Source organism: Pedobacter chinensis (assembly GCF_003339865.1).
Classification (GTDB): domain Bacteria; phylum Bacteroidota; class Bacteroidia; order Sphingobacteriales; family Sphingobacteriaceae; genus Pedobacter; species Pedobacter chinensis.
This window is the reverse complement of the sequence record NZ_QPKV01000002.1, coordinates 1-115,343: the sequence shown is the minus strand read 5'-3', so window position 1 is coordinate 115,343 and position 115,343 is coordinate 1. Positions and strand designations below refer to the sequence as shown.

102 protein-coding genes, 1 tRNA gene, 1 pseudogene and 2 riboswitches (1 of these 106 running past the window's edge) are annotated in these 115,343 nt (G+C 35.8%); of the genes and pseudogenes, 57 read left to right on the top strand and 47 right to left on the bottom strand.

Going from position 1 to position 115,343, the window contains the following annotated elements; all coding sequences use genetic code 11:
- Nucleotides 1-2,215, bottom strand: the 5' portion of a protein-coding gene (locus tag DU508_RS01710) for a transglycosylase domain-containing protein (protein ID WP_115401125.1). Its footprint begins 239 nt before the window's first position; the window shows 2,215 of its 2,454 coding nt (coding positions 1-2,215); it begins with the start codon at nt 2,213-2,215; its stop codon lies beyond the left edge, outside the window.
- A gap of 145 nt (nt 2,216-2,360) precedes the next feature.
- Between DU508_RS01710 and DU508_RS01705 the strand changes: the two genes are divergently transcribed.
- Nucleotides 2,361-3,239 carry a polyphosphate kinase 2 family protein gene (locus DU508_RS01705; protein ID WP_115401124.1) on the top strand — a complete coding sequence of 293 codons (879 nt, stop codon included), beginning with the start codon at nt 2,361-2,363 and terminating at the stop codon, nt 3,237-3,239.
- 171 nt (nt 3,240-3,410) lie between these two features.
- Here DU508_RS01705 and DU508_RS01700 read toward each other — a convergent pair whose 3' ends face one another.
- Nucleotides 3,411-4,655 carry a serine hydrolase gene (locus tag DU508_RS01700; RefSeq protein WP_115401123.1) on the bottom strand — a complete coding sequence of 415 codons (1,245 nt, stop codon included), beginning with the start codon at nt 4,653-4,655 and terminating at the stop codon, nt 3,411-3,413.
- An 84-nt stretch (nt 4,656-4,739) separates the two neighbouring features.
- A riboswitch (cobalamin riboswitch) is annotated at nt 4,740-4,929 on the top strand.
- A gap of 96 nt (nt 4,930-5,025) precedes the next feature.
- Here DU508_RS01700 and DU508_RS01695 point away from each other — a divergent pair.
- The 6 genes from DU508_RS01695 to DU508_RS01670 all read left to right on the top strand — a co-directional run bounded on the left by DU508_RS01695 (nt 5,026) and on the right by DU508_RS01670 (nt 10,505).
- Nucleotides 5,026-6,909: a TonB-dependent receptor plug domain-containing protein gene (locus tag DU508_RS01695; protein WP_115401122.1), complete on the top strand. Its 1,884-nt coding sequence runs from the start codon at nt 5,026-5,028 to the stop codon at nt 6,907-6,909.
- Between the two features lie 127 nt (nt 6,910-7,036).
- Nucleotides 7,037-7,627 (top strand): DUF6580 family putative transport protein, encoded by a 591-nt coding sequence (locus DU508_RS01690; RefSeq protein WP_115401121.1) that lies wholly within the window; start codon nt 7,037-7,039, stop codon nt 7,625-7,627.
- 87 nt (nt 7,628-7,714) lie between these two features.
- Nucleotides 7,715-8,404: an SIR2 family NAD-dependent protein deacylase gene (locus tag DU508_RS01685; RefSeq protein ID WP_115401120.1), complete on the top strand. Its 690-nt coding sequence runs from the start codon at nt 7,715-7,717 to the stop codon at nt 8,402-8,404.
- On the top strand, nt 8,394-9,119 hold the full coding sequence (locus DU508_RS01680; protein ID WP_115401119.1) for a Dph6-related ATP pyrophosphatase: 726 nt from the start codon (nt 8,394-8,396) through the stop codon (nt 9,117-9,119). Before DU508_RS01685 ends, DU508_RS01680 begins: the two co-directional genes overlap by 11 nt.
- Before the next feature lie 129 nt (nt 9,120-9,248).
- On the top strand, nt 9,249-9,746 hold the full coding sequence (locus tag DU508_RS01675) for a YMGG-like glycine zipper-containing protein (RefSeq protein WP_115401118.1): 498 nt from the start codon (nt 9,249-9,251) through the stop codon (nt 9,744-9,746).
- A 423-nt stretch (nt 9,747-10,169) separates the two neighbouring features.
- Entirely contained in the window at nt 10,170-10,505 is a 336-nt protein-coding gene (locus DU508_RS01670) for a Dabb family protein (protein ID WP_115401117.1), read from the top strand.
- 367 nt (nt 10,506-10,872) lie between these two features.
- Here DU508_RS01670 and DU508_RS01665 read toward each other — a convergent pair whose 3' ends face one another.
- The gene (locus DU508_RS01665) at nt 10,873-11,124 is read right to left on the bottom strand and encodes a hypothetical protein (RefSeq protein WP_115401116.1); all 252 of its coding nucleotides are present in this window, start codon (nt 11,122-11,124) and stop codon (nt 10,873-10,875) included.
- A 39-nt stretch (nt 11,125-11,163) separates the two neighbouring features.
- Nucleotides 11,164-11,862 carry a DUF3291 domain-containing protein gene (locus tag DU508_RS01660; protein ID WP_115401115.1) on the bottom strand — a complete coding sequence of 233 codons (699 nt, stop codon included), beginning with the start codon at nt 11,860-11,862 and terminating at the stop codon, nt 11,164-11,166.
- Between the two features lie 124 nt (nt 11,863-11,986).
- Here DU508_RS01660 and DU508_RS01655 point away from each other — a divergent pair, with 124 nt between their 5' ends.
- From DU508_RS01655 to DU508_RS01620, 8 genes and pseudogenes are all read left to right on the top strand, one after another.
- The gene (locus DU508_RS01655) at nt 11,987-12,475 is read left to right on the top strand and encodes a GAF domain-containing protein (RefSeq protein WP_115401114.1); all 489 of its coding nucleotides are present in this window, start codon (nt 11,987-11,989) and stop codon (nt 12,473-12,475) included.
- Nucleotides 12,476-12,477: 2 nt separating this feature from the next.
- Complete coding sequence (locus DU508_RS01650; protein ID WP_115401113.1) at nt 12,478-13,083, top strand: DNA-3-methyladenine glycosylase; 606 nt, start codon at nt 12,478-12,480, stop codon at nt 13,081-13,083.
- 53 nt (nt 13,084-13,136) lie between these two features.
- Entirely contained in the window at nt 13,137-13,625 is a 489-nt protein-coding gene (locus DU508_RS01645; protein WP_115401112.1) for a pyridoxamine 5'-phosphate oxidase family protein, read from the top strand.
- A gap of 66 nt (nt 13,626-13,691) precedes the next feature.
- Nucleotides 13,692-14,987 carry a kynureninase gene (gene kynU / locus DU508_RS01640; protein ID WP_115401111.1) on the top strand — a complete coding sequence of 432 codons (1,296 nt, stop codon included), beginning with the start codon at nt 13,692-13,694 and terminating at the stop codon, nt 14,985-14,987.
- 3 nt (nt 14,988-14,990) lie between these two features.
- On the top strand, nt 14,991-15,851 hold the full coding sequence (locus DU508_RS01635; protein WP_115401110.1) for a bestrophin family protein: 861 nt from the start codon (nt 14,991-14,993) through the stop codon (nt 15,849-15,851).
- A pseudogene (locus DU508_RS24290) lies at nt 15,851-16,752 on the top strand (histone deacetylase family protein). Before DU508_RS01635 ends, DU508_RS24290 begins: the two are co-directional and overlap by 1 nt.
- 23 nt (nt 16,753-16,775) lie before the next feature.
- Entirely contained in the window at nt 16,776-17,459 is a 684-nt protein-coding gene (locus DU508_RS01625) for a pseudouridine synthase (protein ID WP_115401109.1), read from the top strand.
- A 38-nt stretch (nt 17,460-17,497) separates the two neighbouring features.
- Nucleotides 17,498-18,232, top strand: coding sequence for a hypothetical protein (locus tag DU508_RS01620; RefSeq protein WP_115401108.1), 735 nt, complete (start codon nt 17,498-17,500; stop codon nt 18,230-18,232).
- 133 nt (nt 18,233-18,365) lie between these two features.
- Here the strand turns inward: DU508_RS01620 and DU508_RS01615 are convergent, their stop codons facing one another.
- The 3 genes from DU508_RS01615 to DU508_RS01605 all read right to left on the bottom strand — a co-directional run bounded on the left by DU508_RS01615 (nt 18,366) and on the right by DU508_RS01605 (nt 22,107).
- Nucleotides 18,366-19,736, bottom strand: a complete 1,371-nt coding sequence (locus DU508_RS01615) for an MATE family efflux transporter (RefSeq protein ID WP_115401107.1) — start codon at nt 19,734-19,736, stop codon at nt 18,366-18,368.
- 1,251 nt (nt 19,737-20,987) lie between these two features.
- Complete coding sequence (locus tag DU508_RS01610; protein WP_115401106.1) at nt 20,988-21,614, bottom strand: RNA-binding domain-containing protein; 627 nt, start codon at nt 21,612-21,614, stop codon at nt 20,988-20,990.
- Between the two features lie 7 nt (nt 21,615-21,621).
- Entirely contained in the window at nt 21,622-22,107 is a 486-nt protein-coding gene (locus tag DU508_RS01605) for a DUF4442 domain-containing protein (protein WP_115401105.1), read from the bottom strand.
- An 80-nt stretch (nt 22,108-22,187) separates the two neighbouring features.
- Between DU508_RS01605 and DU508_RS01600 the strand changes: the two genes are divergently transcribed.
- The 3 genes from DU508_RS01600 to hemF all read left to right on the top strand — a co-directional run bounded on the left by DU508_RS01600 (nt 22,188) and on the right by hemF (nt 25,154).
- On the top strand, nt 22,188-22,493 hold the full coding sequence (locus DU508_RS01600; RefSeq protein WP_115401104.1) for a phosphoribosylpyrophosphate synthetase: 306 nt from the start codon (nt 22,188-22,190) through the stop codon (nt 22,491-22,493).
- 435 nt (nt 22,494-22,928) lie between these two features.
- Nucleotides 22,929-24,161, top strand: a complete 1,233-nt coding sequence (locus DU508_RS01590) for an MFS transporter (RefSeq protein ID WP_115401103.1) — start codon at nt 22,929-22,931, stop codon at nt 24,159-24,161.
- A 99-nt stretch (nt 24,162-24,260) separates the two neighbouring features.
- Complete coding sequence (hemF, locus tag DU508_RS01585) at nt 24,261-25,154, top strand: oxygen-dependent coproporphyrinogen oxidase (protein WP_115401102.1); 894 nt, start codon at nt 24,261-24,263, stop codon at nt 25,152-25,154.
- Here the strand turns inward: hemF and DU508_RS01580 are convergent.
- The 5 genes from DU508_RS01580 to gyrA form a co-directional block, all read right to left on the bottom strand.
- Nucleotides 25,151-25,849, bottom strand: a complete 699-nt coding sequence (locus DU508_RS01580) for an endonuclease V (RefSeq protein WP_115401101.1) — start codon at nt 25,847-25,849, stop codon at nt 25,151-25,153. The two genes, hemF and DU508_RS01580, sit on opposite strands and share 4 nt — an antisense overlap.
- 229 nt (nt 25,850-26,078) lie before the next feature.
- Nucleotides 26,079-26,528 (bottom strand): hypothetical protein, encoded by a 450-nt coding sequence (locus DU508_RS01575; RefSeq protein WP_115401100.1) that lies wholly within the window; start codon nt 26,526-26,528, stop codon nt 26,079-26,081.
- A 57-nt stretch (nt 26,529-26,585) separates the two neighbouring features.
- On the bottom strand, nt 26,586-27,731 hold the full coding sequence (locus DU508_RS01570; protein ID WP_115401099.1) for a tetratricopeptide repeat protein: 1,146 nt from the start codon (nt 27,729-27,731) through the stop codon (nt 26,586-26,588).
- A gap of 111 nt (nt 27,732-27,842) precedes the next feature.
- Nucleotides 27,843-28,931: a tetratricopeptide repeat protein gene (locus DU508_RS01565; RefSeq protein WP_115401098.1), complete on the bottom strand. Its 1,089-nt coding sequence runs from the start codon at nt 28,929-28,931 to the stop codon at nt 27,843-27,845.
- Between the two features lie 25 nt (nt 28,932-28,956).
- A complete protein-coding gene (gyrA, locus tag DU508_RS01560) occupies nt 28,957-31,545 on the bottom strand; it encodes a DNA gyrase subunit A (protein WP_115401097.1) in 2,589 nt (862 codons plus the stop codon).
- A gap of 900 nt (nt 31,546-32,445) precedes the next feature.
- Between gyrA and DU508_RS01555 the strand changes: the two genes are divergently transcribed.
- Nucleotides 32,446-33,657 carry a TCR/Tet family MFS transporter gene (locus DU508_RS01555; protein ID WP_115401096.1) on the top strand — a complete coding sequence of 404 codons (1,212 nt, stop codon included), beginning with the start codon at nt 32,446-32,448 and terminating at the stop codon, nt 33,655-33,657.
- Here DU508_RS01555 and DU508_RS01550 read toward each other — a convergent pair.
- On the bottom strand, nt 33,654-35,006 hold the full coding sequence (locus DU508_RS01550) for a PhoH family protein (RefSeq protein WP_115401095.1): 1,353 nt from the start codon (nt 35,004-35,006) through the stop codon (nt 33,654-33,656). The two genes, DU508_RS01555 and DU508_RS01550, sit on opposite strands and share 4 nt — an antisense overlap.
- Nucleotides 35,007-35,759: 753 nt before the next feature.
- On the opposite strand from DU508_RS01550, the gene DU508_RS01545 reads away from it, so the two are divergent.
- The 3 genes from DU508_RS01545 to DU508_RS01535 all read left to right on the top strand — a co-directional run bounded on the left by DU508_RS01545 (nt 35,760) and on the right by DU508_RS01535 (nt 39,754).
- Complete coding sequence (locus DU508_RS01545; protein ID WP_115401094.1) at nt 35,760-37,919, top strand: FUSC family protein; 2,160 nt, start codon at nt 35,760-35,762, stop codon at nt 37,917-37,919.
- A gap of 258 nt (nt 37,920-38,177) precedes the next feature.
- Nucleotides 38,178-39,308, top strand: a complete 1,131-nt coding sequence (locus tag DU508_RS01540) for a glycosyltransferase family 87 protein (protein ID WP_158542113.1) — start codon at nt 38,178-38,180, stop codon at nt 39,306-39,308.
- A 35-nt stretch (nt 39,309-39,343) separates the two neighbouring features.
- Nucleotides 39,344-39,754, top strand: a complete 411-nt coding sequence (locus DU508_RS01535; RefSeq protein WP_115401092.1) for an organic hydroperoxide resistance protein — start codon at nt 39,344-39,346, stop codon at nt 39,752-39,754.
- Between the two features lie 63 nt (nt 39,755-39,817).
- On the opposite strand, the gene bioB is transcribed toward DU508_RS01535, so the two are convergent.
- The 4 genes from bioB to DU508_RS01515 all read right to left on the bottom strand — a co-directional run bounded on the left by bioB (nt 39,818) and on the right by DU508_RS01515 (nt 44,187).
- Nucleotides 39,818-40,819: a biotin synthase BioB gene (gene bioB / locus DU508_RS01530; protein ID WP_115401091.1), complete on the bottom strand. Its 1,002-nt coding sequence runs from the start codon at nt 40,817-40,819 to the stop codon at nt 39,818-39,820.
- Between the two features lie 119 nt (nt 40,820-40,938).
- Entirely contained in the window at nt 40,939-42,288 is a 1,350-nt protein-coding gene (gene mgtE, locus DU508_RS01525) for a magnesium transporter (protein WP_115401090.1), read from the bottom strand.
- A gap of 75 nt (nt 42,289-42,363) precedes the next feature.
- Nucleotides 42,364-43,485 carry a magnesium/cobalt transporter CorA gene (gene corA, locus DU508_RS01520; RefSeq protein ID WP_199562628.1) on the bottom strand — a complete coding sequence of 374 codons (1,122 nt, stop codon included), beginning with the start codon at nt 43,483-43,485 and terminating at the stop codon, nt 42,364-42,366.
- Between the two features lie 90 nt (nt 43,486-43,575).
- Nucleotides 43,576-44,187 carry a WbqC family protein gene (locus DU508_RS01515; protein ID WP_115401089.1) on the bottom strand — a complete coding sequence of 204 codons (612 nt, stop codon included), beginning with the start codon at nt 44,185-44,187 and terminating at the stop codon, nt 43,576-43,578.
- A 38-nt stretch (nt 44,188-44,225) separates the two neighbouring features.
- On the opposite strand from DU508_RS01515, the gene DU508_RS01510 reads away from it, so the two are divergent.
- Together DU508_RS01510 and DU508_RS01505 are read left to right on the top strand one after the other, a co-directional pair.
- Nucleotides 44,226-45,098, top strand: coding sequence for a lysophospholipid acyltransferase family protein (locus DU508_RS01510; RefSeq protein ID WP_115401088.1), 873 nt, complete (start codon nt 44,226-44,228; stop codon nt 45,096-45,098).
- A gap of 5 nt (nt 45,099-45,103) precedes the next feature.
- The gene (locus tag DU508_RS01505) at nt 45,104-46,117 is read left to right on the top strand and encodes a glycosyltransferase family 2 protein (RefSeq protein WP_115401087.1); all 1,014 of its coding nucleotides are present in this window, start codon (nt 45,104-45,106) and stop codon (nt 46,115-46,117) included.
- Here DU508_RS01505 and DU508_RS01500 read toward each other — a convergent pair.
- The gene (locus tag DU508_RS01500; RefSeq protein ID WP_115401086.1) at nt 46,114-46,833 is read right to left on the bottom strand and encodes a peroxiredoxin family protein; all 720 of its coding nucleotides are present in this window, start codon (nt 46,831-46,833) and stop codon (nt 46,114-46,116) included. The two genes, DU508_RS01505 and DU508_RS01500, sit on opposite strands and share 4 nt — an antisense overlap.
- 11 nt (nt 46,834-46,844) lie before the next feature.
- On the bottom strand, nt 46,845-47,267 hold the full coding sequence (gene aroQ, locus DU508_RS01495) for a type II 3-dehydroquinate dehydratase (protein WP_115401085.1): 423 nt from the start codon (nt 47,265-47,267) through the stop codon (nt 46,845-46,847).
- Between the two features lie 200 nt (nt 47,268-47,467).
- On the opposite strand from aroQ, the gene xerD reads away from it, so the two are divergent.
- Nucleotides 47,468-48,367 carry a site-specific tyrosine recombinase XerD gene (gene xerD, locus DU508_RS01490; protein ID WP_115401084.1) on the top strand — a complete coding sequence of 300 codons (900 nt, stop codon included), beginning with the start codon at nt 47,468-47,470 and terminating at the stop codon, nt 48,365-48,367.
- Between the two features lie 320 nt (nt 48,368-48,687).
- Here the strand turns inward: xerD and prmC are convergent, their stop codons facing one another.
- The gene (gene prmC, locus DU508_RS01485) at nt 48,688-49,605 is read right to left on the bottom strand and encodes a peptide chain release factor N(5)-glutamine methyltransferase (RefSeq protein ID WP_233509374.1); all 918 of its coding nucleotides are present in this window, start codon (nt 49,603-49,605) and stop codon (nt 48,688-48,690) included.
- A 20-nt stretch (nt 49,606-49,625) separates the two neighbouring features.
- On the opposite strand from prmC, the gene ribD reads away from it, so the two are divergent.
- Genes ribD through DU508_RS01465 form a run of 4 tightly spaced genes read left to right on the top strand, consistent with a single transcriptional unit; the run spans nt 49,626 to nt 53,066 of the window.
- Nucleotides 49,626-50,678 carry a bifunctional diaminohydroxyphosphoribosylaminopyrimidine deaminase/5-amino-6-(5-phosphoribosylamino)uracil reductase RibD gene (gene ribD, locus DU508_RS01480; protein WP_115401083.1) on the top strand — a complete coding sequence of 351 codons (1,053 nt, stop codon included), beginning with the start codon at nt 49,626-49,628 and terminating at the stop codon, nt 50,676-50,678.
- The gene (locus tag DU508_RS01475) at nt 50,679-51,548 is read left to right on the top strand and encodes a DMT family transporter (RefSeq protein ID WP_115401082.1); all 870 of its coding nucleotides are present in this window, start codon (nt 50,679-50,681) and stop codon (nt 51,546-51,548) included.
- Nucleotides 51,535-52,149: an IMPACT family protein gene (locus DU508_RS01470; RefSeq protein WP_115401081.1), complete on the top strand. Its 615-nt coding sequence runs from the start codon at nt 51,535-51,537 to the stop codon at nt 52,147-52,149. The genes DU508_RS01475 and DU508_RS01470 overlap by 14 nt, the downstream gene beginning before the upstream one ends.
- Nucleotides 52,150-52,199: 50 nt before the next feature.
- A complete protein-coding gene (locus DU508_RS01465; protein WP_115401080.1) occupies nt 52,200-53,066 on the top strand; it encodes a nucleoside phosphorylase in 867 nt (288 codons plus the stop codon).
- 407 nt (nt 53,067-53,473) lie between these two features.
- Here DU508_RS01465 and DU508_RS01460 read toward each other — a convergent pair whose 3' ends face one another.
- Together DU508_RS01460 and DU508_RS01455 are read right to left on the bottom strand one after the other, a co-directional pair.
- Nucleotides 53,474-53,869 (bottom strand): DUF1398 domain-containing protein, encoded by a 396-nt coding sequence (locus DU508_RS01460; protein WP_115401079.1) that lies wholly within the window; start codon nt 53,867-53,869, stop codon nt 53,474-53,476.
- A gap of 3 nt (nt 53,870-53,872) precedes the next feature.
- Nucleotides 53,873-54,922: an aldose epimerase family protein gene (locus tag DU508_RS01455; RefSeq protein ID WP_115401078.1), complete on the bottom strand. Its 1,050-nt coding sequence runs from the start codon at nt 54,920-54,922 to the stop codon at nt 53,873-53,875.
- A 76-nt stretch (nt 54,923-54,998) separates the two neighbouring features.
- Here DU508_RS01455 and DU508_RS01450 point away from each other — a divergent pair, with 76 nt between their 5' ends.
- From DU508_RS01450 to DU508_RS01435, 4 genes are all read left to right on the top strand, one after another.
- Nucleotides 54,999-56,150, top strand: coding sequence for a galactokinase (locus DU508_RS01450; protein WP_115401077.1), 1,152 nt, complete (start codon nt 54,999-55,001; stop codon nt 56,148-56,150).
- A 74-nt stretch (nt 56,151-56,224) separates the two neighbouring features.
- Complete coding sequence (locus DU508_RS01445) at nt 56,225-56,755, top strand: RNA methyltransferase (protein ID WP_115401779.1); 531 nt, start codon at nt 56,225-56,227, stop codon at nt 56,753-56,755.
- A gap of 10 nt (nt 56,756-56,765) precedes the next feature.
- A complete protein-coding gene (locus DU508_RS01440) occupies nt 56,766-57,431 on the top strand; it encodes a YdeI/OmpD-associated family protein (RefSeq protein ID WP_115401076.1) in 666 nt (221 codons plus the stop codon).
- Nucleotides 57,432-57,655: 224 nt separating this feature from the next.
- Entirely contained in the window at nt 57,656-58,993 is a 1,338-nt protein-coding gene (locus tag DU508_RS01435) for an OmpA family protein (RefSeq protein ID WP_115401075.1), read from the top strand.
- A gap of 242 nt (nt 58,994-59,235) precedes the next feature.
- On the opposite strand, the gene DU508_RS01430 is transcribed toward DU508_RS01435, so the two are convergent.
- On the bottom strand, nt 59,236-60,531 hold the full coding sequence (locus DU508_RS01430; protein WP_115401074.1) for a DEAD/DEAH box helicase: 1,296 nt from the start codon (nt 60,529-60,531) through the stop codon (nt 59,236-59,238).
- Nucleotides 60,532-60,867: 336 nt separating this feature from the next.
- Between DU508_RS01430 and DU508_RS23745 the strand changes: the two genes are divergently transcribed.
- Nucleotides 60,868-61,029, top strand: a complete 162-nt coding sequence (locus DU508_RS23745) for a hypothetical protein (RefSeq protein WP_158542112.1) — start codon at nt 60,868-60,870, stop codon at nt 61,027-61,029.
- Nucleotides 61,030-61,261: 232 nt separating this feature from the next.
- Here DU508_RS23745 and DU508_RS01425 read toward each other — a convergent pair whose 3' ends face one another.
- Complete coding sequence (locus DU508_RS01425; protein ID WP_115401073.1) at nt 61,262-61,768, bottom strand: C40 family peptidase; 507 nt, start codon at nt 61,766-61,768, stop codon at nt 61,262-61,264.
- A 54-nt stretch (nt 61,769-61,822) separates the two neighbouring features.
- Nucleotides 61,823-64,435, bottom strand: coding sequence for a DNA mismatch repair protein MutS (gene mutS, locus DU508_RS01420; RefSeq protein WP_115401072.1), 2,613 nt, complete (start codon nt 64,433-64,435; stop codon nt 61,823-61,825).
- A gap of 483 nt (nt 64,436-64,918) precedes the next feature.
- Between mutS and DU508_RS01415 the strand changes: the two genes are divergently transcribed.
- Nucleotides 64,919-65,233 (top strand): HPF/RaiA family ribosome-associated protein, encoded by a 315-nt coding sequence (locus DU508_RS01415; RefSeq protein WP_115401071.1) that lies wholly within the window; start codon nt 64,919-64,921, stop codon nt 65,231-65,233.
- 615 nt (nt 65,234-65,848) lie between these two features.
- Here DU508_RS01415 and DU508_RS01410 read toward each other — a convergent pair.
- From DU508_RS01410 to DU508_RS01385, 5 genes are all read right to left on the bottom strand, one after another.
- Nucleotides 65,849-66,625, bottom strand: a complete 777-nt coding sequence (locus DU508_RS01410; RefSeq protein ID WP_115401070.1) for a Fic family protein — start codon at nt 66,623-66,625, stop codon at nt 65,849-65,851.
- Nucleotides 66,626-66,682: 57 nt separating this feature from the next.
- Entirely contained in the window at nt 66,683-67,408 is a 726-nt protein-coding gene (locus DU508_RS01405; protein WP_115401069.1) for a menaquinone biosynthetic enzyme MqnA/MqnD family protein, read from the bottom strand.
- A 122-nt stretch (nt 67,409-67,530) separates the two neighbouring features.
- Nucleotides 67,531-68,157 carry a histidine phosphatase family protein gene (locus DU508_RS01400; RefSeq protein WP_115401068.1) on the bottom strand — a complete coding sequence of 209 codons (627 nt, stop codon included), beginning with the start codon at nt 68,155-68,157 and terminating at the stop codon, nt 67,531-67,533.
- 65 nt (nt 68,158-68,222) lie between these two features.
- Nucleotides 68,223-69,416 (bottom strand): aminofutalosine synthase MqnE, encoded by a 1,194-nt coding sequence (gene mqnE, locus DU508_RS01395; protein ID WP_115401778.1) that lies wholly within the window; start codon nt 69,414-69,416, stop codon nt 68,223-68,225.
- Nucleotides 69,417-70,247: 831 nt separating this feature from the next.
- Nucleotides 70,248-70,742 (bottom strand): lipocalin family protein, encoded by a 495-nt coding sequence (locus DU508_RS01385; protein WP_233509373.1) that lies wholly within the window; start codon nt 70,740-70,742, stop codon nt 70,248-70,250.
- A gap of 122 nt (nt 70,743-70,864) precedes the next feature.
- Here DU508_RS01385 and DU508_RS01380 point away from each other — a divergent pair, with 122 nt between their 5' ends.
- The 4 genes from DU508_RS01380 (at nt 70,865) to DU508_RS01365 (ending at nt 76,500) form a co-directional block, all read left to right on the top strand.
- Nucleotides 70,865-71,980: a trans-sulfuration enzyme family protein gene (locus tag DU508_RS01380; protein ID WP_115401065.1), complete on the top strand. Its 1,116-nt coding sequence runs from the start codon at nt 70,865-70,867 to the stop codon at nt 71,978-71,980.
- A 269-nt stretch (nt 71,981-72,249) separates the two neighbouring features.
- Nucleotides 72,250-72,360: riboswitch (SAM riboswitch) on the top strand.
- A gap of 287 nt (nt 72,361-72,647) precedes the next feature.
- Nucleotides 72,648-73,979, top strand: a complete 1,332-nt coding sequence (locus tag DU508_RS01375) for an O-acetylhomoserine aminocarboxypropyltransferase/cysteine synthase family protein (protein WP_115401064.1) — start codon at nt 72,648-72,650, stop codon at nt 73,977-73,979.
- Nucleotides 73,980-74,018: 39 nt separating this feature from the next.
- Complete coding sequence (locus DU508_RS01370) at nt 74,019-75,119, top strand: homoserine O-acetyltransferase family protein (RefSeq protein ID WP_115401063.1); 1,101 nt, start codon at nt 74,019-74,021, stop codon at nt 75,117-75,119.
- Between the two features lie 142 nt (nt 75,120-75,261).
- Nucleotides 75,262-76,500, top strand: coding sequence for a homoserine dehydrogenase (locus DU508_RS01365; protein ID WP_115401062.1), 1,239 nt, complete (start codon nt 75,262-75,264; stop codon nt 76,498-76,500).
- Between the two features lie 162 nt (nt 76,501-76,662).
- On the opposite strand, the gene DU508_RS01360 is transcribed toward DU508_RS01365, so the two are convergent.
- Together DU508_RS01360 and DU508_RS01355 are read right to left on the bottom strand one after the other, a co-directional pair.
- Nucleotides 76,663-77,103: a hypothetical protein gene (locus DU508_RS01360; protein WP_115401061.1), complete on the bottom strand. Its 441-nt coding sequence runs from the start codon at nt 77,101-77,103 to the stop codon at nt 76,663-76,665.
- Between the two features lie 28 nt (nt 77,104-77,131).
- On the bottom strand, nt 77,132-77,902 hold the full coding sequence (locus DU508_RS01355) for a queuosine precursor transporter (protein ID WP_115401060.1): 771 nt from the start codon (nt 77,900-77,902) through the stop codon (nt 77,132-77,134).
- Nucleotides 77,903-78,067: 165 nt separating this feature from the next.
- Between DU508_RS01355 and DU508_RS01350 the strand changes: the two genes are divergently transcribed.
- Nucleotides 78,068-79,294, top strand: coding sequence for a multidrug effflux MFS transporter (locus DU508_RS01350; RefSeq protein ID WP_115401059.1), 1,227 nt, complete (start codon nt 78,068-78,070; stop codon nt 79,292-79,294).
- 170 nt (nt 79,295-79,464) lie between these two features.
- On the opposite strand, the gene DU508_RS01345 is transcribed toward DU508_RS01350, so the two are convergent.
- On the bottom strand, nt 79,465-80,154 hold the full coding sequence (locus tag DU508_RS01345) for a PepSY-associated TM helix domain-containing protein (protein WP_199562627.1): 690 nt from the start codon (nt 80,152-80,154) through the stop codon (nt 79,465-79,467).
- Nucleotides 80,120-81,652, bottom strand: coding sequence for a DUF2271 domain-containing protein (locus tag DU508_RS01340; protein ID WP_115401058.1), 1,533 nt, complete (start codon nt 81,650-81,652; stop codon nt 80,120-80,122). Before DU508_RS01340 ends, DU508_RS01345 begins: the two co-directional genes overlap by 35 nt.
- A gap of 189 nt (nt 81,653-81,841) precedes the next feature.
- Here DU508_RS01340 and DU508_RS01335 point away from each other — a divergent pair, with 189 nt between their 5' ends.
- From DU508_RS01335 to DU508_RS01315, 5 genes are all read left to right on the top strand, one after another.
- A complete protein-coding gene (locus tag DU508_RS01335; RefSeq protein WP_115401057.1) occupies nt 81,842-82,987 on the top strand; it encodes a methionine aminotransferase in 1,146 nt (381 codons plus the stop codon).
- A 45-nt stretch (nt 82,988-83,032) separates the two neighbouring features.
- Nucleotides 83,033-83,812 (top strand): nitrilase family protein, encoded by a 780-nt coding sequence (locus DU508_RS01330; RefSeq protein ID WP_115401776.1) that lies wholly within the window; start codon nt 83,033-83,035, stop codon nt 83,810-83,812.
- Between the two features lie 61 nt (nt 83,813-83,873).
- Nucleotides 83,874-84,908 carry a N(4)-(beta-N-acetylglucosaminyl)-L-asparaginase gene (locus tag DU508_RS01325; protein WP_115401056.1) on the top strand — a complete coding sequence of 345 codons (1,035 nt, stop codon included), beginning with the start codon at nt 83,874-83,876 and terminating at the stop codon, nt 84,906-84,908.
- 155 nt (nt 84,909-85,063) lie between these two features.
- Nucleotides 85,064-85,855, top strand: coding sequence for a copper homeostasis protein CutC (locus tag DU508_RS01320; protein ID WP_115401055.1), 792 nt, complete (start codon nt 85,064-85,066; stop codon nt 85,853-85,855).
- Between the two features lie 615 nt (nt 85,856-86,470).
- Nucleotides 86,471-86,995: a nuclear transport factor 2-like protein gene (locus tag DU508_RS01315; RefSeq protein WP_115401054.1), complete on the top strand. Its 525-nt coding sequence runs from the start codon at nt 86,471-86,473 to the stop codon at nt 86,993-86,995.
- Nucleotides 86,996-87,078: 83 nt separating this feature from the next.
- Here DU508_RS01315 and DU508_RS01310 read toward each other — a convergent pair whose 3' ends face one another.
- The 3 genes from DU508_RS01310 to DU508_RS01300 form a co-directional block, all read right to left on the bottom strand.
- Nucleotides 87,079-87,477, bottom strand: a complete 399-nt coding sequence (locus tag DU508_RS01310; RefSeq protein ID WP_115401053.1) for a DUF983 domain-containing protein — start codon at nt 87,475-87,477, stop codon at nt 87,079-87,081.
- 101 nt (nt 87,478-87,578) lie between these two features.
- Nucleotides 87,579-88,163 carry a Crp/Fnr family transcriptional regulator gene (locus tag DU508_RS01305; protein ID WP_115401052.1) on the bottom strand — a complete coding sequence of 195 codons (585 nt, stop codon included), beginning with the start codon at nt 88,161-88,163 and terminating at the stop codon, nt 87,579-87,581.
- A gap of 17 nt (nt 88,164-88,180) precedes the next feature.
- Nucleotides 88,181-89,167 (bottom strand): D-alanine--D-alanine ligase, encoded by a 987-nt coding sequence (locus DU508_RS01300; protein WP_115401051.1) that lies wholly within the window; start codon nt 89,165-89,167, stop codon nt 88,181-88,183.
- A gap of 215 nt (nt 89,168-89,382) precedes the next feature.
- On the opposite strand from DU508_RS01300, the gene DU508_RS01295 reads away from it, so the two are divergent.
- From DU508_RS01295 to DU508_RS01275, 5 genes are all read left to right on the top strand, one after another.
- A complete protein-coding gene (locus DU508_RS01295) occupies nt 89,383-90,153 on the top strand; it encodes a PASTA domain-containing protein (RefSeq protein WP_115401050.1) in 771 nt (256 codons plus the stop codon).
- Nucleotides 90,154-90,160: 7 nt separating this feature from the next.
- On the top strand, nt 90,161-91,216 hold the full coding sequence (gene mltG, locus DU508_RS01290; protein ID WP_115401049.1) for an endolytic transglycosylase MltG: 1,056 nt from the start codon (nt 90,161-90,163) through the stop codon (nt 91,214-91,216).
- Entirely contained in the window at nt 91,216-91,629 is a 414-nt protein-coding gene (locus DU508_RS01285; RefSeq protein WP_115401048.1) for an acyl-CoA thioesterase, read from the top strand. Before mltG ends, DU508_RS01285 begins: the two co-directional genes overlap by 1 nt.
- A 4-nt stretch (nt 91,630-91,633) precedes the next feature.
- Entirely contained in the window at nt 91,634-92,623 is a 990-nt protein-coding gene (locus DU508_RS01280; RefSeq protein WP_115401047.1) for a YihY/virulence factor BrkB family protein, read from the top strand.
- Nucleotides 92,624-92,718: 95 nt separating this feature from the next.
- Nucleotides 92,719-92,806 (top strand) — tRNA-Ser (locus DU508_RS01275).
- Between the two features lie 381 nt (nt 92,807-93,187).
- Here DU508_RS01275 and DU508_RS01270 read toward each other — a convergent pair.
- Nucleotides 93,188-93,580: a response regulator transcription factor gene (locus DU508_RS01270; protein ID WP_115401046.1), complete on the bottom strand. Its 393-nt coding sequence runs from the start codon at nt 93,578-93,580 to the stop codon at nt 93,188-93,190.
- Between the two features lie 41 nt (nt 93,581-93,621).
- Entirely contained in the window at nt 93,622-94,386 is a 765-nt protein-coding gene (locus tag DU508_RS01265) for a DeoR/GlpR family DNA-binding transcription regulator (protein WP_115401045.1), read from the bottom strand.
- Between the two features lie 158 nt (nt 94,387-94,544).
- Here DU508_RS01265 and DU508_RS01260 point away from each other — a divergent pair, with 158 nt between their 5' ends.
- The 5 genes from DU508_RS01260 to DU508_RS01240 all read left to right on the top strand — a co-directional run bounded on the left by DU508_RS01260 (nt 94,545) and on the right by DU508_RS01240 (nt 101,245).
- The gene (locus tag DU508_RS01260; RefSeq protein WP_199562626.1) at nt 94,545-96,143 is read left to right on the top strand and encodes a glycerol-3-phosphate dehydrogenase/oxidase; all 1,599 of its coding nucleotides are present in this window, start codon (nt 94,545-94,547) and stop codon (nt 96,141-96,143) included.
- Between the two features lie 18 nt (nt 96,144-96,161).
- Entirely contained in the window at nt 96,162-97,652 is a 1,491-nt protein-coding gene (glpK, locus tag DU508_RS01255; protein ID WP_115401044.1) for a glycerol kinase GlpK, read from the top strand.
- 46 nt (nt 97,653-97,698) lie between these two features.
- Entirely contained in the window at nt 97,699-98,430 is a 732-nt protein-coding gene (locus tag DU508_RS01250) for an MIP/aquaporin family protein (protein ID WP_115401043.1), read from the top strand.
- A gap of 219 nt (nt 98,431-98,649) precedes the next feature.
- Nucleotides 98,650-99,330 (top strand): 3'-5' exonuclease, encoded by a 681-nt coding sequence (locus DU508_RS01245; protein WP_158542111.1) that lies wholly within the window; start codon nt 98,650-98,652, stop codon nt 99,328-99,330.
- Between the two features lie 4 nt (nt 99,331-99,334).
- The gene (locus DU508_RS01240) at nt 99,335-101,245 is read left to right on the top strand and encodes a DUF294 nucleotidyltransferase-like domain-containing protein (RefSeq protein WP_115401041.1); all 1,911 of its coding nucleotides are present in this window, start codon (nt 99,335-99,337) and stop codon (nt 101,243-101,245) included.
- 334 nt (nt 101,246-101,579) lie between these two features.
- Here DU508_RS01240 and rplT read toward each other — a convergent pair whose 3' ends face one another.
- The 8 genes from rplT to DU508_RS01200 form a co-directional block, all read right to left on the bottom strand.
- A complete protein-coding gene (gene rplT, locus DU508_RS01235) occupies nt 101,580-101,924 on the bottom strand; it encodes a 50S ribosomal protein L20 (RefSeq protein WP_029285460.1) in 345 nt (114 codons plus the stop codon).
- 71 nt (nt 101,925-101,995) lie between these two features.
- On the bottom strand, nt 101,996-102,196 hold the full coding sequence (rpmI, locus tag DU508_RS01230; protein ID WP_010600880.1) for a 50S ribosomal protein L35: 201 nt from the start codon (nt 102,194-102,196) through the stop codon (nt 101,996-101,998).
- Nucleotides 102,197-102,225: 29 nt separating this feature from the next.
- Nucleotides 102,226-102,795, bottom strand: a complete 570-nt coding sequence (gene infC / locus DU508_RS01225) for a translation initiation factor IF-3 (RefSeq protein ID WP_115401040.1) — start codon at nt 102,793-102,795, stop codon at nt 102,226-102,228.
- Between the two features lie 17 nt (nt 102,796-102,812).
- A complete protein-coding gene (gene thrS, locus DU508_RS01220; protein ID WP_115401039.1) occupies nt 102,813-104,738 on the bottom strand; it encodes a threonine--tRNA ligase in 1,926 nt (641 codons plus the stop codon).
- 381 nt (nt 104,739-105,119) lie between these two features.
- Complete coding sequence (locus tag DU508_RS01215) at nt 105,120-106,019, bottom strand: hypothetical protein (RefSeq protein ID WP_147273577.1); 900 nt, start codon at nt 106,017-106,019, stop codon at nt 105,120-105,122.
- A 266-nt stretch (nt 106,020-106,285) separates the two neighbouring features.
- A complete protein-coding gene (locus DU508_RS01210) occupies nt 106,286-107,023 on the bottom strand; it encodes a (Fe-S)-binding protein (RefSeq protein WP_115401037.1) in 738 nt (245 codons plus the stop codon).
- Between the two features lie 21 nt (nt 107,024-107,044).
- The gene (locus DU508_RS01205; RefSeq protein WP_115401036.1) at nt 107,045-108,352 is read right to left on the bottom strand and encodes an MFS transporter; all 1,308 of its coding nucleotides are present in this window, start codon (nt 108,350-108,352) and stop codon (nt 107,045-107,047) included.
- 541 nt (nt 108,353-108,893) lie between these two features.
- Nucleotides 108,894-110,786 (bottom strand): RecQ family ATP-dependent DNA helicase, encoded by a 1,893-nt coding sequence (locus tag DU508_RS01200; protein WP_115401035.1) that lies wholly within the window; start codon nt 110,784-110,786, stop codon nt 108,894-108,896.
- Between the two features lie 71 nt (nt 110,787-110,857).
- Here DU508_RS01200 and DU508_RS01195 point away from each other — a divergent pair, with 71 nt between their 5' ends.
- Both DU508_RS01195 and DU508_RS01190 read left to right on the top strand, forming a co-directional pair.
- The gene (locus DU508_RS01195; RefSeq protein ID WP_233509371.1) at nt 110,858-114,085 is read left to right on the top strand and encodes an amidohydrolase family protein; all 3,228 of its coding nucleotides are present in this window, start codon (nt 110,858-110,860) and stop codon (nt 114,083-114,085) included.
- Between the two features lie 30 nt (nt 114,086-114,115).
- Nucleotides 114,116-114,379 carry a hypothetical protein gene (locus DU508_RS01190; RefSeq protein ID WP_115401034.1) on the top strand — a complete coding sequence of 88 codons (264 nt, stop codon included), beginning with the start codon at nt 114,116-114,118 and terminating at the stop codon, nt 114,377-114,379.
- Nucleotides 114,380-115,343: the final 964 nt, after the last annotated feature.

Below are 115,343 nucleotides of genomic sequence, written 5' to 3'. Positions count from 1 at the left end.
TTGTATCGCGAATAATTTGCGGACTCGGACAGTTATAGGGCCTGTCGATATTAACAGTTGCTTTTGGAAATGGGCCGTAGGTATATCCCGAAGAAGGATCTAAATATATTTTCTCCATAAATTTAGCAAAAATCGGCAAGGCGGTTCTCGATCCCTCGCCTTGTTCTCCATTTTTAAAATGAGCAGTTCTTTCATCACAACCTACCCAAACCCCGGTTACAAGGTCTTTGGTAAGCCCCATATACCAGGCATCAACATAATCTGAAGAAGTTCCTGTTTTACCACCAATCTGGTTGTTTTTCTTAAAAAGATTTGGCCATTCCCATAATGCCTGTGATGTTCCTCCAGGTTCTTCCATTCCACCGCGAAACATGTAGGTCATTAACCAGGCAATCTCTTCTGAGAGAACTCTTTTGGTTTTAGGTTTAAATTCGTCAATGATGTTATTATCCTGATCGGTAATTTTTTCTACCAGAATAGGATCTGTTTTTATCCCTTTATTCATAAAGGTAGAGTAGGCTTTAACCATCTCATAAACTGTCACGTCATTAGAGCCGAGGCTAACAGATGGAACTGATTCCAAATGACTATCAATGCCACATTCATGGGCGTATTTTACCACATTGTCCCAACCTACCTTTTCAGTAAGCTGAGCCGTAATGGTGTTTACTGATTTGGCCATTGCCCAGCGCAAACTCATTTCACGATAAGAAACACTATAATCAGCATTTTTGGGTTCCCAATATTTGGTTTCGCCTTTGTTTTGATATTCAATCTTTACAGGTTTATCTATAAATTTATCACAAGGACTCATTCCTTGCTCTAATGCGGTAAGATAAGCGAAAGGCTTAAATGTTGAACCTGCCTGGCGTTTTGCCTGATTTACATGGTCATATTTAAAAAACTTGTGGTCAATCCCACCAACCCATACTTTAATTTTTCCACTGGCGGGTTCCATTGTCATCATGCCAGTGTTCAATATTTTTCCATAATAACGAATAGAATCTAATGTAGAAAATAGGGTATCGCGATCTCCTTTATAAGTAAAAATCTGCATCCTTTTCTTCTTATTAAAATAAGCAGTAATTGAATCTGGATTATTAGGGAATTTTTTTTGAAGTAAACCATATATCGGCAAATTTTTCATTGCCCGGTCTGGGTAATTTACTTTTTTCTTTTCAGAATCGTACCAGGGATCTTCATTGCCCCAAACACTATAAAATCGACGTTGCAATGTTTTCATTTGATCAGCAACAGCCTCTTCCGCGTATTTTTGAAGTTTTGAATCGATGGTTGTATATATTTTCAATCCATCTTCATATAAGTCATAACCGTTATCCGTACACCATTTCTCTAAATATTTAGCAACAGCTGCCCTTAAGTAAGAGTCGCCATCACTTCCATCCTCCATTTTTCCTTCTTTTAATTTAATCGGTTCCTTCGAAAGAATGGTTAGGCTGTCTTTACTCAAATATTTGTATTTATTCATTTGACTTAATACAACATTTCTGCGTTCCAAAGCTTTTTCAGGATTTTTGGTAGGATTATATAGTGTTGTTCCTTTAAGCATTCCAACAAGCATTGCTGCATCAGCCGTTTCAAGGTCTTTAGTCTCTTTATCGAAGTAAATTCGACTCGCAGTTTTTATTCCATAAGTGTTATTTCCAAACGATACCGTATTTAAATACATGGTTATAATATCGTTTTTAGAATAATTAGATTCCAGTTTAACAGCTGTTAACCACTCCTTAAGCTTTACAATTAAGGTTCTTACCAACGGAATTTTAACTAATAAACCCTGAGATTTGTTGTATCGTGTTCTATATAAATTTTTTGCTAATTGTTGGGTAATGGTACTGGCCCCACCATCTTTACCTAAGCCAATAACAGCACGGCCCACTGCCTGTACATCAATTCCCCAATGCTTGTAAAACCTAACGTCTTCCGTAGCTACTAAAGCATTAATTACACCAGGCGCAATCTCGTTAAAACTAACAGGCGTACGGTTCTCTTTAAAGTAACGACCAATTAATTTTCCATCAGATGTATACAATTCTGAGCCTACTCTCAGGGTTGGTGTTTGAATATCTCTGTAGCTGGGAGAATAACCAAACAACCATAAAAAATTGAGTTGAAGTGCAGAAAAGAAAATTATTATAAAAAATAAAACTATTGTAAAATAACGTAAGTACTTGTTTTTTATCTCTTTGAACATATTAAATGAGCTGATGTTTTGGTAAATGCTGTAGGCGTTAAATATAAAAAACTCTATACGTAAATTAACGTATTTAATTTACTAATTTTTTAGTACTATATTTAAAATATTGATGCCGTAATTAATCTAACAACAATGCATAAGTATGAAAAACGAATTTAAGGAGCTAATTGTACAGGGCGATAAAAAATTTTCTATTAAAGGTGCCAAAACTGATTTCACAGGTGGATATAATAAGGAGAAAGCAAAAGACGCATTAGTGCAAGCTAAAATAAAGATCAGCAATTTACAGGAAAAGCTGTATGCCTCTGCAACCCATTCACTATTGATTATTTTTCAGGCAATGGATGCAGCAGGTAAGGATAGTGCCATAGAACATGTAATGAGTGGATTAAATCCTCAGGGCTGCCAGGTATTTAGTTTTAAAGTTCCTACTTCTGAAGAGTATAAGCATGATTTTTTGTGGCGACACTTTAAGGCGCTACCCGAACGTGGCCGAATCGGAATTCATAACCGGTCACATTATGAAAATGTGTTGGTTTGCAAAGTACATCCGGAATACATTTTAAGTGAAAACATACCTGGCTTTGATGAGGTAAAAAAAATTAATAAAGATTTTTGGAAACAACGTTATCAAAGCATCCGGAATTTTGAAGAACATTTAACCGCCAACGGAACCGTTATTCTTAAATTCTTTTTAAACGTGAGTAAGGATGAGCAGAAACAACGTTTTTTAGATCGGGTAGAGGACCCGGCAAAAAACTGGAAATTCTCATTAGGAGATGTTAAAGAAAGAGCTTTATGGGATAAGTACATGAAAGCTTATGAAGATGCCATTAACGAAACCAGCACAAAAAACGCTCCCTGGCATATTATTCCGGCAGATAAAAAATGGTTTGCCAGATTAGCGATTAGTGAAATTATCGCTGATAAATTAGAAAGCCTGAATTTAAAATTCCCGGTTTTGGATAAAGCAGAACGTGATAAATTACTGGAAACCAAAACATTATTATTGAGCGAGTAGAGTTTTTTGAAAGGATTGCTGAAACTTAAAAACCATGCATAAATGGCCGTCATCCTGACCTGTAGCGAAGCGGAAAGCTACGAAGTAATTTATTTAAGGACCTTTTAATGGTATAAGCGCCTGGCGCAAAAGATGCTAAAACAAGCTCAGCAAGATGTGGCGGCATAACACTTATCTGTAATTCATTTCAAACTTACTTAAATCAGGTTTTCTTTTTTTACGATTTAATTCAAACTCATAAATGGTTCTGCCCAGGTTTTTCATAAATGGATAACATACGGTTTCATACTCATATTTGTTGTCATTGAAGATTCCGTCTTCATTGCTCTGTACAACTGCGGTAAGAAAATATTCTATTCCATTTTTAAAATCTACAAAGTATGAGTTATCAATAATATAACCGTAACTATCACCGTATTTATTAAATATTCTAATATTTGAATCAGGAACAACATTTTTCTCTCTGCCATAATAAAGCATCTTGGCATAAGTTGGCCAAAATTCTTTTGCATCATATTTTGGGTAATCACTTTCTGTTGGATACTTGCTCATATAAGTATAAATCAACTTGTAATCATCGGCAGTAAGATTAAATCTTTCGTTTGCAGGGAAGGCTTCCGGAAAAATAAGTTTTTGCATCAAATGATGCTGATCATTAATGGCAAATGCATTTTTGTTTGCTAAGCTGAAAGGTTTGTTCACTAATTTGTCTGCGCTATCCAGATAACCTTTGCCCATAACCAGGTTGGTCAATTCCAGATTGTACTCTTTTGGATCATATTGAGCTTTTTGATCGTAAACCAAGTGATCATCATTATAAAACCGGATGGGATTAGTGTGTTTTGCAGTTTCGCCGGCATCGCCAATGGCCAACCGGTTCAATATCCTGCTATCTTTAAAACCATACTTTTTCAATTTCTCGTTGATTTCCGAACGACCTATAAATTCAAATAATCTGTTAAATGCATCATTGTCACTGGTAAGCAAAATCTTCTTAATGTAATGTGCTACTGATGGTAAGCCATTTTTAGCACTTGTATCCGTTAAAACCCTGGTTTGTCCTTTGTAGGCACTGTCGGTAATCATTGTGCTCTTTGTCGTTAAACCTGTACTTCTTAATCGATTAACTTTCTCCAATGCAAATATTACTGCCGCAAGTTTTACTGTACTGGCCGGATAGAAATAATGATGAGGATCTAAATGGTAACTATAACTCTTAAAACTTGGTTTGTTTTGGGCATTGCGGGTAATTTGGGTGTATAAAATCTGGATCTGGTTCTGCTCTGGATGATTGAGGACAGAACCAAATAATTCTGGCTTTGATTCCATCAGCTTCTTTAGGAACGTTGTATCAGTTTTTTGCGCCATTAAGGAAAAACTATTCATTAAAAAGAGTAGAGATAACAGGGTTCTCATTATTTTGGATTTGATTTTTAAAGTTAAACTTTTGAATTAAAAAAGTAGTTTCTCATCATTCATTTTACAACTTGCTTTATTTTACTAATTTTGCCACGCTTTGGTTTTCGTGTTGCCACGAAATTAAAAGGGAATTTGGTGTAATTCCAAAACTGTCCCGCAGCTGTAAGCTCTATATTGATTTTTAAATCTATGCCACTGTTCAATCTGGTTCGAATGGGAAGGCTAAAAATCGGGAGTAAGTCAGAAGACCTGCCTTAGCGTATAATTTCATAGCTTTCGGGGATTGAAGCTTGGATTGAGATACTTAGCGTGTTCGTATTTTCATTTCCTTTTCTATCTGTTGGCTGTGAGCAAAACTCACAATCAAATGAACAAAACAAAAATTTTAATTGCCGCAGGTCTAGGACTTGTGCAATTATCGATTAATCAATCAGCTAAAGCACAAGATACCTTAAAGCTTAAGGATGTTGTAATTTCTGCTACTAAAAATGACCAAAAACAGTCGCAAACTGGTAAAGTGGTAAGCATTATCAGTCGCGAAACTTTAGAGCGTAGCCACGGAAAATCTTTGCCAGAGCTAATTAGTGAACAAGTAGGCATCATCGTTGCAGGTTCGGGTAGTAATCCGGGGGTAAATAAATCTGTATTTTTCAGAGGTGCCGGAAGTGCTTACGCTGTGGTGCTAATTGATGGCATTGTTCAAAATGATCCATCAGGAAACGGTGGCGCATTTGATTTGCGGTTGTTTTCTATTGACCAGATTGATCATATCGAAATTTTACGTGGTGGTCAATCTACAATCTATGGTTCTGATGCAATTGCCGGTGTGATCAATATCATTACCAAAAAAGGTGGGCCAAAAGGTAATACAATATATGGCGTGGCCAGCGCCGGTAGTTACGAAACCTATAAAGGTACTATCGGGTTAAACGGCAGTGTAGATGGATTTACTTATAATGTTAATTATACTCACCATAAAACTGATGGTATATCTGAGGCTGCAAATCCGGCCGGCAATTCAGATGAATTTGATAAAGATGGCTTCAAAACAGATGGAGTTAATGCCAGTTTTGGGATAAAATTAGATCAACACTTTTCTGTTAATCCCTTTATCCGGTATTTTGAAGGTAACTATAAAATTGATGAAGGTGCATTTACAGATGGCATTGCCGCAAATCATTCCATTGTTAAAAATTTTAGCGGTGGTGTAAATTCAAAATATGAATTCGGTACAGGTAAAATCAATTTAAATTATAGCTACCAAACCAGTTCAAATAACACGCTTGGCAGTTATGCAGGTTTTCCGTATGAAAGTATAGGATCTGGCAGAATCAGTTTGCTTGATTTATTTTATAATCAAAAATTAGGAAACAAACTTGATTTATTAGTTGGCATAGATAACAGGGTTATGAAACTTTCTTCTGGTGCAAATAAGCCAGAAACCAACATCTTTGCGGCATATGGCTCATTATTTCTGCATGATTTAAGCGTGTTTAACTTAGAAGTTGGCGGCCGTTACAACAAGCATGAGCAATATGGCGAAAATTATACCTATACGATTACACCTAGTATTAATGTGATTAAGGAATTAAAATTATTTGGAACAGTGTCTACTGCATTTAAAATCCCTACACTTAGTATGTTATTTGGGCAATATGGAGCTAATTTAAATTTAAAACCAGAGCAATCACAAAACTATGAAGCAGGTTTTAATTTAAGCCTTGCAGATGATCGGTTTTCTTTACGCGGGGCTGCTTTTAAAAGAGACCTAACAGATGCCATTATTTATGATTTTGCTGTTGGTTATATTAATCAGGAAAGTCAAAAGGTAAAAGGTTTTGAAATTGAGCCTGCAATAAAAATTTGGAAGTTGAATATTAACGGTTATTATTCTTTTACTGATGGTAATGAATATAATAGTATCAATAACAAGGTAGAAGATTTTCTTTTTAGAAGACCAAAACATGCCTTCGGTATTACAACCGGAATCCAGGCGACTGACAATTTATACCTCAGTGCAAATTATAGATATTTTGGCGAGCGTACTGATGGTAATTTTGCAAATTATTTAGTAGAAACCTTACCAGGTTACAAGTTGTTTAATGCTTACGCTGAATATTCATTAGCTAAAAAGAACGTTAAAATTTTCTTCGATGCCAAGAATATACTGAACGAAAAATACAATGAAATTATAGGTTACAATAGTTTAGGTTTCAATTTTAATGCAGGTGTGAGTTTTAATATCCGCTAAGAAAAATATAACTTTGCACTAAAGGTAAAAGATGTATGGTAAAAAGGATTACAGTTTTTCAAATTTAAAACTTAAAATCTCAGACTTTCATCTTGCCACTTGATACTCAATTCTTGATACTAAAAACATGTCAAACCTAAAATTTAATCCACGTAATCTTATTTTATTGTTAATGATATTGGCAATTACGGGATTTCGCTTGCTGGTTACTTTCAATTCAGATGAGTTGAAGTTTGCCAACTTCTCATCAATAGGAGCGGTAGCTTTGTTTGGTGGTGCCTATTTTAAAGATAATTTAAAAGCATTTGCCTTTCCATTATTAAGTTTATTTTTAAGCGATTTCATCTTAGCCACAACAATATTTAGCAAATACAGTACTGGTTTCTTATATGAAGGTTGGTATTGGACTTATATTGCTTTTGCCTTAATGGTTCTTACTGGCAGGGTACTATTACAAAAAATTAACGTTGTTACTTTATTGGCATCAACTTTAACAATTGTTTTCATCCATTGGATCGTAACTGATTTTGGTGTGTGGTTTCAAAACCCATCTTATCCCCAGAATTTTGCTGGTTTTTGGTTGTGCCTGGAAAGAGCAATTCCATTCGAGATTAGGTTTTTAGAAGGTACGTTAATATATGGAGCAATTTTATTTGGCGCTTTTGAAATATTGAAAACGAAGTATCCTGTTTTAAAATTACAAGCTCAAAAAGCTTAATATTTAATTAAATAATTCATTAAAATCCCCTTTTGTTTCATTTCAAAAGGGGATTTTTTTTATCTTTCATGCTTAACATTTTCCAGAATGATGAAATTAGTGGTTTTAACCGGGGCAGGAATAAGCGCTGAAAGTGGATTAAAGACTTTCAGAGATTCAGATGGACTATGGGAAGGTTACAATGTTTATGATGTGGCCACACCAGAAGCCTGGGAAAGAAATCCTGAATTGGTACAAGCGTTTTATAACGAACGAAGAAAACAGATTTTAGCAGCTGAACCGAACAGGGCTCACTACACTTTAGCTGAGCTTGAGAAAAATTTTGATGTTGAAATTATCACTCAAAATATTGATGATTTACATGAAAGAGCAGGCTCCTCAAAGGTTACCCATCTTCATGGCATTATAACAAAATCACAATCAAATCGTAAATCAGATTTAACCTACCCAATAAAAGGCTCGGAAATTAAAATGGGTGAGCTCTGTGAACTGGGCACTCAATTACGTCCTCATGTGGTGTGGTTTGGAGAAGCCGTGCCAATGATCGAAGTAGCAGCGAAAATATGTCAGCAAGCGGATCTTTTCGTACTTATCGGCACTTCTTTAGCAGTATATCCGGCTGCAGGTTTAATCGATTTTGTACCGTCAATGGCTCCAAAATATATCATCGATCCTAAAACCCCTGATGTTAGGCGATATAATAATATCGTAAACATTGAGAAGAATGCGGTTTCGGGCGTTGCTGATTTGAAAAAAATTCTTGTGGATGAGAAATAAAAAGACTTGCATTTTTAACTGGAGCGGAGGAAAGGATAGTACTTTAGCGCTCCATTATGCTTTGCAAGATCCTACAATTGAAATTAAATATCTGGTAACTACGGTCACTGAACAATATAACAGAGTTTCCATGCATGGAGTACGGGAAGCTTTATTGATCAGCCAGGCTCAAAGCATCGGGATTCCACTTTATCAAATCAGATTGGGGGAAATGCCTGATATGGAAACTTATGATAACACGATGCGTTTACATCTTTCGAAATTTAAAGAAGAAGGAATAACACATTCTATTTTTGGCGATATCTTCTTGGAAGATCTTCGCATTTATCGCGAAACCAAGCTAAATGAAATTGGACTTACTGCTATTTTCCCACTTTGGGAAAAGGATACTGATCACTTAATTAATGAATTCTTAAGTTTGAACTATAAAACAATCATAGTTTGCGCACAAGAAAGTTTAGAACACCTTTGTGGAAAAATAATCACCAAAGATTTAATTGCAAAACTTCCTGTCGGTGTTGATCCTTGTGGCGAAAACGGTGAGTTCCATACCTTCGCATTTGAAGGACCAATCTTCAAAAATACAATCCCATTTAAATTAGGAAATAAGGTTTTTCGAACATATCATGCTCCAAAAGAAGGGGATGGCGATAAAGAAAATGATCTTCCATCAGCATCATCATTAGGGTTCTGGTATATCGATTTGTTAAATTAGTTTGAATTTTTAAAACACTTTGGCATCATTTTTTCTTTATAAGTTATAATTAACTAAAATAACACATCCTAATGAAACCTGCTAAGCGAGGTTAGGTAGCAAAGCAAGATTCACATAAAACAAAAAGTTATGAAAAAGATATTTGTAGTAATCGCATTAAGTTCTGTTATGTTTGCTTGTAATAATAAGGCCAAAGAAGAAGCCGAATTGAAACAGAAGGAAGCTGAAAAGCAGTTGGCAATTAAAGCCGTTAAAGATAGTTTAAGATTGGATAGCTTCAAAAAAGCTGAAATTGTAAAAAAAGAACAGGCTGAAGAAGCTAAGCATCAGGCTGAAGTGGCCGCAGCAAGAAGAGCAGGTGCTAGTTCTGCCAGGTCGTATGCAAGTTCTGGGGGCAGTAACTCAAGTTCATACGGTGGTACACAACCAACCGCTAAGAAAAAAGGCTGGAGTGATGCTGCTAAAGGAGCGGTGATTGGCGGTGCAGCTGGAGCGGTGGGCGGTGCTTTAATTGACAAGAAAAAAGGCAGAGGTGCCGTGATTGGCGGATTGGTTGGAGCTGGTGGTGGCTATTTAATCGGTAGAGGTGAAGATAAAAAATCTGGCCGCGTTCAACCTAAAAACTAGTTATGTAAATAATTTTAATTCAACTATTCTTTTTAAGAATTAAGTTATAAAGAGAGTGTTCAAAAGACACTCTTTTTTTATGCTTTAATTTTAAATGAAAATATTTAAAGTCAGTTTTGTTCAATATGTTAAAAGGGTTTGTGTTCATGAATCTCAATGATTAAAAATCATCATAGCACTGAAGAACAGATATGTTCGTGGAGTGAAGCAATCTTTCCAATACAGAACACAATTACTACAGCAAAATAGATTGCTTCGTAATTTCTCAACGCAATGACAATTGAGAGAGAAACCACCTGAAGCATTTATCCTATGGTGTGTGACCCACAGACCATTGCAATATTCCCTGCGCTACAGCTTTTCTTTTGAAGACATCTTTGAACATCTGAATAAATCATTCTATATTTAGAAAAACAAAAATCCATGGCAGAGAATAATAATAATCACAAAGGACAAATTCAGCACTTCGTTATGTTTTGGTTAAAGCCTCAACTTACAAAAACTGAGATAATCGATTTTGCAAATTTCTTTGAGAGCTTAAGGCCGATTAAGCTTATTCAATCCCTTCATTATGGGTTGGCTGCAAATACACCTGTACGTTCCGTAACAGATAATTCATTTACTTATTCACTCACAATTACGTTTAACAGTATTGAAGATCATAATGCTTATCAGGAAGATCAGATCCATTTAGATGCTGTAGAAAAATTCTCAAAAAACTGGTACAGAGTAGTGGTTCATGATACGTTAATTTCTTAAAATTCTTAAAGCAAACTTATCTGCTTGTTGAGGTTTTTGATCGATAATTCTCACATACTCTTTAGTTAAAAGCTTAAGAAGCGAGCTCAATTATTGTTTTTGAAAATTTACGGTTTATTAGGTAAAGTTTTGAGTTAGGAGTAATTACCAGGTTACTTACTAATAATTTGGTTAAAAACATACCCGAAATAAAGTTTCGTATTGAAATTTAATTAATTAATTATCAGTTATTTAATCAAATTTACATAAATTAATTAATTAATAAGTAGACTAGCGCTAAGACCAAAAGACATTAGTTTATCAAAATAAAATTTTGTTTATGTTAATTAACTACTATAAATCAATAACTTACATATGATTACATTAACTAAAACTGATGTCTTTTGTAAGCTAATGTAAAATCTGTGCGCATGGACTTGAAGCGTTCAATCACAGTGGCAATAAACTCTTCATCTAAGATTTCAAACACATCATTTACACCACCTCCACTCAGATCTAATTCTGCAAGCTTATAGCTTTGTTCGAAAGTGCCTTGCTCAAATTTCACAATGTATTTCTGGTTCATAAGAAATATACTAATCTTACATTCTGGATGTGGAAGTTCTGCTATAACTCTCATTTTATGGCTTAATTTTTTAATAATTGAATAGTTATTTATTTAATTTAAATTTTGTGTAATTGAAATTCCATTTAACGTGCCCCAGCTTTTTATTATTTCAAACCGGGCAAATAGTTCTTCTGAATACCATTGGCGTGCTCTGGTAAGCTTAATCACATCTGAATGATCAACTGATTTATAAGCATAATTTTTCATGCTTTCCGCATCCTTCCATACGGAAAAGGTGGCTTGATCTAAAAATGGATTTTCTCCAATACCTGCTGAAAGAATATAACCATCGGCTTGCCGCATGGAATTCGCTGCCCGTTTTATGTTGCTTCTAAATTCTTTTACTTTATTTAACCTGATTGCTGCTCTGGTAATCACAGCTATATTTCCATTAGTATTATTATTTTTATCATCTACTATAAATGGCTGTACACCAGACCACAAACCATGTGAAGATAAAGGTTTAAGTAATACGGTAAATTCTTCTTTTCCAAAAAAACGGAACCATTTTAATGCGAAAGACTTATCGTAAAAATCCTTACACTCATTTTGGTTATCCCATGTTGTAAGTAAAGCCCAATGCCTAAAATCGGGCGCCAAATCTACCTGAGCATCCTTACCACTTCCCATCAGCTTCCAGAACCGACATCTTTTATTTAACCATAATGGAATACGCAGAATAGCCATTCCTAAAAAAGCAAATGGAATAGTATACCCTCTGAACTTGGTAATGGTTAAAGCTGCAATCATTTATGTTTATGGCTATTGATAATGATGTCAAAACTAAGGAAATTAAAATATCATCTTCATTCAAATTTTTGTCATTATCATGTCTTGATCCTAAAATCAACAAAATCCTCCTTAACTTTGGTTTATGGCAGAAGATTTAATGATCATCAGAACCACCACGAAAGCAGAACAATATCAATCTTTGATCCCTCAAATTGAAGGTTTGCTAATGGGAGAAACGGATTTTGTAGCGAACATGGCAAATGTGGCTGCAGCATTAAAAGAGCAATTCAATTGGTTTTGGGTTGGTTTTTACTTGGTTAAAAACGATGAATTGGTTTTGGGTCCTTTTCAAGGTCCGGTAGCTTGTACAAGAATTAAAAAAGGAAAAGGTGTCTGCGGCTCATCATGGGCGCAAATGAAAACCTTGATTGTACCTGATGTTGATGAATTTCCAGGACATATCGCTTGTGCATCGGCCTCTAAATCTGAAATAGTATTACCATTGATTAAGGATGGGGAAGCAATTGGAGTATTAGATGTAGATAGTGAATTTCTGAATCACTTTGATGAAACAGATCATATTTATTTAGAGAAAGTTATAACTGTTTTAGTAAATCAATACATCAAATAAAATTGAAGTTATCTCCCGAATATTACCTAAATGACGATGTGGTCAGTTTAGCAAAAGACTTGTTAGGAAAGGTACTTTATACAAACATTAACGGGCAGATTTCTGCTGGAATAATCGTTGAAACAGAAGCATATTTTGGAATAAAGGACAAGGCATCTCACGCTTATGGTGGGCGTAGAACCAATCGCACAGAAACCATGTATGCTCCGGGTGGAGTCGCTTACGTATATTTATGCTATGGCATGCACAATCTTTTTAATGTTGTAAGTTCTGTTATTGATGATCCACATGCTGTTCTAATCAGAGCTATCGAACCCCTTGTTGGTAAAGACATCATGGAAGAGAGAAGAAATATGCCTTCTACGAAGGGTGCGATTACTTCTGGACCTGGCTCAGCAGCAAAAGCACTGGGAATTGACCGTTCTTTCAACTCCAAAAACTTAAATGGTAATGAAATATGGATAGAAGATCATCAGATTTCTTATCCGGAGGAAGCCATTGCGGCCAGTCCGCGTGTGGGGATTGCCTACGCGCAGGAGCATGCCTTATTGCCCTGTCGATTTTTTGTTAAGGGAAATAAATATGTGAGCAAACCAAATAAGGTTTAGCTTTCCAAAACATTTCGTTCCTCACGCTGTTTTTCATTCAAATATCCAATAGCATGAAAAACGAAAAGAATATATCAATTTTAAAAGAAATGGCAGAGGGTGTACGTACCTGTATGTTTACAACCTTCTCTGCAAGTGATGAATTTGGAAGCAGGCCAATGGGCACCGCTAAAATTGAAGATGACGGTAGTATTTGGTTTTTTACAAATGAATATTCACTAAAATCTAAAGAGATTTCAAAAGAAAACAATGTATTGCTGGCTTACAGCGATCCATCAAAAAACACCTATTTAACTGTAAAAGGTAAAGCTGAATTAGTAGATGATCAGGTAAGAAAGGAAGCTTATTTTTCTCCCTTCATTAAGGCCTGGTTTCCCGATGGAGCAGATGATCCCAGGTTAATTCTAATTAAAGTTACACCTGAAGAAGCCGAATATTGGGATGCTTCATCATCAAAAATAGTGGTATTGTTTAGCATGTTGAAAGCTGTTGTTACTGGTGATACACCAGATCTGGGTAAGCATGATACCATGAAATTTTAATTTTAAATACTTTCTTTATTAGGCAGGATTGGAAACAATACCTGCTTTTTTTGTAATATTGAGGTAATGAATTTAGAAAATACTTTGGCCTTCGCTAAAAGACAAGATGAAGCCGACGAACTAAGAGATTTCAGGAATCAATTTTTATTTCCAAAGCATGAAGATCAAAATTTTATATATCTATGTGGTAACTCTTTAGGCTTGCAACCTAAAGTGACAAAAGAGGTTATGAGCCATCAATTGGATAACTGGGCTAATTATGCAGTTGAGGGTTGGTTCGATGGTAATGAACCCTGGATGTTTTATCATAAGGAGCTAAAAAAACTAATAGCGCCAATTGTCGGCGCGCTTCCAGTAGAGGTTTGCCCGATGAATACGCTCACTGTTAACCTCCATCTATTAATGGTAAGTTTCTACCAACCGAAAGGAAAACGCTTTAAAATCATAATGGAAGGCGGAGCTTTCCCATCAGATCAGTATGCAATAGAAAGTCAGGTAAAATTTCATGGTTATGAGCCAGATCAAGCTATTATAGAAGTTTTTCCGCGAAAAGGAGAAGATGTGCTTCGAACAGAAGACATTATCATTAAGATCAAAGAAAATAAAGACGAAATAGCACTGGTTCTTTTTGGGGGCATAAATTACTATACAGGACAATGGTATGATATGGAAGCCATTACAAAGGCAGGACATGAAATCGGCGCCATTGTTGGGTGGGATTTGGCGCACGCAGCCGGGAATGTTCCTGTTAAATTGCATGACTGGGGTGTCGATTTTGCTTGTTGGTGTTCCTATAAATATCAGAATTCTGGTCCTGGTGGAATAAGCGGGATATTTGTTCACGAAAAACATTTTTCCAATCAGGATTTAAATCGTTTTGCAGGCTGGTGGGGTTATCAGGAGAACAAACGTTTTAAAATGGAAAAAGGATTTATTCCTGAAAGCGGGGCTGACGGATGGCAGGTTAGTTGTACGCAGGTTATGCCAATGGCATTATATCATGCATCTTTACAAATATTCAATCAGGTTGGAAGTTTTGAGAAATTAAGAAATAAAAGTATTGCTTTAACTAATTATCTTGAATTTACTATAAATGAGGTTAATAAATCATTAGGAACCAATCAATATACAATCATTACTCCACAAGATCCTGCAAGTCGTGGTGCTCAATTATCAATCATTGCATCGCAAAATGGGAAACAGATTTTTGATGGTTTGATGGAGAATCACATCCTTGGTGATTGGCGTGAGCCGAATGTGATTCGCCTGAGTCCAGTACCCCTTTATAATTCTTTTGAAGATGTTTTTCTAACTGGCCAGGCATTACTTGCTATTACTAAGAAAATTTTAAAATCAAGTTAACTTATGATTAATTACAACCCGAAAGACTGGTTTACATTTATATTTCATATCCACAAAGCGGACACTTTTAGAAAGCTATGGCCGCTTATGATTAGCATATCGATATTCTCTGCTTTTGTTGCATTTCTGGAACTTAATGTTTTTAAACTTTCCAAAAGCGATTATGTTAGTAATATTGGTATGATGCACAGCCTTTTGGGCTTTGTTATTTCTATGCTTTTGGTTTTTCGTACCAACACGTCCTATGATCGATGGTGGGATGGACGCAAGCTTCTAGGATCATTAACCAATGTGAGCAGAAATTTTGCCATGAAAATTAAGGCTTTGAAATTACCTGATGATGATGTTCGCTTTTTCGAATACGGCATTCCTAAATATGCCTTTGCTTTAAAGGAGCACCTTCGCGAGAAACAATATTTCGGAAAAAACAGCTTTTTAATTGAAGTAGAGGATGGAAAGCATATCCCAAATCAAATTGCCAGCAGCATGATTACCAGACTTTATGAGTTGCTAGAGAAAGGATTGATTTCACAGGAACAATTAATCATTTTAACTATTGATGTAAATCAATTCACTGATATTTGTGGAGGCTGTGAGCGTATTAAAAACACCCCAATTCCTTATTCATACAGTGCATTTATCAAAAAATTTATCTTTATTTATGTCCTTACCATTCCCATCGGATGGGTATTTAGTCTGGGGTATTATTTAGTTTTAATCGTACCGTTTATTCTCTATGTATTAGCGAGTTTGGAACTTATAGCTGAAGAAATAGAGAACCCATTCGGCGAGGATGCAAACGACCTGCCTGTAGATCAGATTTGCAATAATATTGAAAAACATGTAGAAGAGATTCTGAGTTGATGATTAGAATTGCATGGCATCCTTTGTACGCCCATCCTTTACCAGAAGGGCATCGATTTCCAATGTTGAAATATGAGTTGATCCCTGAGCAACTACTTCACGAAGGAACAATAGAGCATATCAATTTGTTTAGCCCTGAACCTGTTTTGGAAGAGACAATTCTTTTCACTCATGAACAACAATATTGGGAACAATTGAGAGATTTAACGTTACCAGCAAAAGAACAAAGGCGAATTGGTTTTCCATTAAATGCTCAATTGGTGGAGCGTGAATTAAGAATTGTACAAGGTACTATTGATGGAGCATGTTTTGCTTTAAATAATGGAATTGCATTTAATGTGGCTGGCGGGACACATCATTCAGGAAGTAATTGGGGAGAAGGTTTTGTTTATTAAATGATCAGGCTGTTGCAGCTAATTATCTATTAAATAGTAAATTAAGTAAAAGTATATTAATTATAGATTTAGATGTACACCAGGGAAATGGAACTGCAGAAATTTTTAATAAAGATTCGAGAGTATTTACTTTTTCCATACATGGCGACAAAAATTTTCCATTTCGAAAAGAAATTTCAGACCTCGATGTTCCGTTGAAAGATCACGTTCAAGACGAGGAGTATTTAAACTTACTGGAAATGAACTTGAAAGTGGCATTTGAAAAGTCTAAACCCGATTTCGTGTTTTATCTTTCAGGAGTTGATGTGCTTTCCACCGATCAGCTTGGTAAATTATCGCTGAGCAAAGCCGCTTGTAAAGAACGGGACAGAATAGTTTTGCAAGCCTGTAAAAATAAAAATTTACCTGTTCAAATCAGTATGGGTGGAGGCTATTCTGCAGATATTAAAGATATTGTAGATGCGCATTGCAATACTTACCGATTAGCATTTGATTTAGTTACTTAATACAATATCCTTATCTTCGCCGCATGTTGGAGATTATTTATCAGGATGAACATTTAATTGCCATTAACAAGCCTCATGGTTTGTTGGTACATCAATCATCTATTGCCAGAGATGCTACTGAATTTGCTTTACAAATGCTTCGCGATCAGGTAGGAAAGCATGTTAGCCCAGTACACAGGCTTGATAGAAAGACCAGCGGGATCTTACTTTTTGCTTTTGATAAGTCATCTGAAATTGCTATGCATCAGCAATTTATGAATGGAGAAACTGATAAAGAATACTTAGCCATATTAAGAGGTTTTAGTCCTGATAGCATGGATATTGATTATCCTTTGGCAAAAGAAAATGGAACCATGCAGGATGCATATACATCTTTTAAAACATTGCAAAGAGCAGAAGTTGACATCGCATTTGGAAAACATTCAACTTCCAGATACTCTTTGGTAAGCGCAACTCCAAAAACAGGTAGAATGCACCAGTTAAGAAGGCATTTTAGTCATATCCTTCATCCAATAATAGGAGATAGAACGCACGGATGCAATAAACAAAACAAGTTCTTTTTAGAACAATGGAATATGACCACCATGCTTTTGCACGCTTCAGCGTTAAGCTTTTCACATCCAGTTACTTCAGAAAGAATTCACTTAAAAGCTGATTTGCATAGTGAGTTTAAAAGAGTGATGGATTTCATGAAAATGAAACTCTAGCACAATTTTTGTCAGGAAAAACTGTTTATAAATCATCTATGAATAAATACTTACGTTTAGCTTTCCCCGTTTTAGCACTTTTTGCCAGCAGTTGTTCTTCAGTTTATATGCCTAATGTTCCCAATACGCCCATGCTTAGTCAGCAAGGCGAGTTTAGTGGTGGCGGACATATTTCGCTTAAAGGTAATGCCAGTATCAATGGTGCATATGCAGTGTCTAATCACCTAGGTGTTCTTTTTAGTGGTTCAGCAATGAATAGCGAACGAAAATCGAAAGATTTTGATCATAAGTTAATTGAAATTGGCGGAGGTTATTTTGATACTTTTGGTCCTGATAACAATCGAATCATTGAAATTTATGGTGGTGTTGGAAAGGGTTGGAGCGATATTACTTTCAGAGATTACAAAGATGATGTACTCATTAGTAGTGAGTTGCAGGAGGTTGATTATAGAAAATCATTCTTACAAGTTAATTATAGTTCTAAAAAGAAAAATAACCTGAGGTTGTTTGGAAAAGACTTTCCAATAAATTACGGAACGGCATTAAGAATCAGTCATGTAAAAATGGATCGATTCTTTTTAAATGGTGTTGTTCAACGTAAGGAAGATAACATTTTCTTTGAACCTATTTTCTTCACAAGAATGGCACTTAGCAAGGTAATTCAGCTTCAATACACCACGAGTAGTAATATTGGATTGAAGAATAGAGATTACATGTCTGCAGGAAACTCAATTTTCACTATTGGTGTAGTTGTAAATGTGGGGGGTAAATAACAGCTAAACCGTATACTGTCATTTTCAAAAAGCAAAGAATGATAAGGAATTATTAGACTTTTTTTGGCTAAGGATGAGTTTAGCGTAGAAGGGATTAAAAATACTATTAAGCTCTACAATAAACGTAACCCTATTACACTATAGCACTACTGCGATTTAAATTCTTTGTTTTATTCTGAAACCTCAAAAATAATAGGATAGAGGCGGTTAATAAACCAAGTGTTAAACCATACCAAATTCCGTTAACACCTAAGCCAAAATGGAAGCCCAAAACATAACCAACTGGAATCCCAACTACCCAGTAAGCTAAAAATGTAATGAAAGTTGGAATATTTACATCCCCAATACCTCTTAATACACCAAGCCCAACAACTTGAGTGCCATCAAACAATTGAAAAAAGCCTGCAATAATTAGCAGCTGTGCTGCAATAGGCACAACTTTTAAATCCTCTGTGTAGATAAAAGGCAATACTTTATTTGCAGCCATGAAAATCAAAGCTGTACATGACATAAATAATAGAATCACATGATAGCTGGCAATCGCCGATTTGCGCAGATCATCAAAATTATTTTTACCAAAATTATTGCCCGTTTTAATGGTTGCGGCAGAGGCCACTCCACTGGCAATCATATAAGTCATAGCGGCCAAGCTAATCGCAATTTGATGCGCAGCTTGTTCTACAGCACCGATTGTACCAATCAATACGGCGGCCCCACTAAAAGCGCTGATTTCAAAAGCGTACTGCATAGCAACAGGAGCTCCAATTTTAATAATTTTAATCGCTCTGATCTGATCTATAAACGTTGCCTTAAAATTAACGAGGTACTTCTTAAAATTCTCTGAACGTAAAACATAAATAGCCATTACGGTAGCCATCAAAAGCCTGTCAATAAGAGTACTTAATCCAACACCGCTAACCCCCATTGATTTTATGCCAAACATTCCCTTTACGAAAATGATGCCCAAAGTAATATTTAATGCATTGCCCCAAATAGAAATAAACATAGCCTGTTTTGTAAAACCCAATCCTTCTGCAAACTGCTTAAAGGTTTGGAAGATCAGAAGGGGGATAATAGAAACCGATAGTAAACCTAAATAAGGCTTAGCATAAGAAACAACAGCAGGAGTTTGATTTAAATGATCTATGATCAATAATACACCAAAATGAACAAGCAAGTATAGAAAGATTCCTATCAGAATATTAATGATCAAGCTATTGGATAAAAGCTTTCCACATTCTTCATAGTTCTGGCGACCATTTTCCTGAGCAATTAATGGGGTTAATCCGTAGGAAATTCCTAAACCTATAACCATGATCAGAATAAAAATACTATTCACTAACGATACGGCAGCGAGTTGAGTGGTATCAGTAAAATGACCTACAATGATACTATCGGCCATATGTACTAAAGTATGTCCAACCTGAGAACCTACAATAGGTAATGCCAGATGAAGATTTTCTTTATAATAGGGTTTATATCTGGCGTAAATTTTAGAAAACATAAGTTTGCAAAGGTCGGTTTTTTTAATTTCAAAAGAAACGATTAGCCAAAAGTTAATTATTCATGGCATTTGGTTCAGGAATGACGACCGTTCATTTTTGGTTTTTTAAGTTTGATACCTAGCCACCACGTCATGTTGAACTTGTTTCAGCATCTTTTCCGTTATGTGTTCACACCATTTAGGTTCTGAAATAAATTCAGGATGACGACCGTTCATGTATGGTTTTTTAAGCATAATACCTAACCATCACGTCATGCTGAACTTGTTTCAGCATCCTTTTATGCGATGTGCTCATGCCATTTAGGTCCTGAAACAAGTTCAGAATGACGACCGTTCATATATGTTTTTTTAAGAGCACCTTACCAAGCCACCACGTCATGTTGAACTTGTTTCAGCATCTTTTCCGTTATGTGTTCACACCATTTAGGTCCTGAAACAAGTTCAGAATGACGACCGTTCATGTTTGGTTTTTTAAGCACCTTACCAAGCCACCACGTCATGCTGAACTTGTTTCAGCATCTTTCATGCGATATGCTCATGCCATTTAGGTCCTGAAACAAGTTCAGGAAGACGACCGTTCGTGTATGGTTTTTTAAGCGCCTTACCAACCCACTACGTCATGGTGAACTTGTTTTACAAGTGTAAGTATTAACTTTAAAGGTCTTGTAGCTACTTCGTGATCAGCATCTTTTTATGCGATATGCTCATGCCATTTAGGTCCTGAAACAAGTTCAGGAAGACGACCGTTCGTGTATGGTTTTTTAAGCGCCTTACCAACCCACTACGTCATGGTGAACTTGTTTTACAAGTGTAAGTATTAACTTTAAAGGTCTTGTAGCTACTTCGTGATCAGCATCTTTTTATGCGATGCGTTCATGCCATTTAGGTCCTGAAATAAATTCAGGATGACGACCGTTCATGTGTGGTTTTTAAGCATGATACCTAGCCACCATAGCTACTTCGTGGTCAGCATCTTTTCCGTTATGTGTTCATGTTATTAAGGTCCTGAAACAAGTTCAGGATGACGACCGTTCATGTATGGTTTTTTAAGCATAATACCTAACCATCACGTCATGCTGAACTTGTTTCAGCATCTTTTCCGTTATGTGTTCATGCTACTAAGGTCCTGAAACAAGTTCAGGATGACGAACGTTCATGTATGGTTTTTTAAGCATAATGACTAATTACCACGTCATGCTGGCTTTTAGCAAAGCGGGAAGCTACGAAGTTTCAAGCATTTCGCTCGGCCTACTACACGGCCACAAAATATTCTTCTTTTTCTGATGTATATGCTTTGATTACATTGGTCAAAATTAGATTTACCAGAATTTTTTGAGCTTTACGATAGGAACATCTAAGCAGTTTACTAAGTTCTTTAAGTGTGATTCGTTCGTTGCTATCGAGATATTCCAGAAGTTTTTTTTCATTATCAGAGTAAGAAATGAGTACTCCTTTATCTTTATAATCATTTTTTAAAACCTCCACTATAATTTTACTTGCCAAAACACTTTTGTCATCTATCCGAATATAAGCCCACCATTTTTTTTGATCATCTAAGGCGTAATGGGGCTTTGTGTCGCTTTCAGGAATGTTGACCACCAATACAAGTTTATCGTCAACATAAACCTCCTCAAAATATGGTTCTATGGCCGGTTTGCAAAACTGATGTGCGGAGGTAAGAATCATGTATTTCTCTTCCTCCTCTGATTTTACACCTTTAATTGTGCCATCATCTGCAACACCAACCAGTAATTTCCCACCTTTATTATTAGCGAAAGCCACTAAACTTTTTGCAATTTTTCCTGTATTGGTAATGGTTTTTTTAAAATCGAGCGTAACGCCCTCACCCTGCAAAATCAAACTCTTAATACTCGCCATATTACAATTAATAAGCAACAGTTGGCGTTTCGCCCTGGTGCAGATTTCGGATATATACTTCATTCATTACGGTAGCACAAAGCACTCCGTTTTTATCTATAATTTCCATTGGATATGCTTTAACAAACTTTCCGATGGTTTTTAATGCCTGCTCTGCTTCATTGATCATTTCATCAGTAACACGAATGGTAAAATATAAATTAGAGCGACCAGGTTTTAAATATTGTATTGATGCACTTTTTAACCACACCCGAACTTTGAAACCCCGTCGTTGCATCAATTGATCAAACAGCAACGCGTAAAACGGATCTGTTGCAGCGTAAATCGTACCTCCGAAAATAGAGCCATTATAGTTTTTATTTAAGAAACTTTTGCTCAGTTTAACAGTACAACTTTTAAAATCATCTTCAAATTTCTGAACCCAAATGCGCTGGAAAAACAATGGCGGATAAAGACGCATTACCCATTTTAGGGTGTTTTGAGAAATAATCATATTTACTAATATCAGAAAGTTTTGCCACCTTTTAAAGTTTTATAGACGATGTTTTAGTAATATTTTAGTAAATTAGAGCTATGCATGTATATGATACCGTTACGGCAGCACTAGCCGATTTAGACACTCGGGGTTATCAATTAGATTTTAATTTAACCCCCGATGCTTTAGAGTGTAAAGAGATTGAATTACGCTTAATGCCCGAAGAATTCGAAATAGATGAAGTTTATCGCTTCGAAGGCATGACCGATCCGGCAGATAGTGCCGTGGTTTACGCCATTTCATCAAATGTTGGTAATTTAAAAGGAGTTTTGGTTGATGCTTATGGGGTCTACGCAGAAAATGTTTCTCCGGATTTGTTGGATAAATTAAAAATTCATCATTAAATATTTGAAGTTATTATTGCTCAACGCTATATTTTTATTGGTAATTACCTGCAAATCAATACGATCTGTTTGATATGTTGCGCTGAAAACCAAAAAAAATAAAACCAAATGATTATAAGGTTGTTAAGATTAGAGATAACAATAAAAACTATGAAAAAAATAATTTTAAGTCTTGCTTTTGCCGGCTCATTAATGATAGCTACATCAGCATGCAATTCGTCTAAAAACATGGCTGGTTCTTCAGACAGTACATTGACGGATTCGACCACGACGGCTCCAATGGATACAACATCAACCACAACGCCGCCTGACACAACAAGAACTACGCCTCCAATGTAGGCAGATAAGAGCCACCTCGAGTGGCTTTTATTTTTTAATATCTATTTTATTTATTTGTGCTTATTTGTATTTTCAGCAAATAAACCAAATACTTAAATGGATTCCCAATTAAAAGCCAATAACCGAAATGTTGTTTTCTTAGTCATTGTAGCCGCATTAGGCTATTTTGTAGATATTTATGATCTTGTTTTATTCTCTGTTGTACGTGTACAGAGTTTAACTGAAATTGGCGTGCCTGCAGAAAACATGCAATCTGACGGTTTTTTGATCATCAATTCACAAATGTTTGGTTTGCTTTTAGGTGGTATACTTTGGGGAATTATGGGCGATAAACTTGGCCGGATAAAAGTACTGTTCGGATCAATCCTTTTATATTCCCTGGCCAATATTGCAAATGGATTTGTGACCTCAGTAAACAGTTACGCAATAATCAGGTTTATTGCAGGAATCGGATTGGCAGGAGAACTTGGTGCTGGAATTACACTTGTTGCCGAAACAATGGATAAAGAAAAACGCGGTTACGGAACAATGATCGTAGGTGCCATTGGCTTATTGGGAGCAGCAGTTGCCGCTACAGTTGCCGCTAAATATACCTGGCAAACATCATATTTTGTAGGTGGAGGAATGGGATTGATTTTACTTTTACTTCGTGTCGGCACTTTTGAATCGGGGATGTTCAAACACGCAGCCAATCAAAAGGAAGTTGCTAAAGGAGATATCTTCATGCTCTTTAACAACAAGAAACGTTTCCTGAAATATCTGTATTGTATTTTAATTGGCATACCGTTATGGTTTATGGTTGGTATATTGGTTACACTCGCACCCGAGTTTGGAAAAGCATTAGGTGCCACCGAACCATTAAAAGCAGGTACCGGGATTATGTTCACTTACTTTGGCATCGCTATTGGCGATGTAGTAACAGGACTACTTTCTCAAGTACTCAAATCCAGAAAGAAAACGGTGTTCATCTTTCATTTATTGTCTGTTATTAGTGTGATTGTTTATTTAACCAGTTTCGGCCTGAACAGCGATTCCTTTGTATGGATTTGCCTGTTTATGGGCTTTTCTGTAGGTTACTGGGCAACATTTGTTACCATTGCTTCAGAACAATTTGGAACAAATATTCGTGCTACAGTAACCACAACGGCACCCAATTTTGTTCGCGGTGCTTTAATCCCAATTACATTTTTATTTGAATTTTTGGCTGAAAAGTACGGTTTAATTACCGCCGGATATTTAGTTATGGCTATTCTAACCATCATAGCAATGTTTGGCTTAAGCCAGTTAAAAGAAAGTTTCAGTAAAGATTTAGATTATTTGGAAGATTAGTTTTCTTTCCGCGCATTGTCAATAAAATGTACTATCTAAACATAAATCGTCATAGCTATTTTAATAGACTTAAATTTGTATTGAAATACAAGGTTTACCATGTTTAAGGAAGAAGTAGCAGCGCGTTATCAGCAAATTCAGGACGAAATTTGCAGGGGATTGGAAATTGCTGATGGCAAAGGGAAATTCGAGGAAGAAATTTGGGAAAGAGAAGGTGGGGGAGGTGGCCGTACACGAATTATGCAGCATGGTGCTATTATTGAAAAAGGCGGCGTTAATTTCTCTGCTGTATATGGAAAATTGCCTGAGGCCGTGAAAAAAGCATTTCAGGTTACAGAAGATGATTTTTTTGCAACTGGTGTTTCTATTGTTATTCATCCAAATCATCCTTTGGTTCCAATTATTCATATGAATATTCGTTATTTCGAATTAAATGAAAATACAAGGTGGTTTGGTGGTGGTATCGATTTAACACCGCATTACGTTTTTGAAAATGATGCCCGTTTTTTTCATCACAAATTAAAGCAAGCCTGCGATGATTTCAACAAAGATTTCTATCCAAAATTCAAAACTCATGCCGATGACTATTTCTTCATCAAACATCGCGAAGAAACACGGGGTATTGGAGGGATCTTTTATGATCGGTTGAAACCAGAAAATACAAATTTGAGTTGGGAGGAAATTCTGGATTTTTCAATAAATATTGGCGAAACATTTTTGCCTGTTTATACCGAGTTAATTGATCGAAACCGGGATAAAGAATTTACTGAAATTCAAAAGCAATGGCAATATCAACGACGCAGCCGCTATGTTGAGTTTAACCTGGTTTATGATTCAGGAACTAAATTTGGATTGGAAACAAATGGCAGAATTGAATCAATTTTAATGAGTTTACCTCCACAAGCCAATTGGGCATATAATTTTCAACCTGAGGTTAATTCTGAGGAATACAAAACTTTGCAGTTACTCAAAAAAGGAATTAAATGGATTTAAAATAAGGTTAAGGGCTGGTTAATTAAATGATATCCTGATTTTAATTTTCCGATTCTGAAATTGTTTACCATTTCATGAGCAATTCTGGTTGGCTCGGGTATCCGGTAATTTCCAACACATTTTTTAATTATTTCGAGACTTTGTTCTTGTGTAATTAAATGTCCTGCTGAAACATAAATTGGACTGCAATTCATTTTGGTTCTCATAGCAAAGCCCAATGTTTCTCCATAACTTTTGATTTCAGTTTTAGCGAACTTTACATTTTCAGGAACATGATTTTCTCCGTAAAGCATACTTTTAGCACAACCAATAGTCGGTTGATCAGCTAAAATTCCAAAATGTGATGCGACACCCATTCGACGGGGATGCAATATTCCATTTCCGTCTAATACGAGAACATCAGGTTTTTCTGAAATTAAACTCCAGGTTTTCAAAAGCGCAGGAACTTCTTTGAAACCCAAATATCCTGGCTTGTAAGGGAAATTTGTTTCAAAGGTTTCTAATGCAAATGCTTTTAAAACCATCTCAGGATAATTCAATATTACAATTCCAGCATACATTGTTGTGCTGTTTTTGTTAAAGGATATATCTGCGCCAGCTATTGTAGAAATTCCCTGGAGATGTTGAAATTTTAATTGTTTTGCTAGTTGATTTTGTAAAGCAGTTGCATCTTCAAAAGAGAAATGATCATACATATATTCTTTAACAACTGAAAAAGCTAATTGATTAGAAAATTTAATAACTTTTATCTGACTAATTATATTATTATATTTGTCCTATAATTAACATTATGTTAAGTTAATAGGTGCTTATCCCCTCAAGACAGTGGAACAATATATTACTTTATTTTACGTGGTATTTAACCAATCAACCTTGACTATTCTGATGGTACAGTTTGCCTTCCTAAAAAAATCAAAGTTTTGCTTAGAAACTCCCGTTATTTGAAACATTACGAAAATAAACTTTCTCTCCCGTACCAACGGAATTAAAATACAATGGGTTTTTACGGGTTAGCCTTTTTGCAGTAAAGTTAGGACTAACGCCATTACCCCAACCTAAATCACCATATTGCAATTTAGTAGTCAAAGTATTGCCTTTAAAACGGAACTTATATAAAAAATTTTGAACAGTGTCAATTTTACAAAAGCCGTTTACCCGATCATAATTAACGTTGAACATGCCGCCTCCCATGTTATAGCTAGGTTTTCCACTATTAACATCTAAATAAATTAGATAACCAGATGTTTTTTTCTTGTAGACATAGGCCTTTGCATAAGCACTGTCATTATAGTTTACCAAATATGTGCCCTGATTTTGGGCCATAACATAAACCGAACAAAACAAGGCCAGAAAACTAAATAATAATTTTTTCATTTTAATGCTTGGTTAAATTTATTCGAATAAATATATATTATGCTTGTTTACCTTTTCCTATAATTCCTGTAATCTGCGATTGAGCTCGAGAACTTTATCTGTTGCTTGTTTTCGGGTGTAGATCTCGATTAGTAACTGAACAGTTTTTTTATCGTTTGGATTGATTTCATTAGCGCGTTGCAAAGCAAACTGAGCTCTGTTAATCAAATTATTATAATTTGTTAATTTATCAGCTTCATTTTTTCTGATCACTTCATTGGCACTATTTATATAAGCCAAACCTAGTTGATATAAAGCGTCAAAATAATTTTGATCTGTGCTTAAAGCATTATCATAAGCCAAAATCGCTGTAGAGTTATTTCCATTTACTTGTTGTAGATATCCATACAAAAAATACAACAGTTTATTTCCTCTTTCTACTTTTAAATTGCCTTCTATTAAAGATGCAGCCCTTGTATAGTTTTCTGTATCTAATAAAAGATTAATATAATCATTCGTTAAATTACGCTGAAAAGGATTCTTTAGCAAACCATCTTCTAATGTTTTAATAGCAGCTTCATTATCGTATTTCGCAACATATAATTGAGCCAGTTTTTGAAACATGCCAGCATTGCGAATTCCGTTATCTTTGGCTCTGTTAAAATAATGAATAGCTTCATCGTAATTTTGGATATTTAGCGCGCAAATGGCCGTATTTAATGCTAAAGTACTATCAGTTGGAAAGCTGTCGCTAACTTCTTTCAGGTCTGTATAAGCTTCACGAAAATCATTGTTAAAATATGATGCATTTCCTTTATCCTGCTTTTTAATGAGGATATTATGATGAGAAGCTTTGATCAAACCTGAATTGTCTTCATATTTATCTAAACTTCTGGCCTGTTTTACAGCCGCAACAGCGGCATCATAAAATTTATCAGCATTTCCTTTATCAGTATCAATTAATGATGCAAATGATGTGAGATAAGATTTTATTGACCAGGTTTCTGCCCAATTCTTAGTCTTATTGTCTTTTTCTGCAGATTCAATTGATTTTAATCCCTCAGCAATAATAGCCAGCTGTTTCTTTTCATCATCCTTGTTCGCAATGGCAGCTTGTAGTTTGCCTACTGCATTTCTGGCAATTAATATTTGACTTTTTTGAGCCAGTGCATTAAATGAACATAAAATCAAGAAGGATAATAATAACCTGGAACCGATTTGCATAAATGATAATATTTGTATGATAATTGGTAAAATGTATTGCTAATGCTGTAAAAATAAACAAAAAAAAAGAGTCTTGATAAAATCAAGACTCTTTTTTAGCACTAACAAATATTATTGCTTTGGCAAAGCATCTAAACGTTTCTTAATGTCTTCATAGTTTTTAGTATCGTTTCTGAAGGCATAAATGGTTTTTAATGTTTCTAAAGCACCAGCATTTTTTGGATCAATTTCCAATGCTTTTTTATAATAAGGTAAGGATTTATCTAACAATCCATTCATTTTAGTGGTTACCTCATTAAATTCTTTTACTTTTTTTGAGTCAATTTTATTTCTATCATTTTGCAATTTTAATGCTTGCGAAAAGTAGATATTACCCAATAATACCTGATAATTTGGATTTGTTGGTTCTTTTGTAGCTAATGCATTCAACATTTGCTCTGATTTTGCAGCATCTCCCCTGTCAATATAGATTTGAGTTTCAGTTTTGATCAAATCGGCATTATCAGGATATTTAGCTACTGCCTCTTTAATTAATTCTAATGCAGCAGTAGTATCTTTTTGCTTTCTTAAAGTAATATCAACCAACTCATTGTATAATTCTTGTGATTGAGGAGAATTCAAAGAAATTACTTTTTTAAATTGTTGAACGGTTGCAGGATAATCTTCAATATTTCGGGCAGCAATACCGGCATTTAGATACATAGCAGTATCTGTAGGGTTAATCACTGTTGCCTGAACAAATTTTGCATAGGCAGTTTTATAATCCTGTTTATTGTAAGCTACTACACCAGCGTTTCTAACAGCGTTGGCTATATTGGTTTCTGCCAAGGCAATATTATCCTTTTCTGCTCCTTTGGTATCTAACTTTTTGGCTTCAGTTATTGCATCCTGAGCAATTTTCAAATTAGCGTCGGCATTAGCAACATTAACCGTATCTAAAATGGCCGCCGATGATGCGAATAAAGCACGGTATGACCATGCATCAGGCATTACTTTAGACTTCTCATCAGCAATTGCTTTGTCTGTATGGGCTAAACCATTCTTAACTGACTCTAGCTTCTTGTCTAATGGCGTTGAAGCATTTTGAGAAGTTAATTGAAAAATGCCCCATAACTTTTTTGCCTCATTAACTTCACTTTTCTGAGCAAATGCAGAGCTTACAGCTCCTGCTAAAATTATACCTAGAAATACTCTTTTCATAATTTTTATTCTAATCTTAATTTAGTTAATTTTCTTCTTCCGTTTCATTATCCGAATCAGTTTCTTCTTCTTCAGTTTCATCAGTTTCTGTTGTATCTGGCTCTACTTCTTCCCCATCTTTAACAACCACACTTTCTAAATCAACTGTTTCTTCCTCCTCTTCGTGATCAATCTTTGTAACCGATGCTATCTCATCATCTCCTTTTAATGATATTAAACGAACACCCTGTGTTGCACGCCCCATCACCCTTAAAGCAGAAACCGGAATTCTGATCACAATTCCTGAACGGTTAATGATCATCAGATCTTCGCTATCAGTAACGTCTTTAATGGAAACTAATTGTCCGGTCTTTTCAGTTACGTTAATAGTTTTAACACCTTTACCTCCACGATTGGTTACACGGTAATCTTCAATATCAGTGCGTTTTCCATATCCTTTTTCAGATACTACTAACACCGTAACTTCAGGATTGTTTACAGCAATCATGCCAACAACTTCATCTTGCTCGTTTGCAAGCCTAACACCACGTACGCCGGTAGCTGTTCTACCCATCGGACGAACAGTTTTTTCATTGAAACGAATAGCTCTTCCTGAGCGTAAAGCCATTACAATTTCGCTTTCTCCATTGGTTAAACAAGCTTCCAATAAAACATCACCATCGTTAATGTTGATTGCATTAATACCATTAACACGCGGACGAGAGTATGCCTCAAGAGAAGTTTTTTTAATGGTACCTTTTTTAGTACACATAATAATGAAATTGTTCTCTAAATACTCCTGATCTTTAAGATTTTTTACTTTAATGTAAGCCTTAATCTTTTCTTCTTTTGGAATATTGATGATATTCTGGATCGCTCTTCCTTTACTTGTACGCGAACCTTCCGGAATTTCATAAACCCTCAGCCAGAAACACCTTCCGGCCTCGGTAAAGAATAACATGTAGTTGTGATTTGTGGCAACAAGCATGTGCTCAATAAAATCTTCATTTCTTGAAGTACTGCCTTTTGATCCTTTACCACCTCTACCCTGCGCTCTGAATTCGGTTGCCGGAGTACGTTTTACGTAACCTTCGTGAGAAATGGTAATCACAACTTCTTCATCATCGATGAAATCTTCCATGCTCATATCTTCGGCTGAGTGAACAATTGTTGTTCTGCGTTCATCGCCAAATTTTTGCTTGATTTCTTCTAATTCATCTTTGATAATCTTCATTCGCAAACCTTCATCTGCTAAGATAGATTTCAAATATTCAATTGTTTTCATCAATTCAGCATACTCTTCTTTAATCTTATCGCGTTCTAGTCCTGTTAAGCGACGAAGCGTCATGTCCAGAATTGCACGAGCCTGAAGATCGCTCAGGCCAAATTTCTCCATTAAGCCTACACGAGCTTCTTCAGGAGTTTCTGATGCACGGATTAATTTAATAACTTCATCTAAATGATCTAAAGCAATTAAATATCCTTCTAAAATATGCGCCCTTTTTTCAGCTTCTGCCAGTTCATATTTAGTACGGCGAACCACTACATCATGTCTGTGATCCACAAAATGCACGATCAAATCTTTAAGATTTAACATTTGCGGACGACCTTTTACCAATGCAATGTTATTTACACTGAAAGAAGTTTGTAAGGCAGTATACTTATATAAGTTGTTTAAAACGATAGATGCATTTGCATCGCGCTTAATTTCATAAACAATACGGATACCATCTTTATTCGACTCATCCTTAATGTTTGAAATACCTTCCAGTTTTTTCTCGCCAACCAATTCAGCAGTGCGCTCAATCATTTGTGCTTTATTTACCTGGTAGGGAATTTCGGTTACAATAATGACTTCGCGGTCTTTAATATTCTCAATTTCAGCTTTAGCACGCATAACAATACGTCCGCGGCCAGTTTCAAAAGCTTCTTTAACACCTGTATAACCGTAAATAATACCGCCCGTAGGAAAATCAGGAGCTTTTACAAACTTCATCAGTTCTTCAATGGTAATATCTCTGTTGTCGATATAGTTAACCACGCCATCAATAACCTCTGTTAAGTTATGAGGAGCCATATTGGTTGCCATACCTACCGCAATACCCGATGATCCGTTAACTAAAAGATTAGGGATTTTTGCCGGTAAAACCGTGGGTTCCTGCAAAGTATCATCAAAGTTTAACTGAAAATCTACCGTATCTTTATTGATATCGGCAAGCATTTCTTCTGCAATTTTAGAGAAACGTGCCTCTGTATAACGCATTGCCGCTGGAGAATCACCATCAATGTGTCCAAAGTTTCCCTGACCATCTACCATTGGGTACCGTAAACTCCAATCCTGAGCCATACGCACCATAGTAAAATATACTGATGCATCGCCATGTGGGTGATACTTACCCAAAACCTCCCCTACAATACGGGCCGATTTTTTGTGCGGTTTATTACTGGTTACACCTAAATCGAGCATGCCATATAAAACACGGCGGTGAACCGGTTTCAATCCATCGCGTACATCAGGCAAAGCCCTTGATACGATTACCGACATTGAATAGTCAATGTAGGCCGATTTCATCTGCTCTTCTATATTAATTTGAATGATTTTGTCGTTTTGCTGATTTTCTAAATCTTCTGCCATAAATTATTATTCTCGTTATCAAAAACGATATTTAAAAAAGGTATTATTATAACCTTGCGAATTTAGCAAAAATATGCCGAATTAAGGCATTGTGGAAAAGTTTTGAGCTTTGGGTATAGGTTTTAAAACCTTGCTTTGCTTTTAATTCATTGAAGCCTAGTTTAAATCATTTTCATAAAAAATACAATTTGCAACTATTCTTTGTCTATCCTAATTTTTTATTCTAACGTTGGCAGTTTTGAGGGTTTACCTCATGCCTGATTTAAGTGGGTTTTATTCCGGAGTTGACAACTTTCTTTTTCAATGGCTATTAAGTTGTCAACTCTTAAAATTTCAGGATTTATTTATCTATAAACTCAGAGACAAACTAAGTTTTATTCCAGAGTTGACAACTTTCTTTTTCAGTGGCTATTAAGTTGTCAACTCTTAAAATTGATTCAGGATTTATTTATCTATAAAAATTCTAAGATAAACTAAATTTTATTCCAGAGTTGACAACTTTCTTTTTCAATGGCTATTAAGTTGTCAACTCTTAAAATTAATTCAGGGCTTATTATCTATAAACTCTGAGACAAACTAAGTTTTATTCCAGAGTTGACAACTTACCTTTTCAATGGCTATAAGTTGTCAACTCTTAAAATTTGATTCAGGACTTATTTATCTATAAAAATTCTAAGATAAACTAAATTTTATTCCAGAGTTGACAACTTTCTTTTTCAATGGCTATTAAGTTGTCAACTCTTAAAATTGATTCAGAAACTTATTTATCTATAAACTCTGAGACAAACTAAGTTTTATTCCAGAGTTGACAACTTTCTTTTTCAGTGGCTATTAAGTTGTCAACTCTTAAAATTAAATTGCGGTAAAATTCTATTTTTGCTTCATAACCCCAATATTATAATGGCAAAAAAGAAAAAATCGGCCATGATCTTCATCATGGTAACGCTACTGATTGATTTTACAGGTTTCGGAATTATTATTCCTGTTTTACCTAAATTGATTCAGGAATTTACTGGTGGTAGTGTTAGCATAGCGGCAGATTATGGTGGCTATTTAATGGTTGCCTTTGCATTGGCACAGTTTATCTTCTCGCCTATTATGGGTGGTTTAAGTGATCAATACGGCAGAAGGCCTATTCTTCTTTTCTCATTATTTGGTTTGGGTATAGATTATATCTTTCTTTCGTTTGCTCCCTCTATTTTCTGGCTCTTTATTGGTAGGATTATAGCAGGAATAACCGGAGCAAGTTTTACAACAGCAATGGCTTATATTGCTGATATTTCTGAACCTGAAAAGAAGGCACAAAATTTTGGAATGGTTGGTGCAGCGTTTGGTGTTGGTTTTATTCTGGGTCCTGTTATTGGAGGCTTGTTCAGTACTTTTGGCTTACGCGTTCCATTTATGATATCGGCTGGTTTAGCACTGGTAAACTGGCTTTATGGCTACTTCATCCTCCCTGAATCCTTATCAAAAGAAAAAAGAAGAGATTTTTCCTGGAAAAGAGCCAATCCTGTAGGTTCATTTCTAAATGCATCAAAATATCCAGCCATTTTAGGTTTACTGGCTACACTTCTGTTATTATATATCGCCAGTCATTCCGTTCAATCCAACTGGTCTTATTACGTGATCGAAAAATTTCAATGGGATTCAACAATGATTGGCTACTCTCTTGGCGTAGTTGGTTTAATGGTTGCAGTGGTACAAGGAGGGTTAATCAGAATCATCATTCCTAAAATCGGAAATCGAAAAGCCATTTATTTTGGATTAACATTATATGTGATCGGTTTTGTTTGTTTTGCTTTTGCCTCCAGTGGATTAATGATGATGCTTTTTATCATTCCGTATTGTTTGGCTGGAATTGGCGGACCAGCCATGCAAAGTATTATTTCAAATCAGGTACCTGAGAATGCCCAAGGCGAAATTCAAGGAATCACCACAAGCTTGCAGAGTTTGGCGGCTATTATTGGCCCTTGGTTGGCCAGCCATATTTTCGTTTACTTTATTCAGGATGGAACACCATTATATTTTCCCGGTGCACCATTTATAGTTAGTGCATTGCTTACCTTGATCGGATTATTCATTGCAATAAGGGCGCTAAAAAAATATCATTAAAGCAGCTCATTGGCTAAATTAGCCAATTCACTTCGTTCTCCTTTTTGCAGCGTAATGTGTGCGTAAAGCGGATGATTTTTAGCATTTTCAATCAGGTAAGATAAACCATTACTTTCTGAATCCAGATAAGGGGTATCGATCTGGTAAATATCGCCTGTAAAAACGATTTTGGTATGTTCGCCAGCTCTGGATATTATGGTTTTCACTTCGTGAGGTGTTAGATTTTGAGCTTCATCAATGATGAAGAAAATTTTGGTTAAAGTTCTACCCCTTATAAAAGCTAAAGGTGCAATGGCGATTTTTTCGGTTGTAATCAATTCATCAATCTTTTCCGACATTTTATCATCGCCAATGAACTGCTCTTTAATAAAGCGCAAATTATCCCATATCGGAGCCATAAATGGGTCAATTTTAGATTTTGCATCTCCAGGTAAAAAGCCAATATCCTTATTACTTAAAGAAACAATGGGCCTGGTTACATAAATTTGCCTGAAATTTTTGCGTTGTTCTAAAGCGCTCGCAATGGCTAATAATGTTTTGCCCGTTCCGGCATTACCCTGAATACTTACCAATTTGATTTCGGGATCTAATAATGCATGAATGGCAAAAGCCTGCTCTATATTTTTTGGTCTGATTTTAAAAACAGTATCGATAGAAACAGAAGAAATGGTTTTAAGATTGTGATTATAAAACACATTTGCAGTTTTACGTTTATTCTTTAATACATAAAAATGATTTCCATCTTTAAAGGGAAAATCAATGCTTGTTGTATTGATTATGTTTCCTTTTTTAACTTCATCAATAATAACTTCTGAGAAGTTTGTTAGTTCTGTTTTGCCCGCATAAAGCTCGTCAACGTTTTTGATTTTTCCTGTTTCATAATCTTCAGCAAATAAATCAAGTGCTTTGGCTTTTAGTCGCAGGCAAATATCTTTCGAAACCAAAACAACCTTCTTATCCGGATTTTCTTCTTTTAAACTTAAAGCTGCATTTAAAATTTTATGGTCAGTTTTACCTTTTCCAAAAACTTCTTCTGCATCAACCTTTAAAGGTTTTTCGTTGAAGACAACCCTGAACATTCCTGCTTTTTCTGCTTTCAGTGCAACCCAATCACTAATTAGTTTCTGCTTTGATGTTTGATCTATTAATCTGATAAAACTTCTTGCCTCAAAATTACGGGTATCGTTGCCACTTTTAAAATTGTCCAGCTCTTCTAAAACCTGAATCGGAATGGCAACATCATGCTCATGAAAATTATTAATAGCATCGTGATCATATAAAATTACCGATGTATCTAAAACGAAAATCTTTTTTGATGGATTTGAAGCTAATTTACCTTTTGTGGCCATTTGGTAAATTTAATGTTTTAGGGATAATAAGCGGAAAAATTTGCTATTCTTTTTATGTGATACGATTAAAATTCAGGCAAAATAAAAACGGGGTTCTTCTTCTTTCGATTCAGTTCCCCGTTTTAACCTTAAAACAACCGTAGTTGTGTTTAAAGCATCTAATTCCTGTTACTTTGATTTTTCCGTTTTCGTTAGGTTTTGCAACTTTTACGACTCGTGAAAATTTATTTCCAACTATTCCGTCCGTAAACTTCCTAGTTTTCAATAAGCTCTGTTTGGGCCTGTGCGATTTTCTTACTATCCATCTTTCGATGGCTAATGTATATTCTTACTCGGTTTAACCCTTTCTGAAGCTAATCGTTTTCCCTGTTAACACATCCGAAACGATTTCCCTTTCGGTGCCTCACTTCTTTTGGATTGTTTTATCAGAATTCAAAGTACTTCGTAATTGATATGATCTAATTTAGTGTCAAATCAGTATTTTGTCAAGAGAAAAATACTTGTTTTTATAAACAAAGTTATTAACGTAAAATAGCTATTTATCAACAAGTTAAATTCGCTTTTTTGCTGATTTTAGTGTAATGAGTAACGTTTACTAAAGGTTATTAACATTTAGGTAGTTTAAACTTATAAACAAAATGTAACATTTTAGTATTCAGTTTGATAGTGTAATTCTGCTTAAAATTTAAATATTTTAGAAAAACTTAATTTTCATCACAACAAAAAACATCTGTATTATGTTATTTTTGTAACATGCAGATCAGGCAACCGATTAGAAATATTCAAGATTTTTTATTGAGTACGTACTTTGCCGACGGCTTGCGCATTACCATTGGCGTTCTCCTCCCCTCACTTATTTTAGCACAATTTGGAATGCTTACCTATGGCATGACGCTATCTCTCGGTGCTTTATGTGTTAGTGTGGTAGATAGTCCGGGGCCAATGGTTCATAGGCGCAATGCCATGTTTATTACCACGGCACTGATTTTTGTATTTTCCATTATAACGGGTTTAACCAATAAAAATCATTATTTCATTGGTTTCTTATTGGCGATATCAAGCTTTATATTTTCCATGTTTTACATCTATGGAGTTAGGGCTGCCGCAGTAGGAACAGCTGTTTTACTCATTATGGTACTCAGCATAGATGATGTTCGTCCATGGAAAGAAGTGATCGTTCATGCTCTAATGATTCTTGCAGGAAGCCTTTGGTACACTGGCTTAAGCTATTTTGTTTATCGCCTTCGCCCCTTCCGTTTGGTTCAGCAATCGTTAAGTGATTCTATTTTAGAAGTTGCAGAATTTTTGAGAGAAAAAGCAAAGTTCTACCATCAGAATAACAATTATGAAAAAACCTATGCTGATTTAATACAGTTACAGGTTTCTGTTCATGAAAAACAAGATGCCGTTAGAGAATTGCTTTTTAGAACGAGAGAAATTGTAAGGGATTCTACCCCTGAAGGTCGCTTTTTGCTTCTGGTATTTGTAGATATGGTGGATTTGTTTGAGCAAGTCATGTCTACCTACTATAATTATCAGCAATTACATGATCAATTTGATAAAGCCGGCATATTATCTGATTATGAAATGGCCATAAAACGTATTTCTTATGCACTTGATGATGTTGCCTTTGCTTTGAAAAGTGGCGGAAAACCCGTTTTATCAAAACGTTTACTGATTGAAATTGAACGATTAAAAATCAAGATCAATAATTTAGAGAAAAACAATACCAATCAGGAATATAATACAATTGGAATTATTGCCCTGAAAAACATTGAGGTTAACATCGAAAATATTTTATCGAGGGTTAAAACAATATTCAGCTATTTTAAAGTGAGAAGCAGCAAGGATATACGACAGGCTGAGGTTGATACAGAAAAATTTATTACCAGGCAAAAATTTGATTTCGACTTATTTAAAGAGAACCTGACTTATAGTTCATCAACTTTCAGGCACTCGTTAAGGGTAACAGTTGTAATGTCGCTGGGCTTTGTGGTTTCTCAAATTCTGGATTTTTCTCATAGCTATTGGATTCTACTTACCATTTTAGTTATCTCAAAACCTGGTTTTAGCTTAACAAAAGAGCGCAATTATCAGCGTTTAATTGGAACAACCATTGGTGCTTTTATAGGAATGGCGGTGCTGAGTTACATTCATGACAAAAATATATTGTTTATAATATTGCTGATTTGCATGATTGGCAGTTATAGTTTCCAAAGGAAAAATTATGTTGTCAGTGTACTTTTCATGACGCCCTATATCTTAATTCTGTTCGATTTTTTAGGTATGGGATCTATCGCACTGGCCCGAGAGAGAATCTATGATACTTTTATTGGATCTGGAATTGCATTGTTAGCCAGTTATTCACTTTTCCCTACCTGGGAACATGAAAAACTTAAGGAGGCCATGGTAAATATTATTAAAGCAAATAAAGCTTATTATGAACAGGTTGTTCGGTTATATTTTGAAAAAGTTTATAACCGTACAGAATATAAATTAGCCAGAAAGGAAGTTTACGTAAGTACAGCTAATTTAGCATCCTTATTTCAAAGGATGTTTTCAGAACCTAAAAGCAAGCAATTATTTATTAAAGAAGTTCATCAATTCACAGCATTAAGCCATTTGCTTTCTTCTTACGTGGCAACACTATCGTTATATAATAAGGAACATCAGTTTATTTTTGAAAATTTTGATGTGTTGAAACCAATGGCAAAAAATACTGATTATTTGCTCGATACCGCGATCAACAATTTGATTGAAGGAAAAAACACGATTGACAATGTGCCACTGATCAGGTTAAATGATACAGGGCTGAATATTAAAAAGGGAGAAGATCTCATTCCTGAACAATTTGATTTGATTCAGAAAGTTGCCTACGATATTTATAAACTGACCGTAAAAATCAAAATCTAATAAGTGGTATCGACATTTAGGTTGAACACTATTTGAGCATTACATGCTAACTTTTATCTTCCAAATCCTTTCTTTTAAATATAGTTGAATCAATAATCTGGATGCTGTTACTATAAGGGTAATCATTTATTTCATATTCTTATTAAAAGAGCTATTTTTGACACTAATCAAATTAATGTTTTATTCCTAATGCATTCAGCTTTTTTTATACGAAACCTAGAAAAATTCTATCATTCCTTAAATAAAAACCATTCTATATTGATTGTTTGGTTAATCATTACCATTATTTTTTCCATACAAGGACTGGCTACGTTTCGGTATAACAATTATCTGATTTTTGAAAACACCTGGAGAAATCTTATTCATCAACAAAACTTATACCTGCTTTATCCCGGTTATCACGAAGATTCCAATCACTACGGACCAATCTTTAGTGTATTGGTAGCACCGTTTGCCTGGCTACCCAATGGAATCGGGTTATTTCTGTGGAATATTTTCAATGGTATAGTTTTATTTCAGGCAATTCAAACTTTAAATATTTCTGATCAGGCTAAAAGAACGATTGGTTATATTGCTTTACCATGCTTAGTTGTATCAATGCTTAGTGAACAGTTTAACCCAACGGCTGGTGCACTGATCATTCTAAGTTTCACTCAATTGAACAGAAATCGAGGGTTTTGGTCTGCAGCTTTTATTGTGTTAGGTACATTTATAAAGTTATATGGCATTATGGGACTGGCATTTTTCTTTTTTGTAAAAGATAAACCTCGTTTTATTTTATACCTTATTATCTGGTCGATTATCTTGTTTGTGTTTCCCATGTTGTTTTCATCCCCTGATTTTATTATTCAATCTTATCAGGATTGGTATCACTCTCTGGTGCATAAGAATCAAACCAACATTGCAGATAGCACTTCTGATTTATCAATTTTGGGCTTTATAAGAAGTATCCTGAACTTGCCCAATATGTCAAATGCTCCTGCCATTATCAGCGGATGTATCTTGTTTTTGCTTCCTTTTTTAAACATTAAAAATTATAGAAAACAGGAGTTTCAGCTCTATATTTTAGCTTCAGCATTATTATTTCCGGTTTTGTTCAGCTCTGGTGCAGAAGATTGTACTTATATCATCAGTATTGCCGGAGTTGGCATTTGGTATATATCCGATAAAACAGGCCGGACAAAAAAGATTATCCTCGCGATATTATTGATTTTTGCCTGTAATTTACCTTTGGCCATTTTCCCGAAAATAGGCAAGCAATACCCAATGTTCATGTCGATGTTAAGTGTGCCGTTTTTTATTGTCTGGTTACTTATTATTTATAAGGCAACCTTTTACCAAAGCTTACCATCAGAAGAATCCAAACAGCTAAATCCAAACAATGCTTAGAACTGTTTGTTAATCTTATCTAAATAAAAAACATTATGGAAAAGCTATATACAGCTGAAGTTACAGCAACCGGAGGAAGAGATGGACACATTAAATCAAGCGATGGGATTCTGGATTTTGAATTACGAAAACCAAAAGAACTTGGCGGACAGGGAGGAGCTACCAATCCGGAAGAATTATTTGCAGCGGCTTGGGGTCCATGTTATTTAGGTGCTTTAGGTTCAGTTGCCGAACGTGAGGGTGTAGATGTTAGTGAAGCAAATGTGAAAGTGCTGGTTTCGTTTAATAAAGATGGAAACTCATTTGTGTTATCGGCTGATTTAGACGTTCATATTCCAGGAATATCACATGAAGAAGCACAAATATTGGCAGATAAGGCTCATAGAGCCTGTCCATATTCAAAAGCTACAAAAGGAAATATTGAAGTAAGAGTAACAGCGGTTTAAAATTAAATTGCTTATAATAAAAAAAGCGGCTTCGGCCGCTTTTTTTATTATCCTTTTTAGAAGCTAAACTGCTTCCTGTTCAATTCTGGTATTTGCTGGCCGGCCGTTTTTGAATGCATCGCGTGTTTTCAAACCGAGGAGTTCAAACATGGCCATATCATCTACAAAAGCAGGATTTGGCGTAGTCAACAATTTATCGCCCGCAAAAATAGAGCTAGCTCCGGCCATAAAACAGAAAGCTTGTTCAAGTGTGCTCATTTCATTTCTTCCTGCCGATAAACGTACAACCGAATTAGGCATTACGATACGTGCTGTGGCAATCATTCTTACCATATCCCAAATTGGAACGCGAGGTTGATCTGCCAACGGAGTACCTTTTACGGGTACCAGGGCATTAACCGGAACCGATTCAGGATGTTTTTCCATGTTGGATAGAGTTTGAAGCATGGATACCCGATCTTCAACTGTTTCACCTAAACCAATAATGCCACCACTGCAAACCGTTAATTTTGCTTTTCTTACATTTTTGATCGTGTTTAAACGATCATCGTAAGTTCTGGTTGATATAATGCGTTTGTAGTCATCTTCAGAAGTGTCGATATTATGATTATAAGCATATAAACCTGCGTCGGCTAAGCGTTGAGCCTGATTTTCTGTAAGCATACCCAATGTACAGCAAACCTCCATATCCATATCATTAACCGCTTTTACCATTTCTATCACACGATCAAAATCGCGGTTATCGCGAACTTCTCTCCAGGCTGCTCCCATACATAAACGTGAGGCCCCACCCTCTTTTGCTTTAACAGCCGCGCTTACTACCTGGCTTACCTGCATTAAAGGTTGCACTTCTAAGTCGGTATGATAACGTGCAGCTTGCGGGCAGTATGAACAATCTTCGGCGCAGCCACCGGTTTTGATTGAGATTAATGAACTTACCTGAACTTCATTATAATCTTTATTTTCTCTGTGGATAGTTGCTGCCTCATAAACCAAATCTAAAAATGGCCTGTTGTAAATTTCGTATATTTCTTCTTTGGTCCAATCGTGTCTTGTTGTTTGCATCGGGATCAGAATTTTTGAATTTAAGGATTAAAAATCATCTCAATTAATTTACAGGATTTTAAGTTTTAGGTTACAATATTTCATTTTTATATCGAAATCCCAAAATCAAGCAATCCTGATTATAATAATAGTTTACTGGCCAATCCTAAAATCAGCAGGAAGCCAAAAACATCGGTAAAAGTAGTAATAATAATAGAGGATGCAATGGCCGGATCGATTCCAACACGCTTTAAAATTAGCGGAATTCCCGCACCAGTTACTCCGGCAATCAATAGATTTCCCGTCATTGCCAGGAAGATAACTAAACCAAGCATTGGATTTCCATCAAAAAAGAAAGCGAAAATAAATACAATTAAACCATTTACAGCACCGTTAATTAAGCCTACTGTAAACTCTTTTAAAACTGTTCTGTAAGCTTGATTGTCTGTTAAATCATAAAGTGAGATACGCCTAACCGTTACAGCAAGTGCCTGGGTAGCAGCATTTCCTCCCATACCTGCAATAATGGTCATGTATGCAGCCAACGATGGAATTAATTTAATTGTTGGGTCGAAATACCGAACTACTGATGATGCTAAAAATGCAGTTCCGAGATTAATGATTAACCAGGGCAAACGCGATTTTACTGCCTCGATCCAGTTGCCACTCAATTCTTCATCTTCAGATACACCAGAAATCTTCAAAATATCTTCAGTACTTTCTGCTTCCATTACATCAATCACATCATCAAATGTTATACGCCCCAATAACTTTTGGGTATCATCAATTACCGGAATACTGGTTAAGTTGTATTGGGAAATTAAATTAGCCACTTCTTCCTGATCGGTATTCGGGTGGACATACACGGCATCCATGTTTACCAGCTCAGTGATTTGAGCGTTATGTTTTGCCTTGATGATATCTTTAAGAGAGACAATGCCTTTGAAAATCTTTTCGTCATCTACTACGTAAATGGTATAGAATTCTTCCATCTCTTCGCTCTGACGGATAATTTCATCAATGGCATCTTTTTTTGTAAGATTGATGTTTACGCAGATCAATGCTGTATTCATCAAACCTCCAGCGGTTTTCTCGTCGTAAGTTAAAAGATTTCTGATCTCTGATGCATCTTCCTCGTTCAGATCTTCAAGGATCTCTTTCTGTTCATGATCTTCAAGTTGGGAAATAATGTCTGTGGCATCATCATAATCAAGTTCCTCAACAATTTCAGTACGCTTATCGGGATGAAGTTGAAAAAGTAAATTCTCAGGATGAGATTCTTCATCCATTTCAGAGATAATTTCAGATGCTGTTTCGGCAGGAAGTAAGTTGATGATATGTTGCTGCTCAGATTTATCTAAACGTTCAAATAGAATGGCGATTTCTGAGGCATGATATTCCTCCAACACCTCTTTTAAGGTTTCATCTCCGGCTAAAATCGCATTTTTAACCTTGAGTACATCGCTCTTATCTATCTCGAATGATTGCATATCTTAACCTGACCAAAAACTAAAGCATTATGCTCAATTTAGTTAAATGACCCCAATGAATATTTGGTGTGTCAATTATTTAAACCAACCCTTGCGCCAAAAATAAATAACCTGTGCTACAGCAATAACACCCATCACAATCCATGTCCACACGTAACCATGCGGACTATAAAGCTCGGGCATATTAGCAGGCATTACCTTTCCTGTCACTGGATCTTCCCGACTGAAGTTCATTCCATAAATACCCGCAATGAAGGTTAAAGGAATAAATATTGATGATATTATCGTCAGTACCTTCATAATCTCATTCATCCTGTTGCTGATAATGGAGAGATTCATATCAATATTAGCAGAAGCAATTTCCTTTAACGATTCGATAAAATCGATGATTTGAATGCAATGATCATAGGCATCTTTCATATAGGTTTTCGCTAATTCAGATATTAACGGACTATCAGTACGAATGATGTCACTCAGTTTATCGCGTTCTGGCCAGGCTACTTTTCTAATCGTAATTAATGATCTTTTTATGGCCTGTGTATCATACATGATCCTTTTATCGGGATGATCGTAAAGCCTGTCTTCAATCGCATCCAATTCCTCTCCCCAAAAATTCAATAGGGTAAAATAATTGTCAACAATCACATCCATGATCGCATACATCAAATAGCTGCTTCCGCCAATGCGAATGTTACCTTTTCCTACTTCCAAACGTTTTCTTACTGGTTCAAAACAATCTGCATAGGTTTCCTGAAAAGTAATGAGTGTACGTTCTGATAAGATAAATGATACCTGATCATTATTTAAAACATCTTCATCATTTAAATAAAGATGTCTGCTTACGGCAAAAATATACTTATCATTATCGTATTCATCGAGCTTTGGGCGTTGATAAGTACTGGTAATATCTTCTAAAACCAATCGACTGATATCCAGTTTATTATAAAGCGTTTCAAATATATTTGGATCAGCTAAGCCCTTGATGTCAAACCAATAACAAAAATCCTTACTTTGAATTAGTTTATCAATGTTATTGATATTCTTTAATTCCTCTTTTTTATATGATTTTTCATTGTAGGTGTGCAGAATAATGACTGGTTTCAAAGCCTCCTCATCGATGGTATATAAGCCAGGACTTGTACCAGGTTCAGGAACTTTATAGTGCTTATGACGATTACGAGGCTTGTTTTTTTTCATTCGTATAAATTTGTTTTAAAAGGTAATGAAGCTGTCATGTTTCATTCATTCCACTGTGTCATTTTGAAAATCATGACGGTTTCATATTACTTATAAATATAATCTGGCTTGCGGACCCTGATTAAACAATAAATCCACAATACTCAAGTTAGGCAAAAACTGATGCCTGTCTTCAAAAACCTGATAATATGGTTTATTGTTTACAATATCATCAGTTTTTTTCGGATTCATCATACCTCGAAAGTCCAGTTCAGGTACGATTTCATCCTCATAAGATGTTGTTGTATTTAGAGTGACGCTTAACTTAAGTTTTTTGTTAAGCCACTCCATAAGCTCCAGATTGTAATCAAATAAAAATTCAAATTTTTCTTTATAAAAACGAGATAATTCATCTTCATAATACTCAAAATAAGCTGAACTGCGATAGCAGGTTTCTAAACTTAACCAGTGTAAACGTTGCCAGTTAAAATCATAGCTAATCCGTACATCTTTCATTTTAGTATGTGTTTTTGAACCTTTAACCAAGGGCACTGTTAAATCTAATTTTCCATTTGGAGAATAAATGCTGGCTCTGTTACGGTAAGTTTGCTTAGCTAAATGTTCATGTTTTTCAATTAAAAAATCCTGACCAACACGTTGTAGTAAACTAAAATAACCAACTGGAGGAAGATAAAATAATGGAAGTATAGCTGTATTCTGCATTTGAAAATTTATGTTTGTAGCTGAAACGAATAAAAATAATGATTAAAAGAGGGATTGCGCACCTTAGCGTATTTTTTTTATACTTATTGTCGCTATTGCCCCTGCCCCTTTTGTTTTTTTTTGCAAGATTACTATATTATCTTCTGTATTACATAATCGGTTACCGAAAAAAAGTTGTTCGGCAGAATTTAATTCATTCATTTCCAGAAAAATCAATTGATCAGATTATCAGTATTGAACGGAAATTCTTCCAATATTTAGCTGAATTGATTTTTGAAATCATTAAAATGACAACCATTTCTAAAAAGGAAACTTTAAAAAGAGTGAAGTTTACCGGATTGGAACAAATTGAAAAGCATTTTGAAGCAGGCGAAAGTGTACTGGCTTGTACAGGGCATTATGGGAATTGGGAATTGGGTACTTTAGCTTTAGGTTTAAGCATTTCCGCTAAAACAATGGTTATCTATAAACCCATTAGCAATAAAATTTTCGAATCGTGGTTTGATGCTTTCAGAACCAAATATGGCAATATTTTTATTGCCATGCGGCAGACTTTAAGAGGGATGGCAACCTATAAAAATGAACCTACGTTATTGTGTTTTGCCAGTGATCAGGCACCTACACGTGAAGAAACAAAGTATTTTGTTGATTTTCTGCATCAGCCAACCGCCGCACTTTTGGGAGTAGAAAAAATTGCAAAATCCACAAATCGCCCAATTTATTATTTCAAGGTAAGGGTGGTTAAAAAAGGTTATTATCATGTTGATGTTTTGCCAATGTGTTTTAATCCATCAACCATGAATGAATTTGAAATTACTAATTTACACTTTAAATTTTTAGAAGATATTATTAAGGAACAGCCGCAATACTGGCTTTGGAGCCACAAACGCTGGAAATTTAAACCCGAATAACAAGAATGAATCCCTCAGTAGCTGTTGTAATTTTAAACTGGAATGGTAGTGCATTTCTGAAACAATTTTTACCAGGAATATTACTTTCTGAATATGATAACCTGCAAATAATTGTTGGCGATAATGCTTCGACTGATGATTCTGTGGAGTTTTTGCAAGCAAATTTCCCTACCGTTAAAATAATTAAAAACGAATTAAATTACGGTTTTGCAGGTGGTTACAACAAAGTTTTAGAACAGGTTGAAGCTGATTATTTTGTGCTGTTAAATTCTGATGTTGAGGTAACACCGAATTGGATCAAACCAATAATTGATTTAATGGAAAGCGATGCACTGATTGCTGCGGCTCAGCCTAAAATTAAATGGCAACTTAATAAAAATCAATTTGAGTACGCTGGTGCAGCGGGTGGTTATCTTGATATTTATGCCTATCCTTTTTGCCGTGGTAGGTTATTTAATGTTTATGAAGATGACAAGGGCCAATACGATGAGCAAAAAGAAATTTTCTGGGCCAGCGGTGCGGCATTCTTCATTAAAAGTAAGTATTGGAAAGAAACAGGTGGTTTAGATGCCGATCTTTTTGCACACATGGAAGAAATCGATTTGTGTTGGCGATTAAAAAATCTGGGCTACAAGATTATGTACTGCCCTAAAGCAGAAGTTTATCATGTTGGTGGAGGAACTTTGCAAACAGAAAATCCCTTTAAAACGTATCTTAACTTCAGAAACAACCTCATCATTATGCAGAAAAATCTTCCTGCAAAAGATGCATTATTTCGAATTTTCATCAGAATGTGGATCGATTTTATAGCCTGGTGGCACTTTCTGTTATCTGGAAAACCAAAATTTACCATGGCTGTGAGTAAAGGACACTGGCACTTTATCAAGTCGATTTTCAAAACCAACAAAAAAAGAACAGCCATTCAAAAACCATATACAAAACACGAAGGTGTTTACCATAAAAGTATTGTCTGGGCATTTTTTATCAAAAAAATAAAATATTTTACACAGTTGAATTAACGGGCAAGCGATTCTTCTATGGCTTTTTTAATCCAATAACCAGTACTGGATGAAGTACCTTCACTGCTAAGCTTCACTTGATTATTTTTATCAATAACAACTGTAGTTGGATAGCTTTTTACATTGTATTTTTTTGATACATCACGGGCATCAGCCACGATGTTGAATTTATAGGGAATTTCTTTCAAAAAATCATTGATTTTGTACTTATCGTTATTACAAACAGCTAAAAGAATTACATCTTTATTGTCTTTATAATCATCGTAAAGATCATTCAATTGCGGAATAAGGGTTTTACAGGAATTGCCATCCGTAAACCAAAAATTAAGTACCAGGGTTTTTCCATCAAGATTTCTCAAGTCAAATTTCTGACCATTCATATCAGTAACTTTTATGCCAGTGAAAACCTGATAAATAACGAATGCTTCGCTTGGTTTTGGCTTTTGAGCCCCTTCAAAATACGCCACTTTCTGTTTTTCATCCAGTTTGGTAATAACATATTCAGGCTTGCCGCTCTCTGTTTTGGTTTTTCTGTCTTTTAAGCCATATTTTCCAGTGGCCATCATTTTTTTCCAAACACTGTAAGGGTAAACCATTCCATCCTCTCCCCGCACTACAGATTGTTCATTCAGAACATTTCGTTTTTGAGGTGTTTCCTGGGCTGTGGCCGAAAGGGAAATAGAAATGAATAAAATGGAGAGCACTTTTTTAATCATGATTTTTACTTTTATGAATTGATTAACAAACTTTCTATGGCTAAACGGTAACCTTTCATACCGAATCCTGTTAATACACCCTGACAGTTTTTACCAGTTAAGGAAACATGGCGGTATTCTTCACGGGCATAAATGTTCGATACATGAACTTCAACTACAGGCGTTTTAATGGCTGCAATTGCATCAGCAATGGCTACAGAAGTATGAGTATAACCACCCGCATTAAGCACAATACCATCATAGCTGAAACCAACCTCATGTAATTTATTGATGATTTCCCCTTCAACGTTACTCTGGAAATAATCGATTTCAATAATTGCATAAAGCGATCTCAGTTCTTTGATATAATCTTCAATGCTTGTACTTCCATAAATCGATGGTTCACGAACACCTAACAAATTTAAATTAGGGCCGTTAATTATTTGTATTTTCATCTGTTTAAATTTATTAATATTCGTCTATTGTTTTCAAGGCTATCAATAGACTCATAAACCTGGCTTATCTTTATTTTTCACGAAGCCATCATTATTTTAATCATTCCTCCTGTGTGGTTGGAAAAATCATGATGATTTCATGATACTTATAACTTTAAATATTGTAACGTTGCAATGTTATAAAAAATCTTAAATAAAACATGCTTTGGCAATCATATATTAAAGGATTTAAAGCTTATTTAAAGCTCGAACGTTCGCTTTCTGATCATTCTGTAGATGCCTATCTCAATGATATCAAAAAACTGATTCAATATTATCAGGCTTTGAATCAGGAACCAGACTTAACCGAAATTAAAGCCGCAGACATAAAATCTTTCATTTCATGGTCCAATGAACTAGGCATGCATGCCAGCACACAAACGAGGGTAATTTCTGGTTTAAAGGCTTTTTTCACTTATTTACTAATTGAGGATATTATTCAAAATGATCCGATGGAATTAGTTGAAGCGCCCAAACTGACCAGAAAGCTGCCAGATATGCTTAATATTTATGAAATCAATGAATTGATCGCCGCTATTGATGCTTCAAAACCTGAAGGTATGCGCAATAAGGCGATTATTGAGGTTTTGTACGGATGCGGATTAAGGGTAAGCGAATTAACAGAATTAAAAATCTCTAATTTATTTCCACAAATTGAATTTATTAAAGTAATTGGTAAAGGAAATAAAGAACGTTTAGTACCAATTGGAGGTGTGGCGCTAAAACTTTTGGATATTTATTTAAATGAAGTAAGGGTTCATGTAAAAATCAAAAAGGGCAATGAAGATTTTATCTTCCTAAACCGTTTTGGCGCCAAGCTTTCAAGGATTTCTATTTTTAATCTTATTAAAAGTCTGGCTATAGCAACAGGTTTGAAGAAAACAATCAGCCCGCACACGTTGAGGCATTCTTTTGCCACACATTTAATTGAAGGCGGGGCCGATTTAAGGGCTGTGCAAGAAATGTTAGGACATTCAAGCATTACCACTACAGAAATTTATACACATATTGATCGGGATTATTTACGGGAAGTAATTACGCAGTTTCATCCGAGGTCTTAAGCCTAATCATTCTGAAACGCAGTTAAGACCTTGAGTACAATTGAAAATAACGTTATTAACGAATAATCTCCAGGCGATGGAACACAAAACTTTAATAATAGAGTACTCTTTTACAAAAATGTCAGCGGTAAACTCAGGTAGAATGCCTGTAGGTCAGGGATTTACTTCGTAGCTGCTTCGCGGTCTTCGTTGCACTCAGAATGACAATCCGTTAGCCACTGTAATTCCCGAACACAGTGAGGACCTGCGAAGCAAGCATAAATACAATTGAAGATAACTTTATTAATGACGTGAGAAAAATGAAGACTACCTTTGTAACTTTAGCTTGGCAGGTTCGCTTTAATCATCCGATCCTTACCTTGCATATCCTGCCTTAACTCAATATTTAGAAATCCTTTTTCTTTTAACATTTGAACCATTTCGTAGCCAAGGTATTCATTAATTTCAAGATAAAGCAGGCCATCAGATTTCAGATTAGTTTTAGCAAAATCGGCAATTGCCTTATAAAAAATAAGCGGATTTTCATTACTTACAAAAAGCGCTAAATGTGGCTCATACATCAATACGTTATCGTGCATCTGTTGCTTTTCTAAATCTCTGATATATGGCGGATTACTTACAATGATATCAAATTTTTCTTTAGCTGAAAAGTTTAGTATATCAGCTTCAATAAAGTTAATACTAATACCAGTATTTGCCGCATTTTCCCTGGCTACAGCAATTGCAGCTCCAGATACATCCAATGTGTAAACTTCAGAAGATGGCAAATATTTCTTCAAAGAAATAGGGATACAACCAGAGCCTGTGCCAATATCCAATATATCAAGTCTTTCCGATGGAGATTTCGAATTGCAGGTTGAAATAATCCAATCTACCAGTTCTTCCGTTTCCGGGCGTGGAATGAGCACGTTTTCATTAACTTTAAAAACAGAACCATAAAAATGTGCTTCTCCTAAAATATGCTGTATCGGTTTTCCAATCAACAAATCATTAAGTATACTGAGCATCTTTTGGAGATGAATAAAATCAGTTGAACTATCGCCCATTACCTTTAACTTCATTGGCGAAAATTGCAACACACGCTCGGCTGCCAGACTGAATAATGCTTTGGCTTCATTCTCATCATAAAGCTGTGCCAACTCTAGTGCGTAATGTTCTTCTAATTCTCCGATTTTCATTGTTGTAAAATTACTTATTTGTAACCATATCAGGTCTGTTTTATGATCTCCATCATTCATTTTTTACTATTTTTGCGCTAATGAGCGATGAATTTTATATAAAACGCTGTTTGGAGTTGGCGTCGCTGGCTATAGGTAACGTAAGCCCCAACCCAATGGTTGGATGCGTTATTGTTCTTAATGGAAAAATTATTGGCGAGGGCTATCATCAGGAATATGGCAAAGCTCATGCGGAGCCGAATGCAGTAAAAGCGGTATTTGATCAATATGGTGATGAAGCACCAAATCTTTTAAAACAAGCCACAGCTTTTGTTAATCTGGAGCCTTGTGCTCATTTTGGTAAAACCCCTCCCTGTGCAGATTTATTTGTAAAACATCAGCTAAGGAAAGTTGTGATTGGCAACCGTGATCCGTTTTCTGGTGTAGATGGTAAAGGAATTGAAAAACTAAAAAATGCAGGGATTGAGGTAATCAGCGGTGTTCTTGATGATGAATGCAAGTATTTCAATCGCAGGTTTTTTACCAGAATACAACAGCAACGCCCTTATATCATTCTTAAGTGGGCTGAAACAGCTAATGGCTATTTTGCGACTAAAGACGGGCATCAAAAATGGATTAGCGGAGCATTAGCAAAAAGACTGGCACACCAATGGCGAACAGAAGAGGATGCCATTCTAATAGGCAAACAAACTGCAATAATGGATAATCCGCAGTTGACTGCAAGAGATTGGCCGGGAAAAAATCCGGTTAGATTGGTAATAGACAAGAATCTTCAAATCCCCGCAAGCAACCATATCTATAACAATGAAGCCAAAACCATCATTTTTAATGAGATTAAAACCGATGTGACAGATAACATTCATTATATCCAAATGGAAGATATGCACTTCTATTTGGCTCAGAAAATAGCATTTCAGCTCTATTTAATGGATGTACAGTCTGTAATAATTGAAGGCGGCGCTAACATTTTAAGGCAATTTTTAGATACCAATCTTTGGGATGAAGCCCGTATTTTCAGTTCTTCCGGGAGTTGGGATGAAGGTATTCCATCGCCTGTAATCAATGGGAAGCTACAGGAGCAAATCCAGATCGGTCATGACAAACTATCCATTTATATAAATCCATGTCGTTAAATGATATACATTTTACTAAGCATTTGTTGTAGTGTTACAGTTGCGGTTTTATTAAAATTGGGCAAACGTTATCAAATCAGTATTATTCAAGCCGTTACCATAAACTATTTAGCCGCATTAACACTCTGCTTTTTATTTTTCAAACCAGAGGTAAAAGCCCTGAATGCCGGTGCACCCTGGCCTATTTACATCGCCTTGGCTGTCTTGTTGCCATCAATATTTTTGTTTCTGGCAGCATCAATAAAAAATCTGGGTATCGTTAAAACAGATATTGCACAGCGCTTATCGTTATTTATTCCAATTTTAGCTGCATATTTTATTTTTAACGAAAACTTCAATTCCCTAAAAATTATCGGTTTACTAATTGGTTTTCCAGCTATATTCTTAACTTTTCTCCGCAAATCAAATCAATTAAAAAATGAAAAAGGAAATTGGATTTATCCGGTAATGGTTTTTATAGGTTTTGGCGTGATAGATGTACTTTTCAAACAAATAGCTTTATATAAAACATTGCCTTATACCACTTCCCTCTTTACTGTTTTTTGTTTGGCATTTCTGGTTTCATTGGTTATTGTGGCTTTTATGGTTATTACGGGCAAAACTAAAATTCAACTGGTAAACCTTGCTTGTGGATTGATTTTGGGAATATTTAATTTCGGGAATATTTTATTTTACATGAAAGCGCACAAAGCACTGGCAGAAAACCCATCAACTGTTTTCGCGGCTATGAATTTAGGCGTAATCATAGTTGGAAGTTTGATCGGCATTATTGCATTTAAAGAAAAACTAACCAGGTTAAATTACGCCGGGATTATTTTAGCACTTGCTGCTGTTATTTTTATTACCCTGTCGCAAAATGTTGTTCGATGATTCTTATCAAACCATAGAAAATACCTCAGAAGGTATATTTCGGGATAAAGGAAGTAAATTTATCGCTTATGCCTACCCCATTCGTAAAGAGGAAGAGGTAAAGCCAATTATTGCTAACTTAAGGGCAGAACATGCTAAAGCCAGACATTTTTGCTATGCTTATCGTTTAACGCCAGACCGTTCTGTTTTCAGGATTAATGATGATGGTGAACCTTCAGGAACAGCAGGAAGGCCTATCCTTAATTGTCTTTTATCTGCCGATATTACCAATGTATTAATTGTGGTTGTTCGCTATTTTGGCGGAACTTTACTAGGTGTTCCAGGCTTAATCAATGCTTATAAAAATGCCAGTTTAGAAGCAATTGCTACATCATCCATTATTACAAAAACTGTAAATGATTTGTATGAAGTTCATTTTGAATATCTGCAAATGAATGATGTGATGAAATTGATAAAAGAGGAAAGTTTACTGATCTTGAATCAACAATTTGATATCAAATGTGTATTAAAATTTGAAATTAGAAAAGCGCAATTGAACCAGGTTTTAAGTAAGTTTGATAAAATTGAAGGCATTAAGCTTAAATACTTGCAAACAACATAGGCAACGCATTTTTGTAAGACCATCTAACCAAATAAGATAATATTAAAAACATGAAGATATCAGAAAGCGACCTCATCATCAATCCCGATGGAAGTATATATCATTTAAACATTTTGCCAGAAGATGTTGCCGATACCATAATCACAGTTGGTGATCCTGATCGTGTGAGCGGGGTAAGCAAATATTTTGATCGTATTGAGCTTAAAAAAGGCAAAAGAGAGTTTATCACGCATACGGGTTATGTAGGTAAAAAACGTGTAACGGTGCTTTCTACAGGCATTGGTACTGATAATATAGATATCGTTTTCAATGAATTGGACGCCCTGGTTAACATAGATTTTGAAACCCGCGAAATAAAAAAAGATCTTACTTCATTAAATATTATTCGCATAGGTACTTCAGGAGCTGTTCAACCAGATATACCGATGGGAACTATTTTAGCATCGGGTTATGGTTTGGGCATGGATGCTTTGATGAATTATTATATTCATGAACTATCTGGAGATGAAAGAAGTTTAATGGATGATATAAAAGCTCACTTCGGGCATCTTAAACACATTAATCCATACTTAACTGCGGCAGACGAAATGTTATTAAATACCATAGGAAAAAATTTGCCGACAGGGATTACCATAACAGCGCCAGGTTTTTATGCACCACAAGGCAGAATTGTTCGTGCAAAGAATGCTGTTCCCGATTTTATTGGTCTTATAAATAGCTTTAACAGCGGGCAACATCGTATTACCAATTTAGAAATGGAAACTGCCGGTATTTATGCATTGGCAAAAGTATTGGACCATAAAGCGCTTTCTATCAATGCAATACTGGCGAGCAGAGTGAATTTTGAATTTAGCAATGAACCTAATAAAATTGTAGAACAGGCTATAAAGCTGGTTTTGGAACGGATTAGTGCTTAAAAGTCTTGTCTAAATTTTTATCAAGTCTTGATTTTTAGATGATTGGGTATTTTAAAGCGTTTTTCAATGGAACGAAAGCTTTAAGATTATCTTCGATGAGCACTTGCGGTTCCCACCCAATGTCAGTTAAGACAACAGCTGTCATTCTGAGGCATGAAGAATCTCCAGGCGATGAACACAAACTTTAATACAGCATTGCGCCTCTTAAAAAACAAAGTCAGCAGTAAACAAAGTGCAACACCTGTAGGCTATAGATTTACTTCGTAGCTGCTTCGCGGTCTTCGTTGCACTCAGAATGACAAAATTCGAATCTACCTGTCCTTCTGAACGCAGTGTTTGCTGCACACGGTAGGTTATTCATAGAATAACAGGCTGTCTTTTTTGACAATCGCTATTAAATTAACAGCTTAAACGCTGGGAATCGTCTCTTTTACCAGTTCATTTCCTTCGGGATCTAAATAAGTACAAGTCATTTCTTCTAAATCGACAACCCATTTTTCCACTCCGGCATCTGCAGCTTGTTTGCAAAAAGTAAAGTAATCTGTTTCACCCTGCTGATGAATTTTTAAAGCGTGTTTCAACTTCTCTGATGAAGATTCTTCGTTAATGATTACCGCTGGATATTCTGCAGGACTGGCTTGCTGGGCATTATCTTCATCATCAAAATAAATGGATAAACCGTTAGAAACATAAACATCATTTCTAATCACCCCCATTTCTTTAATTTCTTTAATAAACTGAGGAAAATCAGCGCCAGTTTTAATTTTTGATTCCGCTGCCTGAATATTTTCGATGGTAAACATAATTTATTTGTTTAACGATATTTTATAAATGGTTGTTTGCGTGTACAAATCATCTGGTTGCAATACAGTGCTCGGAAATTCAGGGATATTTATACCGTTGGGATGATGCTGTGTTTCAACACAAAAGGCATCGTAACCTACATAGTCTTTTCCACCCTTTCCGTTTTTTACATCCAAATATTTGGAAGTGTATAAATGTGCAACAGGTTCCGTTGTATAAACACTTAAAGTTAAACCACTATCCTCCTCTATTGTTTTAGTTGCCAGTGATAAATCGCCATAAATCTTATCCAAAACAAAGGTTTGATCATAGCCTTCATCTGGGTCCCAATCCTTTCCAATTTCTTTCAGTTCAGTAAAATCAAGCGGTGTACCGGCAACGGGAATTAATTTACCTGTAACCGAATAGTTGTCATCCTGCTCCAAATAATTGGAAGCAAAAATCTGCTGTTTATGTTTGCCTATGTTTCCTCCGTTTGGAGATAAGTTAAAATAACCATGATGGGTTAAGTTAATTGCGGTGGCTTTATCGGTTTCAGCTTCATAACTCAATATCAGTTCATCGTTTTCAGTGAGTTCAAAAGTTAAAGCAACCACCAGGTTTCCAGGAAAATTTTCTTCTCCATCTTCACTTTCATATTCTAAAGTAACCGATGGCTGTTCTCCTTCGTTGATTTCCACTATATCCCAAACTTTTCTATCAAAACCAACAGTTCCCCCATGTAATGTATCAGTACTGGCATTTTGAGCCAATTGATAAGTTTCCCCATCTAGGATAAAGCGACCATTTTTAATCCTGTTGGCATAACGGCCGATAACTGCTCCTAAATACGGGTAGTCTTTCAAATACCCAGGATCGAGATATTGTTCAAAAGTATCAAAGCCAAGTACAATATCCTGCATTTCTCCTCTGGCATTTTCAACAATGAATTTGTTAATGATTGCACCGTAATTAAAAATTTTAACGTAAGTGCCTTTGTTATTGGTTAATTCGATTGCGATAACTTCTTCGCCATCAATAAATTTTCCGGTTGATGTTTGCTGAACGCTCATAAATTGTAACTTAGGATTTTTGTTTCCTAAACAAACATAGCATTATTAGTTGCTTTTTATAAATATTTTTAGCCAAATGAAGATTAAACTTGAGGAAAAATTTGCCGAACAATACCACAGAAATCCTGATGCAATTTATTTTACACCTGGTCGTGTTAATCTCATTGGCGAACATATAGATTATAATGGTGGTTTGGTTATGCCGTGCGCCATCACATTGGGAACCTGGGTTGCAATTGCGGCTAACAACGATCAAAAATTCAGATTTAAAAGCCTGAACTTTGATGTTCAAACTGAGGTCGACAGCAATAAGATACATCCAAAAGATAATGGCTTATGGACCAATTATCCAATTGGCATAATCAATGAATTTATTAGGGGTGGTAAAGAAATCGGCGGATTTGATTTTCTTTTTTATGGTAATATTCCCATTGGATCGGGGCTTTCCTCTTCTGCATCAATTGAAATAGCAACTGCTTTTGCATTAAATGATCATTTGAATTTAGGTTATGATCGACTTGAACTTGTTAAAATAGCTAAACAGGTTGAAAATGATTTCATTGGCTTAAACTCTGGCATTATGGATCAATTTGCCGTTGCTTTTGGTGAAAAAGGTAAAGCAATTGTTCTGGATTGTGAAACACTGAAATATAAAACGGTGAATGTTGATTTAGGTAAGTATGTTTTAGCCATTATTAACACCAATAAACCACGTGAACTTGCCGATTCTCAATACAATAAACGTGTTGAAGAATGCCAAAAGGCCTTAAACCTGTTAAATACAGAGATTACACTGCATAACCTTTGCGAATTAAATGCGGAAAAATTTGCATTACACAGCCACCTAATCACAGATGAAACAATTCTTAATCGGGCAACCCATGTAGTTAAAGAAAATGATCGGGTACATCTAGCTGCTAAAGCTTTAAATAATGGGAATTTAGAAGAATTCGGCCGTTTGATGTACGCTTCACACAAATCACTGAGAGAACTTTACGAAGTAAGTGGCAAAGAATTGGATGCAGTGGTGGATTTTTGTTCAGAATACGAGCATGTAATAGGCGCTCGTATGACAGGTGCCGGCTTTGGCGGTTGTGCCATTGCTTTACTGGAAAAAGGCTTTGAAGAAAATTTTGCAAAACATTTAACAGATTATTATACTGGAAAAATTGGTTATCCGGCAGCAATTTATATCAGTGAAATCAGCAATGGACCAATCAAACTCTAAAAATATTAAGCGGCCATTATATCGCCGCCGATTATTTTTATATGTTTAAAATCTGCAAATTTGCAGACAAACAAATGAGAAAATTAAAATTAGACGAACTGAATCGTCCCGATATTGAAGCGTTTAAAGCACAGGAAAAATTACCTGTTGTAGTGGTTTTAGATAATGTTCGCAGCATGCATAATGTTGGTTCGGTTTTCCGCACTGCCGATGGATTTGCTTTAGAAAAAGTAATTTTGTGTGGAATTACCGCACAGCCACCCCATCGTGAAATTGAGAAAACAGCTTTAGGTGCTACCCAATCAGTTGATTGGATTCATTATACCGATACCCTTCAGGCAATTGATGCTTTGCGGCATTCAGGTTATGAAATTGTAGCTATCGAACAAGCAGTGAATAGTAAAATGTTAAACACCTTCCAGCCAGATCCTACTAAAAAATATGCATTAATATTTGGAAATGAAGTAGATGGAGTTAGCGATGAAGTGATGGCTAAGATTGATGAATGTATTGAGATTCCTCAATTTGGAACCAAACACTCTTTTAACATTGTAATTTCTGCAGGTATTGTTTTTTGGGATTTCTTCGCTAAATTGAAGCTTTAAATTATTGGTAATGGAAAATTTGCTTCTCAAAAAACTTCAAATAAAACCAAACCATCGGGTTAAAGTGGTTGATGCACCAGAAAGTGCTGCTGCTATATTTGGAGAAATTCCTGCCAACGTATCTTTTCAATATGGCGAAGCATCAAACTTCGATGTATTGATCACTTTTACAACTGATAAAAAGCAACTCAACCATCAAATAGAAAGCAATTTAAAAAGTATTCATGCTAAAACTGTTTTTTGGGTTTTCTATCCAAAAAAGTCATCAAAAATCAAATCTGATTTAGATTTAATGAAAACCTGGCAGGAATTAGCTGATTATGGCCTGGCACCCTGTGCATCTGCAGCTGTAAATGAAACCTGGACAGGTTTACGTTTAAAGCCGGAGAGCTCAATAAAGCCTTCCGGGATGCGAAATGACCATATTAAAACCAATGAATATGGCGATTATATTAATCCTCAAACAAAAACAGTGAAAATTCCTGAGGATTTGAAATCGCTTTTAATCCAACATCCATCAGCTCTGGATTATTACAACAGCTTAGCGTATAGTCATCGAAAAGAGTATGTGCTTTGGATTTTATCAGCGAAACAGGAAAAAACCAGGCTATCCAGAATTGAAAAAATGCTTGAAATGTTATTAAATGGGAAGAAAAATCCATCTGATAAAAGCTGATAATTTAATGAAAATCTAATTTCTGTACAAAATAGTATACAGATTTCACAAAATTTATAGGTATTAAGTAACTTTTTTGTGAAATAAATTTATACACTTAATCTTCTGATTCATTGCTAATTGAAGGTAAATTACTTCTTTTGGCAAGGTTTTTTCATGGGGTGTAGCAAAACAGTATCAAAGTATTGCTGTTAAGAGACTATCATTTACAAAAATTGAAAAACATGAATTCGAGAATTACAAAATCAACAATGTTGATTGCATTATTAGGTTTATCATCACAATTAATTGCACAAGAAACACCAACATCGGTTGGTCGTTTTTCTCCTACCCAGTTCCGTACCTGGTCTGTAGGTGTACATGGAGGAGTTTTAAGTCCAAATACCATCTTTAATGGAAAAGATCGCGATTTTCAAACCGCTAAAGAAAATATCGGTTATGGCGGTTACATCAAAAAACAGATTTTCCCGGCATTGGGTATCCAGGCAGATTTCTTGGCTGGTAAAGTTGAAGGTTTAAGAGGCATTTCAGGTATAGATGCTAATGGAAATTACACTTATGCAAATGGATCTGAGTTTAAAACAAACATCCAATGGTCTGGTGCTTTATCTGCGGTATGGAATGTAGCTAACATCAGCATCAATAAAACCGATGGTGTTTTAATTCCTTACTTAAAAGGTGGTGCGGGTTATATGTCATCTGGAGCAACTACAACAGGTACTCCTGCGGCTTTAACAGATCAGGGTCATTACAGAGAAGGTTGGTTTATTCCGGTTGGTGCAGGTTTCAAAATTGCTGTTGCCAAAGGAATTAACGTGGATTTAGGTTATGATGTAAACTTTGTTAAATCAGACAAGTTTGATGGTTATAACATTGGTGGCTACGATAGATTCTCTTACGGACATGCTGGTTTAGAGTTCGCCCTCGGAGATAAATCAAAACCTCAATTACAAAACTACAGTTCATTGGCTAATCTGAACAAACAAACAGCTGAAGAAAGTTCAGAGTTAAGAAGAGCATTATCTACTGCGGAACAAAATGCAGCAAGAGATAGAGAACAATATGCCAAAGATATGGGAGATGATGATGGTGATGGTGTAGCTAATAAGTTTGATAAATGTCCAGGTACTCCATCTGGTACTGTTGTAGATGGTTCAGGTTGCCCAATTAAAGTTCAACGTGAAATTGTTAAAGAAACAAGAGTAATCACTGAAGCTGACCGTAAAGTAGTTAAAGATGCGATTTCTAACCTGGAGTTCGATTTGGGTAAATCAACCATCAGACCTAAATCTTATTCAACTTTAGATAGAGTAGCTGGTTTGTTAGTTGAGAAAAACTTTAGTTTGAAATTAGCCGGACATACAGATAACACTGGCGGCAGAGAATTAAATTTACGTTTATCTAAAGACAGAGCAGAATCAGTTAAAGCTTATTTAGTTTCTCAAGGTGCAAACGCATCAAGAATTGAAGCTACAGGTTACGGACCTGACCAACCAATTGCAACAAATAGCACTGCAGCTGGTCGCCAGGAAAACCGTCGTGTAGAATTTACATTATACTAATCAATAGTATTATAAAGATTACAAAGCCCCGATTTTCATCGGGGCTTTTATTTTGCTCACTGCTCTGAGTTTATTTTAGGAACACATACAAAAACAATTCAGCAGTAAACGGGTACAATGTCTATAGGTCGGGGATTTACTTCGTAGCTGCTTCGCGGTCTTCACTGCGTTCAGAATGACAATTATTTTTTCTTTAACTCATGACATTGGGCGGGAATCTTAATACGGCGTCATACCAAATGTTAACTCAATCCCTTTTTCTTTTTATAGGTCATTTTGGCTTTCGTGCCAGCACTATAATTATAATTTTTTAAGTTGCTAGCTTTCTTTTCATGGAAAGCTGCACCACGTTCAGTATCTTCATCATCCTCAACCTTCTTTTTCTTTGGTTTAGGAGCCACATCAACAATTTTTAAATCTTCGGGCAATTCCATTATTTCCATTCTTTGCCCTATTGCCTGTTCAATCTTTTTCACTTCTATCAGTTCGATATCAGTAGAGAAAGTTATCGAAACTACATCATCATCCCCATGTTTAATAATGCGTTGTATTAAAATTTCTTTTTGTTCCGGCAATTCTAAATGAAGTATGAATGGAATCCCATGAATATCTAAATCGCCTAAATTTTCATTAGCAACTATTAAAACACGGGCTTCAGGGTCTTCTTTGAAGTCATCGATGTTGTCAAATCCAAAATCATCGAAAAATAACGGACGGTAAATGCTAACCTCACTTTCGGTTTTATTATTGAAATTTTTATAAACCGTTTGAGCGGTTAAGCGAGTGTTCACAAAAACCAATACCTTATCAAAAACCTCCTTATCATCCAGTAATAGAGTTAATAAATTTAGCTTAGTTCTAAAATTTGGAACCTGATATAGCATTTGCTGATAAACTTCAGCTTGCTGTTCACTGATTTCATCTACCTCTATTGTTGCGGCCGAATCTTTCATGAAAGGAGAAATCATGTGATTTAATTTTTCATGCAAAACCTCAGTAAACACCAAATGTTGTGATTTATATGCACTATTTGCCAGTTCTACCACAGGTAATTGTAATCCTTTTTTAACAATTAATTCAGCATTATCTACGATGAACAGTTGAATTTTATTAGTGTTCAATGCCAGTTTCAAGTATAAAGCCCGCGCTCTGTCCGGTACGGCAACAATAATATCACAGCCGTCGGTAATTTCATTCATCTGCGTTTCAACAACACCACGGCTATCAATTCCTAAAATTCTGAAAGTACTGTTACGGTTCAATAATTTAAATTGCTCCAAAACGTGATCAACATGTTCTGCATCCGGAACAAGAATCAGCGCTCGCGGAGCTTCTTCAAAAGCATACTTTAACTTCATTAAAGTAGCTAAAACATAAGTTGTTGTTTTCCCAGCCCCTTCCGGCCCTACCGCTATAACATCTTGCCCACCTAAAATACGCGACATGGTTTTCGCCTGGATTTCTTTTGCTGTTAAAAATCCTGCATCAGTCATGGCTGTAACAAGTGGTTTGCTTAGTTTTAATTTATCTAATGACACGTTTACTATTTTAATGTTTGAAAATGCAAATATCCTCAAAATAATTAGCTTTTAAGAAATTCAATTTAAACGCCTTAAATGAATGTTTGTTAATCTTTAGCCGTTTCACTCGTTATATGCTTTATGGAAAATGAAAAATAGTTTTTTTTTGTTCATTTTTTTTGAACAATAGCTTTTATATATAAAATTTAAAAATTAAAATACTGATTTAAAATAAGTTATGAGTAAAACTAAAATAAATACTACTAATTCTATAGATTTTATATACTTATTTATATATTTGCTGAACATTAATCAATAACTAAGAATTATGTTAAACAATTAAATGTAGAAATCATGTCAATCTATTTTCAGTACCCCACTATTGATGAATATCCAAACCTAAGTTATCCTGTAAAAATTGAGGTTGTTGATCAGAAAGATTCAAAGAATGAAGATAGTTTAAATCAGGAACAGATCATGGAACTGAAAGATTTTTTAACATTAAAACCTGTTTAACATATACGGCCAGTTGACCGATTGGAAGGTTGAAGTTTCATAAACTTTTGCACAGTGGTTCGAATCCACTACTAGGCCGCTAAGTGTATTCTCATGGCACTTAAATCCTGATTTCTGCTCAGATCAGGAAAGATTTGGTTATCTTATATTTGTTTTGTTGTTAGCAAAAGGCTATCCGCGATGGGTAGCCTTAAGTTTTTTATACTATCCGGCTTTTTTAAAAAACCGGAATTTAATTTACTGAACCCGATTTTACTAATACGTTTTGGTATGCGGGCAGGTTCAAATCATCTACAATCACACCTCTGTTTGTACTTGCATGTACAAAAAAACCATTATTAAGGTAAACTCCGACATGATCAATGTCATTTCCGCCGAAAGAAAAGAAAACGAGATCGCCCTCCTTTAAATGATCAATACTTTTACGTTTAACCACATTTGCCTGATCGCGGGAAATTCTTGGAAGTGTAACCCCATAAATTTCTTTCTGTAATAAAAAAGCAAAACCTGAGCAATCTATCCCATTTTTATCCAAACCACCAAAACGATACTTTACGCCAACCCAATCTGTAATAAATTTATAAAGCTGTTTGCTTTTTAAATTCGCCATTGCATCTGCGGCTTTTGCCGCTTTGGTATCACTTCTAACAGTATATTTTCGACTTCCACAAGAAGATAGGAATAGCAAAATTGCTATTAGGCAAAGGGTGTAAAATTTAAGGTTTAGGGTTCTTTCCATAGCAAAACATGAGGTCAAGGCATAGGATTTAAAACCTTAGGCCTTAAACCTATTTTAATTCTTTATCAATCGCTGTATTTCATCCAATTTGAGTAAAGCTTCAACTGGCGTTAATGCATTTACATCCAGGTTATTCAATGTATCCCGAATCTTAACTAAAACGGGATCATCAATAGCAAACATTTGTAACTGATAAGCCTGATTCTGCACTTTTTTAATACTGTCTTTAATACTTTGCCCTTCGGTTCTGTCAATTTCCAGTTTTTTCAAAATTTCATTCGCTCTGCCGATTAATTTAGGTGGCATTCCAGCCATTTTAGCTACGTGAATACCAAAACTGTGTTCGCTTCCACCAGGAACGAGTTTCCTTAAAAAAATAACTTTATTAGTCATTTCCTTAACAGAAACATTGAAGTTTTTGATACGGGGCATCGTGTTGGCCAGCTCATTCAACTCATGATAATGTGTTGCAAACAAGGTTTTCGGACGAGACGTTGGGTGTTGATGTAAAAACTCTGCGATAGCCCAGGCAATAGAAATACCATCGTAAGTACTTGTTCCACGACCTATTTCATCCAGCAAAATCAAACTATTATCAGAAATATTATTTAAAATACTAGCCGTTTCGTTCATTTCTACCATAAATGTACTTTCGCCTGACGAGATGTTATCAGATGCACCAACACGAGTAAAAATTTTATCCACCAAGCCTACATCTGCAGCTTTCGCAGGGACAAAACTTCCCATCTGTGCCATTAAAACGATTAGCGCTGTTTGCCTTAAAATGGCCGATTTACCGGCCATGTTTGGCCCGGTAATCATAATGATTTGCTGGCTGTCGGTATCCAGGAAAACATCATTTGTAATGTATTCTTGCCCAACTGGCAATTGCTTTTCAATAACCGGATGACGACCACCTTTAATATCCAGTATCTTATCTTTATTAACTGTAGGTTTAGTGTAGTGATTTTTTTCAGCTAATTGGGCGAAACACAATAAACAATCCAGTTGTGCAATCAAAAATGAATCAAGCTGAATCGGTTTAATATAACTTGCAGTTTCATACATCAATTCGTTATACAAACGAACTTCAATAGCTTGTATTTTTTCTTCAGCTCCTAAAATCTGGTCTTCGTATTCTTTAAGCTCAGGTGTGATGTACCGTTCTGCATTCACTAAAGTTTGTTTACGAATCCAACCTTCCGGAACTTTATCTTTATGGGTGTGGGTAACCTCCAGATAATAGCCAAACACATTATTAAAGGCAATTTTTAAGGAGGGTATTCCAGTTGCTTCAGCCTCACGTTTCTGAATCTGAACCAGATAATCCTTGCCACCAAAAGCAATTTTACGTAAGCGGTCAAGTTCTTCATCAATACCATCGGCAATCACGTTTCCTTTAACCAACAAAGCTGGTGGCTCTGGTTGAAGTTCTCTTTCAATTCTCTCACGAATGGCTAAACAAGGATTTAATTGATCGGCAATTTTAATCAGGAACTGATTTTTAGAATTTGCTGCCAGGTTTTTAACGGCCTCGATATGCGTTAATGCTCTTTTCAATGCCACCAATTCTCTGGGGCCAACGCGTTGTAAACCAACTTTAGAAATTAGCCTTTCTAAATCGCCAATTTGTTTAATATGAGTTAAAAATTCTTGTTGCAATTCTTCATTTTTCACAAAGAAATCAACCATACCCAGGCGTTCTTCAATGGGTTTCAGCTCTTTGAGTGGCATAATAATCCACTTTTGCAGTAACCTGGCGCCCATTGGTGTGCAGGTATGATCTAAAATATCGAATAACGTGACAGCATTATCATTGGCAGAATTTACCAGTTCCAAATTGCGAATTGTGAACCGATCTAACCACATGTACCGGTCTTCTTCAATTCTGCTAATGGAAGTAATGTGCTGCAAATTACGGTGTTCTGTTTCACCTAAATAATGCAAAACAACGCCAGCAGCGATGATTCCGCTTTGCAACCGCTCAATTCCGAAACCTTTTAAAGATGTTACATCGAAATGTTTCGTTAAAGTTTCTTCAGCATAATCTGATGTGTAAGGCCATTCATCTAAACCAAAAGTGTAAAACCGATCTCCAAATTGTTCTATAAAAGTCTGTCGCTTGGATTTCTGAAAAATCACTTCTGTGGGTTTAAAACCCTGCAAAAGCTTATCTATATAATCGCTGTTTCCCTGGGCAATCAAAAATTCGCCTGTAGAAATATCCAAAAACGAGATGCCTATTTGTGTTTTATCAAAGAAAACCGATGCCAGGTAATTGTTCGATTTTTGATTTACAATATTGTCGCCATAAGCTACACCTGGAGTAACGAGTTCAGTTACACCACGTTTAACGATGGTTTTAGTGGTTTTTGGGTCTTCGAGCTGATCACAAATGGCTACACGCTGCCCTGCCCGAACCAATTTGGATAAATAGTTATCCAAAGAGTGATGAGGAAAACCAGCCAGTTCCAAAGCGCCACCGTTCGGACCAGTACCGCGCCTGGTTAAAACGATGCCTAAAATTTGTGCGGTTTTAATGGCATCTTCGCCAAAGGTTTCGTAAAAATCTCCAACCCTAAAAAGTAAAAGTGCACCCGGGTACTTCGCTTTGATCGCGTTGTATTGCTGCATTAACGGGGTTTCTTTATTCGTATCTTTAGCCAAAATTTAAGTTAATTTGCAAAAGCTATAAAGATAGCATGATTACGCATTCTATGGCTGTTTTGTTGAAAAGTTGAAAGATTGTTAGTTTGTTTAATTGGTTAAGTGAGGATCAAACAATTAACCACTTTATACAATTAAACAGTTAACCTTAATTTGAAAATGAATGTCAGGCGAGGATTCAAACGATTAACCACTTTATACAATTAAACAGTTAACCTTAATTTGAAAATGAATGTCAAGTGAGGATCAAACAATTAATCACTTTATACAATTAAACAGTTAACCCATAATTTGAAAATGAAAGGTTCTGTACTTTTAGGATTATACCGCCCTGCTATCCGCTTTACTTCGTTACACTCCGTGCCCGCTCCTATCAGGTTTAGGATGAAAGTCTGTTAAGGTGTCCAAACGAACGGTTTATTTCACTATTTCAAAACGTTTCTTGATTCTGGCTGTTAGTCTTATATAACTAATATTTTTACTATGACGATTCAACTGAATACCGACAAGAATTTAACGATACACCAGGAATACGAAGACAAAATACAAACTCAAATTACAGAGGCCTTAAGCCGATTCAGCGATTTGATAACAAGATTGGAAGTTCATTTATCTGACGAAAATGGCAGCAAAGATGGTTTGGAAGACAAACGTTGTTTATTAGAGGCCAGAATTTCAGGAAAGGAACCCATAGCGGTTACTAACGTAGGGAATAATTATGATTTGGCTATTACTGGTGCTTTGACGAAATTAAAAAGTACACTGGAAACTGTGGCGGGAAAAATGAAGAGTTATTAGACGATCAATAACGTTCATTGTCATTTTTGAGCGCGGCGAAGACCGCGAAGCAGCTACGAAGTAAATCCCTTACCGATTAGCACTGACTTGAATTTTCGATTTAATTCGAGTTTTTAAAGAAATATCCCGCAGATTTAAGAGAATTATGCATATTTTATTTTTATATTTTTATCTGCGTAATCAGCGGCATCTGCGGGAAAATAACTGATGACTCTTAACGATGAAAATCGCGAAAATGCATCGCTTTAAGCAGCATAACATTAATTTTCTGCAAAAGCTTAACGTTTTTTCTTTCCATCAATTTCTTGGGCTTGAGAATGCGTAACGGGGATTTGTTTTACGCAAGGAACATAGTACACTGGCGTCATTTCCGCGCAGGCGAAAACCTTAAAGCTTTGTTTTAGGTAATGAAGAGTATTTGAAAGATTGCTTCACTCCAACACACATACCTTTTCTTCAGCTCACAATGACGTGAATCTTAACAAAGGTTACCTTAGATCTTCAGTTGTAGTTCGCAGAATACATGATTTATATTATTTTTTATGAAAAATTATGCCACAGAATGGTAACAATTAGCGTAAAAGAGGTAATTTGATTTGAGCTATCCCCAAAAAGCTATAAACTATTAGGTAGCATTAATAGAAATGGCATTGCTTTTTTATAATCGAGTTCCTCATACTCTAAGCCTAAAATTCTTAAGTTCTCATAATACTTTTGATGATTTTCGTAATACATCTTTTCAGATTCTATGAACCAGGCATTTTCTCCTAGCTTTTGAGCCAGAAACCATTTTTCAAGCAATCTCCCCGTTCTGCCATTTCCATCATTAAAAGGATGTATTTTCACAAAAACCAAATGAATCATAGAGGCAAAAAAGAAAACCTCATTAATATTCAGTTTTGCAGACAACAAAATAGTTAAATCATAATATAGCTTTTCCATTTCCTTCTGAAGTTTGAAAGGAGAAATTGCAAAATATTCAATACGTCCATCAGGTGTAGAAACATACATGTTGCTGCTTCTAAGTTTACCTTGATAGTTTTTAGCTACAATGTGTTTGCTTAAAAACTCATAGGCATTAGCAAGGTTATCGGCATTCAGCAAATTTGCTTTTGCAAAATCGTAAGCAAAGTATAAATCATCTATTTTCTTGGTATAATCTGGTAAGAACTCTATTCCAAATCTTTTATGCTTAATATAAGAATCTAGTTCAATGTCTTCTCCCTCAATTTTACTTGAATAAACGGAAGAAACAGATGTATAAAAACTAAACTCACTTGTTGAAATTTCTGCATCCTGTAGATTTTCGAATTTTAATTGCAAATCATTATCGACTTGTAAACAATAATTTTCAAGTAATTCGACAGGTATAATCTTCAGTTCATTAAGCATTATTGCATATAGATTTTATGCTAATTTAAGATTAGAATTGGTAAAAAGCTATTCTACTTACAACTCCTCAATATATCCCAAAAACATATTCAAGGCTTTTTTTCGATCTTCTGTAACGTCAAACTGAAGTTTGTGATATAAGTAATCTTCTAAATCAAAGTTTTCAGTTTTAGGCAGTTCTTTTAAAACTTCCTTTCTATGCTCAAGCCCAAATTTTAAAGCAGCATTAAATTCATCTTTAAAGGCCTGATCAATTTCTTTATTGGCTACCCAGGCCGCGTACATAAAAGGTAATCCGGTAAATTTTTTCCATTCTTCGCCCATATCGTAAGCGAAAGCAAAATTATTTTTTTTACCGAAAGTTCTGTCGCCAATTAATACAATAGCATCCGTTTTCACAATTGGATCTGTTGTAAATTCTACTTCCTGCTTCCAGTAAAATTTCAACAATACTTTAGCAAGATTGTTTGAAGTTCTTGAGTGTCCATCCAATCTTAAAGTTTTAATTTTTTCAACCGGAACATCACTAAAAATGAAAACCGAATTTACCGCACCATCACTACCAATGCAATAATCGGCCACAATATTTGCATTAGAAACCAAAGGAATTGCAGCAACAGGCATTAAACCAATATCTACCTGACCACTGATTACTTTAGCAGCGCAATCTGATGGAATATCTAAACTTAAATCTATTTTATTAATAATATCCGAATGTTCTAATCCGTATATAAAAGCTTTGGTGTTGGTATAAGCAACAGCCGATATTTTTATTTTATTCAAGGTGTGTTGTAATGTTTTTTACTATCATGTTTATCATGCTGAATTTGCTTCAGCATCTGTCAACGAACCGAGGCAATGGTGTTGTAATGTTTATCATTGGTCAGATTCTAATAACGAGTTGGTTATTGCTTAATTACCAAACCATCTAAATGAATGGCACTATTAAAATCAAGTACAGAAAATTTTCCATCCTCAAAACCTATTTTATATAAAACAGTGTTTTGGTGAGGAAATTCGGTCATTTCACTTAATGGTTTCCCAAGCAACAAACAAAGAAAAACACGCATTGCCCTACCATGCATACAAAGTAGAACGGTTTTTTCTTCAGGTCTGGTCATTAAAACTTCCATTGGTTGTTTTAAGCGTTCATAAACATCCTGAACACTTTCCCCACCCTCAAAATGAGCAGTATAATCTCCATCCTGCCAGGTTTGCAACATCTCGCGGAAGGCATCTCTGGAATCTTCTGTATTTGGTTGTCCTTCCCAAACGCCCCATGCCAATTCATCCAAACCCGAAAGTTTCTCCCAGGGCAAGCCAGCATCAATAAATTTTTGAACCGTTTGCCAGGTACGTTTTAAGTCAGAAGTGTAGATTTTATCGAAAGGAATGTTTTTATATTTCTGATAAAAAGCCTCAGCTTGTGCTCTGCCTGTATCATTTAAATCAGAATTTATACCTCTACCTTGTACTATGCCTTGTCTGTTAAGTTCCGTTTCGCCGTGGCGGATAATATAAATATTCTTCATTTAAACGATTTGAATTTTGATTAGAGAATGATTGAATTTTGTATCATGACAATATTCATTCAGAATTAATTAACTACGGGCAATTTATAATATTGTGGTTTCTTTTCCTCTTCAAAAACTACATTTTCAAAGTCGGTCACTACATTATATAAAGTATCGCGTTCTATTGCTTTTCTACCTACTTGTTTGATCAGGTTAACCAATTCCCGTGTGCTCATCGCCGGATTTTGTTCTTCAGCACCAGCCATGGAGTAAATTTTAGTGGTATCATCTAGCGTACCATCTATATCATCAACGCCATAATTTAAAGATAACTGCGCAGTTTCACGGCTGATCATTGCCCAATATGCTTTAATATGGTCGAAATTATCCAGGTAAATACGAGCGATTGCATAATTCCTTAAATCTTCAATAACTGAAGATTCTGGTACATTGCTCATTTGATTATGCTGATTTCTGAACTTCAAGGGAATAAATGTTTGGAAGCCACCTGTTCTATCCTGCAACTCGCGAAGTTTCTCCATGTGATCAACCCGGTGCCAGAATTTTTCGATATGTCCGTAAAGCATTGTTGCGTTACTTCTCATTCCTAATTTATGCCATTCTTCATGTATAGCCAACCATTGTTCGCCAGTACATTTATCTTTGGCAATTTGCTCACGAATTTCTGGATGAAAGATTTCAGCACCACCTCCAGGCATGGATTGTAAACCTGCATCTTTCATCAATTTCATTCCTGTAGCGTAATCAATTTTAGCTTTCTTAAAAATGTAATGGTATTCAACCGGTGTTAGGGCCTTAACATGCAAGTCAGGTCGATGTTCTTTAATAGCTGTAAATAAAGCAGAATAAAAAGCAACATCATATTGAGGTAAAACACCGCCCACAATGTGAACTTCAGTTACTGGCTCATCGTCATATTTTTTAACAATATCGAGCATTTGCTCCATTGTTAAAGCCCATCCTTCTTCTTTTTGTTTAATTAAACGAGAATAAGAACAAAATTTGCAATCGTAAACACAAAGATTTGTAGGCTCCAGATGGAAATTGCGATTAAAATAAGTTTTATCGCCATGCTTTTCTTCTCTGATAAAGTTAGCCAAAACACCCAGATAACCTAATTCTGCATGTTCGTAAAGGTAAACGCCCTCATCAAAAGTAATACGTTCTTTATTAAGGACTTTTTGTGCTATGTTTTGTAGTTCAGTTGATAATGAAGTATCAGCTAATATTTTTTCAACCTGCGCAGTTGTATTCATTCCTGATTTATTTTGAACAAAAATACAATATTGGGTCGATTTGTAAATCATTTTCTTGTAACAAACGATTGGTTTGCCGCAGATTCGCAGATTTTGGTATTTATTATAATGAAGTAGGTGATAACAGGTCGATATAGATTTTAATGTTGTTTTCCACGGAAACACAGAATTCACAGAAAATCATTGCCCTAATTCCTTGGCAATCCGTATCCGCTGCAAAAATTAATCTGCGAATCTGCGGCTGCCTGGATTAATTGATATAGATTTAATGTTGTTTGCCACGGAAACACAGAATTTACGGAAAATCATTACCCTAATTCCTTGTCAATCCGTATCCGCTGCAAAATTAATCTGCCAATCTGCGGCTACCCGGATAAATACGTATAGATTTAATGTTGTTTGCTACGGAAACACAGAATTCACGGAAAATCATTACCTAATTCCTTGGCAATCTGTGTTTCATTGCAAAAAATTAATCTGCGAATCTGCGGCTACCTGGATAGATACGGATACTTTAATGTTGTTTGCCACGGAAACACAGAATTCACGGAAAATCATTACCTAATTCCTTGGCAATCCGTGTCCGCTGTAAAATTAATCTGCGAATCTGCGGCTACCTGGATTGATTGATATAGATTTAATGTTGTTTGCCACGGAAACACAGAAATCACGGAAAATCATTACCTAATTCCTTGGCAATCCGTATCCGCTACAAAAATTAATCTGCGAATTTGCGGCTACCTGGATTAACTATAACCAAAAAAGCACCTCTTTTCAGAAGTGCTCTCACTATATGTTTTTCACAGGTTATTTATTTTAAAATAGGCAAATTTAGTTTGTTGCCGGAGAGAATGTTAATATGATGTTAGCTGTTTTTCCACCGAATTCTATTGGCGATTTCATAACCATGCTTTCTTTTGAAAGTTGTGTAAGAACCAAACGATAACCATCAGTTACGTTTTTAGCTTTATCTCCTTCAAATATTTTTTTGAACTGGAAAGTTTCCTCTGATGGCGTTGCAGACCAGAAAATGGTTTGCATTACAGAACCGCAAGTACTTGATGCTGGTAAAGTATATGAACCATTACCACTATTGGTTAATTTCCAGGTACTGCCCTGAAAGCATTTGTAAGATTTTTCTCCGAATAAACCTTGAACAGCCTGATCAGGCAAACCCTCTAAAGCCACATTGTTTAGGATCCATGTACCAGTAATTGTACCTCTACCGCCATTAATACCTGTTGTAGCATTTTTTGTTGAAGAACAACTTTGTAACATTACTAAAGTAGAACATGCTATTGCGATAGCTATAAATAATCTTTTCATTTTAGTTTAATTTAAATTTCGGGAAACTAATTACATAAATCTTGCCAAAACAATTACGAACCTTAAATTAGCGCCAAATTATTAAATTGCATTGCGATTAAATCCTCATAAATTAAAACACCATGAAACCCGAAACCCTTGCTATTCATGCTTCTAATCTTGTTAAAAATGTTACCGGAGATGTTACCCCACCCATAAATTTATCTACAACTTTTTTTCGCGATGAACATGGAGAGTATCCTGGCGGACATATGTATAGTCGGGTAAGCAATCCAAATAGGTCTGCTTTAGAAAACACTGTGGCCAAACTAGAACATGGCGAAGATGCAGCGGCTTTTTCTTCAGGTAACAATTGCGGAATGAGTTTATTTCAGGCCCTGAAACCCGGAAGTCATATAATAGCTCCTGATGATATGTATTGGGGAATAAAAAAGCAGTTATTAACCATTTTCAATGAGATTTTGGAATTCGATTTTGTTGATCAAACAGATTTGAATCAAATACAATCTGCGATAAAATCAAATACTAAGTTAATCTGGATTGAAACACCATCAAACCCATTATTAAAAATTACTGATATAGAAGAGATCGCAAAAATCACAAAAGCACATCGCATCACTTTAGCCTGCGATAGCACTTTCGCCTCTCCTATTTTACAGAATCCGATTCTTTTGGGTGCGGATATCGTAATGCACAGCAGCACTAAATACCTTGGCGGACATAGCGATGTTTTGGGCGGAATTTTAGTTACTGCTAAAAAGGATGAACTTTGGGAGAAAATCAAAAATATTCAGCAAACGGGAGGCGCTGTTCCGTCTCCTTTTGATTGCTTCTTGCTTTGTAGAAGTATAAAAACTTTGTCTTACCGTATGAAAGGCCATTGCGAAAACGGGAAAAAAGTTGCACAATATTTAGTCAACCATCCAAAAGTTGAAGCGGTTTTTTACCCTGGTTTAGAATCGCATCCACAGCACAAAATTGCCAGAAAGCAAATGAAAGATTTCGGTGGAATGATGTCATTTTTAGTTAAAGGCGATGTTGAGGCGACTAACAAGGTCGTTAACAAAGTTCAGTTATTTGCACAAGCTACAAGCTTAGGCGGTGTAGAAAGCTTAATCGAACATCGTTATTCAGTTGAAGGGCCTGATAGTAAAACGCCAAAGAATTTAATAAGAATTTCCATTGGCCTGGAACACGTAGATGATATCATCGCTGATTTGGAACAGGCTTTAGCATAAAATATAAAACACAAAGAGCGAAAGGAATTTAGTTGTTAAACATCTTTTTGCATGTGTTGTCATTCTATTGCAGGAAGAATCGTTGCGAATTCTTCCTGCCAAAGTAATTATCGAACATGCCAAAAAACCGCAATTACTTCAAACATTTCAGATTGTTTTACAACAAGTTAATAAAAAATCAAAATTTAATTTTGTTGTTTGAAATATAATTCAGACATTTGAAATATTATTTGGTAAACAGCTAAATAAAAGTCAATCTTGATCAGATTGATTTATAAAGAAGTGGCGAGAGACTGGCTCTATGACCCACTGGCAACCCTCAGAAAGAGAAGGTGCCAATTCCTGACCAGATAACATGGTGTTATTTGGAGATATAAATTAGAACTGATGAAAGCATTAAATCTTCAATCGCAGAGCGAGCCCAGTCTAAACCTAAAGCAGGTAGAAATTTCTTCTATTTCGTTTATTTGTAATGATATGCGGGGAATTACCTGTATGTGCTGTTGCATACAGTAATTTAAAAAATCTTCCTCTTTTGTTTCTTTTCAAATTGGAAGGCCCTTATTGCCGAGGGTACACCCTACCAGGATTTTAGGATGATCAGATTTCAGGATTTTGCCTAACTCCGAAGCAAGCATTTAACAATTACTTATTCAATCTTAATTTTATGTCAAGCTCATATAAATTTGAAACCCTGCAACTACATGCCGGACAAGAAATAGACCCTACCACAGGCTCAAGAGCAGTTCCGATTTATCAAACTACATCCTACGGATTTAAAAATGCCGAGCATGGCGCAAATCTATTTGCATTAAAAGAATTTGGAAACATTTACACCCGCCTGATGAATCCAACTACTGATGTTTTTGAAAAAAGAATTGCTGCTTTAGAAGGTGGTGTGGCAGCTTTAGCGGTTGCATCTGGCCAGGCGGCACAGTTTATTGCCTTGCATAATATTTTAGAAGCTGGCGATAGCATCATTTCTTCATCGCATATTTATGGCGGAACATATAATCAATTTAAAGTTGCTTTTAAACGTTTAGGTATTCAGGTTGATTTTGCAAATCCTGATGTTCCTGAAGAATTTGAACAAAAAATCACAGATAAAACCAAAGCTATTTACTTAGAAACTATTGGAAATCCTGCTTTCAGCATTCCTGATTTTGAGAAAATTGCAGCTATTGCAAAGAAATACGATATCCCATTCATTGTAGATAATACTTTTGGTGCTGGTGGATATTTATTTAAGCCATTGGAACATGGAGCAAACATCGTTGTAGAATCTGCAACAAAGTGGATTGGCGGCCATGGAACAAGCATTGGAGGAATAATTGTTGATGGTGGTAATTATGACTGGGGCAATGGTAAGTTTCCCCAGTTCACTGAACCATCAGAAGGTTATCATGGATTGATCTTTAACGATATTTTTGGAATTGGTGGTCCATTCGGAAATATTCAGTTTATCATTCGTGCCCGGGTAGAAGGTTTAAGAGATTTAGGCCCGGCCCTGTCTCCTTTCAATTCATTTTTGTTATTACAAGGTTTAGAAACTTTATCACTTCGTGTGCAGCGCCATGTAGATAATGCGCTGGAACTGGCAACCTGGTTAGAAAATCATCCATTGGTTAAAGAAGTACAATATCCTGGTTTAGCAAGCAGTAAATACAATAGCCTGGCTAAAAAATATTTAAGCAACGGTTTCGGAGGTGTGTTATCATTTGAACTAAACGGAACCAAAGAAAATGCAACTCAGGTAATTGACAATTTGAAATTGGTTTCTCACCTGGCAAATGTTGGCGATGCGAAAACGCTGATTATCCAACCTTCGGCAACTACTCATCAGCAATTAAACGATACAGAACAATTAGCCGCTGGTGTAAAACCGAATGCTTTAAGAGTGTCAGTTGGTATTGAGCATATTGATGATATTAAAGCAGATTTTGAGCAAGCCTTTGCTGCCATTGGTCTAAAAGTTAACACCGAAAGTTTACAAGCATAAATCCTAAAAGGGTTTTTACCCCTCAGTATATTAAAAAAAATGCAAAACAGTAAAACCATTAGTACTTCAAAATCCCTTTCAGGAGATTTAGGAGCTATATATAATCATCCAAAACAATTTAAATTAGAAAGCGGAAAAAAAATTCGCAACCTTCAAATCGCCTATCAAACCTATGGTAAATTAAATGCCAGTAAAGATAATGTGATTTGGGTTTGCCATGCCCTTACTGCAAATGCAGATGTATTTGAATGGTGGGAAGGTTTATTTGGCCAGAATGCGCTGTTTAATCCAAACGACCATTACATTGTTTGTGCAAACGTTCTGGGTTCTAATTACGGAACAACCAGTCCATTAAGCACCAATCCTGTAAATGGCTTGCCTTATTACCTATCATTCCCACAGTTTACCATTCGCGATTTTGTTTCTGCACATCAGTTATTAGCCAATCATTTGGGTATCGATCAGATTAAACTTTTAATTGGTGGTTCTTTAGGTGGGCAACAAGCTGTTGAATGGGGAATAATTGAACCACAAAGAATTGAGAATCTGGTTTTGGTGGCAACAAATGCAGTGCATTCTCCATGGGGAATCGCTTTTAATGAAAGTCAGCGCCTGGCCATTACCACTGACAGGACTTTTTACGCAAACCAACCTGATGGTGGTAGCAAAGGCTTAAAAACAGCCCGGAGCATTGCGCTTTTAAGCTACCGAACTTACAGTGCTTATGGTAATACGCAGGTTGAAAGTGTAAATGATAAAACCGATCATTTCAGAGCATCATCCTATCAAAATTATCAAGGCGAAAAATTAATAAATCGCTTTAATGCTTATAGCTACTATTATTTAACCAAAGCAATGGATAGTCATAATGTTGGTCGAAACAGAAAGAGTATTGCTGATGCGTTGAAAACCATTAAAGCCAATACTTTGGTTATAGGGATCGAAAATGATTTTTTGTTTCCCGTTTCAGAACAGAAATATTTAGCAGATCATATCACTAATGCAGAATTCGCGACTATCCATTCGGAATATGGCCATGACGGTTTCCTGATTGAAACAAATGCCCTGACCAATATTATCGGAACTTTTATTAAAGAAAGCAGAAATAAAAAGATCATTAAGTTGCAGCACACAGCTTAACTGAGGTAGAAGGTTAAAAGGCAGAAGGCTTGCTTAAGGCAAAGCCCAAAGTGTTAAAATAACTATTAACCATAGATAGAAGTTAAAAATCAGTGGTAAAAATAAAATAGCAGATTAAAATCGTTGTAATCACAATACAAAAATGAGTAAGAATTTAAAAATTGGTTTATTTGGTTTCGGAGTTGTAGGACAAGGCTTATTGGATATTATCCAAAGCCAGAATCTGAACCTTGAGATAATTAAAATTGCCATTAAAGATCCAAGAAAAAAACGTACCCTTAATAAAGATCTGTTTACTACTAATCGTGATGAAATTCTGAACAATTCAGAAATCAATACCATTGTAGAATTAATAAATGATGCTGAAGCTGCTTATGAAATTGTAACTACAGCATTGAAAAATGGAAAAAATGTGGTTTCGGCGAATAAGAAAATGATTGCTACACATTTGAAAGAGTTGGTAGATTTACAGCAAAAACATGGTACTTCATTATTATATGAAGGTGCAGTTTGTGGTAGTATTCCAATCATCCGTAACCTGGAAGAATATTATGACAATGAGCTTTTTCATGCTTTGAGTGGTATTTTCAATGGTTCATCAAATTATATTTTATCGAAAATTTTTAACGAAAACCAAAGCTATAGCTCTGCTTTAAAAGAAGCTCAGGATTTGGGTTTTGCAGAAACAGATCCTATTCTTGATGTTGGTGGTTACGATCCTAAATATAAACTTGCCATTGCAACCGCGCATGCCTACGGCTTATTCATAAATCCTGATGCCATACTGAACATTGGCATTCAAAACCTTTCTCAGCATGATATTAAATATGCCCGTGAGAAAAATTTCAAAATCAAACTTGTTCCAACAGCCAGAAAGGTAGATACTAAACAGATTGTAACTTATGTGCTGCCAAAATTAGTGGCGAAGGATGACTTCTTATATAATGTTGAGAATGAATATAATGCAGTAACTGTTCAGGCTGCGTTTGCCGATAAACAGTTTTTCTTTGGCAAGGGTGCTGGTGGCCACCCAACGGGTGCAGCGGTATTATCTGATATTGCAGCTCTACGTTACGATTATCGTTATGAGTACAAAAAATACCATTCAGAAAATGGTGTAAAACATACCGAAAACATTCTTCTGGAGATTTATTTACGATATGCCGACGAGGATTTAATCAGTCTCCTGGAGTTTGATGATATCAGTGAACGTTACGCTGCAAATGAATTTAAATATGTTATTGGTACTGTGAGGTTAGATAGTTTAATCAAAAACCGTGATTTACTTTTAGATAAAGACGTTTTCATCGCCTATACAGGAAGGCAAATTTATAAAGAAGAAAAAATAGCTGCTCAAGTTTACGAAGAAGCTGTACTATAATATTTTAAGGTTAATTTTTTTATTTGTTTTGTTGTTAAGCATAAAGGTTGGAGCGAGTCCGACCTTTTGCTTTTTTATGAGCAGTATTTTGTTAGCCTGAGATTTTATAAAAAATTTGCTTCTCAAATTTTAAACAGTTTCTCAAACCAGGGATATTAATAATTAAGGTGCTTTAATATATTTTTCTATAATCACCCGATTTACCCCAGCCTCTTCAACCTTTTCAACACCAGTTTGGATTAAGGTATCCTGATGGAAAGCTAGCTTAAATTCAAATCTTTTTCCTGCCCAATTTTTATCTCTATAATACTCAAGATGCTCAATATACTGATCGCCATTTAAAGTATAACTTCCACCGCCAGCATCAAAATCGGCAGTATCTTTTGGATTGATACTATGTTTTAAAAAGGCAAAATGTGTGTTGTTTATAATTTTGATCATTTTAAAATCTTTGGTGTAGTCAGTTATCTTACTCGATCCATTTTCAATGGTTGTTCCAGATATCAATTGCCACGTACCCTGAATTTCAAGATTTGTATCACTTTTACTTTTGCAGGAGGTTAATAAGGTTACTGCGAAGATTACCAATAAGTTTAATTTCATATTATATAGGTTTTAAGGAGATGGATAATTAACCTCTACCTGCCATTTCTGTTAATTTATTTGCCAGGTCTTTTCCAAGGTAACCATCTATAATTGCATGAACAACATACAAAATCGGTGTCATTAAAATTGCAACTATAAATTTATAAGTATAGTTTACCAGGCCGATTGCGGCAACCATTTCTAAACTGTAATCATATTGAGGATTAAGGTAAAACGCAATAAAAATAACAACAAAACTATCAATAAATTGAGAAACCAACGTTGAGCCTGTTGCTCTTAACCAAAGCGCCTTTTCCCCTGTAATTTTTTTAATCCGATGAAAAATCAGAACATCTGCCAACTGACCGATGATAAATGCAATGATTGATCCTACAATAATCCACATGCCTTGCCCAAATATGCCGGAAAAAGCATTATTCATATTTAAATCTTCGCCATTTATTTTTTGATGAACCCAGAAATCGGCTGCACTTAAATGCATGGAGCCCCAAACCACCAAAAAAGCAAAGGCGATTAAAATAGCTGTGAGAATAGACAAAAAACGAACCTGCTTAATGCCAAAATATTCATTGATGATATCAGTCATGATGAAAATAATGGGCCAGGTCAAAACCCCTGCCGACATCACGAATGATAAATTTGGCACTCCAAATAAGTTGATATCAAACTTTCTGAAGCCCAACGTTTCCTCAACACTAAATAATTTAACTCCTATAAATTCTGATAATATGGCATTTGCCACGAAAAAACTACCCAGAATGAGCAATAAACGGCTTTCTTTAGTTTTAAAAGTCATAATGCATAAATCTAGAAATAAATAGTTTCAGAAATGCAGGTTGAGCATAAAATTCTAAATTAATTTGTTAACAGACCTTTATATTTTACAATCAGTCCATTTTAAAAATAGTTTAAGAACTTAAATCTCCCAATCTTTGCAGCTGCTAAAAAAACGGAAATTTCCATGGCTAACAAACAACACTTTTATCTCATCTTAATTTTGGGTTCATTGGCAGCCCTTGGTCCGTTTTCTATTGATATGTATTTACCTGGCTTTGTTGATATTGCCAAAGACTTAAAAAGCACCGAATCTACTGTAGCCTTATCTTTATCCAGTTTCTTTATCGGAATTTCCGCTGGACAATTATTATATGGACCATTATTGGATAAATTCGGACGTAAAAAACCATTATATTTCGGTTTGGTACTGTATATCATATCTTCATTTTTGTGCTTAGCCGTTACTGATGTTAATCAATTAATTGTTCTTCGATTTATACAAGCCATTGGAAGTTGTGCAACTGCAGTTGCTTCTGTAGCAATGGTTCGCGATTTATTCACAGTAGAAGAAAGTCCAAAGGTATTTGCATCATTAATGCTTGTTATTGCGGTTTCGCCAATGCTTGCCCCTACTGCAGGTGGCTATTTAATTTCGATTTTGGGTTGGAAATATGTGTTTGTATTTTTGGGATTGATGGCGATATTGATCCTATTGGCCACCATCTTTAAATTACCAGAAAGTTATAAACCCGATCCGAACTATTCACTTAAGCCGAAACCCATTATAACTAGTTTTATAAACGTTTTAAAAGAACCGCAATTTTATACTTATGCCTTAATCAGTTCAATCACGTTTTCTGGCTTATTTGCTTATGTGTCATCTTCGCCAACCATATTCATGAATATTTACCAAATAAGTAAAACTGGCTACGGCTGGATCTTTGCATTGTTATCTGTTTCTTTTATAGGTTGTAGTCAGATAAACAGTTTGATTTTAAAATGGTTCAGTAGTAAAAATATAGTAACATGGGCACTTCTTGCCCAATGTATGTTCAGCCTGGTATTTTTAATTTTTGCTTTAAACAACTGGTTAAATGTATATGCCACGATTGGATTCATCGCATTATTTTTGGGCTGTTTAGGATTTATCAACCCAAATGCAGCAGCTCTATCATTAGCTCCATTTAGCAAAAACGCAGGAAGTGCATCAGCTTTAATGGGCGCCTTACAAATGGGATTAGGTGCTTTAGCATCAGTTATGGTAAGTTTATCAGGCGAACATTCAGTGGTTCCAATGCCTTTGGTAATGACGGTTGCGGCCTTTATTGCGTTAATCTGTCTTCTCATAGGAAGAAAGTTTATAACAGCTGAAATTGAGGCCTCTGCGGATGCAGCAGTTGCCGGACATTAAATTAGTTGGGAATCTTAATGCATTTTTTTCAATAACTAAAGCTTTAAGGTTTCCACTCGCGTGAAATGACGACAAAAGCAAAAGACTAAGCATAGAAATGCAATGTCATTAAGTTCTGTATAATCTCTATCAATCTGAGCGTAATCGAAGACCTGTTCTTTAAATTCAAATTACGGCACAAACAGCTTATAAATCAAATAGCAAGCTATGGTTCCTACGGCAGCAATAATAAATCCGCTCAATCTTTTCTTTTTTATAAAACAGATCAGTACAATTCCAGAAATAGAAACCAAAGTCATTAATACCGCCGAAATATCAATAATCCACGACCATGCTTTGCCCGAATCTCTTCCTTTATGCAAATCATTGATCACGGCAATAAAGCCAAACCGGGTAACGGTTAACTCATACTTTCCTGTTTCACGATCAATGAAAGAATCAGCGATATAACCAGGACCATTAAAAGTTATACTGCATTCATTGTCATCAATTCTAAAATCACTCACTGCACCTTTAACCTCATGTTTGTTTCGAAAGTATTCAACCAGCTGAAGTTTATTAATTTTAGCCGTATCTGATTGATTAACCCAACTTAAATTCACATTTCCAGAATCTTTGGTCACAACTTCTTTTCCCGAAGTAAACCAATCTGCATGATTTAAAGTTAGTCCAGAAACCGCAAAAAAAAGCAGGATAGTAAAACTGACCATCGATAAATAAATGTGCAACCAGCGCGATAAAGCGGCAAAACGTTTTTTACCTCTTCCCTTTCCTTTATCATTTTTTAAGACCTTTCTGCCCAGACCTGCTGGCGCAGTTATGACATTATTTTTTTGCGGTTGTGATTTTTCTGTAGTCAAGTGATGCTGATGATAATTCTGTATTTGGTTTAAATTCTATTTTTTTAGCCGTGCCGGTAAATTTCATGGATTGTGAAAGAATCTGATAAGTTCCGTGTTCACGCGCAACCTCAATAAAAACGGTATAATTTCCTTCTTTAACCAATTTCCCTTCATCATCTTTACCATTCCAAACCAGGCTGTATTTTCCAGGACCACGCGTTGCGGAACTTGTAGAACTCAATTTGCTGTCTTCTCCTTTTTGAAACTCTTCTCCGTTAGAACGATTCCACGATTTTAAATCAGGAAGCCAGCGAGGTTTATTGTACCAAATGGCAAGGTTGCGCACGGGCTTTTTCGTGTCATCTTCTACCCAAACCGCTACAAAAGGACGACGAACACGCCTTCCATCTGTTGATTCTATATTCGCTAGTTCTAAATTTACAATCAACTCCATTTTTGTGTCCCAAAGTTTATCGGCTTTGGTTTTACTAAGGGAAGCGATTGCAGGTTTAATTATTTCAACTTCATATTTTGTCCATGCCTGGTTTTTAATTTCAGCACCATCTTTTGTAACCAACATATATGCTATATCATTTCTCGATGCCGCGATTTTTTCTATTTCAACGACAGAAAGCACATTGAAAGATGTTGCTAAAGCCCCTGCTTCACTTGCATTTGGAGTAATTACAGTAGCACTGATGATTTCAGAAACAGGTTTTCCAGTGCGTGGATCAACAATGTGAGAATACCATTTTCCATTTACATGATAACCTCTGCGATAATTTCCACTGGTTGCAACAGCCTTGTTTGATACTTTTATCGTCGATAAAGCTGTCTCATTTTCTGCGTCAGCCTTGGGATTTGCAATTTCAATTATTTCGGTTCCTCCTCCTTTTATTACGATATCACCTCCAATATTAACAACTACATTTTCAATACCTGCTGTATGAATGGCCTTCTCTGCCGCTTTATTGATAATGTAACTTTTTGCAAAAGAATTTAAAGCAAGTGGCGCATCATCCAAACGCGTTACCGTTGAATTTTTCTCATCTAAGATATAATGCTTTTGTTTTACGGCACTTAATGCAGTTTTTAATTCGGCAGCTGATGGCAAACTATTTTCAGCTGCGGCTTTTTTCCAAACTCGATTAATCACTTCAGCTGATGCATCTAAAGCTCCGTTGGTCAATTCTTTATAATGTTCAAATTGTTGAAGTACTTCAAACAACTCAGCAGAGATCTTGGTAGTTTGCTGACCATTTTTCATCCATCGCGTAAATTCAGAAGAGTTTTTATAAGCGCTTAAAATATCATCAAGCCGATCAATTTCATTTAAAGCATTTAGTTCGGCAATGTCTGCATCAGCTTGATTTTCTGCCTTAAATTTCATTTCCAATGAAGTTCCCAATACATTTTCATAATTGGCAACAAAAACCTGCATTGTTTTTTTTGGCTTTACAAATCCAGAGCCCACAATAATCAGTAAACCAATGGCAACTATGTGTTTAAATTTCATAATTGAAGAAATTTTAATGTTTAATTGCAAAGAAAAAGTTTTATTTGGATTAATTATAGATAACGCTTAAATATAATTGAAATGATACAGGAAGTTATTAAATTTTTAAGGTATTGATCCATCAGCTGAAAAACCTTAAATGCTTTGCTTTTATTCTTTAAGCTTTTTTTTCCTATTTTCGCTTATAACATGTTGAATCTACAATCTAAACTTCCAGGCGTAAGCACTACCATTTTCTCGGTAATGTCTAAAATTGCAGCCGAATATAATGCTATTAATTTATCGCAGGGTTTCCCTGATTATCCTTGCGATCCGAAACTTGTTGAATTGGTAAATAAAGCCATGAAAGACGGTTTTAACCAATATGCACCTATGCCTGGCAACATTTTTCTAAAAGAAACCGTTGCTGAAAAAGTTGAAAAACTATATCATGTAAAATATAATGCCGACACTGAAATTACCGTTACCGCTGGTGGAACTCAAGCTATTTTTACGGCATTAACTGCCATTATTAATCCTGGTGACGAGGTTATTATTTTTGAACCGGCTTATGATAGTTATGCACCAACTGTTAAGCTTTTAGGTGGACTGGTAAAAACATACGAACTGGCGCCACCTCAGTATGCTATAGATTGGGACATGGTAAAAAAGCTTTTCACGGCAAATACGAGAATGATTATTTTGAATTCTCCACAGAATCCGACTGGAAGCATCTTATCAAAAGAGGATATGAAATCGTTGATCAAGTTGATTAACGGAACCGACATTTTAATTCTAAGCGATGAAGTTTATGAACACCTGATTTATGATGACCACCAACATCAAAGTGTAATGCTTTTTCCTGAATTAAGGGAAAGAAGCTTCATTGTAGCCTCATTTGGTAAACTTTTACATGCCACAGGCTGGAAATTAGGCTATTGCCTCGCACCTGATAAACTAACTAAAGAATTTAGAAAAGTACACCAATTTAATGTTTTCAGCGTTAATAGTCCAATGCAACAAGCCATTGCCGATTACATTAAAGAACCAGGCCATTATAATGGAATCGCGACTTTCTTCCAGGAGAAACGCGATTATTTCAGAAGGCTGATGGCTGAAAGTCGCTTTGACCTATTACCCTGTAATGGCTCTTATTTTCAATGTGCAGGTTATAGCAAAATTAGCGATGAAAAGGATGTGGATTTCAGTATGAGACTGATCAAAGATTTTGGAGTTGCCACCATCCCTGTTTCGGCATTCTACCAAAAAGCAACAGATCATAAAATTATCAGATTCTGCTTTGCCAAAGAAAATTCAACACTTGCATTAGCTGCAGAAAAATTAAAGAATGTTTAATCATCCCGTAAAACTAAACATATGGAAACACCTGTTTATACCCAAATGGAAAACCTGAAAGTCACTGTGTTTCAGGCTTATCTTTTCTGGGAAAACATAGAGAAAAACCTCATAAACCTAGCGCTCAGGTTATCAATGGGAGTTAGAGAAAAAACTGATTTGATCATTTTACCTGAAATGTTTAATAGTGGTTTTAGTATGAATTCGGAAGCTTTGGCTGAAGAAATGGGTGGTTTTACCATGCAGTGGATGCAAAAAATGGCATATCAATACAACTGCGTAATAACAGGAAGTTTAATTATCAAAGAAAATGGAAATTATTATAATCGCTTGATCTGGATGGAACCAAATGGTGAGCATAAACATTATGATAAACGCCATTTATTTGGCTTAGGAGAAGAGGATAAAAATTTTAGTGCTGGCCATGATAAGTTGATTGTTGAACTAAAAGGCTGGAAAATTCGATTGGCTGTTTGTTATGATTTACGTTTCCCGGTTTGGTTACGTAATGTAAATGAAGAGTATGATATTCTCCTTTTGGTAGCTAGCTGGCCAGATAAACGATCAGGCCATTGGAAAGCTTTAATCCCTGCCCGCGCTATCGAAAATCAAAGTTATGTAATTGCAGTAAACCGTGTGGGGCATGATGGTAATCAGGTTTATCACAGTGGTCATTCCATGTGTATTGATCCTTATGGAAGCACTGTTTATTACAAGCCTGAAGATGAAGATTTATATACGTTTAGCATTAATTACGAGGAACTGGTTAAAATAAGGCGACAATTCCCATTCTTAAAAGATGCAGACCAGTTCAGTATCAGTTAGCATTTTTCAATTTCCATTAAAACTAAATTCTAACAAACAACCCATTCAACAATAACTATAGATGTTCAATCGCCGTAAATTTATAAAAGCCTCTGCCCTTTCGGCTGGTTTATTAGCGCTCGATAAAACGAGCATGGCCAGTACAATTCCAACACAACGAACTAATGTTGCAAATTTTCCTGTCGTCATTTCGACATGGGATTTTGGTATCGCGGCTAATGCAGATGCCTGGAAAGTCTTATCTAATGGTGGCAGCGCTTTAGATGCCGTAGAACAAGGCGTTTGGGTACCCGAAGCCGATGAAAAAAATCAGTCTGTTGGTTATGGTGGTTTACCTGATCGGGATGGTAAAGTTACGCTTGATGCCTGTATCATGGATGAAAATGGAAACTGCGGTGCTGTTTTGGCTTTAGAACATATCAAGCATCCTATTTCTGTTGCCAGAAAAGTAATGGAAAAAACACCTCATGTAATGCTTGCCGGAGATGGTGCTTTACAATTTGCCTTAGAACAAGGATTCAAAAAAGAAAATTTACTAACACCATCAAGTGAGAAAGCCTGGAAAGAGTGGCTAAAAACGGCTAAGTATGAGCCCGTAATGAATATTGAGAACAAGCTTTATGAAAAAGCAGCACCTCAAAAATTACCTGGTAACCAATACAATCATGACACTATTGGCATGCTTGCACTTGATGCCAGGGGGAATATTTCTGGCGCATGTACAACGAGTGGAATGGCCTATAAATTACATGGAAGAATTGGTGATAGCCCAATTATCGGTGCAGGTCTATATGTTGACAATGAAATTGGCGGCGCAACATCTACTGGTGTTGGAGAAGAAGTAGTTAGAAATGTGGGCTCTTTTTTAGTGGTTGAACTGATGCGCCAGGGTTACACGCCCGAAGCCGCCTGTAAAGAAGCCGTTATGCGCATTATCAAAAAGAAACCAGAAACGGCTAAAAACATTCAAGTCGGTTTTTTGGCCATCAATAAAAAAGGAGAATATGGTGCTTATGCCATTCAACAGGGATTTAGTTATGCTGTTTGCAATGCAGAAAAGCAAGATCTTTTAATAAAAGGAAAAAGCTATTATTAAATGAATATAAACATCCCATAAAATCAACTCTCTGTTAAACTAGGTACTTAAAATCTCCAAAAGGATGAGTTGTTTTGGATGAATGAATCCTTCAATCTCCTAATTGTGATAAATTAAAAAATAATAAATCAAAAAACTTTCATAAAGCTTCATTAATGAATAGTGATATAAATTCATGTGATTCAAAATCTCCTTCAGATCATTTAACAATTGGTGTTTTAGAAGTTTGTGCGAACTCATACGAATCTGCATTGGCAGCACAAAATGGGGGCGCTAAACGGGTAGAACTGTGTGATAATCTGGCTGAAGGAGGAACAACTCCAAGTTATGGGCAAATTGCATTATCAAAAAAGAATTTATCAATCGAAATCTGGCCGATTATTCGTCCGCGTGGTGGAGACTTTCTGTATTCTGATACAGAATTTGAGTTAATGAAAGAAGATGTAAAAATCTGTAAATCATTAAACTGTGATGGAATAGTTATAGGAATACTTAAAGCCAATGGAAACGTAGATCTGGAAAGATGTGCTGAAATTATCGAAATTGCAAAACCGATGCCAGTAGCTTTTCACCGGGCCTTTGATATGAGCAATGATCAGGAGAAAGCATTGGAAGATCTGATTGCTTTGGGAATGGTAAGAATTCTTTCTTCAGGTGGGGCACCCTCTGCTATTCATGGAGCAGAAAAACTGGCTAAACTGATCAAACAAGCTAATAGCCGAATTAGCATAATGCCTGGGGCAGGAATAAACAAAAGCAATATTCAAGAACTGATAGTAAATACCGGAGCCACTGAATTCCACGCTTCTGCAAAGGTTTTTGTATCAAGTAAAATGGAATTTCGAAATAACGAAACCAAAATGGGCAGTATTGAAGATGAGTATCAATATGAATTGACTTCTACAGAAAAGGTAAAAGAACTGGTTGAAATTATCGGGAAAATTTAAAATAAATTGATTGCGCATATCATCATCCTGAACATTTTTCTAGAATTAAATAACAGGAAAGATGCTGAAATAAATTTACTCCGTAGCTTTCCGCTTCGCTACAGGTCAGCATGACTTGGTGGTTAAGCATCACGCTTAAAAAATCATACATGAACGGTCGTCATCCTGAATTTTTCATTTGTTTTTAAGTTTTTATTGGTATTCAAGAGGGCTGCACCGTTTATTTCAGTACCTGAATAACATGAACACTGGGCAAGAAAGATGCTGAAATAAATTTACTCCGTAGCTTTCCGCTTCGCTACAGGTCAGCATGACGTGGTGGTTAAGCATCACGCTTAAAAAATCATACATGAACGGTCGTCATCCTGAACTTGTTTCAGGACCTTAATGATATGAACACTTAGCAAAAAAGATGCGGAAATAAATTTACTTCGTAGCTTTCCGCTTCGCTGCAGGTCAGCATGACGTGGTAGTTAAGCATCACGCTTAAAACACTATATGTGAACACTTGTAAAATAATTCAATAACTGTAAAACAGAGAACAAAAATATTCACAATAGTTTAATATCCAGATATTTAGTTATATTTAATCAACTAAAACAAAAACTAATTGTTATGAAAAAATTCTCATCTCTAATACTGATCGCATTATTATTTGCAGCCTGTCAAAACAAAGAGGCGAAAACCGCTGACACCGGATCAGCTGATAGTACGAAGTATCCTTATACCATTAAGAATGCACAAGCCTGGGAAATGAATAATGACAGCAAAAATGCTTTGACTGCCATGACGCTCATTAAAGCTTTTGAAAACTTAGACACGGCTGGCATGAGCAAAATTCTGACCGATAGCGTTTGGTTTAACCTGGATGGTTACAAATTCAAAGGCACAAAAACACAGTTTTTAAACGAGATACAAACAGAATTTGCGAAAATGAGTGGATTCAAAATTGAAATGGAAGATATGGAATCTGTGATCAATAAAGATAAAAGTGAAGAATGGGTTAGCCTTTGGTATACTCAGGTTTCTACAACAAAGGACGGCAAAAGTGATACTGTGCGTTTGTTTAATGATATAAAATTAAAAGATGGCAAAGTATCCGGTTTATCGGAATACGCTCAGCACCCAATGAAAAAATAAGAAGAAGGTGCTTAAAAGTCAACCTTTCATTATCGTAAAAGGAGAATTCCTATATTAAATGACTTTTAAGCATCATATTTAAGTTAACGTTTTTCGCCACTTCCAGGAATATAATGCAATCCTGGAGTTAAGTAATGAAGCAGAATTACTCTCGAGTACCTGTAGTTTATTGGCGAACACAATAACACTCCAAAAAGAATTAGTCCTACATAATACCAAAGATTTTCATAAACCAGTGGCAAACCAAGAATGTAAGAGGCCACCCCTATCGTAATAATCTCAGCCACATTCATTGCATAACTTACAAACATGGCCACATAGAAAAATCCTGGTTCGCGTTCAAACTTTAGATTGCAAACCGGACAGTAAATATTGGTTTTTTGCAGTTTAAAAGCATAAGCACTTCCTGTAAAAATATCGCCTTGGCGGCAACGCGGGCATTTACATTTTATAAAAGCTTGAAATTTAGACAACTCAGCCATAATATTATTATTTGATGCTGCAAATTTAGGTTTAAATAAGTCGCAAAATCATGACCTATGTCATGTTTACAACACTTATTTTGCTTCACTGTTTTGTGTAATCAGGCCACTTTAATTATTTTACCCTTTTTAGTAAAAATTAAGTTTTTCCGTACCAGTAGTTTAACACCTCTAATAACGGTTTCAACCCTTAATCCTGTCATATCAGCAAGTTCCTGACGAGTCACTTTTAAGTGTCCTCCTATTTCAATATCATTCAATAGATACTTTATAATGGTAAGAAGGCGATGTTCAGCTTTTTCATTGGCAAGCTCTTCAAGCATCATTGATTTATAAAATAACCGGTTACTTAATGTTTGAATGATCTCAGTGCTAAAATCAGGCATACTTTCAATAAGGTGGAAGAAGTCGCTTTTTCCAAGCAGGATAATTTCAGAATCCTTACTCGCTATCGTAAAAGCTAAATATCTACGGTTTACAATTAATGCAGGTTCTCCAAAATACTGCCCTGATTTAAAAATTCCCTGTATAAACTCTCTCCCATCTTCATTTACAGTAACCATTCTTACCTCGCCTGATTTGATGAAATAGACATATTTTGGGAACATACCAGGCTCATAAATAATAGCATCCTTCGGATATTCTTTTATTAAAAAACCGCTATTTATGAGTTGTTGGATATCCATCAATTTAAAATGAGAAATTACCCGATGGTTTCTTTCATTAAATCTGCGTAAAACTGTTTTAACGTTAAGCCCATTGCGGCAACCTGCTGTGGAATGAAGCTTGTAGCTGTTTGCCCTGGAATGGTATTGATTTCAATAAAATAGAATTTCCCGGTTTCATGCTCCAAAAAGTAATCAATACGAACAATGCCTCTGCAATTTAATTTTTTATAAATATCTTTAACGATTTGATGAACCCTTGAATATTCCTCATCGCTCATATTTCCAGGGGTAATTTCCTGTGTGGAACCAGGAGTGTATTTAGCCTCAAAATCAAAAAATTCATTGGTTGGAATTACTTCTGTGGTAGGTAAAACGGTGATTTTTCCCTTAGCACTGAAAACGCCAATCGAGAACTCTCTTCCGCTTACAAACTCTTCAATAAGCACCTGACTATCTTCCTGAAAGGCTTTTTCTAGCGCATTTTCCAAATCATCAGCGTGTTTAACTTTACTCATTCCAATACTACTTCCGCCACTGTTTGGTTTAACAAAATATGGTAATCTCAAATTTTGCTTAATTTGATTGATATCGTAATTCCCATCTTTAAATATCTGAACAGATTTTGCCGTATACAAATGATCAATGCCTTCTACAATGGCTTTGGTATAACCTTTATTCATCGTAATAGATGAAGTCAGAGCATCGCAGGTAGTATATGGAATGTTCAACATATCAAAATATCCCTGAAGCTTCCCATCTTCGCCCGGAGAACCGTGAATGGCAATAAAAACACCATCAAATTTAATTTTACGGCCTTCAAGAGTGAGTGAAAAATCGTTTTTATCAATTTCTATTTTAATAGAATCAGCAGGTTCATAAAACCATCCTTTATCATTTAGCATGATTTTGTATACATCGTACAAATCAGCATCAATATTTTGAATAATAGTTGCCGCACTTTTTACCGAAACAACCCATTCGCCTGTGGTACCGCCTGTTAACAATGCAATCGTTTTTTTCATTAGAGAAATCCTTAATTATAAATAGAAATGATCGTAAATATATCCTCAAAAATATAAATATCTTTGTGCAATGTTTAATTTTGACAGAGAAATTGATTGCATGAGTGATTGAATAAATATCATGATTATTCAACAATTGAATCATTCAATAATTCACTCATTAATTAAATTAACTACATTTGAGTTTGTACGCATAACACCAGAATTTAAGATTCATGTCTAAATTTATAGATTATTTAAAAACCAAATCCTTTAGGAATAACCTTTTAGCAGCAGTTTTAACTGTTATCGGCCTTCTGCTTATCGCTTTTTTTAGCCTAAGATATTACACTAAACATGGGCAAGGTTTAAATGTACCGATGGTTAAAGGCTTATCCTTTGAACAAGCCGTTAAAAAACTCGAAGATGTTGGTTTAAAATACGAGGTTGACTCTGTTTTTATTATGGACGAACCAGCGGGGATTGTAATTGATCAGGACCCTGATCCAAATACCTTTGTTAAAGACAACAGAACAATCTATTTAACTATTAATGCGGGAAAAACTCCGGATACAAAATTCCCTGATATTGCGTTTAAAACTTTAAGAGAAGCCCAGGCAATTATTGAAAGTTCCAGATTGAAACTTGGAGATACTATATATAAACCGGATGTGAGCAGAGATGTGGTTTTAGAAGCTTCATTTGGTGGATCTCCAATCCAGGCTGGCGATATTATCCCGGTTGGCTCAAGAATTAATTTGGTTTTAGGAGATGGCAGAGGAAGTGAAGAGGTTGATGTTCCGCAATTGGTCGGATTAACAATAGATGAAGCAAAATTCAGTTTGAAAGGATCAAACCTGAGCTTAGGTACCATTATTTATGAAGGAAGTATAACCGACAGTGCAAATGCCGTTATTACTAAACAAAATCCAATGCCTGCTGATTCGGTAACCAAAGTTGCCATTGGAACAAGAATTAATATCACGCTATCAAACAAAGAACAATAACACACGAATGACTGAAGTAGAAAAAAAGAATACAAGTATTGGGAAAAAAGCTGTAATTGCTATCATTGTTTTAATTGTATTGGTTGCCGGATATTTTGCTTTAAACTTTTACAGGCTTTACTTTGCCCCTAACGTTACTGAGAATCAAAAATATTTGTATATTAAAACGGGCAGCAACTACGATGAATTGATCACCAACATAAAGAAGAAAGATATCGTAAATAGTGTTTCTTCATTTGCCACTGCTGCTGGTAAAATGGATTTACCACAAAACTTAAAACCTGGACGATATCGCTTAAAAAAAGGAATGACCAACCGCACGTTGATCAATTTGATTAAAGCCGGAAACCAGGAGCCTGTTAAATTGAAATTTCAAAACATCCGGAAAAAAGAAAATTTCGCTGCTTATCTGGCAAGTAATTTAGAGGCCGATTCTTTAAGCTTTATCAATGTATTGGATTCTACCGCATTAATTGGCAAATATGGCTTCAATGAAGATAATGTATATGCTATGTTTATTCCAAATACTTATGAAATGTACTGGAATATTTCGCCGGTAGACTTTTTTGAGCGTATGCATAAAGAATACGACAGGTTCTGGACTGCTGACCGTAAGCTGAAAGCAGCAAGTTTAAACCTTACTCCTGCTCAGGTTTATACGCTGGCTTCAATTGTTGATGCTGAAGCACTTTTTGATAAAGAAATGCCAATCATTGCTGGCTTATATTTAAACAGGTTAAACAAAGGGATTTTGCTGCAGGCCGATCCAACAGTGATTTTTGCTAATAATGATTTTACGGTAAAACGGGTAACAGGCAAATTGTTACAGGTACAATCGCCGTACAATACCTATAAATATGCTGGTTTACCTCCTGGTCCTATCATGATGCCAAGTATCAATGCCATTGATGCCGTTTTAAACCGCAATCAAAATAATTACATTTACATGTGTGCCAAGGAAGATTTTTCCGGCTATCACAATTTTGCTGAAACAAAAGCTCAACACGAAATCAATGCGAAGAAATATCGTGATGCTTTAAACAAAAGAAATATTTTTAGGTAATGTTTGTACATGAAACGAAAGTAAAAGTTCGCTATGCTGAAACCGATCAAATGGGCGTTGTTCATCATGGCAACTACGCATTGTATTATGAGATTGCCCGAACAGAATGCTTCGAGGCTTGTTCCGGAATAACATACGAATCAATGGAGGCAGGCGGTGTAATGCTACCATTGTTAGAGCTTCAATCTAAATTTTTAAAGCCTGCATTGTATAATCAGGTTTTAACGGTTAAATGTATTGTTAAAGAATTACCAACGGTTCGTTTAAATGTTGAATATGAGATTTATAACGAAAAGGACGAATTGATCAATATCGGGAAAACCGTTTTGGTATTTGTAGATAAACATACCAGAAGGCCTTGTCATCCACCTCAGAATTTTATGGATGGCGTAAAACAACATTTTATATTGTAGATTAATGGAATGGGTACACAGGCAATTATTACATCTTAAAATCTATTCGAAATTTATCGAATGGACTAAAGGTTGCATATTACCTGGTTTTAGCCCTTTGCCCTTATATACTGTTGCCACTTTCTTTTTTAAGGAAATTGGTAAAGATACACTTGTTAATAAGTCATCTTCTTTAGCTTACAGCTTTATGCTGGCTATTTTTCCGGGAATTATTTTCTTATTTACATTAATTCCGTTTATTCCGATAAAAGGCTTCCAGGATCAGTTACTGAGTTTAATTGAATTGGTATTGCCACATAATGCTTACGATGCATTTGAATCTACACTCAAAGACATTGTTAAAAATCAAAATAAAGGTTTACTATCTTTCGGTTTTTTATCAGCTATTTTCTTTGCTACAAATGGAGTAAAAAACCTCATGAAAGCCTTTAACAAGTCATCATTAATCATTGAGACGCGAGGTTGGTTAGAGCAGCGTTTAATTGCTTTTATTCTCACATCTGTTATTTGCCTTTCAATTATTGTGTGTATTAGTGCTATGGCCATAGGAGAAGTACTTTTAAACTATATTAAAGGAGAATTACACATTAAAGATAGTTTAGCGGTTTACGCCATTCAGTTTACAAGATGGGCTTTATTAGCTATTTTGTATTTCATCACGATTTCAATTTTATACCGCTATGGTCCTTCTCATACAAAAAAATGGAAATTATTCAGTGCTGGCTCATGGTTAGCTACCATCCTGGCTTTTATAACCATTTGGGGATTTTCATTCTATATTAATCATTTTGCTTCTTACAATAAAGTATATGGTTCTATTGGAACATTAATCGTTGTAATGATTTGGCTTTATTTAAATTCACTGATTTTATTGATTGGCTTCGAGCTCAACGCAAGTGTTGATGTAAGCAAAAGAAGTGTTAAAATCATTCGTCCAACGTTCAATCTATTTAAAAAAACCGATCCGATTGAAGAAAACATACAGAAGAAATAATTTTTTCTTCCTCTGTGTTAAGCAATTATCAACTTAATATAAAAAAAACGCAATCATTGTTTGCAGATTTAACGGGAGTTTGTACTTTTGCCTCCGGAAAGCTGGCAGAGTGGTCGAATGCGGCAGTCTTGAAAACTGTTGACTGTAACAGGTCCGGGGGTTCGAATCCCTCGCTTTCCGCCAAATGCGAAAAAGTGTTTTTATTAGAACACCTTTTCGCATTTTATTTTTATGAGTAACTGTAGGCCAATAAGTTTATTGAATGGTAAAGACTACTCTCAATCCTTTTTAAGGGAAACCCCTCATCTTATCTAAAATTCTGATAAAAATTCAAAAAATACCAAAGAGGAAGAATGCGCCCCGAACACTTCTAATTCATGTTATTAACTATCAAATCAGCAAATCTTACCGATAAATTATGACCCGTGATGTGAACTTTGTGAAGGAATTGAGGCAAGCAGAAAATTGGTATCAATTACGGCACATATTATTAAAACAGGGAATTAAGCTAAAATAAGAAAGAGGCTTTATGAGGCCTCTTTCTTATACTAGTGCAAATAATTATTAAACGTTTGTTATTCTACTTTGAGCACTAATCTTTAATTGTTTATTTATCCGCTCTAAAACATCGTAAATATCAAAAGGCTTACTAATGTAGTCATTCGCAAATGCCGCGATTGCCTTTTGTTCGCTATTATTTTGGGCAGACATGACAATGATTGGAATGTGTTTAGTAAAAATGTCTGTTTTAAGATCTTCACAAATTTCAGCGCCATTACCATCGGGTAACATCACATCAAGTAAAAAAAGATCAGGCATTGCATCCTGAATATTTCTTTTTAATTCTGCAAATGAAGAAGATAATTGCAATTCAAACCCTTCTTCCTTTAAAAGAATTTCAATTACGTTTCTAATTTCCTGGTCGTCTTCTAAAATGTGTATTCGTTTAGTTTCCATATTCAAATTATATCGTTTTGGTTTTTTTCGTGCGAGTTTTATCACACAATAGTAACAGTAACACCTAAACTTTCTAAATGTTTTACAATTTGTTCAGAAATTCCTTTATCTGTGATAATGTGATCTATTTCATCTAATCCGCAAATTTTTCCGAACCCTCTTTTTCCAAATTTAGTGGAATCGGCAAGTACTATTGTTTTTTGCGATGCATTAATCATTTTGCGGTTTAAGTGTGCTTCCATTGCATTGGTGGTGGTTAAACCAAAATCCAAATCTATGCCATCAACCCCTAAAAAAAGTTTATTAAAATAAAAATCTCCCAAAACCTGTTCTGCATAAGCACCCATTACAGAAGAAGAGCTTTTTCTTAACAAGCCCCCTAATTGTATCACTTCAATGCTCGGTTCACGCATCAATTCAAGTGCTACATTTAGAGCCGATGTTACCACAGTTAAATTTGTGCCTGGAGCTATGTTTTTAGCAAAATACAATACTGTTGTGCCTGATGCAATTACAATTGAATCATTTTCATTAAGTAATGACACTGCAGCCGAACCAATTTTGTTTTTTTCTGTTGATTGCAGTTTTTCTTTTTCATTAACCGGCCGATCTATGGTATAAGGGTTGTTTACTGTTGCTCCTCCATGGGTTCTAAAAAGCAATGCTTTATCCTCAAGAAGTTTTAAATCCTTTCTTATTGTTACAGATGACACTTTCAATTCCTTACATAAGTCTACAACATTGATATATTGATCTCTCTGCAGACGATTTAAAATAAACTGGTGCCTCTCAGCTAAATTCATCATAAACTTTTATTATTATGTATCTCGCAAAATAGCAAATAATATGCTCACAAAATCGATTTTTAAAAATATTTAATATTTTTTTAACACATATATTATATTATTTCGATAATGATTACTTATAATTGCGTATTGTTTCGTTTTATTATTTTTAGAAGTAAATGGAAAGACTACATAACCATCATTTACCAAACAACTTTATTTGGGATATCATCATAATTGGAGGAGGTGCAACTGGTTTGGGCACAGCGCTTGATGCTACAACCCGCGGCTTAAAAACTTTATTGGTAGAACAATCAGATTTTGCAAAAGGAACTTCAAGCCGCAGTACAAAATTGGTTCACGGTGGAGTACGTTATTTAGCGCAAGGTGATATTGGCCTGGTAAAACACGCCCTGAGGGAACGGGGTTTATTGCAGCAAAATGCTAATCATCTGGTTAATAAAGAAGAATTCATAATTCCTTGTTACGATTGGTTCTCTGTAGTAAAATACCTGACAGGCCTTACACTTTACGATTGGTTAGCTGGTAAATTTAGTTTTGGGAAATCGAAATATTTTTCTAAAAAAGAAACATTGGCAATAATGCCTGGTATTAAACAACAAGGGTTAAAAGGAAGTATCAGGTATTATGATGGTAAGTTTGATGATGCCAGACTTGCGATTAACATTGCACAAACTGCAAAAGAAAACGGAGCAACATTGTGTAACTATACGAAAGTGGTTTCTTTGCTAAAGAACTCCAATAATGAAGTTACTGGTGTTGAAATTCTTGATACCATAACGGGCGAAACATCTAAACAATCTGCAAAAGTTGTAATAAATGCTACTGGCGTATTCGTTGATGATATTTTGCAAATGAATAATCCTCAGTCAAAAAAACTGGTACGTCCTAGTCAAGGTGTTCATGTTGTTTTAGATAAGCATTTTTTAAACAGCGAATCAGCCTTAATGATTCCTAAAACTTCTGATGGACGTGTGCTTTTTGCAGTTCCATGGCATCAACATTTACTGGTCGGAACTACCGACACACCATTAAATGAACATAGCCTGGAACCCAGGGCGCTGAAAGAGGAGGTTGATTTTATTATGGCTACTGCTTCAGCCTATTTTACCAAAAAACCTAAGGAAAAAGATATTTTAAGTGTTTTCTCTGGCTTAAGGCCTCTTGCTGCACCAACCAATGCAGATGGAGACAGCACAAAAGAAATTAGTCGCGATCATAAATTAATGGTATCTGCTAAAGGATTACTTACAATTACAGGAGGTAAATGGACTACCTATCGTCGCATGGCGGAAGAAACAGTGGATTTAGCGATAAATCATGCGAATCTTCATGCCACTCCCTGTATTACAAAAGGACTAAAAATACACGGTTGCAATAATGTTAGAGGAGATCATCATTTAGATATTTATGGTACAGATCGAAAAAACATTGAGGCGTTGGCACTGAATGAACCTGAATTAAACGAAAAGCTTCACCCTCATTTCCCTTACCTGGAAGCTGAGGTGGTTTGGTCTGCAAGAAATGAAATGGCAGAAACAGTTGAAGATATTTTGAGCAGAAGATTGCGGGTATTGTTTATTGATGCTCATGCGGCAAAAGAAATGGCTCCAAAAGTAGCCTCGCTCCTTGCAAAAGAATTTAAGCAACAAATTAGTTGGGAAAAAGATCAAATCAATATTTTTAATAATTTAGCCAACGGCTATATCTATCAATCAGAATTAATTGAAGAAGAACCCACAGTGGCCAAATCATAACTAACCAAATTTTAAACTATGAGTAAGTATATCATGTCTCTCGATCAGGGAACCACAAGTTCGAGAGCAATCATTTTTAATCATAATGGCGAAATTGTTGCCGTAGCACAGAAAGAATTCACTCAGATTTACCCACAGGCAGGTTGGGTAGAGCATGATCCGTTAGAAATTTGGTCTACCCAACTATCAGTTGCAGCAGAAGTTATTGTAAAAGCCGGGCTTTCTGCAACAGACATAGATTCAATAGGCATAACAAATCAACGCGAAACCACAGTAATTTGGGATCGGGAAACAGGTCAACCCGTTTATAACGCCATTGTTTGGCAAGACAGAAGAACATCGGCCTACTGCGATGAAATTAAGGCTCAAGGCCTGGCTAAAAAAATCCAGGATAAAACGGGTTTAATCATCGATTCTTATTTTTCGGCTACCAAAGCGAAATGGATTTTAGAAAATGTTAAAGGCGCAAAAGAAAAAGCCGAAGCCGGCAAACTTGCTTTCGGAACAATAGATTCATGGTTAATATGGAAATTGACCGGAGCCGAAAAACATGTTACGGATGTTACCAATGCATCTCGCACAATGATCTACAACATTCACACTTTAGCGTGGGATGATGAATTACTTGATCTGTTTGGCATTCCAAAAAGCATGTTGCCCGAAGTGAAGTCATCAAGCGAGATATACGGAGAAACTGCGGGAAAAATTCTGGCTGCTAAAATACCGATCGCAGGTATTGCCGGCGATCAACAGTCTGCTCTTTTTGGTCAAATGTGTACCGAAGTGGGTATGGTCAAAAACACTTATGGTACAGGTTGTTTCATGTTAATGAATATTGGTAACGAACCTAAAATATCAGCTAACAACTTGTTAACAACTATTGCCTGGAAAATCAAAGATCAGGTTCATTACGCTTTAGAAGGCAGTATTTTTATCGGCGGGGCCGTTGTACAATGGTTAAGGGATGAAATGGGTTTAATTTCTAAATCGGCCGATGTGGAAAGCCTGGCACAAAAAGTAAAAAATACTGATGGCGTTTATATTGTTCCCGCTTTTGCAGGTTTAGGTGCCCCGCACTGGAACCAACATGCACGCGGCACCATTACGGGATTAACCCGTGGCACAAACAAATCGCACATTGCAAGAGCAGCATTAGAAAGTATTGCCTATCAAACGATGGATGTATTAAAAGCAATGGAAGCCGATGCCGGTGTAAACATTGCCGAACTCCGTGTTGACGGAGGTGCTACAGCAAACGATTTATTGATGCAATTTCAGGCAGATTTACTAAAAAGCAAAGTGATCAGACCTGAAATCACAGAAGTAACGGCTTTAGGTGCTGCTTATTTAGCTGGTTTAGCCACTGGTTTTTGGAACAGCATAGATGAAATACGTTCGCAATGGAAAATAGATAAAACATTTATTGCAGAAGAAGGGATTGATAATACAGAACGCATTAAAGGTTGGAACAGGGCTATAAAGGCGGCTAAGGCAAGTGCCGAAGATTAGTTTATTTAAATTCATCATCTATTAGATTTTTAACCAAATATTTATCATGACAGAATTTGTCGCAGAATTTATCGGCACAGCACTTTTAATCTTACTTGGAAATGGTGTTGTTGCAAATGTTGTGCTTAGTGGCACAAAAGGAAATAATAGTGGCTGGATGGTAATTACAACCGCATGGGCACTTGCCGTATTTGTTGGTGTTGTAATTGCCGCACCGTATAGTGGGGCACATTTAAACCCGGCAGTAACCATAGCATTAGCGATAGCACAGAAATTTCACTGGATTAAAGTACCATACTACATTTTAGCACAACTTTCGGGTGCAATGGTGGGCTCATTTTTAGTATGGTTAATATATAAAGATCATTTTGATGCTACTGAAGATAAAGGCTTAAAAGCCGCTCCTTTTGCCACGGCTCCAGCAATCAGAAATTTAAAGTCAAATTTATTTTCTGAAATTATTGGAACTTTTGTGTTAATTTTTGTGATCTTTTATTTTACCAATGCAGAAATGGGAAGCGAAAAAACACCCATTGGCTTAGGCTCGTTGGGTGCCATACCTGTAGCATTTTTAGTATGGGTAATAGGGCTGGCTTTAGGTGGCACAACGGGTTATGCCATCAATCCGGTTAGAGATTTAGGTCCAAGAATTGTTCATGCCCTTATTCCAATGAAAGGAAAAGGAACGAGCGATTGGGGCTATTCCTGGGTTCCAATAGTCGGTCCGGTTATTGGAGCAACTCTGGCGGCTTTGCTCTATCTCTCCTTAAATTTATAGGTCAAGTCAATGAATCTCTATTGCTAAATCAATAGAGATTTTTTTTTTAAAAAATAATTGCAGTCTAACCAATAGATATAATTAAAAAATATAAGCTGGTTTGCTATTTCTTTGATAAATCACTAAAAACATATTTCCCTCATCGACATAAAAACAAACAACAATTAAATTATTATATTTGAATATTAAGCATCTGTTTTCTAATCAATATACTCACTGTTGCAAAATTATTTCCTTTTTATAGATACAGAAACATCTGGTTTGCCAAAAAACTGGAAAGCTTCCTATGATAAGGAAAAAAACTGGCCATATATTATTCAAATCGCATGGATTGTATATGATCAAGATTTAAATGAAGTGGAACGACAAAATCATTTCATTAAAAATACTGATTTTAAGATCGAAAAATCTTCTCAAAAAATTCATCACATCACAGCAGATGATCTTCAGTTTCATGGAAAATCAAGAGAAACCGTGATGATGGCCTTTTATCAGGATGTGAAAAAATACCAGCCCATCGTTATAGGGCACTTCATGGAATTTGATTATCACATGATTAACGTGGAATTTCAAAGAATCGGAATGACTGATGTTTTAGCAAATTTACCTTTATTTTGCACCATGAAAGCGAGCAAACCACATGTTAAAAACCCAGATGTGGAATTGCTAAAGTTAAATGACTTCTATTTTGAATTATTTAATGAGAAACCAAAACACTTTCATGATGCATTATCCGATGCACTTAATACCGCGAGAATTTTCTTCCACTTGCTTAAAAATGGCGAAATAACAGAAAATAGCATCAACCAGCAGGTAAATGATTTTTCGTTAACTAATGAGGCATCAAATACGGAAATATCTTCTGCCAAAAAATTCATTAACAGGTTGTTTTCATTTTAATTTTATGGAAGGTAAACTAGATTTCTTAAAAAAAACAACTCCATATAACCTATTATCTGATGAAGTTTTATCAGATATTGCTTCAACATTAGAAGAGATTTTGTATACTGAGGAAACCAAAATTTACGATCAGGGCGTTCAAAAACTAAAAGGCGTTCAAATTATTATTAAAGGTAGTTTTGAAACCTTTTTTACTGATAACAAAAAAACAAAACAAAAAATAGAGACTTATGAAGTTGGATCTACCTGCGGAGGGATTTCTATTCTTTTCAACAAAAGAAAATCATTAAAAACAGTAATCGCTCAAGCAGGTACCAAAGTATATTTTTTCCCCAGAAAAGATTTCAAAAAAATATGTGCCGATTTTGAAGTGTTTTTTGATTTTTTCGCCAATGATTTTGGCAAAAGAATGTTAGATGAAGAGTATGCCTATTTTTATAAAACCAATGGTTCACTTGAAGATAATTATCTGGTCGTTGATCAGCTTTATTCCTTAAAAATAAGTGATATCAATTATAAGAACATTATTAGTTGTGCCCCTGAAACTCCAATTTTTGAGGCTGCTATTAAAATGGCTGAAAACAAAACCAGTTGCTTATTCATCAAAAATAGTGAAGAAAAATACGTAGGTTTTGTAACTGATATCACGTTGAGAGATCGTGTAATTGCGCAACAAGTTGATCCTGGCCTTCCGGTTAATGAAATCATGGACACAAAAATTGTCAGCATTTCTGCTAATGCTTATGTATATGAGGCAATTTTATTAATGTTCAGTAGCAAATCAAGGTATTTATTAATCGAGGATGAAAACAAATATGTTGGCTTTTTAAGTCGGAACAGATTATTGAGCGAGCAAGCACAATCTCCACTTGTTTTTATACAATCGGTTAAATCAGCATCGAACACTGCCGACCTAAAATCAAAATGGCAAAAAGTTCCAGGCATTGTTGCTCAGTTATTGGAAAGAGGAGTTCATGCAGAAATTGTAAATGAAGTGGTAACTACAATTGCCGATACCATTTCAAATAAAATTATTGAAGAAGTCATCCGGAAGCTCGGTCCGCCTCCAGCCAAATTTGTCTTCATGGTTTTGGGCAGTGAAGGTAGAAAAGAACTTACGCTTAAAACTGATCAGGACAATGCAATCATTTACGAAGATATGCCGGAAGATCGGCGGGCCATGGTTCGTTCCTATTTCCTCGATTTTGCCACACAGGTTTCAGATAAACTAAACTATGTTGGATTTGTTTATTGCGATGGAGATTATATGGCTACTAATCCCAACTGGACACATTCTTTATCTCATTGGAAATACAATTATAAAAACTGGATTGAAGAAGCCTTACCTGAAACCGCAGTAAAGTTTGCAGCGTTTTTTGATTGCAGAGCAATTTATGGCGACCTGGAGATTATGCAGCACTTAAGAGAATTTGTTGATGATGAACTTAAAAAACCAATGGAACGGTTTTATTTGTATTTGGCAAAGAATGCGCTTCTTTATGAACCTCCACTAACCTATTTTAAAAATATCAAAACTCAGAAAATAGAAAGTAAAGAAGTATTTGATATTAAAACAGCAATGACACCCATTGTAGATCTGGTTAGGGTTTACGCTTTGCAGAATAGAATTTTTCAAAAAGAAAATACCGGAGAACGGTTACGCGAATTAAAATCTATCGGTTTTTTTAGCGAAACACAATTTAATGAGCTAGTGCAATGCTACTATTATTTAATGGCATTAAGATTAAAACATCAATCCAATCTTATTATCAGAGATAATGCAGCACCAAACAATCTTATTGAAATAAATAAACTAACTAAAATCGAAAAAGTAACCTTGGTTGAAATCTTCAAAACTATTTTAAACTTTCAATCAGGAATTAAAATGAGATTTACCAATAGTTTCAATATATAGTTTTTGCTATCTTTTTAGCCTTCAAAGAGATAATTAAGAAAAACAGCAGGTAAGGATTTGCTTCATTTTCCGGACATTTATATCAAAGTAAGAATTTAAGTGAATTAGTCGGAATTTTTATAGTTACTTTTTCAGGAGCTGTCTTTTTCGCCTGGCTATATGCCAAATGGAATTATAATTTGCGGGTATACATACTTTAATGAACTTACTTCGGATTGACAATTCTGCATTGGGACCCGTAAAGAAGCGAATCCCAATTGTAAAAAGCAGCAACAAAAAAGGGAACCGAATTGGTTCCCTTTTTCAAATATGATTATCGCTTCAGCGAAAATTTCTATTTTACTGCATCAATTACAGCTTTGAAAGCTTCAGGATGATTCATTGCTAAATCAGCCAATACTTTACGGTTTAAACCGATTTCTTTTGAAGCAAGTTTACCGATTAATTGAGAGTAAGAAATACCGTGCTGACGAGCACCTGCATTAATACGTTGGATCCATAATCCGCGGAATTCTCTTTTCTTAACTTTACGGTCACGGTAAGCATATTGCAAACCTTTTTCTACTGTGTTTTTAGCAACCGTAAAAACTTTACTTCTTGCGCCCCAATAGCCTTTGGCCATATTAAGGACTTTTTTTCTTCTTCTTCTCGAAGCTACTGCGTTTACCGAACGTGGCATGTTGTTGTTGTTTTTTGGTAAGCGGCGTCCAATTAGGATCTTTAATGCCTGATACCTGGTGAATTAATAAATTACTTTCCGATACAAAGCATACGTTTAACGTTACCTGAATCTGCATCTGTTACAATTCCTGCATTTCCAAGAGCACGTTTACGTTTAGTACTCATCTTAGTTAAGATGTGACTTTTGTATGCTTTGTTTCTTTTGATTTTACCTGTTCCAGTAAGCGAAAAACGCTTTTTAGCACTGGAATTGGTTTTCATTTTTGGCATAACCTGTTTTTTAATTTATAAACCTATTTTTATTTTTTTACTACTTTAGGCGCAACTGTTAAGAACATACGTTTACCTTCTAATTTAGGTAAAAGCTCAACTTTTCCAACTTCTTCCAAAGCCTGGGCAAATTTCAATAATAAAATCTCGCCTTGTTCTTTGTACACAATTGCTCTACCTTTAAAATGCACATAAGCCCTAACTTTCTCACCGTTCTCTAAAAAGCTTATTGCATGCTTTAATTTAAACTGGAAATCGTGATCGTTCGTATTAGGACCGAAACGAATCTCCTTAATTACAGTTTGCTTGGCATTGGCTTTAATTTCCTTTTGCTTTTTCTTTTGCTCGTAAACGAACTTGCTGTAATCAATAATTCTACAAACTGGTGGCACTGCATTTGGAGAAATTTCAACCAAATCCAATTCCAGTTCATCAGCAAGTGCCAAAGCTTTTGCCAAAGGATAAATCCCTGGTTCAACATTATCGCCAGCCAAACGCACTTCAGGCGATTTAATGTACTGATTAATGTTATGTTCTGCTTCTTTTTTCTTAAAAGGCGGACGTGGTCCCCTGTTAAATCCTGGTCTTCCTAATGCCAAATTGTATTTATTTTAATTTAAACTGTTATTTCTTTTCTTAATAAACTGTTGAATTCTTCCAACGTCATTTCGCCCAAATCTCCTTCGCCATGTTTACGAACTGAAACTTTTCCTTCAGCCATCTCCTTATCGCCAATAATGAGCATGTATGGGATCTTTTTAACTTCCGCATCACGGATTTTACGTCCGATTTTCTCATCACGAAAGTCAATCAGCCCGCGAATATCGGAATTATTTAGTTCATCTAAAACTTTTTTTGCATAATCTTCATATTTTTCTGAAATAGGAAGAATAATAAATTGTTCAGGACTTAACCATAATGGGAAATTTCCTGCACAATGTTCTATCAAAACGGCAATAAATCTTTCCAGTGAACCAAACGGCGCACGGTGAATCATTACTGGTCTATGTTTTTGGTTGTCGCTGCCTGTATACTCCAGTTCAAAACGTTCAGGCAAGTTGTAATCTACTTGTATGGTACCTAATTGCCATTTTCTACCTAAGGCATCTTTAACCATAAAATCTAGCTTAGGGCCATAAAAAGCAGCCTCGCCATATTCTACAACAGTATTTAAGCCCTTCTCTTCTGCAGCTTCAATAATTGCATTTTCAGATAACCTCCAATTTTCATCAGAACCTATATATTTTGCTTTGTTCTCCGGATCTCTTAACGAAATTTGAGCTGTATAGTTTTCAAATCCTAAAGATTTAAATACATACAGTACTAAATCGATTACTTTTTTAAATTCCTCTTTCACTTGCTCTGGCATACAGAATAAGTGTGCATCATCCTGAGTAAAGCCACGTACACGAGTTAAACCATGTAACTCGCCACTTTGTTCGTAACGATATACTGTACCAAATTCTGCAAAACGAACCGGAAGATCTTTATAAGAGCGTGGTTTTGTTTTGTAAATTTCACAATGGTGAGGGCAGTTCATCGGTTTTAAGAAAAACTCCTCTCCTTCCTGTGGCGTTTTTATCGGCTGAAATGAATCTTTACCGTATTTTTCCCAATGACCAGAAGTTACATATAGGTTTTTATGACCAATGTGAGGTGTAACCACCTGCTCGTATCCTGCTTTAGCTTGTGCCTTAGTTAAAAAGTTAACCAAACGTTCACGTAAAGCAGTTCCCTTAGGTAACCACAAAGGTAAACCCATTCCAACTTTTTCTGAAAAAGCAAATAATTCAAGTTCTTTTCCAAGTTTGCGGTGATCTCGTTTTTTGGCTTCTTCAATCATTGCAAGATATTCAGTAAGCTCACTCGCTTTTGGAAAAGTTACGCCATATATACGGGTCAACTGTTTTTTAGTTTCATCGCCACGCCAATAAGCGCCGGCAACATTCATCAGTTTTACGGCTTTAACAAAACCTGTATTTGGAATGTGCGGACCACGACATAGGTCGGTAAACCGCCCTTGAGTATAGAATGTGATTTTTCCATCTTCCAAACCGTCAATTAAATCCAGTTTGTACTCATCGCCCTTTTCAGTGAAATATTTAATAGCATCAGCTTTACTTACACTTTCACGGGTAAAAGTTTCTTTTTGCTTAGCTAATTCAATCATTTTGGTTTCGATTGCCTTGAAATCATCCGAAGAAAATTCTTTATCGCCAAAATCGACATCGTAGTAAAAACCAGTTTCAATGGCCGGACCAATGCCGAATTTTGTTCCCGGATAAAGTGCCTCTAGGGCTTCGGCCATTAAGTGGGCTGATGAATGCCAAAAAGTTGATTTTCCGGCAGCATCATTCCAGGTTAGTAATTTTACTGATGAATCAGATTCGATTGGCCGTGTTGAATCCCAAACTTCGCCATTAACCTCTGCGGCTAATACGTTTCGGGCTAAACCTTCAGAAATTGACAATGCAATTTGGTGGGCAGAAGTGCCCTTTTCATACTGACGAAGGGAGCCGTCAGGTAAAGTAATATTAATCATCTACAACTATGATTTGTTCCTAATCCTTTTATTAAAATTTCGGAACGGTTTAAAAATAATGTTAGTTCTAAATCACATACCAAGTGATTTTTAATTGTCGCGAAGATAGGAAATTTTTATCAGGTTCTGATTTTTTCAGTTGATTTTCGCAAGCAAAAGCCAATAATTCTGCCATTGCAAAATCATCTCTCCAGCCTTTCATTGGTGGCACAATGAACAAGCAAACATTTTTGCCACGGAAACACTGAATCCACGGAAATCAGTTAAGTTTAAGTACTGACGAAACGTTATTAATAGAATTAACCAAATTACTACTGCAATTGCTTTACAAATAAAAAAGCCCGCTCAAAAATGAGCAGGCCCTTAATATTTTTTTGAGAATTATTGACCGATTACAACCGTTCTTCCACCTCCAAAATTACCACCACCGGGTCTGTTATTTCTAAAACGTTTCATCATATTGTCCATTTTAGTTTTGTATTCTTCCTCGGTAATTAATTTAGCTTTTTTAGGTGCCGTAACATCTTTGGCGCTCACATTACGATATTCAATACTTTTAGCAATGGTAGTATTTCCTCTGCTTTCGATTGCTAAAACAGCACCTTCAGTCCACATGTTAGGATTAGGCGAGAAATTGAAACCTAAATCGTTTGTGTACCAAATGTGCGTTTCTTCGGTTACATCTTTATCCATGTCTAAAATTTTAACAGATCTGGTCGATTTCACAATCACCTCTTTACAATCAAAACCTATAATTTTTTTAGTGGCATCGGTTTTAACAACTTCAATTTTCGGCGGATCAACTGGTTTAGCTTTGGCAGTATCGTTTGGATTACCCCCCATTCTAAATGAACTGATCGGACCAGTAGTTGATAATGTTAACTTGCTTGGCATATAATAGGTGGTATCATTGAGGTCAAAAACTTCGGTTAGCTTTTGATCAGCGAAACTATAGTAATATTCTCTGTTTCCACCGGCACCACCAAAACGCATCATCATTCTACCCATACCACCACCGCCACCGCCGCCATTACTGTCTTCAGTTTCTTCAACTGGCATATAACTTGCGTTTGTAGCATTAAAAAGTAATTCGAAGTTTGATTTGCTGGTTGAGGGCATGCGGGCAACAGCCTGCTCGGGCAATTTAACTCCACTAGCTGCCATCATTGCAGCAGGATCTATAATAGTTTCAAACTGTATAGCGCCCGAAGTTTTCTTTTGTGCATCTGCAACAGATACGATGGAGAAAACACTTAATAAAGCGAAAAATAATTTTTTCATCCGTATAAATTTGTTTTTAATTGTGATGAAGCTATCAGATTTATTCATACCACTGTGTGGGTCTGAAAAATCATGATGGTTTCATGTTTTGTTTGTTAGATGTGAAAGTTTAAAAAAGGTTTAACAAAGTTATTATAGTTAAAACGTCAAACTTGTTAAAAAGTGTTAAAGACATTCCAAAATCGTTCTAAAACGCACATTCGAGCAGCAAATTTGATATGTAATTTCTTTTTTACAAATCGGTTCTCCCGCTTACGGGTTGAGGTTTAATATTCAGTGCTTTCTAGCCAACCGTTACATAAAACATCTGCAATATGCATGGTTTTAATCGGCAAATTGTTTTTATCGATATAACCTTGAAGATGTAAAAGACATGATAAATCTGTAGAGATAATATAATCAGCCTGTTGCGCCAAAGCATGATTAACTTTCTGTTCTGCCATGGCAGATGAAATTGCATCAAATTTAACCGCAAATGTTCCACCAAAGCCACAGCACATGTCTGTATCTTCCATTTCGAGCATTTCCAGTCCATGAACTTTTGATAAGAGCTGGCGAGGCTCATCTTTGATTTTACATTCACGTAGTGCACTGCAGGAATCATGATAAACAGCTTTACCTTCCAGCTCTGCCCCAAAGTAATCCTTTTTAGCCACATTGATTAAAAAATCAGAAAGCTCCCAGATGTTTGATTGTAAACTGCGACATTTATTATGAACAATGGTATTGGTAAATAAATCATTATAACCGCCTTTTACCATTCCAACACACGAGGCAGAAGGTGCAACCACGTAGGTATTTTCAGTAAAATCGTTTAAGAATTTTGTGCCTACTTCTTTTGCCTCATCCCAATAACCAGCATTGTAAGCAGGTTGGCCACAACAAGTCTGTTTTGAGTTATATTCTACCTTACAGCCCGATTTTTCCAATAATCTCAATGTATTAAAAGCGGTTTCGGGATATAATTGATCTACAAAACAGGGTACAAATAATTCTACTTTCATAATATTCTTCAGGCTACAAACTTACAATTTTAGCAATTCTTTGTGTTCGATTTTTCTCAAGATTGCTAAAAACACCAATCCGATTATAAAAAATGATGCCAAAGCGATAATGGAGTAGCGAATATTTCCTGTCAAATCTTCAATATAAGCAAAACTAAAAAGCCCGATTACAATAGCCAGTTTTTCTGTTACATCATAAAAGCTAAAAAATGATGTGGTATCTGGCGTATTTATCGGTAAATATTTCGAATAAGTAGAACGTGATAAAGACTGGATTCCACCCATGATTAAGCCTACAATTGCAGCCAGGGAATAAAACTGATATTCGTTGGTAATGAAATAGCCATAAACACAACAGCCAATCCATATTAAAACAACCATGATTAAAACATTTACGTTTCCAATCTTTTTGGCCAGGTACGACATTAATAAGGCTCCTGGAATAGCCACAAGCTGAATAATTAATATCACTGCGATCAGTTTTGCAGTTCCAAGCTTTAATGTTTTTTCGGCGAAGCCAGCAGCAGCCAACATGATAGTTTGAACGCCCATTGAATAGAAAAAAAAGGAGAAAAGAAATCCTTTTAACTTTTTGATTTGCTTCAATTGTCCCCAAACTTTAGATAATTCGCTGAATCCATCTTTAATGATGTTTGTCTTTATTTTTCCAGCCTGAGGAGTTCCGCCTGGCAGAACCGTAAAAGGGATTTGCGAAAAAGCGATCCACCATACTCCAACTAAAAGAAATGATAATCGTGGAGGAAATGATGCATCAACGATTCCAAACCACTCAGGTTTTAAAACAAACAGAAAGCATATTAACTGTAATATAACCGAACCAATGTAACCGTAAGAAAAACCTTGTGCGCTTACCCTATCCTGATGATCTTCTGTTGCAATTTCTGGTAAATAAGAATTACTGAAAAGCACACCTCCGATGTAACCCATCGCCGCCAGCGCAAAGAAAATAATACTCATTTCCAAAGTATCCAGCTTAAAAAAATACAATGCTATACATGCCAAACCACCCATATAGGTAAAAAATTTCATGAATGATTTTTTATTACCCCTTCTATCTGCTATTGATGATAAAATAGGTAAAGCGAAAGCCATAACGAGGTACGCAAAAGATAAGGCATAATTGGAAAGTGATGTATTTACAAAAGTTCTTCCGAAAAACTGCACCTTATCTCCATGTTCTTTTGTAGTGGTAATAATGGTATAATAAGCTGGAAAAATAGTCGAAGTGATCACTAAATTATAGGCAGAGTTTGCCCAATCGAAGAAAGCCCAGGAACGAATGGTTTTCTTATTGTTTTTTTCTATCATTTGTTTTTAAAGAGGTTAACTGTATTTAAAAAGAGGTTAATTGTATAAATTGGTTAATTGGTTAACTGTCATTAAACGGTTAAATCATGAACTGCAATTTCGATTAACCGGTTTCGACAGTTTAAACAATTAACCTTTTCTCGCCAAGAAAGAGGTTAACTCTTGTTAAACGGTTAAGTCATGAACTGCAATTCGATTAACCAGTTTCGACAGTTCAAACAATTAACCTTTTCTCGCCAAGAAAGAGGTTAACTCTTGTTAAACGGTTAAGTCATGAACTGCAATTTGATTAACCGGTTTCGACAGTTCAAACAATTAACCATTTCTCACTAAGAAAGAGGTTAACTCTTGTTAAATGCTTAAGTCACGAACTGCAATTCGATTAACCAGTTTCGACAGTTTAAACAATTAACCTTTTCTCGCCAAGAAAGAGATTAACTCTTGTTAAATGCTTAAGTCACGAACTGCAATTCGATTAACCAGTTTCGACAGTTTAAACAATTAACCTTTTCTCGCCAAGAAAGAGATTAACCTTTCCTCGCTAAAGATAATATTTCTTCCCATCAGTTTTTATCTTGCCGGCATCTAATAATTCGCGAATGGCATCGATGCGTTCATTTTCAGCACCATTTTTTATATTGGTAACCAGATCATCCAAGCTTAAAGGTTGCTGCTGCAACAAAGAAACAATTTCAAATTCGATTTCATCATTCATTTGAACTTCATTCTCTGCTCTTTTTTCGGCCAGGCAAACATCACAAACACCGCACTTGCCTGCATTGCGCTCATCGAAATAGTTTAGAAGTTGTATGCTCCGGCATTTATTGGTAGAGGTATAAGCAACAACTGCATTAACCTGTTTTAGTAAAATTTCCTTTCTCAATTCTAAATATTTCACGTCAAGATCAAAATGGTCCATATCTACCCGCGAACGAACATATTGTAATTGTGGCTGATCAGTTTGCTGAATGTAGGTAAGCATTTCTATAGATTGTAATTTATTTAACAGTACGATTACATCTTTAAAAGATAAGCCTAATTTTTTAGCCAAATCTGCCTCATTTATTTTTACAAATCCATCAAAAGCACCACCATACGATCGTAAAATAGTTTTGATCACGCCATCGTAAGCTTTATTTTCAATTTGAAAACGATATACATCTTCATGGCTAACAATAAACATAAGCCTTGATGGCAGGAAAACACTTTCTGATACCGTGATATATCCATCATGTTCTAAAAACTTAAGTGCAGAAATGGTTTTTAAAACACTAACATTAAATCTTTTACAAAAATCAGCTATATCAAAAGTAAACGTTAATCCCTCTCCTGCTCCAAAGGCCAATTGGAAATAATTTCCTAAATAATGGTAAGTTTTTCTGATTTCTTCCGGAGATGGAAAACTGTTAATATACCTTGATTCCAGACTCAAAACATCAGATTGATTGGCCAGTAAAACCGCATAACTTCGTTTTTCATCACGTCCTGCTCTACCCGCTTCCTGATAATACGCTTCTAAACTTTCAGGCAAATCTAAATGTACCACAAAACGAACATCGGCTTTATCAATCCCCATTCCAAATGCATTGGTGGCAACAATGATCCGGGTTTTGTTCTGTTTCCAATCTTCTTGTTTTTGAAAACGCACATCTCTCTCTAAACCTGCATGGTAAAAATCTGCTTTAATTTGATTGCGATTGATAAAATTTGAAACTTCAGCGGTTTCTCTCCGATTCCTAACATAAACCAATCCTGTTCCCTTTACATTTCTGCAAATATCAATCAGCTTCTTATATTTATCTTCCTGTCCGAAAACAACATAGCTTAAGTTATCACGGGCAAAACTTTTAATAAAAACCTGCGGATCTTTCATCTCCAGTTTTTCAATAATATCCTGACGAACAAACTCAGTGGCAGTTGCCGTTAAGGCTAAAACAGGTATATCGGGAAGAATTTCCCTCAACTTAGAAATTTGTAGATAAGGCGGTCTGAAATCATAGCCCCATTGCGAAATACAATGTGCCTCATCAACCGCAATCAGGTTAACATTCATGTACGAAATTCGTACCCGAACTAAATCTGAAAGCAATCTTTCGGGCGATAAATAAAGGAATTTGATTTTGCCATAAATGCAGTTATCCAATAAAATATCAATTTCCCGTTTACCCATTCCGGCATAAATCGCTATGGCCTCAATACCTTTTGATTTTAGATTTTCAACCTGATCTTTCATTAAGGCGATAAGTGGCGAAACCACAATGCAAATTCCTTCCTTAACTAAAGCCGGAACCTGAAAACAAATGGATTTACCTCCTCCGGTGGGCAAAAGCGCTAAACTATCTTTTCCTTCCAAAACCGAGGTAATAATTTCTTGCTGTAACGGCCGGAAAGCCTGGTGTCCCCAATATTTTTGTAAAATCTCTATTGCTGTCATAAATCGGCGGTATCAAAACTATAAAAAAGCTATTGATATTGCTAAATTGCGCTTCAATTAATCAAAATTTAATGAAACACCTCTATTTTCTATCTGCTCTTTCTCTATTATTTTTCACTTCAAATGCCCAGGAAAAGAAATGGGATGTAGAAAAATATCAAGGCACAACGAAAAATTTCACTTTAAATACTGATGAAGGCACCTGGATGAACCTTGATGTTAGTGCAGATGGACAGGAAATCGTTTTTGATTTATTAGGCGATATTTACATTATGCCAATTTCTGGCGGCGTTGCGAGGTTAATAAGCGGAGGCATAGCCTGGGATGTGCAGCCAAGGTTTAGTCCAAACGGAAAATATATTTCTTATACGAGCGATAAGAGTGGTGGCGATAACATCTGGATCATGAATCGTGATGGTTCCGGTAAAAAGCAGATTACCAAAGAAACCTTCAGGCTTTTAAATAATGCTACCTGGATGCCAAATAGTGAATATATCATTGCCCGTAAACACTTTACTGCCGGACGCTCTTTGGGTGCCGGAGAAATGTGGATGTACAGTATAAATGGTGGCGACGGTGTTCAGTTAACGAAACGTAAAAATGACCAACAAGATGCCGGAGAACCAAATGTTTCACCCGACGGCAGATATGTTTATTTTAGTGAAGACGTAAGTCCGGGGCCAAATTTCGAATACAGTAAAGACCCGAACGGAACAATTTATGCCATTCGACAATTGGATTTAACTACTGGCAAGCTAACTACGCTGATTAATGAACAAGGCGGCGCCTGCTGTCCGCAGGTTTCTCCTGATGGAAACTTAATCGCTTTTGTTAAGCGTGTCCGCTTGAAATCGACACTTTACGTTCAAAATCTAAAAACCGGAGAGGAATGGCCGGTAAATGAAGATTTATCTCACGATCAGCAAGAAACCTGGGCCATTTTTGGCGTTTACCCGAACTTCGCCTGGACACCAGATAGTAAAAGTTTGGTATTTTATGCGAAGGGAAAGATCAGAAAAACTGAAATCGGAACACTGGTAAATTCAATTATTCCTTTTCAGGCAAATACCATTCAAACTGTTCAAAAATCTTTACATTTTGAGCAACAGGTTTTTAGCAATGATTTTTCGGCTAAAATGTTGAGGCAATTAACAACATCTCCTGATGGAAAAACAATTGTTTTTAATGCTGCCGGTTTCCTTTATAAACAAGAATTGGGTGGCGGCAAACCAGAAAGGCTGACCAATGGAATGGATTTTGAATTTGAACCGAGCTTTAGTCCTGACGGAAAATTTATAGTTTATACTACCTGGAGCGATGAACTTCGTGGAGCAATAAAAAGAACAGAAATCAAATCCGGAAAAACGATTACCTTAAGTGATGAAAAAGGATTTTATTATTCGCCTCAATATTCAACCAAAGGCGATAAAATTGTTTTTAGAAAAGGAAGCGGAAATGATGTTTTAGGTTATAATTATGGTCGGGGAACAGGAATTTTCATTATCCCTGCAAATGGAGGAGCTAAAACATTGGTTTCTGAAAGTGGCATCAAACCATCCTTTAACAATACCGATACCCGCATCTATTTTCAAAGTTATGCTGATGGCAAAAAAGCATTAAAAAGCATTGATTTAAACGGAGCAAATGAAAGAACGCATTTTACCTCTCAGTACGCTAATCAGTTTGTGGTTAGTCCTGATAATAAGTGGCTTGCTTTTAATGAACTTTTTAATGTTTATATCACTCCGATGATCAATGTTGGAACTGCCCAGGACGCATCAGCAGGAAATAAAGCTATCCCTGTTGCAAAAGTTACTACTGATGGCGGAACCTACATGCAATGGAGTGCTGACAGCAAAAACTTACACTGGACTTTAGGACCAAAATATTTTACCATTGATGTAAACAGTGCTTTCAATTTCGATGGTTCTACTCCTAAAACTCAGCCCAGTTCAGTTGATATCAATCTGACACTAAAAAGCGATGCTCCAACAGGAATTGTCGCTTTGAAAGGTGCAAGAATCATCTCTATGAAGGGCGATGAAGTAATTGAAAATGGTACGATTTTAACAGACGGCAATAAAATCACGACAATTGGAAAAGTTGATGCCGTTAATATTCCAGCTAACGCAAAAGTGATTGACGTGCATGGCAAAACGATAATGCCTGGAATTGTTGATGTTCATGCTCATTTACGCACCAGTCCTGATGGGATTACCCCACAAAGTGATTGGAGTTATATGGCAAACCTGGCTTTTGGTGTTACCACTTCGCATGATCCATCAAGTAATACGGAAATGGTTTTCAGTCAAAGCGAAATGCTTAAAGCAGGCAGAATGATTGGACCACGGGTTTATTCAACAGGTTCGATTCTTTACGGTGCAGATGGCGATTTCAAAGTTGTTATTAACAGTTTAGATGATGCTTTGACCCATCTTCGCAGATTAAAAGCAGTTGGAGCATTTTCTGTAAAATCTTACAATCAACCACGCAGAGAGCAACGTCAGCAAATTCTGGAAGCTGCCCGCCAGTTAAAAATGGAAGTGGTACCTGAAGGTGGTTCAACTTTTTTCCACAATATGAATATGGTAGCAGATGGTCATACCGGGATTGAACACAGCATTCCTGTTTTACCTGTTTATAAAGATGTAACCACACTTTGGAACAATACCGAGGTTGGTTATACCCCAACGCTGATTGTAGCTTATGGCGGCCAATGGGGCGAAAATTATTGGTACGACAGAACGAATGTTTGGGAGAATGAAAAATTAATGACTTATACGCCACGTTCAATTATCGATTCCAGGTCAAGGCGCAGAACCACTTCAGAATATAGCGACTATAACCATATTGATATTGCAAAAGCAACTAAACAAATTGCTGATGGCGGTACAAAAGTAAACCTGGGTGCTCACGGACAAATTCAGGGTTTAGGTGCGCATTGGGAACTTTGGATGATGGTTCAAGGTGGTTTTTCCCCACTACAGGCGATTAGAAATGCCACATTAAACGGTGCAAGTTATTTGGGGATGAATAAAGAAATTGGTTCTTTAGAAGTTGGAAAATTAGCCGATTTAGTTATTATGGATGCGAACCCTTTGGATGATATCCGTAATTCTGAAAAGATTAAATATGTGATGATTAACGGTCGTCTTTATGATAGCGCTACCATGAATGAAGTGGGCACCAGAGAAAAACTTCGCGGAAAATTATGGTTTGAGGATGCAAGAGGAAACGGATACGTTATTCCGAACGGAGAATCAGAAACCTGGACTTTTACAGTTCCTCATTGTGATTAACTTAAAGAAAGTGACGGCAGATTCAACTGAATGAAACATAACAAACTTTACATCCTTGCCTCTATAGCGTTTCTGATACTAGGCTTACTGATATTCTTTTTAGGAGGATATTCTTTCCTTGGCGTTAGTGTGATCGATTTATTTTTAGCGCTTATGGTAATGGCTTACGTGACTTCTTTTATCGGTTTAATGAAAGATAGGAAATCTGTTATTGCATGGTTACTGCTTACTCTGAATTCAATTATTGTGATCTGCATCATCTACTTTTTAACGCATTTTAAAATGAAGATGTAGAATCTTCTCCCTTTTACTTCATGATCATCAACTTCGCGAACCACTTCCTTATTAGATTGCCACGGAAACACAGATTGACACGGAATCAAGTTCAATATTGTTTCTGTGTGTTCAGTGTTTCCGTGGCAAATATAATCTGCGGCCACTTCACGATCATCAACTTCGCAAGCTTCCCTCCCAATCAGATGGCCACGGAAACACAGATTGACACCGAATCAAGTTTTATATATTACTTCGCGTGCTCAGTGCTTCAGTGGCAAATATAATCTGCGGCCACTTCACGATCATCAACTTCGCAAACCACTTCCTTATTAGATTGCCACGGAAACACGGATTGACACCGAATCAAGTTTTATATATTATTTCGCTTGTTCAGTGTTTCAGTGACAAATATAATCTGTGGCCACCTCACGATCATCAACTTTGCAAACTTCTCCCTAATCAGATGGCCACGGAAACACAGATTGACACCGAATCAAGTTCAATATTGTTTCTGTGTGTTCAGCGTTTCAGTGGCAAATATAATCTGCGGCCACTTCACGATCATCAACTTCGCAAACCACTTCCTTATTAGATTGCCACGGAAACACGGATTGACACCGAATCAAGTTTTATATATTATTTCGCTTGTTCAGTGTTTCAGTGGCAAATATAATCTGCGGCCACTTCACGATCATCAACTTCGCAAACCACTTCCTTATTAGATTGCCACGGAAACACGGATTGACACCGAATCAAGTTTTATATATTATTTCGCTTGTTCAGTGTTTCAGTGGCAAATATAATCTGCGGCCACTTCACGATCATCAACTTCGCAAACCACTTCCTTATTAGATTGCCACGGAAACACAGATTGACACCGAATCAAGTTCAATATTGTTTCTGTGTGTTCAGTGTTTCAGTGGCAAATATAATCTGCGGCCACCTCACGCTCATCAACTTCGCAAATTCTCTCTAATCAGAT

Bases quoted from the DNA above. Each gene is read 5' to 3' on its own strand.
- DU508_RS01620 (WP_115401108.1), top strand. From the start codon at position 17,498: ATGAATAAATACTTACGTTTAGCTTTCCCCGTTTTAGCACTTTTTGCC.
- DU508_RS01265 (WP_115401045.1), bottom strand. From the start codon at position 94,386: ATGATGAATTTAGCTGAGAGGCACCAGTTTATTTTAAATCGTCTGCAG.
- DU508_RS01685 (WP_115401120.1), top strand. From the start codon at position 7,715: ATGATGAAATTAGTGGTTTTAACCGGGGCAGGAATAAGCGCTGAAAGT.
- DU508_RS01670 (WP_115401117.1), top strand. From the start codon at position 10,170: ATGGCAGAGAATAATAATAATCACAAAGGACAAATTCAGCACTTCGTT.
- DU508_RS01215 (WP_147273577.1), bottom strand. From the start codon at position 106,019: ATGAAAAAATTATTTTTCGCTTTATTAAGTGTTTTCTCCATCGTATCT.
- mltG (WP_115401049.1), top strand. From the start codon at position 90,161: ATGACTGAAGTAGAAAAAAAGAATACAAGTATTGGGAAAAAAGCTGTA.
- DU508_RS01535 (WP_115401092.1), top strand. From the start codon at position 39,344: ATGGAAAAGCTATATACAGCTGAAGTTACAGCAACCGGAGGAAGAGAT.
- DU508_RS01645 (WP_115401112.1), top strand. From the start codon at position 13,137: ATGAAAAACGAAAAGAATATATCAATTTTAAAAGAAATGGCAGAGGGT.
- DU508_RS01190 (WP_115401034.1), top strand. From the start codon at position 114,116: ATGAAACATAACAAACTTTACATCCTTGCCTCTATAGCGTTTCTGATA.
- DU508_RS01635 (WP_115401110.1), top strand. From the start codon at position 14,991: ATGATTAATTACAACCCGAAAGACTGGTTTACATTTATATTTCATATC.
- DU508_RS01380 (WP_115401065.1), top strand. From the start codon at position 70,865: ATGAAACCCGAAACCCTTGCTATTCATGCTTCTAATCTTGTTAAAAAT.
- DU508_RS01700 (WP_115401123.1), bottom strand. From the start codon at position 4,655: ATGAGAACCCTGTTATCTCTACTCTTTTTAATGAATAGTTTTTCCTTA.
- DU508_RS01455 (WP_115401078.1), bottom strand. From the start codon at position 54,922: ATGAGCGTTCAGCAAACATCAACCGGAAAATTTATTGATGGCGAAGAA.
- gyrA (WP_115401097.1), bottom strand. From the start codon at position 31,545: ATGGCAGAAGATTTAGAAAATCAGCAAAACGACAAAATCATTCAAATT.
- DU508_RS01505 (WP_115401087.1), top strand. From the start codon at position 45,104: ATGAATCCCTCAGTAGCTGTTGTAATTTTAAACTGGAATGGTAGTGCA.
- DU508_RS01425 (WP_115401073.1), bottom strand. From the start codon at position 61,768: ATGGAAAGAACCCTAAACCTTAAATTTTACACCCTTTGCCTAATAGCA.
- DU508_RS01510 (WP_115401088.1), top strand. From the start codon at position 44,226: ATGATTAAAAGAGGGATTGCGCACCTTAGCGTATTTTTTTTATACTTA.
- DU508_RS01250 (WP_115401043.1), top strand. From the start codon at position 97,699: ATGACAGAATTTGTCGCAGAATTTATCGGCACAGCACTTTTAATCTTA.
- DU508_RS01205 (WP_115401036.1), bottom strand. From the start codon at position 108,352: ATGATAGAAAAAAACAATAAGAAAACCATTCGTTCCTGGGCTTTCTTC.
- DU508_RS01705 (WP_115401124.1), top strand. From the start codon at position 2,361: ATGAAAAACGAATTTAAGGAGCTAATTGTACAGGGCGATAAAAAATTT.
- mgtE (WP_115401090.1), bottom strand. From the start codon at position 42,288: ATGCAATCATTCGAGATAGATAAGAGCGATGTACTCAAGGTTAAAAAT.
- DU508_RS23745 (WP_158542112.1), top strand. From the start codon at position 60,868: ATGTCAATCTATTTTCAGTACCCCACTATTGATGAATATCCAAACCTA.
- DU508_RS01500 (WP_115401086.1), bottom strand. From the start codon at position 46,833: ATGATTAAAAAAGTGCTCTCCATTTTATTCATTTCTATTTCCCTTTCG.
- DU508_RS01680 (WP_115401119.1), top strand. From the start codon at position 8,394: ATGAGAAATAAAAAGACTTGCATTTTTAACTGGAGCGGAGGAAAGGAT.
- DU508_RS01565 (WP_115401098.1), bottom strand. From the start codon at position 28,931: ATGAAAAGAGTATTTCTAGGTATAATTTTAGCAGGAGCTGTAAGCTCT.
- DU508_RS01590 (WP_115401103.1), top strand. From the start codon at position 22,929: ATGGATTCCCAATTAAAAGCCAATAACCGAAATGTTGTTTTCTTAGTC.
- DU508_RS01400 (WP_115401068.1), bottom strand. From the start codon at position 68,157: ATGAAGAATATTTATATTATCCGCCACGGCGAAACGGAACTTAACAGA.
- bioB (WP_115401091.1), bottom strand. From the start codon at position 40,819: ATGCAAACAACAAGACACGATTGGACCAAAGAAGAAATATACGAAATT.
- DU508_RS01410 (WP_115401070.1), bottom strand. From the start codon at position 66,625: ATGCTTAATGAACTGAAGATTATACCTGTCGAATTACTTGAAAATTAT.
- DU508_RS01360 (WP_115401061.1), bottom strand. From the start codon at position 77,103: ATGAAATTAAACTTATTGGTAATCTTCGCAGTAACCTTATTAACCTCC.
- DU508_RS01575 (WP_115401100.1), bottom strand. From the start codon at position 26,528: ATGAAAAAATTATTATTTAGTTTTCTGGCCTTGTTTTGTTCGGTTTAT.
- DU508_RS01325 (WP_115401056.1), top strand. From the start codon at position 83,874: ATGTTCAATCGCCGTAAATTTATAAAAGCCTCTGCCCTTTCGGCTGGT.
- DU508_RS01660 (WP_115401115.1), bottom strand. From the start codon at position 11,862: ATGATTGCAGCTTTAACCATTACCAAGTTCAGAGGGTATACTATTCCA.
- DU508_RS01555 (WP_115401096.1), top strand. From the start codon at position 32,446: ATGGCAAAAAAGAAAAAATCGGCCATGATCTTCATCATGGTAACGCTA.
- DU508_RS01270 (WP_115401046.1), bottom strand. From the start codon at position 93,580: ATGGAAACTAAACGAATACACATTTTAGAAGACGACCAGGAAATTAGA.
- xerD (WP_115401084.1), top strand. From the start codon at position 47,468: ATGCTTTGGCAATCATATATTAAAGGATTTAAAGCTTATTTAAAGCTC.
- DU508_RS01550 (WP_115401095.1), bottom strand. From the start codon at position 35,006: ATGGCCACAAAAGGTAAATTAGCTTCAAATCCATCAAAAAAGATTTTC.
- DU508_RS01335 (WP_115401057.1), top strand. From the start codon at position 81,842: ATGTTGAATCTACAATCTAAACTTCCAGGCGTAAGCACTACCATTTTC.
- hemF (WP_115401102.1), top strand. From the start codon at position 24,261: ATGTTTAAGGAAGAAGTAGCAGCGCGTTATCAGCAAATTCAGGACGAA.
- DU508_RS01415 (WP_115401071.1), top strand. From the start codon at position 64,919: ATGACGATTCAACTGAATACCGACAAGAATTTAACGATACACCAGGAA.
- DU508_RS01625 (WP_115401109.1), top strand. From the start codon at position 16,776: ATGTTGGAGATTATTTATCAGGATGAACATTTAATTGCCATTAACAAG.
- DU508_RS01470 (WP_115401081.1), top strand. From the start codon at position 51,535: ATGTTGTTCGATGATTCTTATCAAACCATAGAAAATACCTCAGAAGGT.
- DU508_RS01600 (WP_115401104.1), top strand. From the start codon at position 22,188: ATGCATGTATATGATACCGTTACGGCAGCACTAGCCGATTTAGACACT.
- DU508_RS01330 (WP_115401776.1), top strand. From the start codon at position 83,033: ATGGAAAACCTGAAAGTCACTGTGTTTCAGGCTTATCTTTTCTGGGAA.
- DU508_RS01200 (WP_115401035.1), bottom strand. From the start codon at position 110,786: ATGACAGCAATAGAGATTTTACAAAAATATTGGGGACACCAGGCTTTC.
- DU508_RS01460 (WP_115401079.1), bottom strand. From the start codon at position 53,869: ATGTTTACCATCGAAAATATTCAGGCAGCGGAATCAAAAATTAAAACT.
- DU508_RS01375 (WP_115401064.1), top strand. From the start codon at position 72,648: ATGTCAAGCTCATATAAATTTGAAACCCTGCAACTACATGCCGGACAA.
- DU508_RS01450 (WP_115401077.1), top strand. From the start codon at position 54,999: ATGAAGATTAAACTTGAGGAAAAATTTGCCGAACAATACCACAGAAAT.
- DU508_RS01355 (WP_115401060.1), bottom strand. From the start codon at position 77,902: ATGACTTTTAAAACTAAAGAAAGCCGTTTATTGCTCATTCTGGGTAGT.
- DU508_RS01295 (WP_115401050.1), top strand. From the start codon at position 89,383: ATGTCTAAATTTATAGATTATTTAAAAACCAAATCCTTTAGGAATAAC.
- DU508_RS01365 (WP_115401062.1), top strand. From the start codon at position 75,262: ATGAGTAAGAATTTAAAAATTGGTTTATTTGGTTTCGGAGTTGTAGGA.
- rpmI (WP_010600880.1), bottom strand. From the start codon at position 102,196: ATGCCAAAAATGAAAACCAATTCCAGTGCTAAAAAGCGTTTTTCGCTT.
- DU508_RS01665 (WP_115401116.1), bottom strand. From the start codon at position 11,124: ATGAGAGTTATAGCAGAACTTCCACATCCAGAATGTAAGATTAGTATA.
- DU508_RS01340 (WP_115401058.1), bottom strand. From the start codon at position 81,652: ATGAAATTTAAACACATAGTTGCCATTGGTTTACTGATTATTGTGGGC.
- DU508_RS01240 (WP_115401041.1), top strand. From the start codon at position 99,335: ATGGAAGGTAAACTAGATTTCTTAAAAAAAACAACTCCATATAACCTA.
- DU508_RS01615 (WP_115401107.1), bottom strand. From the start codon at position 19,736: ATGTTTTCTAAAATTTACGCCAGATATAAACCCTATTATAAAGAAAAT.
- DU508_RS01690 (WP_115401121.1), top strand. From the start codon at position 7,037: ATGTCAAACCTAAAATTTAATCCACGTAATCTTATTTTATTGTTAATG.
- DU508_RS01515 (WP_115401089.1), bottom strand. From the start codon at position 44,187: ATGCAGAATACAGCTATACTTCCATTATTTTATCTTCCTCCAGTTGGT.
- glpK (WP_115401044.1), top strand. From the start codon at position 96,162: ATGAGTAAGTATATCATGTCTCTCGATCAGGGAACCACAAGTTCGAGA.
- kynU (WP_115401111.1), top strand. From the start codon at position 13,692: ATGAATTTAGAAAATACTTTGGCCTTCGCTAAAAGACAAGATGAAGCC.
- DU508_RS01655 (WP_115401114.1), top strand. From the start codon at position 11,987: ATGGCAGAAGATTTAATGATCATCAGAACCACCACGAAAGCAGAACAA.
- DU508_RS01300 (WP_115401051.1), bottom strand. From the start codon at position 89,167: ATGAAAAAAACGATTGCATTGTTAACAGGCGGTACCACAGGCGAATGG.
- DU508_RS01435 (WP_115401075.1), top strand. From the start codon at position 57,656: ATGAATTCGAGAATTACAAAATCAACAATGTTGATTGCATTATTAGGT.
- corA (WP_199562628.1), bottom strand. From the start codon at position 43,485: ATGAAAAAAAACAAGCCTCGTAATCGTCATAAGCACTATAAAGTTCCT.
- DU508_RS01210 (WP_115401037.1), bottom strand. From the start codon at position 107,023: ATGAAAGTAGAATTATTTGTACCCTGTTTTGTAGATCAATTATATCCC.
- DU508_RS01195 (WP_233509371.1), top strand. From the start codon at position 110,858: ATGAAACACCTCTATTTTCTATCTGCTCTTTCTCTATTATTTTTCACT.
- DU508_RS01675 (WP_115401118.1), top strand. From the start codon at position 9,249: ATGAAAAAGATATTTGTAGTAATCGCATTAAGTTCTGTTATGTTTGCT.
- DU508_RS01605 (WP_115401105.1), bottom strand. From the start codon at position 22,107: ATGATTATTTCTCAAAACACCCTAAAATGGGTAATGCGTCTTTATCCG.
- DU508_RS01465 (WP_115401080.1), top strand. From the start codon at position 52,200: ATGAAGATATCAGAAAGCGACCTCATCATCAATCCCGATGGAAGTATA.
- DU508_RS01310 (WP_115401053.1), bottom strand. From the start codon at position 87,477: ATGGCTGAGTTGTCTAAATTTCAAGCTTTTATAAAATGTAAATGCCCG.
- DU508_RS01440 (WP_115401076.1), top strand. From the start codon at position 56,766: ATGGAAAATTTGCTTCTCAAAAAACTTCAAATAAAACCAAACCATCGG.
- ribD (WP_115401083.1), top strand. From the start codon at position 49,626: ATGAGCGATGAATTTTATATAAAACGCTGTTTGGAGTTGGCGTCGCTG.
- DU508_RS01260 (WP_199562626.1), top strand. From the start codon at position 94,545: ATGGAAAGACTACATAACCATCATTTACCAAACAACTTTATTTGGGAT.
- aroQ (WP_115401085.1), bottom strand. From the start codon at position 47,267: ATGAAAATACAAATAATTAACGGCCCTAATTTAAATTTGTTAGGTGTT.
- DU508_RS01285 (WP_115401048.1), top strand. From the start codon at position 91,216: ATGTTTGTACATGAAACGAAAGTAAAAGTTCGCTATGCTGAAACCGAT.
- DU508_RS01370 (WP_115401063.1), top strand. From the start codon at position 74,019: ATGCAAAACAGTAAAACCATTAGTACTTCAAAATCCCTTTCAGGAGAT.
- DU508_RS01350 (WP_115401059.1), top strand. From the start codon at position 78,068: ATGGCTAACAAACAACACTTTTATCTCATCTTAATTTTGGGTTCATTG.
- rplT (WP_029285460.1), bottom strand. From the start codon at position 101,924: ATGCCACGTTCGGTAAACGCAGTAGCTTCGAGAAGAAGAAGAAAAAAA.
- DU508_RS01315 (WP_115401054.1), top strand. From the start codon at position 86,471: ATGAAAAAATTCTCATCTCTAATACTGATCGCATTATTATTTGCAGCC.
- DU508_RS01305 (WP_115401052.1), bottom strand. From the start codon at position 88,163: ATGGATATCCAACAACTCATAAATAGCGGTTTTTTAATAAAAGAATAT.
- DU508_RS01385 (WP_233509373.1), bottom strand. From the start codon at position 70,742: ATGAAAAGATTATTTATAGCTATCGCAATAGCATGTTCTACTTTAGTA.
- DU508_RS01570 (WP_115401099.1), bottom strand. From the start codon at position 27,731: ATGCAAATCGGTTCCAGGTTATTATTATCCTTCTTGATTTTATGTTCA.
- DU508_RS01320 (WP_115401055.1), top strand. From the start codon at position 85,064: ATGAATAGTGATATAAATTCATGTGATTCAAAATCTCCTTCAGATCAT.
- DU508_RS01695 (WP_115401122.1), top strand. From the start codon at position 5,026: ATGAACAAAACAAAAATTTTAATTGCCGCAGGTCTAGGACTTGTGCAA.
- DU508_RS01580 (WP_115401101.1), bottom strand. From the start codon at position 25,849: ATGTATGATCATTTCTCTTTTGAAGATGCAACTGCTTTACAAAATCAA.
- DU508_RS01545 (WP_115401094.1), top strand. From the start codon at position 35,760: ATGCAGATCAGGCAACCGATTAGAAATATTCAAGATTTTTTATTGAGT.
- prmC (WP_233509374.1), bottom strand. From the start codon at position 49,605: ATGAATGATGGAGATCATAAAACAGACCTGATATGGTTACAAATAAGT.
- DU508_RS01475 (WP_115401082.1), top strand. From the start codon at position 50,679: ATGATATACATTTTACTAAGCATTTGTTGTAGTGTTACAGTTGCGGTT.
- DU508_RS01610 (WP_115401106.1), bottom strand. From the start codon at position 21,614: ATGGCGAGTATTAAGAGTTTGATTTTGCAGGGTGAGGGCGTTACGCTC.
- DU508_RS01280 (WP_115401047.1), top strand. From the start codon at position 91,634: ATGGAATGGGTACACAGGCAATTATTACATCTTAAAATCTATTCGAAA.
- DU508_RS01445 (WP_115401779.1), top strand. From the start codon at position 56,225: ATGAGAAAATTAAAATTAGACGAACTGAATCGTCCCGATATTGAAGCG.
- thrS (WP_115401039.1), bottom strand. From the start codon at position 104,738: ATGATTAATATTACTTTACCTGACGGCTCCCTTCGTCAGTATGAAAAG.
- mqnE (WP_115401778.1), bottom strand. From the start codon at position 69,416: ATGAATACAACTGCGCAGGTTGAAAAAATATTAGCTGATACTTCATTA.